Source organism: Arcobacter sp. (genome assembly GCF_050300555.1).
Taxonomy (GTDB): Bacteria; Campylobacterota; Campylobacteria; order Campylobacterales; family Arcobacteraceae; genus Arcobacter.
This window is the reverse complement of record NZ_JBNKXY010000008.1, coordinates 1-115,343: the sequence shown is the minus strand read 5'-3', so window position 1 is coordinate 115,343 and position 115,343 is coordinate 1. Positions and strand designations below refer to the sequence as shown.

Here is a 115,343-nt window from a genome sequence, read left to right as displayed (position 1 = left end):
TCATCATCAAGCATTTGAACTTCATCAATAACTGCGACATCAACATCCATATTATAATCAATCATCTCAATAGTAGAACAAACGTGAGCAGCATCTTCATTTAAATTTTGTTCTTCCCCTGTGATTAAGGAAGCTGGTATTCCTTCTTTTGTTAAGTCTTCGTAACCTTCAAGGGCAAGTAATCGTAAAGGTGCTAAATAAAGTCCACAATCTGCTTTTTTAAGCTCACTCATTGCGCGATATGTTTTACCTGAATTTGTAGGTCCCACAAAAAAATGTAATTCTCTTTTCATACTTCTTGCTAATGGATATAAGGATTTTATATCACAATTTAAAAGCTCTTTTAGTTGTTCTTGCCAATTAGTTTTCATATTATTCTTTTTGATTTTATAAGTATTAAATTCATTTTATCATAAAATATTAATATTATAATAAAAGATTTTAAGGGATTTTTATGACTTGCGATTATTTTGGAAAATGTGGTAGCTGTACTTTATATGATATGAACTATGAAGAACAATTAGCTTATAAAGTAAATAGAGAAAAGGAACGATTTAATGATATTACTACAATGGAGTTTGAAATAATCAAAAGTGAAGAGGAACACTTTAGAAATAGAGCAGAATTTAGATTTTGGAAAAACTATGATGAAGAAGATAAGCCAACACTTTCATATGGAATGACAAGTTTTGAAAAAAATATCATAGAAATAAAAAGTTGTTCTATTGTTTCAAAACAAATAAGTAATCTTATGCCTAAACTTCTTAAAATAATTTCAGAAGATGAAATACTAAACCATAAAATTTATTCAATTGAGTTTTTAGGCTCAACTATTGATGACATGTTAGTAACACTAATTTACCACAAAAAGTTAGATACAAAGTGGGAAGAAAAAGCAAAAGATATACAAAACAAACTAAATATAAAAATCATAGGAAGAAGCCGCAAACAAAAAATCGTTTTAAAAGAAGAATTTATAAAAGAAGAATTAAATATCAATAATACAATTTTTAAGTTTCAATATAAAGAAGGAGGATTTACTCAGCCTAATACAAAAGTAAATAGTAAAATGATTGAGTGGGTTTTGAATAATATTGAAGCAAAAGATGATTTATGTGAACTTTATTGTGGGGGAGGAAATTTCACTATTCCATTATCAACAAAATTTAATAAAGTATTAGCAACAGAGATTTCAAAAACATCAATCAACTCTGCACTTACAAATTGTAAGTTAAACAATATAACAAATATTGACTTTATAAGAATGAGTGCTGAAGAGTTTGTAGAGGCTTTAAATAGTGTTAGAGAATTTAGAAGATTAAAAGACGTTAATTTAAGTGATTATAACTTTTCAACCATATTTGTAGATCCTCCACGTTCTGGACTTGATGATACTACAAGAGAATTAGTTAAAAATTATGAACAAATAATATATATCTCTTGTAATCCAGAAACTTTACATAGAGATTTAAAAGAGTTAGTAAAAACTCACCAAATCTTAAATTTTTCTTTATTTGACCAATTTTCCTATTCTAAACACATTGAAACAGGAGTAATCCTTACAAAATCTTGTTAAAATTTAGCATAAAAGCTGTAACAAGGTAGAAAACATGAGAATAAATACAAACATAGCTTCGCTTAATGCACAAGAAGCGGCGTCAAAAACCAATAGTAATATAGCTACTTCATTAGAAAGGCTTTCTACAGGATTAAAAGTAAATAAAGCTAGTGATGATGCTTCTGGTTTAGCAATTGCTGATAAACTTAGAACTCAAGCTACTTCTATTGGTCAAGGTATTGATAATGGTAACTCTGCTGTTGCCTTAATACAAATTGCTGATAAATCAATGGCTGAACAATCAAATATCTTAGATATTGTTAAAGCTAAACTTATCCAAGCTAATACTGATACTACTTCTGATGATGGTAGAGAAGCTATTAGAAAAGATATCGTTAAACTACTTGAACAATTAGATAATATCGCTAAACAAACTAGTTATAATGGTATCACATTACTACAAGATAGTTATGATAGTATGACATCATCAAGAGAACTTAGTTTCCAAATTGGAGGAAGCAAAGATGATATTATGCAAAGTTCATATATTCAATCTAACACAATTGGATTAGGTGGTGGAACAGAAGCTATAGATCAAACTTCAGGAGCAACTACAAGAAATAATATTATTTCTCAAGGATTATCAACTATATTTACTGCAGATGGAACAAATGCTGTAACTCTTGATGGTTATGCAACAGGAACAGCAATAAATGTAAATGTTTCAGGTATTACTGGGGAAATTACATTTAACTCATCTGCTGGAACAATAAGTAATGCAGATACTAATACACAATTGATTTTAGAAACTTTAGCAAATATTGATACTGCAAATGCAGTTTCTGGTGGTAGTGTTTCATTTACGCAAGTTGCAGCTGATGGAACAGAGACAAGTTTAACAGTAGCACAAGCACAAGCATTTACATCTGCTAATGGTACTTTAAAAGCTACAGTTACAGTTAGAGATATAAATAATAACGTATTAGGTGATTTTTCTATTACTTCTGCAAGTGGAGCAGCTGGTATTACAGCAGCTATCACAATCAATGAAGGGGCAATAGTAAATGGAATACAAGCAAATCCATCATTTAATGTTTCATCTGGTACAACAATAGATTTAGGTGGAAATGCGATAAATAGTTTAGCAATTAATAGTACAATTGATACTTATAGTATAGGGTCAATGACTATTAAACAAAATTCCGCATCAGGGAGTATAACATTTGGAGCAACAGCACAAAGTGTTATGATTCAAAATAATAATAGTGCAGTGGGAGAAGAACTAAAGTTAACAACAGGTATTAACAACGATGGTGCAACTGGTACAATATATGGTGGAGGAACACTTTCAGGTTTAAAAGCCTTGGCAACTGGACAGTTAACTAGAATACAAGCAGATAGATATCAAGGTGTAGTTGATGCAGCACTTAGTCAAATGAATATTTATAGATCTGATTTAGGTTCTACTCAAAACCAAATTGAATCGGCAGTTAGAAACCTAATGACTCAAGAGACAAATGTAAAAGCAGCAGAATCTGTTATTAGAGATGTTGATTATGCTGAAGAATCTGCAAACTTTAATAAACAAAATATTATAGCACAAGCAGGAAATTACGCATTAAGCCAATCTAACACTGTGCAACAGAATGTATTAAGATTATTACAATAATAAATAACAATTTATACATTAGATAAAAAGAGAGTTTAAAAGCTCTCTTTTTTTATTGTTATTTATTCTTTAAACTATTTTTAAGAATTGGTATGTAATAATTCTATTTACAAAGTAGGGATCAATTGATTCCAAAGAGTTTCGCTCTATGCTCACTAACCTGAGAATGTTTTCGGTGTGATTTTTCACAATGTGTCATAATTAAAAAGGATTTATTATGAGAATTAATACTAACGTTGCTTCATTAAATGCAAGAGAAGCTGCAACAAACACACAAAATAAAATTACAAGTTCATTAGAAAAACTTTCTACTGGATTAAAAATTAATAAAGCATCTGATGATGCATCTGGTTTAGCAATTGCTGATAAACTTAGAACTCAAGCTAGTTCTATTGGTCAAGGTATTGATAATGGTAACTCTGCTGTTTCATTAATCCAAATTGCTGATAAATCAATGGCTGAACAATCAAACATCTTAGATATTGTTAAAGCTAAACTTATCCAAGCTAATACTGATACTACTTCTGATGATGGTAGAGAAGCTATTAGAAAAGATATCGTTAAATTACTTGAACAATTAGATAATATCGCTAAACAAACTAACTATAATGGTACAACACTATTACAAAGTAGTTATACAAGTGATCAAGGTTCAAACCAACTATCATTCCAAATTGGTGAAAATAAAGATGATATAGTACAATCTGTTTCTATCCAATCAAATTCAATTGGTCTTGGTGGTGGAACAGAAGATTTAGTACAAACTTCAGGATTAAGTACTAGAAATAATGTTATATCTCAAGGTACATCAATGGTTATTTCAGGTGATGGAACAAATGCAATCACTTTAGATGGTGTTGCAACTGGTACTGCACTTAATGTAAATATTTCAGGTGTTACAGGTGATTTAACATTTAATAGTGCAACTACAATTAGTAATGTTGATTCAAATACACAATTAATTCTAGAAAAATTAGCTGCTGCAACTGGTACAGGAAGTGTAGAAGTTAAAGATATTAATGGTAACGTTATTGGAACATTTAGTACAGCAGGTGCTGCTAGTGGTTCTGGTGTAACAAAAGTTGATGGTGCAATTGTTAATGGTATTCAACAAGCTCCAACATTTACTATTGCTTCTGGAGTAACAATAGGATTTGGTGGAAGTACAACAGATACAACAAATATTGCTGGTGCTGCTTTAAATACTTATAGTATTGGTTCTATGACAGCAGTTCAAAGTTCAGCATCTGGAAGTATCACAATTAGTGCAAATGCTCAAAATGTTAATATTCAAAATAACAATACAGCTACTGCTTCTGAATTAAAAGTAACTACAGCAACTGGTTCAATCACTGGAGGAGCAACACTTTCTGGATTAAAATCTTTAGCTTCGGGACAATTAACAAGAACCCAAGCCGATAAATTCCAAGGTGTTGTTGATGCTGCAATTAGTCAACTTAATACATTTAGAGCAGATTTAGGTTCTACTCAAAATCAAATCGAATCTGGGGTTAGAAACTTAATGACTCAAGAGACAAATGTAAAAGCTGCTGAGTCTATTATTAGAGATGTTGATTATGCAAAAGAATCTGCAAACTTCAACAAACAAAATATTATCTCACAAGCTGGATCATATGCAATGAGCCAAGCTAACTCTATCCAACAAAACGTATTGAGACTTTTACAATAGTATTTAGTCTTTTAACTTTTAAAAGTAGTATCCTACTGGGTACTACTTTTTTTATTTAAATATTAAAAAAATCATCTTAAATTCAGCTATCTTTAGAGCTAATATGCTAAAATAAATATAAAAAATAATATCCTATTTAGTTTGCATAAAGATTTAACAAAGGTACATAATGTCACAAAATCAGGTTCAACAATTAGCTATACAAACTTACAATGAAAATCTAGAATATTTTAAACAAAATCATCCTGATATTTACAAAAATCTAGAACTTTATGCTGCTGCTATTGAACTTGGACAAATAGTTCCTGAATTTGAACTTCAATTTTTAAATACTCATTTTGATATTGTTAATCCTAAAACCAAGCAATTTTTATATGTACAAAATTCAAATGATGTATCTAAACAAATTGTTGATGGAATAAACTTTGATGCGACAGTAAATAGCTTTAAAACATATTATGAATTTAAATATAATGACACCGTTGCCAAAACTGCACTTGAACAAGATATTTTAGCCCCTTGTACAATCGGGAATGCACCTGTAATTAATTTTGTAAATAAAAATTTGTCAAATCCACAAAATCTAAAAGAAGTACATAAATTTATAATATTTGGTGTTTTACTTGGAATTCATATTCCTTTAATACACCAAAAACTTAATTCAAAAGTATATTTAATAGTTGAACCAAATTTAGAGTTCTTTAGATTATCTTTATTTGTAACTAATTATGCAAACTTAGCTAAACAAACAAAACTGTTCTTTTCAGTTGCACAAAATGAATATGAATTTAAAAAAACTTTTGAATCCTTTTATGGGGAACTTTTTATATTTAATCATTATTTAAAATTTGTAAATATTTCTGCTGGTTCAGATGTATATATGAAAGTTATTCAAAACTTTTTAGTATCACAACCTCACTTATTATACTCATATGATAGAACATTTTTAAGCCTAAGTAGAACGAATTCATATATTAGCCAAGATTTTAACTTATTAAATATAAAATATAAACAAAACCTAAAACCTTTTGAAAAACCTGTTCTACTTTTAGGTGCAGGTCCATCATTACAACGTAATATAGACTTTGTTAAGCAAAATCAAGATTACTTTACTATAGTTGCTATATACGCTACTATGCCTATTTTGGAGAGAAATGGTATAAAACCAGATATCATAACCCAATATGATGAACAAGATGAAGAAGTTTTAAATACACTTAATAAACTAAAAAATATACATTTTTTTAATAATACAATCTTTATTTTTGCATCCCATGTAAATGCAAAGTTAATGAACTCTTTTCCAAAAGAAAATATTTTTATCTTTCAAGCTATGTTTGAACTAAAAGAGAACTTTGGAATACTAACAAGTCCTAGTATTGGTGAATTATCATATGCCTTATTACTGTTATTTCAAGCAAAAGAACTATATTTATTAGGATTAGATTTTGCAATGGATGTTGAATCAGGAGATACACATATTGAAGGACACTCTGGTTCTAGTGCATTTAATAAATTAAAAGATTTAGAAGATTCTAACGATAAAAATTATTCATTTAGAAAAAATACTATCCTTGTAAAAGGTAACTTTTTACCAGAAGTTAAATCTGTACCTGTATTTAAAACATGTATAGATACTTTTTCTCAATTTACAGAAATGTATAAAGATTCATTTAACAAAGTTTTTAACCTTTCAAATGGAGCTTATTTAAATGGAGCAACTCCGTTGAAAATTGAAGATATTGATTTATCAAACTTTACAAAAAAAGAACCAAAAACTATAAAAGAAGAACTTTTTAATAGTCTTGCAAGTATTAGTGAAGCTGGTTATAATAACAAAGATTTAGAAAAGTTGAACTTAAAATTAAGTGGTGTAAAAAAAATAAAAAAATCCCTTGAACAGTTTCAAAAAATAAAAAAATACAAAGATTTTGAAGAGTATAAGGGACAATTAATAAATCTAATTCAAAATATTTTATTTGAAAAACATCATTGTGAAGATTTACAATCAATTTTGATAAATTACTCATCACATAACCTTCATCATATTTTTTATCTATTTGATTTGGATAGTGAAACTGATAAGAAAAAATATATTTATGAAATAAATAAAAATCTATGTACTCAACTAAATAAAATAGTTGATACTTATGTAATTTCTATATCATATTCAAGTGATGAAAATAGTATTGCACTTAAAAAACTGAATAAATATCTAAAAGAGTATTCAATAAAAAACAGTATCTACTCTGAACCATTTTTCAAAGAATTAGTTGAAACTTCAAAAAAGGGTTATCAACATGAGTTTGAATCAAACTCGATGGGATTTTTAGCGATAGAAGATAATCTTTCAAATAAAGAGTTTATAACTTATATAAAAGAGATACTTAAAAAGTTTCCAGAAGTTAAACTCAAGCTTTTTTACTTCTTTGAATTTCAAAAAATACAAGCACAATTTATTTTTAAACAAGAGCTAGAAAAAGTAGAAATCATAATTCCCCACAATCTTACACAAATAGCAAATAGTGTAGAGTTTTGGCTAGAAACTTATGACCATACTACAAATATAAAAAAACTTGATGATATAATTTTAAATAATTATGAAAATATCTATTCTGCTATGTTTAGTAAAACAAGCTATGATAAACTGTTAACAATCCAAGATAGTAAAGAAACAATTGTACCTAAAAAATTTATTTTAGCAAAAGATATAGAAAAAGAGTTTATGCTACCAAATTCAAATTATTATGTGTTTGGAAATAGTTTAAAAGACAATATTGATACTGATTTATTAAAAGAAAAATACCTAAAAGAACACATTGGATTTTTTGCTTTTAAAGAAAATCTACAAAAAGATTTTATCAATCACATAATAAATATTTGTAATAAATTTCCAAATATTAAATTTTCTGTTTTTTATTTTGATGAAGAAGTGGTAAAGGAATTTATATCAATTTTTGTAGCTGTTGCAAATAGATTTCAATTTATCACGCCAAAATCTATCTATGATATAGCTGATAATTGTGAAGTTTGGGTGCAAGCTGAAACCAAAAATCAAAGCTTCTTATTTTATAAAATATATGATTTTATATCTAAAACTATCAATATACACCCAATAGTTTTAGATGAAAAATACGAGCTTAAAAACAGCTCAGAAAACTATTTAGAAGCTATGCTTGAAAACTATGAAGAGACTATTTTTGCAAAATCATTAAATAGTACACTTGATGAACAAAGGCTACAAAATACAAATCCTGAAGATAATATAGGTTTCTTAGCTACTAAAGATAATCTAGAAGACAATGAATTTATCAAACTTATGACTATACTTTTTGAAAAAAATTATGATACTAGGTACAAAGCATTTTATTTTACTAAAGAACAAAAAGAAATAACATCAAAAATATTTGAAAACTATATAGATAAAATTGATTTTATAATTCCTACCAATCTTTATGATATAGTTGAAAATATATCTACGTATATCTACTCTTTTATAAGCTATAAAAAACCGAAAACTACAAATTATCATAATGTATGGCAAATACTAAATAAAACAAAAGCAAATTTATTTAAACTTCATTTGCAAGATGAAATAAAAAATGAAAACATGTTCTATGATAGTATTGATTTAGTTGATGATAATAAAATGTTGTTTGAAAAGTCTATAGTTTCTAAGATATTTATAAACACTGAAAAGTTCAATGAATATTGCTTTATAAATAGTTTAAATCAACCTGTAAATGAAGAAATAAAATATTCTTATTGTCTACCAAATACTATAGGATTCTTTGTAACAAAAGAGAATATTGAAAATAAAGAATTTATGCGTTATATAGATGAATTAAATTCCAGGTTTAAAGATTGTATAGTAGGATTTTCCTTCTCTGATAATGTCATAATAAATAATTTACATACAAAAAAAGTTACAAATATTAAAGACCTCCCTTCTTGTTCAATTTTTATTCCAAATTTAGAAAATTCATTTGACAAAATAGTTTTAAAGTACATAAAGAATAATTTTAACAATATACATACTATACATACGAGTTACATTAATAAAAAGTACAAAAATATTTCTTATGAAGAATATAATAAAAAAGAAGGGTTCTTTATGAAATATTTAAATAATGAAAAAAATTTACTAAAATTAAACTATAAAAAAACTGAAATTGTTGACAATAATTATTTAAAAACTTTAATTCAATACACTAAAGATAATTTTGTATTTACTCCTGTAAGTAAAGAGACAGAAATATATGAATTTTTATGTTTTCATGAAATTGAAAATTTAATACAAGATATTAATTATATTAAATATAGACAAAATTTGAAAGATAAATTAGCAAATATTTATCTGATTTTTGTAAAGGAAATAAATGTCCTATAATAAACTGCTAATTGAAGAATTAGAATTTTTTTTAAAATCATCTTGTAATACCGAGCAATTTTTTAATAAGTTAAGTCCTTTGATTAAACATAAAAATTTTTTGATGCACATTGCTGCTCCTAAAACTGGTAGTACTTGGCTAACATCAATGATAAAAAACGACTTAAATTTTTATACTTCTCAACTTGTAATTGATTATGATAGAAGAGAACAAGAAATTCAACTTGAAGCATTTTATAAAGCATTATTAAAACCTGAAATTAATTATTTTTTTGGACATAAACATACTAGATTTTCAGAATATACAAAAAACTTCATTGAGTACTTCAATGTTAACGTAATTTTACAATGTAGAAATATCTTTGATACAGTTATATCAGTAAAAGACCATTTAAATCAAACAAAAGAAAATGGTTCAATGTCAAATGTACCAAAAGATTTTTACAATTGGGCAGATGAACAACAAATTGATTTTATAATTGATACTTTAATTCCTTGGTATTTTAACTTTTATTCATCATGGTTTGAATATATAAAAGAAAATAAAAATATTTATTTAATTACGTATGAAGATTTGTTATTAGATCCAAAACAAGAATTAAAAAAAATATATATAAAGTTCAACTATAACCAAGAATCAATTGAAGAAATTTTATCAAAAAAAAGTTTTACAAGATTTAATAAAGGAATATTAGGAAGAGGTGAAATATTGAATAAATCACAAAAAAATAAAATTGTTAATATATCTAAATATTATAAAAATGTCGACTTTTCTTCTATTGGTTTGTAATATGAAAGTAATAATTTTAGCAGGAGGATTAGGAACTAGATTAGCAGAAGAAACTGATATACGACCAAAACCTATGGTTGAGATTGGTGGTAAACCAATATTATGGCATATAATGAAACTATACAGTCATTATGGTTTTGATGATTTTGTCATTTTACTTGGTTATAAAGGATATTATATCAAGGAATATTTTGCCAATTATTATTTACACCAAAGTGACATCACATTTAATATGTCTAATGGTGAAATAGAAGTTCATAATAATTCAAGTGAACCTTGGAAAGTGACTCTTCTAGATACAGGGCTAGATAGTATGACAGGTGGTCGAATAAAAAGGGCTAAAGACTTTATAGGAAATGAAACTTTTATGCTTACTTATGGTGATGGTGTAAGTGATGTTAATATTAAAGAATTATTATCATTCCATAAATTAAATAAAACTAAAGCAACAATGACTGCAATACAACCAGCTGGTAGATTTGGAGCATTGGATATAAACTCAAATTTGGTACATAACTTCGTAGAAAAACCAGCAGGAGATGGAAATTGGATAAATGGTGGGTTTATGGTGTGTGAACCAGCAGTTTTAGATTTAATAGAGTCTGATTTAACTACCTTCGAACAATATCCTTTGCAAACACTAGCAAAAAATGGAGAATTAAGTGCATTTAAACACAGTGGGTTTTGGCAATGTATGGATACTCTACGTGATAAAATATATTTAAATGAATTGTGGGATAAAAACGAGGCACCATGGAAAATTTGGTAATTCATAATTTATTTAATCGAATATATAAAAATAAAACTGTATTAGTCACAGGACATACTGGATTTAAAGGCTCATGGCTTGTGTATTGGCTTAATAAAATGGGTGCGAATGTAATAGGCTATTCTTTGAAAGCTCCAACCATTCAAAATCATATAGAATTATTAAGTCTAGAAATACCTTCCATAATTGGAGATATAAGAGATTTAAATAAATTAAATGAAACTTTTGAAAAATATAAGCCTGATATTGTGTTTCATTTAGCAGCTCAATCATTAGTTAAATTTTCTTATGAAAATCCAATAGAAACCTATGATACAAATGTTATGGGAACATTGAAAGTATTTGAAACATGTAAAAAATATAATGTAAAAGCTATTGTAAATATCACAAGTGATAAAGCATATGACAATAAAGAATGGATTTGGGGATATAGGGAAAATGATCCATTAGGAGGATATGACCCTTATAGCTCAAGTAAAGGATGTGCAGATATTTTAACTAATTCCTATCGAAACTCTTATTTTAATATAACAAAGTATAAAGATTCACATAATACTCTCCTTGCCTCTTGTAGGGCAGGCAATGTAATAGGTGGTGGAGACTGGGCACAAGATAGACTTTTAAGTGATATTATGGTTTCAGTAAGTCAAAATAAAAAAGTCCATGTAAGAAATCCCAAAGCAACAAGGCCATGGCAACATGTCCTTGAGCCACTTAGTGGATATCTTCTCATAGGTCAAAAACTTCTCGAAGAAAAAGTGGAATTTTCAGATGCATGGAATTTTGGCCCCTCAGATAAAGAAAGTATTACTGTAGAAGAAATAGTTAAAAAAGTTAAAAAATATTGGAATAAAATTGATTATGAAATAAATTGCAATCCAAATCAACTTCATGAAGCGAATATGTTAAAACTTGATTCCTCAAAAGCACACATAATACTTAAATGGAATACAGTATGGAATAGTGAGACTACTATTGAAAAAACTGTTAAATGGTATAAATCGTTTTATGATAAGAAAACTATTTTAACAAATGAACATTTAAAAACTTATATTAAAGATGCTAGCAAAAAAGGAATAGCATGGACAAAAAGTTAAACATAATTAATACTGATTTTAATGGATTATATATAATAGAACCAAACAAATTTATAGATGAAAGAGGTGCTTTTTCAAGAGTTTATTGTGAAATAGAGATGAAAGACATTTTTTGCAAGAATATCAAACAAATTAATCACTCTGTAACAAAAAATAAAGGTACAGTTAGGGGATTGCACTTTCAATATGAACCAAATAGTGAAATTAAGATGGTAAAATGTATTAGAGGAAGTATTTATGATGTTGTTGTAGATATAAGAAAAAACTCACCAACTTTTTTAAAACACTTTACTGTAGAGTTGACTGAAAAAAATCAAAAAATGATACATATACCAAAAGGTTTTGCTCACGGTTTTCAAACACTTGAGGATGATGTGGAATTACTTTATCTACATAGCAATATTTACACACCTGATAAAGAAGGAGCTTTAAATATTAAAGACCCACAATTAGACATAAAATGGCCATTTCCTGTAACTTATCTCTCAAATAGAGATAAAAATCATCCATTTTTAAACCATAAATTTGAAGGAATAGAACTACATGAAATGTAGATTTTGTAAAACAAAACTTAACGATATCTTTGTTGATTTAGTTAATGCACCTGCATCTAATTCATATTTAACTAAAGAACAATTGGATGAACCTGAAGTTTTTTATCCTCTTAAAATATATGTATGTCATAATTGTAAACTAGTGCAAATAGATGAATATAAAAAATCAAATGATATATTTGATAAAAATTATGCTTATTTTAGCTCATATTCTACAAGTTGGCTGGCACATGCTAAAAATTATGTAGAGATGATAACTACTAAATTATCATTAAATAAAGATTCATTGGTTACAGAAATAGCTTCAAATGATGGATATTTGCTTCAATATTTTAAAGAAAAAAATATACCTTGTCTAGGTGTGGAGCCTACAAATAGTACAGCAAAAGTTGCTCGTGAAAAAGGAATTGAAGTCATTGAAGATTTTTTTGGAAGTCTATTAGCTCAAAAACTAAAAAAATCAGATTTAATTCTTGGAAATAATGTATTGGCACATGTACCAGATATTAATGATTTTGTGAAAGGTCTAAAAATAGTATTGAAAAAAAATGCAACGATAACTATGGAGTTTCCTCACTTACTCAAGCTAATAGAAGAAAATCAATTTGACACTATTTATCATGAACATTTCTCTTATTTCTCTTTTTATACAGTTAAACAAATTTTTGAACAACAAGGACTAAAACTATATGATGTAGAAAAACTACCTACCCATGGAGGAAGTCTAAGAATATACGCAACACATAAAGAAAATGATATAAAGACATCACAAAATGTAGAACAACTTTTAAAAGAAGAGCAATCTTTTGGCTTATTAGATATGGGGGTTTATAAAAGCTTTCAAGAAAAAGCCAATAAAGTTAAATATGATTTATTGTCTTTCTTACTTCAAGCGAAAAAAGAAAATAAGACAGTGATAGCGTATGGAGCAGCAGCAAAAGGGAATACACTCTTAAATTATATTGGAATAAAGTCCAATTTAATATCTTTTGTTGTGGATAAATCTCCTTATAAACAAAATATGTATTTACCAGGGAGTCATATTCCTATTTTAAATGAAACTAATATTATTACCTATAAGCCAGATTTTGTTATCATCTTACCTTGGAATATTCAAGATGAAATTGTAGAACAACTTTCATACATTAAAAAATGGAATGGTAAATTTGCAGTAGCAATACCAAAATTAAAAATAATATGAAAAAAATACACTATACAAAACCATCAATCACAGACTTAGAAATTAAATATGCAACAGATGCCGCAACAAATGGTTGGGGGGAGAAATGCTATGATTATATTTATAAATTTGAAGATTTATTTAAGAAGCATTTAAATATAAAATATGCTATGGCAACTTCTAGTTGTACTGGTGCTATGCATATTGGGTTATCTGCATTAGGTATTAGCTATGAAGATGAAGTTATTTTAGCTGATATTAACTGGATTGCTTCGGCTGCACCTATTACATACCTTGGAGCCAAACCAGTTTTTATAGACATCTTGCCTGATACTTGGTGTATAGACCCATCAAAAATTGAGGAAGCTATTACTCCAAAAACTAAAGCTATTATTGCAGTACACATATATGGCAATCTTTGTGAAATGGATACTATTATGAAAATAGCAAAAAAACACAATCTATATGTTATAGAAGATGCAGCTGAAGCTATTGGTTCTATTTACAAAGGAAAAAAAGCTGGAAGTATAGCAGATTTTGGAGTTTTTTCATTTCATGGTACAAAAACAATTACTACAGGTGAAGGTGGTATGTTTGTAACAAATAATAAAAATCTTTATGAAAAAGTAAATATCTTAAACTCTCATGGAAGGAATCCTAAAAATCCAAAACAATTCTGGGCAGAAACTATGGGATTTAAATATAAGATGTCAAACATTCAAGCAGCTATTGGTTGTGCACAAATGGAAAGAATTGATGAACTTATATTAAGAAAAAGAGAAATATTTTTTGAATATCATAATAAATTATCTAAAATAGATGGTTTAACAATGAATCCTATTCCAAAAGATGAGAATACTCAATATGGATATTGGATGCCCACAGTAATCTTTGATAAAAAGTTACGATTTGATAGAGATATGCTTTTACATATTTTTAAAAATAACAATATTGATGGTCGTGTATTTTTTTATCCATTATCAAGTTTACCTATATTTGATGAAAAAAAAGAAAATCAATTAAGTTATTTTATTTTTGAACGTGGCATAAATTTACCAAGTTATCATGAAATTGGGAAAAACCAATTATATAAAACCACTAAAATAATTAAGGATTTTACCAATGCTAACTAAAGAACAAATAGATGAATTTAATGAAAATGGTGTTTTAGTTTTAAGAAACTTTTATAATTATGAAGAAGAAATAAAACCTATTCAATATGATATTTATAATATTATCAAATTAATAATTGAGAAATATAAATTAGACATACCTATGGAAGAATTTAATGGCAATAATTTTGATTTTTCATTAATGGAAATTCTAAAAATCAATAGAACATATATTAGTGAAATATATGATGCAGTTAAAGACTCTGTATCATTTAATAGATTAATATCTACAAGTAAAAATGAAAAAGTTTCTAAAGATGTACTAATGTCAACTTTTGTTGGTGTTGCAAATGGAGGTTCTGGTATTAGAATTGATTTACCTCATGAAGAAAAATTTAGAACTTTTTGGCATCAAGAATATCCTGCACAACTAAAAAGTTTAAAAGGAGTAGTTCTTTGGTCACCTTTAGTTGAAGTTATTCCTTCCCTTGGTCCTGTTGAAGTATGCTTACATTCACATAAAAATGGTGTTTTACCTGTTTTTGAAGATAAAAGTGATTCAAGAATAGGTGCATATACATTAAAACTTAAAAATGAAAAAGAGATAATAAATAATTTTTTTCATGTTGCACCTCTATCTAAACCTGGTGACTTAATATTAGTTAATTGGCTTGTTATTCATCAAAGTGGATTAAATATAAGTAATAAAGCAAGATGGTCAATGCAAATGAGGTATTTTGATTTTTTAGAACCTATTGGACAAAAAATTTCTTGGAAAGGTTCCTTTGCAAAAGGAATAAAATTTGAAGAAATTCATCCAGAACTATTAGTAAAATAGGGATTTTTAATGGTATGTAATATTTGTCAATCATCTAATTCCATTAGCATCTACAAATCTCTTAATGGTTCATTATCTTCACTTTGTGATTTAAATAAAAATAATATTAATGTTTTTCTTTGTACAAATTGTTTACATATTTATACTGATTTCAATATTGAAGAATCAACGTATTATGATTTAAACTATAATATTTTAATAGATACTGAGGATGAAGACCAACTATATAAAACACTAGATAATGGAGAAAAACTTTATAGAACGGAACATCAATTAAATCTATTATTATCTAAATTAAATATTAATAATACTACTAAAATATTAGATTTTGGTTGTGCAAAAAGTAGTACAATGAAAGCACTATCAGAAAGAACTGGTATTAAACCTTATTTATTCGATATTAGTAAAAACTATGAGCAATATTGGAATTTCACATCAAAAGAAAATTATGCAACATACGAAATTCCAAAAGATTGGTTCAATAAATTTTCTGTGGTAACATCATTTTTTTCATTAGAGCATATTAAAAATCCAATTGAAACAATTAAAATGATTGAAAATCTACTAATTTCAGAAGGTAAGCTTTTTTTAATTTTACCTAATCCATTGATTAATATTGCTGATATCCTTGTTAATGAACATTTCAATCATTTTACTCCTAATTCAATTATATATATGTTACAAAACCATGGCTTTTGTATAGAGGAAATTGACACTGAATCATATTTTGGTGCTTTTGTTATTATTGCAAAAAAAAGCAATATTAATTCTCTAGAGTTAAATAATAATGCTCAGATTATAGAAGAAGTTAAAAATTTGGGTAAATATTGGCAAAATATTACAAATAAAGTTTCTTACATAGAATCAAAAATAAATAAACGAGAATTTGCAATTTATGGCTCGGGTTTTTATGGTAGTTTTATATATAGCCAAATGACAAACACTGAAAATTTAAAATATTTTATTGATATGAATCCATATAGATATAAATATATGCTTTTTGAGAAGAATATTATTGCACCCCAGAATTTGCCAAAAAATATAAAAAATATTATTGTTGGTTTAAATCCTAAATGTGCACAAAATACCATAGAAAAATTAAATATTTTTTCAAACGATATAAATTTTTTCTATTTATGATAAGAAGGATATAATGATTACAATTAGAAATTATAAAAACATAGATTTAAATATCTTATATCAAATTAGAAATGATGAAACTTTACAAAAAAATTTGATGTCTTTACCTAAGAAAGAATCATATGATGATGTAGTAAAATGGATACAAATTAAACAGTCTAAAGATATTTTTAAAATTATTTCTATAGAAGAAAGTGATCAATGTATTGGATACATTCAAATTGTTGATATTAATAATTCTCTATTTGGAAAACTAGGAATTGCAATACATAAAAAATACCAGAATTTTGGATATGGTCAAAAAGCATTAAAGATTTTTTTTAATAATTTAAAAGAAAAAACAAATTTAAAAAAGATTTTATTAGAAGTATTATCTACAAATAAAAATGCAATAAAAGTTTATGAAAAATTAGGATTTAAGCAAATTAATATACTTAAAAATCACTTTTTACTAAATGAAAAACTTATAGATGTAATCGTTATGGAAAAAAAGTTAAATGAAAAAAAATAATATTGTAATTTCTCAACCAATGTATTTTCCCTGGATAGGCTTATTTGAACAAATCAGATTTTCCGATATATTTGTAATTTATGATGATGCCCAATTTTCAAAAGGGAGTTTTACAAATAGAGTACAAATAAAAACTAACACAGGTATGAAATGGCTAAGTGTGCCTATCAGTAAATTGAAGTTAGGGCAAAAAATAAATGAAATACAAATTGATAATAAAAAAAATTGGAAACGTTCGCATATTGACTTTTTAAAAAACACTTATAAAAATCATCCCTATCTACAAGATGTCCTATCAATTATTAATCATATTTACTCTAATCCATATAATACAATGTCTGATTTAAGTACAGACTCTATCAAGGTTATTTTAGAATATTTTGAAATTGAAAGAAAAATATTATTTTCCTCAAGCATGAAATTAGAATATACAAATAGTGATAAAGTTTTAGAGATTGTTAAATTATTAAATGGAAATGTATATATTACGGGACATGGCGCTAAAAATTATTTAAACCATGAAGATTTTGAAAAAAATAATATAGATGTAAAATATATAAACTATAATTTACGTATTTATCCACAAAAATTTGAGACATTTACACCTTATGTATCAATATTAGATTTAATTGCAAATGTTGGGAAAGATGGATTAGAATATTTTAATTCAGTTACTTTAAATTGGAAGGAGTTTATAAATGACAGAAATAGAGAAATTTAATAATGAGAAACAATGTAATATACAAAAACAAGAAGACTTAAAATATTTAGGAATAAATTTTCTAAATAATATTGCACAAACAAAATATTCATATAATTTTACTTGGTTAGGAAGACCAATAATTCAATTCCCACAAGATACAATAGCTCTTCAAGAGATAATCTGGGAAATAAAACCTGATTTAATTATAGAAACAGGTATAGCACATGGCGGTTCACTTATCTTCAGTGCTTCTATGCTTGCACTTTTAGAAGTTTGTGGAGAGATAAATAATGGAAAAGTAATAGGAATAGATATTGATATAAGAACACATAATAGAAAAGAAATTGAATCACATCCGTTAAGTAAAAAAATTGAAATGATTGAAGGATCCAGTATAGATAAAAAAATTATAAAACAAGTGATTGAATTATCTAAAAATGCAAAAAAAATACTAGTATGCTTAGATAGTAATCATACCCATGAACATGTTCTTTCTGAATTAAAAGCATATGCACCATTAGTTACAATTGGAAGTTATTGTTGTGTTTTTGATACAGCTATAGAGAATATGCCAGAAGGAAGTTTCCCTGACAGACCTTGGGATATAGGGAATAATCCTAAAACTGCTGTTTTGGAGTTTCTGAAAAACAATGACTCCTTTGAAATTGATAAAACTATTGAAAATAAATTGCTAATTACTGTTGCTCCAGATGGTTACTTAAAAAGAGTTAGATAATTATGAATAATCCTAAACTTACTATTGGAATGCCAGTATATAATGGGGAACTTTTTATAGAAGATGCATTAAAAAGTTTGTTAAGCCAATCATATAAGAATTTCGAATTAATAATCTCTGATAATAATTCAACTGATAATACAGAAAATATTTGTAAAAAATATTCATTAAATGATCAAAGAATAAAATATATAAAACAACATAAAAATATTGGAGCACATGAAAACTTTATGTTTGTATTAAAAGATTCTGAAACTAACTACTTTATGTGGGCGGCAGCAGATGATTTGTGGGATTCAAGATTTTTAGAAAAATGTATGCAAGCTATAGATAAAGATCATAATCTTGGATATGTATTCTCGAATATTTATAATATCAATATTTTAAATAAAAAATATAGAGAAATACCATCCTTTGTAAAATATTCAGGAGAACCATCTTTAAAAAAAATATACACATACCTTTTGGATGCAGAATTTAATGGTAAAGCAAACTTATTTTATGGTATTTATAACTCTTCTTTATTAAAAGAAATGATAAAAAAACTTGAACATCAAGCTAGCTGGGGTTTAGATATGAACTTTAATCTATTAACATTGTGTTCTACTAAAACATATATTATAGATGATATCCTTTTTTATAAAAAAAGACATGAAAATATAGAATATTTTACATACAAAGATAATATTACATTACGAAATAAGTTTAAAATACATGATTTTTTAGAATATTATAAAACATCTTTATTATTCACTTATAAAAATAAATATTTCCCAATAGTTTTTTTAATAATGACTTATAGACTTTGTGAATTTAGTTTTTTTAAAATTAAAGGTTTTTTCAAATGAATCAACATTTAAACATTATGATCTGTTATGCCCGTTCTGGAGGTACTATTCTAAATAAATGTTTAGCGTCTCTAAAAAATACAATTGTCATTTCTGAAGTAAATCCAATGGGTGGAGGATGGGGCGAACTCAAAGAAAAATCCTATACCACAATAAAAAGCCAAGCTTTAAATTGGTTTAATATAAATATTAAATCTAATGGGTTTAAAAATGAATTAATAGAATTAATAAAATCTTGTGATAATAAACATATTATTATTAGAGATTGGTCATTTGTTAATTTTTCATCTTGTAAAGAAAATCAATATAATCCTCCTTCTAAACTTTTAATATTAGAGGAATCAGTAGATATACCAAACAAAAAAATATTTGCATTTGTAAGAGATTCTATTGATGTATGGATTTCAAGAGGAATGCCTGATACAAATACTTTTTTTAGTGAATATAAAAACTATATTGATTCTTTGATAAAACATAATATAAAAATATTTAAATATGAGGATTTTTGTATAAACCCTGACTTATTTATACAAAATTTATGTGGTTTTCTAGAAATAAACTATTCTAATAAATGGAAAAATTTTCATAATTATGAAAAAGTAAATGGTGATGTTCAATTAAAAGATTCTAGAGCTAAAAGTAGTACAGAAATATCATTAAAGAAAAGAAAAATAATTCCAATTGAAAAAATAAAAGAAGTTGAAAATTGTAAAAACATGTGCCACTGTAATAATCTACTATCTTACTCCATAAAATATTTTAATTAAATTTATTGTATATTATTTTATTTTTTAAAGGATTTTTACTAAATGATTGTGATTAATTTAAAAGGAGGATTAGGAAATCAAATGTTTCAATATGCTTTTGCATATGCATTTGCTAAAAAGTTTAATTCAAATTTATTATTATCAACAAATTACTTTAAACATGATTTGATAAGATCTTATCAACTATATAATTTCAATTTAACCTACAATAAATTAATAAATCAAGATGACTTAAATTTTTTATCAAATAACTTTTTTTTATATGAAGAAAAAAACTTCTGCTATTCAGAAATTAAACTTCAAAAAAGTAACATTATTTTTGATGGCTATTTCCAAAGTGAAAATTATTTTAAAGATTATCGAAAAGAAATTTTAAATGAATTTAAATTATCAACAACCTTATGCTTAAAATCAAAAAAATATCTAAATATTATAAATAATTCACCAATTGCTGTTTCTATTCACATTAGAAGAGGAGATTATATTAGTAATGAAAAAACAAACGCATTTCATGGAACATGCGATTTAAATTATTATAATAAGTCTATAAATTATATTCTTTCTGAAAAAAAAGAAAGAAATGTAATTTTTTTTATTTTTAGTGATGATATTACATGGTGTAAAGAAAATTTCACTTTTTTATCTAAAAAAATATTTGTTCAACTTCCAAATAATTTTGAACATGAAGAACTATACTTAATGAGCCAATGTAAACACAATATAATTGCAAACAGTACTTTTAGCTGGTGGGCGGCATGGCTAAATGAAAATAAAAATAAAATAATTATAGCTCCAAATAAATGGTTTAATGATAAAAGTATGAATGACAAAGACTTAATTCCAAAAGAATGGAAAAAGATGTGAATAAAGCACCTATCATCTCTGTTATTATGCCTGTTTATAATGCAGAAAAATATTTAAAAGAATCAATTGAAAGTATTTTAAATCAAACATTTAAAGATTTTGAATTTATTATTATAAATGACTCTTCAACGGATAATAGCGAAAATATCATTTTATCATATACTGATCTAAGAATAAATTATATAAAAAATAAAAAAAACATAGGTGTTGCCAAATCATTAAATAAAGCTATTCAAAATTCAAAAGGTAAATATATTGCGAGAATGGATGCTGATGATATAAGCCTCACCAATAGATTAGAAATACAGTTTAATTATATGATTGAAAACCAAAATATTGATATTTGTGCTAGTTGGATTAATCATTTTTCTAATGGAAATGAAAGAATTATAAAAACAGTAAAATCAAATAAAGAAATCAAAACTCTATTACTTTTTTATAACCCTATCCCTCATCCAACTATATTTATGAAAAAAGAGATATTTACTAAATATAATCTAAGTTATTCTAATACTTTCTCAAAAGCAGAAGATTATGAATTATGGACTAGAGCTATTATTTTTTGTAGATTCTCAATCATTCAAGAAACATTACTACTTTATAGGATACATACTTCACAAATTAGTAAAAACTTTGCTGAATTACAAAAAAAACAAATAATTCAAATAAAGAATAATTATATGCTTAGATTATTCAAGAAGGAAGATATAAAAGAAATCTTACATTTTTTTAAAAACTCCAAAAAGATTAAACTAAATAAGCTAAATTGGCTGATATATTTAACCAAAAAATACAATTTGGATATTAAAGTTTTAATACATAGATTTAAGTTTTTAAACAAAGACATACAGTCCCATTATAAAAATAATTTAGATTTATATATCATGGATTTAAAAAAGATCCTAAAAGTTCATCACAAAATAGTCATAGTAGGGTATGGAAGCCTTGGTCAAAAAGTACATAATGAATTAAAAGAACAATATAATATTTCTCATATTGTTGAACAATGCAGCAGTAACAATAATACTAACTTATTTTTAAAATCAATATACTCTTTAAGCCAAGACAATTATTTATTTATTAATACCATATTATCTGAAAATACACATGTGCAAATTAATACTAAAATACAAAAAAAATTTATTAATTCAGAAATCATTACTCTATATTTTTAATAATACAAGTATCTAATAGTATTTATAATAAAATTATAAATTTAATAATTTTATATATTCATCGTAATATTTTTGGGCCATATTTTTTGAACTAAATTTTTGAACTAAATTTCTTTTATTATTTTTTCCTTCTTTTAAATATCTCTTTTTTATACAATTAATATATACTTTTTTAAAATTTTTCTGATTCTTTACATTGTCAATAACTAAACCATTTTTATAGTTTTTAACAATTTCTTTCATTCCCCCATTGTTAGATACAATTGATGACATACTAAAATAAAATGTTTCTATTAATGCTAAAGGCAATCCTTCAGTAGTAGATGGCATTAACAAAATATCTATATTTTTTAAAAACTTAAAAAGACTATCCCATTGAACTTCACCATGAAAAAATACACTTTCTTCCAAATTATATTTTTTAATATATCTTAGCAATTCTCGTTTATAACCATTTTCAAACATATAACCACCAAATAAATGTAGTTTTGCAGTCAAATTTTTCATACGTAAATATCTTATCAATTTTAAAGAATACAACTGATTTTTTAATGGCATGATATGCCCTACTTGAGCAAAACTTATCTCATTACTTTTTCTTTTATAAAAAGGATTCTTAGGAAAAGCTTCATAATTAACACCATTGTAAATTACGCTTGTATTTATACATTCTATTCTAAATAAATATTTTTCTACTTCATTAGATACAGCCACTACTTTAGAATGATTTTTATAAAAAAAACCTTGTTCTCTCAATCTTCTTTTAGCTGAAATTTTTGCATAACCACTATATTTATGTTCTTTTACTTCTACATCTTCTACAGAATGGCAGGTTGATATGACTTTTAAATGATTATTATGTTCACATAAATGTTTTCCTATTTCAAAAGACTTATGTTGGTTAAGATGTAAAATATCATATTTATTTATAATATTTGACAAATTTTTTAGTTCTTCAAATGCCTTGTCATAACTTTTGTACTCAATAAATTTAACATTAATGGAAGTTAAAAGATTCTTATAATTATCCTCTCTAGACTGAAATAAACTAATAACTAATATTTCTTGAACTTGACTTACAATATTTTTAATAATATTGACAATAACTGTATTGGGTGAAATTATATTTAAACTATGTAATATATAAACAATTCTCATAATTTTATATCCATATATTATAGTCCTCTCATGTTTAAATAGTTAATTATAAAGTTACTAATAGCTTTTTCCAATTGTTCATCATCTTCAATATTAATACACTTATTGTTAATATAATAGTATAAAAAATTTTTAATTTTGATTTTTTCCTCCTCATATAAATAGAAAAATGGTTCCTTTTCAATTTCTTGTAAATTTTTAACATTTCTTGTCACACCCATATAATCAGATTTTCCAAATGTTATGACAGGTTTTAAATGTAATAGTGCTTCAAAGCCAACTCCAGAGTTGATTACATATACAGTTTCACATTTAGCTATTGCATTATGTATTGAACCATCATATATTATAACTTCTTCTTTATTTTCATACTTTAAAAGTAACTCTTTTAAAGTATTACTTGTACATCTAGGATGTCGTTTTATTACCAAAGGTATATTATGCTTTTTTACTATTTTTATAACGCTTTCTATAAGTTTTATTGGTTCAAAGTAACTATGTAACATTACAGTATCATTTATTGTTTGAAGAGGGAAAAATATAAATTTCTTTGGAAATTTATATTTTTTTATATCTTTTTGTTTGTATTTACTAATATTAGAATAAATATACTTTGTTACAAGTCTTGCAAAAAAAACTTCTGACTCTTCCATTGATATATTCTTAAGTATTTGATTTATATTAATATTACAAAACGAACTCCACCCACTATATCCATTAGTATCAAAACTAATCATTCCTTGAAGATAAGATTCCTTCCAACGAAAAATTTGTGGGTTAGTATCTCCTACTGAATGATATGATACTAACAACCTATCTTTTTCTATGTTTTGAGGATCTAAAAATTGTATTTTAAGCATCTCTTCTGCAGAATGACTTTTATTTGTTTTATAAATATATGGTTTTATAAATATTTGTATATTATCATTTTTGTACAAGTAGTCAAATACTTTTTTAGAAAATAAATAGTTAATATCATTTTCATCATTATTTTTTGGGAGTTTATCTATTTCAATTGTTAGTCCAAAAGGTATATAATTTTTTGATAATGAATAATCTATTATATAACTATTCATATTCTTTTCTTGAAGATATTTTACAATATCTAATACATGATTACCCCAAATAATAATTAAAGGGTTATCCAATATTTCAAATTGTACAGGAGATGTAATTAAAATATCTTCATAATGAGAATTGTGAAGTTTAACATTAATATCAATAATATAACTAATCTTATTTTTAATCTCACTACATTCTTTTATAACTCTTTTTGTTATTTCTGACATACCCCATATAAAAACTTCACCATTATAGTCTAAAATTCTTTTTATAGTTTGTTTGTGATTTAAATACAATCTTTCTAACCTTCAACAAGTATAATATAAACAATATTCTAATATAATTTTCATTAATAAATAATTTTCGTTTTATTATATACATACTTTGAAAGGACGATATAAATGTCAAGAATATTAGTTACGGGAGGGGCTGGATTTGTAGGAAATCATTTATGCAGAAAACTTCTAAAGGAAGGACATGAAGTTTTATGTCTAGATAATTTTTTTACAGGTTCTAAAAACAATATACTTGACCTTTTAGGAAATTCTTATTTCGAATTAATTAGGCATGATATACAAACACCCATACTTCTTGAAGTTGATGAAATTTACAATCTTGCTTGTCCGGCAAGCCCAGAAAGTTATCAATACGATCCTGTAGCAACAACTCGAACATCAGTATTAGGTGCTATAAATGTCCTAGATATTGCTAAAAAATGTAATGCTAAAGTATTACAAGCAAGTACATCAGAGATCTATGGAGATCCCAAAGTTCATCCTCAGACCGAAGATTATAGAGGAAATGTCAACACAATTGGAATTAGAGCATGTTACGATGAAGGGAAAAGATGTGCAGAAACATTATTCTTTGATTACAAGAGACAATATGATATTAATATTAAAATCATACGAATTTTTAATACATATGGTCCTTATATGAGTATAAATGATGGAAGAGTAATAAGTAATTTTATTGTACAAGCATTACAAAATAAAGATATTACAATTTATGGAGAAGGTAATCAAACTAGAAGTTTTCAATATATAGATGATTTAATTGATGCGATGATTATAACTATGAGTAAAGATAAAGAATTCAGTGGTCCAGTAAACATTGGAAATCCAATAGAATTTAGCATATTAGATATTGCAAAGAAAATTATTAAATTGACAAATAGTTCTAGTAAACTAATATTTTTACCATTACCTGCCGATGATCCTACTCAAAGACAACCCAATATTGATTTGGCAAAAAAAGAATTAAATTGGGAACCGAAAATAATGTTAGATGACGGTCTAAAAAAAACAATTGACTATTTTAAAAGAATTATATAATGTTAAATTCAAAAATACTAATTTCAGTTATTATTCCAATGTACAATGCAGAGAAGTTTATTGAAAAAACTATTCTTAGTATTATTAATCAAACGTTAAAAGAAATAGAAATAATTGTTGTTGACGATGCTTCAACAGACCAAAGTTATAATATTGTAAAGAATCTGTCAAATATCTATCCTAAAATTATACTTATCAAACTAAACGAAAATTATGGTAGTCCCTCATACCCTAGAAATGTTGGTGTGGAACATTCAAATGGTAAATATATTACTTTTGTAGATGCTGATGATACAATTGAAAATGTTATGTATGATAAAATGTATAAAAAGGCTATAAAAGACCATAGTGATATAGTAATTTGTGGCTATAAAGAAGTTGATGAAAATGGTGATATATTAAATAAAAAAGAATTTGATGACAATTTCTTAAATTTTTCAGATATTTTAGAAATGAATATTAATCCTGCAACCTGGAATAAGATTTATAAAAAAGAATTATTTACCAAATATAATGTTAAATTTCAACATAAAATTTTTTGTGAAGACTTAGGAAACACCCATGAGTTATTCTATTACTCCAAAAAAAATAGTTTAGTAAATGAACCACTGTATAATTATTTAGTAGCATTGCAAGGTGCATCTCAACAAAAAATTAATAAAAAGTATATAGATGATATTTTTAAAGCATTAGAAACAAATAAGTTATTTTTAATTCAGAACAACATCTTTAAAAAATATTTAGTTCATTTTTTTAGAAGATATGTAAAACAACTATTAACAATTGATAGAAAACTAACTGAATGTAAAAATGATAATTTAAAACTATATTTTAAAAATTTACTTAATACTGAGAAATTCTTTATACCTACTGATTTAGAATATTTATTAAATAGTGATAAATTATATTTTAGTAAGTATTTTTCTATTTTAAAAATTAATCACATAAACTACAAACAAAAATTTATTACAAAAGAAATATTAAATTTTTTAGGCAATATTGAATCTTTAAGTTTTATCAACTTACAAATGGCATTATTTGAAATTTATCTAAAAAAAGAAAAAGAACTCTTTATTTATGGATATGGAGCTCCTTTTAAAGTAATTGAACAATTAGTAAATAAATTAAATTTTAAAATTCTTGGTGTAATAGAAACTGAAAATAAAAATAGAACTATTAATTATCCTTATGGAAATTTGAAAAAATTCATCTCAAAAATAAACAATAAAAGCATACTCATCATTAGTGAAACATTTTATGATGAAATATTACATCAAATTATTGAATTTAAAAAAGAACATTCATTTAACTTAAATATAATTAATGAGAAATAAGCCTTTTTTTAAACACTCTTTTTATGAAAAATCTAAACATAAAAAAATATAGTTTAGTGGATATACTTCAATAACTTTTAATAAAGGAAAGAAAAATATGAAAACTTTTATTATAAATCTTAAGTGTGATATTTATAGAAAAAGACATATGCAAAAAATTTTAGAAAATACTAAATTAGACTATGAGTTTATAGATGCTATTTACGGTAAAGAATTATCAAATATTGATAATTATATTAATCACGGTAAAGAAAAATCAATTAAACTTATAGGTAGACCATTAATTCCAGGAGAAATTGGATGTATTTTAAGTCACCAAAGTATTTACAAAAAAATAATAAAAAATAATATTACTCATGCCTTAATTCTAGAAGATGACATAAATATAGATAGGGACTTGGAGCTTATCTTAAAAAGTTTTAATTATACAGAGCTAATTTTTGATATTGTTTTAATAGGATACCACGGGATAAAATCTAGAAATGATCTAAAATTAAATGGAGACTTAATAGAAAATATAAACAAAACTAATTATTTATTATTCAAGTGTAAAGAAGATGCACATGGAACATATGGTTATATCATTAGTTTAAATGGTGCTAAAAAAATCTTAAAACAATCTAGTGAATTTGATTTACCTATTGACCATTATACTGGTAATTCTAATTTAAATAATGTATTGTGTATATATCCTCAACTCATAAATATTAATTCAACTTTGTCGGATGATAGCTTATTATCAATTGAAAGAAAAAATATATGGGAAAAGATTAAAAAAGAAGAATTTACTATTAATTTGGAAATTATTTCCTATAAATTAAAAAATAATACTAAAAAGATTATTATTTATGGGTTTAATGATTTTGCAGAGGAAGTCTATAAAAAATTTTATGATAAGATAGCAATTATTATAGATAATAATAAAAATGGACTTTTAATAGATAATTTAAAAATAAAAAATTTAGATACATTTTATAAAGAAGTGACAAATGTTGAAGATTTTATATTTGTCATAACAGCTCTCAATAAAAAGACTGTAAAAGATATAAAAGAATCAATCGAACAATTGTATAATAAAAGTAAAATTATTTCAATTCATACTACAATTTAGGAGAAAAATATATGAACAAAAAAAACCTTTCGGAATTAAAATATTGGCAAAATAGATATGATATTGAAAACAATTACTTTCAAAATAGTTGGTTTAAAAAAAATATGTTAAGAATGTCAGAGGAAGATGAAAACTTTTTTACAGATAAAGTTGTTGCTGATTTCGGATGTGGTCCAAGAGGTAGCTTGGAATGGATTAAAAATTCAAAAGTAAATATAGGAATCGATGTAAATACAGATTTATATGCCGATAATTTTAAGAATTCCATTATTAATCATAATATGTTATACGTAAAATCAACAGAAAATGTAATTCCTATTCCAGATAATTATGTAGATATTTTATTTACTATTAATGCAATAGATCATGTTAATAATTTAGAAATTATGGTTAATGAATTGATAAGAATTTTAAAACCAAATGGAATATTTGCCGGCTATTTCAATTTAGAAGAACCAGCCAGTGATTGTGAACCACAAAGATTGACAGAGGAATTAATTAGTAATTTATTAGAAAATAAATTAAATATTGAAGTTTATAAAACTTCAATCATTCCTAAAGCACCAAATGATAAATATGATGCATTACATGATGAAAAAGAATTTGAAAAATATACTAAAGGAGATATTGGTTTACTATGGATAAAAGGAACAAAAAAATAGACCCATTAGTATCTATAATTATTACAACATATAATCGTTCTAATTTTTTAAAAAGGGCTTTAGATTCAGCTATAACTCAGACTTATCAAAATATAGAAATTATTATAGTGGATGATGCTTCATCAGATGATACAAGTCAAATTATAAAAGAATATATGTCTAAAGATAAAAGAATTGTATATTTAAAAAACCCTATACAATCAGGAGCAAATGTTTCAAGAAATAAAGGTATAAAATATGCAAAAGGTAGATTTATAGCAGGTTTAGATGATGATGATGAGTTTACTTCTAATAGAATTAGTCTTTTAGTAAATAATTATGATAAAAACTTTTCTTTTATTACTTCAAATAATATCATTGTTCAAGATGGACATTTTATTAACACAGAATATAAAGAAATTGTTAGTCTTAAAGATATGTTATATAATAATGTAATTGGCAATCAAGGTCTTATTGAAAAAGAAAGACTACTTAGTGTTGGACTATATGATAATAAATTATTGGCATGTCAAGATTATGATATGTGGATGAAACTTATACTTAAATATGGTCATATAAAAGTTATCAATGAAATCACTCAAATTATATATCTAGATTCAAGTTATACAAGAATTTCAACAAACTCTAGAAAAAAATTTTTAGGCTATTTTGCTTTTTATAAAAAATATAAATATCTGATGTCTGAAAAATATAGAAAATTTCACCTAATAAGAATCTATGATATAAAAAGTAAAAATACAATTGCATGTGAATTGGCAATAAAATTGTTAATAAGTAAAATAAAAAGTTCTAAAATAAAAAGTTTTTCAATATTTGGCATAAATTCTATTTCAATTGAGATTATTAAATTTATGAACAATAATAATATAAAAATTAACTATTTAATTGATTCAAATAAATTTGGCAAAAAATTTGATACATTTACAATAACAAAATTTGAAGATATCTTAAATCTTGAAACTAATTTTATCATTTGCTCTGTGTCGAGTTATGATGAAATAAAAAATATGATTTTAAATAATATCGAAGAAAAACTTCTTAATTTAATTCACATATAAATTAAAATAATTTTCAAAAAACTTTTCTAATGTAAAATTTTTTAAAACTTTTTCTCTAGCTTTTCTTTGCATTTTAACTAATACATCATAATCAGAATAAAATTCCATTATTTTATTTTTTAGTTCTTCTATATCTCTATTTTTTACTAAATAACCATCAATACCTTGTTCTATTATTTCTGGTATACCTCCAGTTGCAAAACCTATATTTGGTGTACCACTAGCCATACTTTCCAAAACAGAAATAGGAAAATTATCAGCAATTGTAGTATTTAAAAATATATCTGCACTTGAATAATACTTATTTAATGTTTTTTTATCTTCAATATATCCTATTTGAATTTTATGGAATTCTTCTAATTTTTTGCTAACTTCTTCATCAATTTTTCCTATCATCAAAATTAAAGGATTAATTTTTTTAAGTAATTTAATTGTTTCAATAGAATAAATTATACCTTTGTATGGATTATCAAAACTACTTGATGATAATAATATTATAAATTTATCTTGAGGTAATCCTAACTCTTTTCTAATAATATCTTTTTCATAAGCCTTAAATAGGTTAGTATCAACTCCATTGGAAATGACAATAGGATAACTCTTTGTATATCCTGTAGAATAAACTAAATCAGCTAACCATTTAGAAGGAGTAACAAATTGAATATTACTATTTTTCAATACATGTTTTTTTATGCTATGAAACAAAAAAGATAAATCAATGTTTTGCCCTAAAGGAAATTGCCCTAATTGTGGACAATTATAACAGATGCTTTTATATTTAGTACAATCCAATGGATTTACACACCCACCTGTGATAGCTGTACAGTCATGTAAAGTCCAAATTATTTTTTTATTTTTATCACTCAACCATTTTAAAGTTAATGGCGATATAGCAGAAGAAATATCATGGAAATGAAAGATATCGTAATCTTTTTTTATATCATATTTTTTTATTACTTTTTTCTCAAAAGGGTATAATTCCTGAAATCCTACACTTCTTAATCTATGATATATCCACTTTTCTTTTGATGTGTACAAAGGAATTATCTCAGTATATTTACTACTTCTTGCAAAATGATCAACATTTACATTATTTTTTTTTAGTAAATTTACTAAATCTTCTGCACATCTTCCTCCACCACCGCCTAATCTATCAGATTTACTTAGTATCGCTATATTCATAAACTTTCTTAATTCCAATTAATTTTTCTTTTAAATACTTACTATAAACATTTTCAAATATTTTTTTGTTTTCTTTATAACTTATAATAAAATTTTCTACATCATAAACTATATTCAAAAACTTATCTATATAAACTTTTGTTTGTGAATTTTCTAATGTTAATTCCTTTACATGATTAATATACTCAAAATTAATATACTCATCATTACACTTTTCAACTACTTCATTTTCAAAATAATTTTCTAAAAAGGCACTAATATTTCTATAGTTTTTATCTTTTATTTTATCAAAAGATATTTTTCTTTCTTTATCAATTTGTATTGCTACATTTTGTTCACAATTATAAATATTCTTATCCTGTTTCCCAAAAATATTATTACTAAAATCATCAATACAAGCCAATACAGTTACTGCTATTTGTGGGACATCTTTAAAATTAGCAAAATAAATAATATCATTTAAATCATCAAGAAACTTATTTACAAATTTTTCATATTCTTCTTTAGAAGCATATTTAGAAAAGAATACCAATCTATTCCTATAATAATAATACTGTTTAAAAGTATTTAATAAAAGTCTTCCCCCACCCTTATGCCAAACAATAGAATTTGTTATTGCATGAATTTCATAATTATTTAGTCTAACTCTAGTTGACCAATCTATATCATCCCAATAAATAAAATACTTTTCATCAAATACTCCAACTTTTTTTAATACATCTAGCCTAGTCATAAAACAACATGCTGGAACATAATCACACTTTACAGAATCTGGTAGTTCTTCTTTTACAAACTTTTTATCTTTGTAATTAAGCATGAATTCAAAGTTTTCAAAATCTAAATTTGCTCCAACCTCCTGTATTATTTCAGGTTCATCCATTTTTAAAATAGTTGCACCAACAACTCCAACTTTTGGATTTATATCTAAATAATTTTTTAAATTTATAAATGTTTTTTTATCAACTGTTGTATCGTTATCTTGAATACAAATATAAGAATACTCATTCTTTATAGCATAATTCATTCCTGTAGCAAATCCACCTGCTCCACCAGTATTTTCTTTATTTTCAATCAATATAACATTTTGAAACTCTTCCTTAATCATCTGAACACTTCCATCAATAGAAGCATTGTCAACTACTATAATGTCATAACTAATACTTGCAAAATCAGCATCTAAAATAGAATTTAAACAGTCTCTAATATACTCTTTTTTATTAAAATTGCATATCACTATTCCAAGTTCTTTAGACATCTAGTTCTCCTTCTTTTTCAACTGCATATAAAATTGTCTCATACCATCTATCTGAATGATGTCCTAAATAAAAAGTATAAGAGGAACAAATCTCATGTAGATAACTTGGTATATTCCATAAATCATCATATTTATGATATACAGCAATAGCTAATTTTGGTTTATATTTTTTAATAATTTCTTTTGCTCCAAATATAGCTTCTTTTTCAGCCCCTTCAACATCAAGCTTTATAAAATTTGGTTTTACATTGTTTTCATTACAATATTTATCTATAGAAGTTGTATTTATAATAACATCTCCATCTAATTCAATTCTTGCACCTAAAGAACAAGCCTTTTCTGAAGATGAAAATCTCAAAATACTATCTTCTTTCCATAAACCAAATTTATTAATTTTTATTTTATTTTTTGATTCTTTACAATTTTTTATTAATTCTTCATAATTCTTATCTTCTGGTTCAAAACAATGAATTTCCAAATTACTAAAGTTTTTTCCCACTTCAAAAACAGTATCTCCATTATATGCCCCACCATCAATAAAAACATCAGCTTCCTCAATTTGTACATTATGATTAAAATATTGTGAATATGGACTCTCTATTATTGAATTAAAAGTCACTCTACTTTCAATCACATTTATTAAAGTATTCTTTGATTTTTCATCATTTAATTTTAAATAAAAATTATTTAGCTTAATTAAATCATCAATAGAAGGATTCATATTAAAAATATCAAACCAGGGGTCTATAATAATTATATTTCCTTTAAATATATTTTCTTCTTTTAACTTTTTAACAATTTCGGGATACCAAGTCGAAGCAATAATTAAATTTGAAATATTATTTGAGAGTTTTTTTGAACTAAAAACTTTCAAATTATTAATTATAGTATTATCTAAATCATGATTATTATCAAAAAAACATTCTACTTCATAATCTAAACTTTGTAGTTTTGTACATACTTTTCGCCCAAAATCACCTGCCCCAAATATTGCATTTGATCCTTCTTTATTAATAAATTTTTGCAAAATATTCATAAATTTAGTTGATTTTTGGATATATAAATTATCTAATGTATTAATTTTGTTCATAAATTTCCTTGTCAAAAACTTCTAAAGCTCTTTTTATTATATCATCCATATCATAATATTTATACTCTGCAAGTCTTCCCACTAAAACTAAGTTTTTAAACTCTTTTGAATATTCTAAATATCTATTATAATTCTCTTGATTAGTAGCTGTAAAAATTGGATAATAAGGTGTATTTTTGCCTATTTTATACTCTTGTGGATACTCTTTTAAAATAGTTGTTTTATCACTTTTTGTAGGATGAATATGTTTAAACTCTGTTATTCTTGTAAACTCATAATCATTTGGATAGTTTACTGTTGCTTTTTCTTGATAATATTCATCTTCAACTGTTTCAAACTTCATTTCCACACTTCTATAAGGTAATTCTCCAAACTTATAATCAAATAGTTCATCTATTTGCCCTGTGTATATAACTTTACCTTCAAATTTTGAATCAAAAAGATAAAAATCTTTTTCTTTTAAACTACATACTTCATTAAAATCTGTATTTGTCATGATTTTTATATTTTTATAGTTCAACATCTTTTCTATCATTTTTGTATAACCATTAGCTGGAAGCATTTGATAGTTATCATTAAAATATCTATTGTCGCGTCCTATAAACACTGGAACCCTTGCTGTTACTGCTGTATCCATATCTTCAGGTTTCATTCCCCATTGTTTGGCGGTATAGTTTACAAATATTTTGTCATAAATAAAATCAGCTAAAAAAGTTAAATCTTTATCTTCTGATTTTTTAAGTTCTAAAATTGGTATTTTTGAGTTATATTCAAAGTTCGACAAAAGTTTATCTTCTAAAGCTTTTGCTTTAGATTCTGGGAATACTTCATATAAAGTATTAAAATTAAAAGGTATTGGAACTTTTTTACCATCTATGTAAGCTAGTACTTCATGATTATATATATCCCAAGAAGTAAATTGCGACAGATAATCAACAACCTCTTTATTATCTGTATGAAATAGATGAGGACCATATTTATGGATTAGAATATTATTTTCATCTTTATAATCAAAACAATTTCCACCTATATGATTTCGTTTTTCTATTATCAATACTTTTTTATCAAGTTTATTTGCGATTCTCTCTGCTAATACACACCCAGCTAATCCAGCACCCACAATTATATAATCAATCATTTATTTACCTTTTAAAATCTTTGTTGGTTTTTCATTATCAAAATGACCTCTGATTCCATCAAAAAAAGAGTTTGAAGCAAAAACCAACCTTACCCATTTTTTATCATCATAAAGAATAATATCTTTTATTAAATCAAAATATAATTTTATAGCCAAAAAATATCTTTTATAGCCTTTTCCATACTTAAGTGCAATAAAAACAGAATTTCTAAGCCCAAAATATTTAAGCCAAAGTCTTTCAAATCTTATTCTATTTTTCTTAAACCATAAAAATTGTCGTTGTATTTTTTCTTCTTGACGTTTTTCTTTATGATAAATAACACTATCATTTATCATAAGTATTTTACCAAGAGTAACTAATCTCAAACTATATTCTGTATCATCATGATGTATAAAAAATCTCTCTTGGGGAAGCCCTATTCTTTTTACAGAAGAAATAGGTATAAAAATACCCACAAAAGAAGCCATCTCTATTTCACTTTTTTCTTTTTCATACTCTTTTAAATCAATTGCTTTTTGAAAAGCTGGTAAACAATTTTCATAATCAAAAACTCCCCTATGACCAAAAGCCGAAATAACATTGTTTTCTTTTGTTCCAATTAGAGTTTTAGGTGCATAGGCACTATATTTTGTATCATCTAAATTACTTACTAAAATTTCTAAAGCATCAAGTTCTGGTTCAGCATCATCATCCATAAGCCAAACATAATCATAGCCATTATCCAAAACATACTTTACTCCAAAATAGAACCCACCTGCTCCACCAAAATTTTTTTCTAATCTTTTATAAATAAGCAGTTTATTTTCTAAATATCCATCTTCAACTATTCTTTCACCTGTACCATCTGTTGAGGCATTATCCACCAGTAAAATATCATTTTTAAAAGTTTGATTTAAAAGTGAGTCTAAGCACTCTTTTAAAAGTTCATATCTATTATAAGTAACTACGACTGTACAAATTTTCAATATTGCTCTTTTCTTCTTATCTTTTTAAATCTGTCACTAAAATTTGTTCTCTCCACAAGATTTACTTTTGTAGGTATTTTATAGTTATTTAACTTACCTTTGCAAAAAGCCCGAACTAACTTTTTTAACTCTTTCTTATCAAGCTCTTTTGAACAAACCACATCACAAACAACTGTTTGTCCTGTGATTGCATTTTGCTCACCATATACCATACAATCTTCTATCTCATCCATAGATAAAACAACCGATTCAACCTCAGCTGGTAGAACTTTTTCTCCACCTACATTGATTACTTCTTTGCCTCGACCTATAATTTTTAAATACCCATCTTCAAGTTCTTCAACCAAATCTCCAGTTTTAAACCAACCATCACTTGTAAAAGAGTCCATGTTGGCATTTAAGTAACCTAAAACTTGTGTTTTACTTCTAAGCCAAAGTTCACTTTCTACTATTTTATACTCTTGGTTTTCATCTTCTATTTTCATATATAAAGAATCAGATGACTTGGAACTTGTAGTGCTAATTCCTGTTTCACTTGTACCAAAGGTTTGTAGAAATTTTACCCTTGGAAATATCTCTTTTAGTTTTATAAGAAGTGATTCTGGCATAGCTTCAGTTCCATAAGTTATCATTCGTAAGCTTCGTAAATCATAGTTTAAATACTCGCCAGAGATTAGAATAAGATTTAAAAAGGTAGGACTTGAAGGCAACACCATGATTTTATAATCTTGTATAAGCTCACAAATTGTTTTAGCATCTCTATTTTTAGGAATGATTAGACAAGCTCCCATTGAAAGTGCATTAAAAAGTGTATTTAATCCACCTATATGGTCAAACATAAGAAAAACTAACATATTCATAGCCTTTGCTCTTTTGTCTTTGTATGTGCCTATTAGATTATCAAGATTATGTATCATAGCTTTTGGTTTACCAGTACTTCCACTTGAAAAAAGTACTAAGCCAGAGTTATTGTTATCTTTTAGAGTTTTTATCATCTCATGGGAACTATTTACAGCTAACTTATCTATTTTTATTTCGCCATCGGTTTTTATACTATATTCACAAAATGATTCTTGCATATACTCATTTTGTAGTTTTTCTAAAGTTGTAGTGATAGGTACTATTATGTTTTTATTTTCCCACAAAGCAAAAAACAAAGCAATATTTTCAAAGGAATAATCACCCAAAATAGCGACTACACTTGAAGCTTCTACTTTATCTTCTAATATCTTTTTATACTCTAAGATTTTTTCTAATAAGTTTTCATAAGAGTAACTTTTACCTTCAATTATAATGGCATCGAGTTCTTTATATGTAGAAAATTTATCAAATAAATAATTCATCAGTTACTAACTCCACCAAGATAAATTATTTGCCCTGTTATAAAATCACTCTTTTTACTAATAAAAAAATCAATCACATTTTTTATATCATCAAATTGCCCAAATCTTTTTATAGCTTGTTTTGCCAAAAGCTCATCTATTTTATCTTTTGGAACTGCTTTTATTAAGTCTGTTTGAACTGGTGTCGGTCCTATGGCATTTACTGTTATATTAAAAGGTGCTAACTCTTTTGCAGAGGTTTGGGTAAAGTTTTCTATAGCTGCTTTACTTGCAGCATATATTGCCTCTCCTTCAAGTCTTAGAGCACTTGCAACTGTTGTATAGTTTACAACTTTTCCATACTTTTGTTTCATCATTACTTTTGATACTTCTCTTGTGAAGATAAATGTTCCCAAAAAGTTTGTAGCAAATATTTTTTCTACACTTGATACAGATGTTGTAAGGATATGATTCATAGATGCCATTCCAGCATTGTTTAATAAAATATCTATTTTACCAAACTCTTTTTTTACACTTCTTATCATCTTTATAATTGCTTTTTCATTATTTACTTCTAAAGAAAAATGTCTATAGTTTTCATGTTTTATAGAACTCTCCCCCCTTGAGCAACCTATTACTATCTCACCATTTTCTAAATAGTAGTTTGATAAAGCTTGCCCTATTCCTTTTGATGTTCCAGTTATAACTATAATTTGACTCATTACTCTTCCAAAAGCGATTTAATATAAGTTGTTAAACTCTCAACACTTCTAAAAGGAGAAGTTTTAGCACTCATAGCCTTCTCATCTGCTAAAACAATATCTTTTTCAAATTCATCACTAATTCGCTCTTCTAAATCAGTTATAAAAGATACTAAAGCTAGGGAATCCATAGCATTTGTTCCATACAGTTTTGTTTTACTATTAGGATTTTCAAAATTTTCATTTTCTAGTTCTTCGTTTAGTTCAACTAAAGTTTCACATATTATATTTTCTATTTTTTCTAGCATCTCTTCTCCTACTCTACTCTATCACCCAAAGTATAATCTTTTGTAGCCTTTGTACCTATTATATCTTTTTTATATTTAGGATGTTTGCCATACCCTGGCCTTACACTTTTTATGTTTTCTTGTGAAAAAAACTCACCCTTTTTTATATCTTTACATACATATAAGCTTCTACAAAATCTTCTTTGAGCTTCTCTTTTTTCATCAAGTCTATAATCAACTCTTCCTAAAAGTTTTTCTGTATCTCTTATATCTTTTACCATCTTAGTAAATTCGACCTTATCCATTGAAAACTCACTATCCGGTCCTCCAATAGATTTATCTATTATAAAATGTTTTTCTATAACTCTAGCACCAAGTGTAACAGCAGCTATTGGAGCAGTACTTCCAATAGTATGATCAGAAAATCCACTTATTACATCAAAGGTTTCAGCCATATCTGGTATCATTTTTAAATTTGCCAACTCCATTGGAGCTGGATAAGCACTTGTGCATTTTAAAAGTATGATATTTTTGTTTCCCACTCTTTTACAGATGTTTACCACATCTTCTATCTCTTCATAGGTAGCTATTCCTGTACTTATAATTATAGGTTTCATTTTAGAAGCCACATACTCTACAAGCTCATAATCAGTAATTTCAAAAGAGGCTATTTTGTAAGCACTTGGATTAAACTGCTCTAAAAAATCAACAGAACTTTTGTCAAAAGGAGTTGAAAAAATATCTATATCAAGGCTTCTAGCATAAGAAAAAAGCTCTTCATGCCACTCCCAAGGAGTAAAAGCTTCTTCATAAAGTTCATAAAGACTCTTGCCATCCCATAAAGTTCCACCATCAATCATAAAATCATCTTTTTTACAATCTAAAGTTATGGTATCAGCTCTATATGTTTGGATTTTGATTGCATCAGCACCACTCTCTTTTGCTGCTTTTATTGTATCAAGAGCAGTTTGTAAAGAGCCATTATGATTTGCACTAAGTTCTGCTACTATATATGTTTTATCCGTAGTAAAATCAAACTTCCCTATTTTCAAACTTCAACTCCATCATAAGAAATTATCTCAAAATCAAACTTTTTAAACTGTTTCATCACTCTTTTTAAAAATGGTTTTTCTTTTGCTCTTTCAAACTCATCCTTGCTCATCTTCATAGATATTATTTTATCATCTTCTTTGAAAATATTAAAGCCCAAGTTTTTGTCATAAGATATTGTATTTATATTCTCTTTTTTAACATCTAAAAATATCTCTTCTTTTTGAAAAGTTTTAAAAATATACTCTAAAAAGTAAAGAGGAACTAGAGACTTGATAATAATATTTGCCTCTTCTAAAAAAAAAATTCCCCACTTAATATCTTTATTTATATTAAAAATATTTACTCCACCTATAATTTTATCTTCAAAAATTATGGCAAAAAACTTTTTATCACTATTTTTTAAACCCTTTACAAAGCTAATATGATTTACAAACTCAATAACACCTGTATCTAAAGATACATCTCTTATATACTCTTTGTTTCTTATGTCCAAAAGTTCTCTATGCTCTTCATTTGATAAAAAAAGATAATCTTTTAATACTATTTTATTCATATCTTTGCCTCAAACTTTTCTAAAAAATCTTTTTTTGAAAACCTTTTCATACAAGCATATTTATTCTTTTTTAAATACTTCATCATAAACTTTTGATTTGTAGCTGTTTGTATAGCTATGAACTCTTTATTTAAAAATATTATTTCATGTAAAATTGTACTTGGACTTACTATTGCTAAGTCTATTTTATGGATTAGTTTGGCTACATTTTTACTATTTATTATTAGTTTTATATTTTCAAAATCTTTTATATAAGTTTTTAGGCTATTTATATTTTTATTTGCATGGGTTGTTAGAAGATAGATTTTTATATCTTTTTTCTCTTTTAGACTTTTCAAAACTTTTAATGAAATATTATCAAAATCACTTCCACCAAAGGCTATTAATATTTTTTTCTTTTTTGATTTATTTCGTCTCAAATGTTCATAATACTTAAACTCTTCTCGTATTAAAGTAAATTTTTTACCACATCTTAACTCACAACTCTCTGGCACCAAATCTTTATACTTTTTTTCTTGGGCATAAATATTATGGTTTAATAAAATATCGCAATAATGTTTTTCATAAGTATCATCAAAAACTAAAATTTTCAAACTAGGATTTTGATTTTTTATTTCTTCTTCATAATTATAATCTATCTCATAATGGTCAATAATTAGAAAATCTATATTTAAACTCTTTATCAAAGCATCTAACTCTTCCACATCATTTAAGTTTAATATTTTTAAGTCATAGCCTGCATCTATGATTTTGCTATTTATATTTCCATCCAATTCTTGACAAGCAAAAGTTATATTTGAGTTAAAATATCTCTGCACTAAAACCAAATCCCTCATAATATGCCCAATACCAATTTTGGATGAAGAATCAACTCTAACTAAAATATTTTTCATAAAATTTTCTTTTGTCTCTTTAAAACTTCATATAAAACTTCAGCTCTCTCCCAATCTTCCAAGGTATCAATATCTTGAACTAAATATCTTGGAAGTACAATAGGAATAGAATCTTTCCCAAACATCACATCACTAGATTGTTTATGTAAATTTTTCCAATAAAATTGTCCAGCATCTTGATAAGCTTCTTCCAAGTCTTGACTTCGTTTAGAAAAATTTTCAGGCCAAAACATCTCACATCTGTCATCTTTAATTTTAAAAGTTCTCTGAATAGGAAAAGGCATAGAAGTTGCACTGAAAGAGTTAACAGCATCACTATTTTGAAGTTTTTCAAAACCTTCTTTTAAATATTTTACTTGAAGTAAAGGAGCTGTAGCATAAATGCTACAAACAAAATCATAATTTTCCCCTTGAGATTTCAAATAAGACAAAGCATGGTTTATAATTGGTCCTGTTCCTATATAATCATCACAAAATTCAAGAGGTCGTACAAAAGGAACTTCCGCTCCATATTTTTTTGCAATTTCACTAATAGTTTCATCTTCTGTTGAAACTATTATCCTGTCAAAAAGCTTGGATTCTATAGCTGTTTCAATAGTATATGCAATTAAAGGTTTTCCAAAAAAATCTTTTATATTTTTTTTAGGGATTCTTTTGCTTCCTGCTCTTGCAGGAATAATTGCAACACAACTAATTTGTTTCATACTTACTTGCCAATATGCTATTTTCAATTCTTAAGCATGGAATACCATCGATAGAAGGATACATACTTAAGGCCTCTTCGCTAAAATAGCCATCTTTTGTTTTTATTAGTGGAGTTTTATACCTAGGACAAGCAAAAATGTGGTTATCCTTATTATTTAAATCAAAATTACTTTTTTTGATGACTATTGCACTTGTTGGATTTTGAATATTCAATGGATTTTTAAATATTTTATAATCAACAACTTCATATCCTAGATTATTTGATATCTCCTTTAAATTTTTACAATATCCATGTTCATCCATTCTTCTTTTTTCTTCTTCAGAAGCAATATCATAATCAGGTTCAACCAAAATCACATAATATTTTGCAACTCTATAAAGTTCTTCTATTATCTCTTTTTCTTTTCCCCCATTTGGCTCAATAGAGTGAGCTGTATAAACTACATCTATACTATTATCACAAAATGGCATATTAAACATATCTCCTGTACAAAGTTTTGTATTTTGAAAATTATGTGATTCAAGCCATTTTTTAGCATACTTTACCCTAGACCAACTTATATCAAAACCATAACTTTCAATATCTTTATCTAGGTTTTTTAAAACACCACCCATAGTAGTTGCTTCGCCTATTCCTGCTTCTAAAATAGTCTTAGGATTATAAATAGAAAGTATCACATCTGATATCTCTTTTGTATATTTTTCCAATAAAGGTTTTAAGTTAGGATCTCTCCATTTATTTGTATATGTCCCTGCTTGTAAATCATAAGATAAAGCTATCATATCTTTTGTATTTTGTGTAGTATTATTTTGTGATTTTAAAAATTTAATTATGTTTTGTCCACTATCATATATCTTTTTTATTTGATTAGGTGTTTTCAATTTAATTATCCTTTATTTCCTACTATTTTTAGTATCTTGTCTATAATATAATCTTGTTCTTCATTTGTCAAAGTTGGATAAAGAGGTAAAGAAATAGCCTGTTTATAATAGTTATCCATAATAGGCGTATTTTCTTTTCCATATCCCAAATTTTTATAATATGGCTGTTTATTAATAGGTATATAGTGAAACTGTAAACCTATATTTTTTTCTCTCATTTTAATTACAAACTCTTTTTTATTAGTATCAAATTTTTCAAAATCAATATACACCACAAAAAGATGATAAGCAGATTCATTAGTAAAATCATATATTGGTTTTATGAACTCATATTTTTCTAAAATCTCACAATATCTTTTTGCTTTTTCTCGTCTTTTATCTAAAAACTCATCTAATCTATTTAGTTGAGAAATACCTAAAGCACATGCTATATCTGTAAGTCTATAATTAAATCCCAACTCAGTCATATCATAATGCCAAGGTGCAACTTCACTATTTGCTTTCATACCATGATTTCTCAAAACTAAAAGCTTCTCATAAATCTCTTTTGAGTTTGTAGTTATAGCTCCACCCTCTCCTGTAGTAAAGCCTTTTACAGGATGAAAAGAAAAAGTTGAAACATCACTATTAATACAAGAACCAGCCTTTATACCATCATAACTTGCCCCAATTGAATGAGCACAATCCTCTAATATTTTAATATTATATTTATCTTTTAACTCTTTAAGTCTTTTTTGATCTATGCTAAGTCCTGAAAAATGAACCACATAAATTGCTTTGATAGAAGAATCATTTTTTAATGCTTCTTCACATAAATCAAGGTCTATATTTCCATCTTCTTTAATATCAACAAATATCGGTTTTGCATTTACATAAAGAATCGAGTTAGATGTTGCTAAAAAAGAGTTTACAGTTGTAAGAACTTTATCATTCTCATTTAAAAGTACAAGTGAAGCTAAATGTAAAGCAGCCGTTCCATTTGATACAACAACACAATATTTAGCACTTGTGTATTTACAAAGAGCCTCTTCAAACTCTTTTATTTTTGGTCCCGTAGTTAAATAATCACTTTTTAATGTTTCAACAACAGCTTGAATATCTTCATCTAAAATATTTTGTTTACTATAAGGAATAAAGTTCATTTCAATCATTTTTTATCACTTATTAAAATAAAGACTGTATATCATTTTAATACCTTCTTCTAGCTCAATTTTATGTTTCCATCCCAACTTATGTAACTTAGTAGTATCAGTAAGCTTTTGTATTGTTCCATCAGGTTTTTGAGTATTAAATACTAATTTTCCTTTAAACCCAACAATATCTTTTATAAGTAAAGCTAACTCTTTAATAGATATATCACTACCTGTACCAATATTAATATGAGTATTTTTTATCTCTTTATCATCATTATTAAATGTATCTATAAAATTTCTATTTTCAAGTAAAAAAACACAAGCATCTGCCATATCTTCAGAGTATAAAAATTCTCTTCTTGGTTTTCCAGAACCCCAAATTTCAACTGAATCTTTTGTAACCCTAAATTTTTTAAGATAAATAGTTGCCTCATCCATAGAATTCATATTTAAATCTTTTAAAACTTCATCATACTTTTCTTCATTTAAAAGTTTTGCCAAATATACTTTTCTAATAAGAGCTGGTAATACATGAGATTTTTCTAAATCATAATTATCATTTGGTCCATAAAGATTTGTAGGCATTACAGATATAAAGTTTGTATCATATTGAATATTATAACTTTCACACATTTTAATACCAGCAATTTTAGCTATTGCATATGGCTCATTTGTGTATTCTAAAGGAGATGTTAATAAACTATCTTCACTCATAGGTTGTGGAGCATTTTTTGGATAAATACAAGTTGAACCTAAGAAGAGTAGTTTTTTTACTTTATGAACATAACTTTGATGAATAATGTTATTTTGAATTTGCAAGTTTTCATAAATGAAGTCTGCACGATATGTATTATTTGCAACTATTCCACCTACTTTTGCAGCAGCTAATATTACATATTCTGGTTTCTCACTTTGAAAGAAATTTTCTACATCTTTTTGATTTAGTAAGTCTAATTCCTTATGAGTTCTATGTATTAAATTAGTATAGCCTTTAGAAATTAAATTTTTAACTATTGCTGAACCAACTAATCCCGTATGCCCTGCAATATAAATTTTACTATCTTTATTCAAAATTTTTATTCCTATTCATAATAACTCATAATTTTATATCCACCATCTTTTAAGTAAACATCTTTTGTCATTAGTTTTAAATCACTTTTCATCATATCATTAACTAAATCTTGCAGTTTAAACTCTCTCTTCCATCCAAGTTTTGTTTCTGCTTTACTAGGATCACCTAAAAGCAAATCAACCTCTGTTGGTCTAAAGTATCTTGGATCTACAGCAACAACTTCTTTTCCTATTTCAAGTTGATAATTAGAATTTGAACAAGATACAACATATCCTTTTTCATTTACACCTTCACCTTTAAACTCTAAAATAATTCCAGCATATTCAAATGCCATTTTTACAAAATCTCGAACTTTAGTTGTTTGTCCAGTTGCTATTACCCAATCTTCTGGCTCTTCTGCTTGTAAAATCATCCACATCATTCGTACATAATCTTTTGCATGTCCCCAATCTCTTTTTGCATCTAGATTTCCTAGATATAGTTTATCTTGTAATCCTAGTGCTATTTTAGAAGCTGCTCTTGTAATTTTTCTTGTTACAAATGTTTCACCTCGCACTGGTGATTCATGGTTAAATAAAATACCATTACAAGCAAACATACCATAAGCTTCTCTATAGTTTACTGTTATCCAATATGCATACATTTTTGCTACAGCATATGGACTTCTTGGATAAAATGGTGTTGTCTCACTTTGAGGTATTTCTTGAACTTTTCCATAAAGTTCTGATGTTGAGGCTTGATATATTCTTGTTTTATTTGTAAGTCCCAATAACTTAACAGCTTCAAGAATTCTTAGTGTCCCAGTCCCATCCGCATTTGCTACATATTCTGGTGTTTCAAATGATACATGGACATGACTCATAGCAGCTAAGTTGTATATCTCATCAGGTTGTGTTTCTTGAATAATACGCGTAAGGTTCATAGAATCTGTCATATCACCAAAGTGCAAAATTAAATTTCTATTTTCTACATGGGGGTCCTCATAAAGATGATCTATTCTATCTGTATTAAACAAAGAAGTTCTTCTTTTGATACCATGAACAATATAACCTTTTTTTAGCAAAAATTCAGTTAAATAACTCCCATCTTGTCCTGTTATACCTGTAATTAGTGCTACTTTTTTCTTTGTCATAATTACTTAATCCTTAAAATTATTATATATTTCTAGTCTCTTTTAAAATCATCATCAATTCTAACAATATCATCTTCACCTGTATACTCACCTACTTGTGCTTCAATAATAACTAATGGTAGTTTACCTTGATTTTCAAGTCTATGAAGTTGTCCAGCTTTTATATAAGTGCTTTCATTTGGATTTAAAATAAAAGTTTTATCATCAATTGTAACTGTCGCACTTCCAGATACTACTATCCAATGTTCATTTCTATGAAAATGTTTTTGTAAAGAAAGTCTCGAATTTGGTTTTACAATTATTTTTTTTATTTTATATCCATTTGAATCCTCTAAAACCGTATATGTTCCCCATGGTCTATGCCCAGTTAGGTGAATATTATGAAGTTCACTTTTTTGTTCTTTTAATTTTTGAACAACTTGTTTTACTTTTTGTGAACTTCCTTTTTTTGAAACTAAAATGGCATCACCAGTATCAATAACAATACAATCTTCCATATCTACTGTTGCTATTTTTCTATCATTACCATAAATTAAATTGTTAGTTGAATCTATACATATATGACTATCATTTATTGTATTATTATTGTCATCTTTAGGAAGTTCATCATACAAACTATCAAAGCTTCCCACATCACTCCAAGAAATATCAGAAGGTATTACTTTTACTTTACTTGATTTTTCCATTACAGCATAATCAATAGAATCTTCTTTAATATTTAACATATCATCATGTTTTATTCTTATTATATTTTCTTTATTTGCATTATTAAATGCTATTAAAGAGTTTTCATAAATTTCTGAAGAATAGTTCTTAAGTTCTTCTAAAAATACTCCTGCTTTAAAACAAAACATTCCTGAATTCCAATAATAATTTCCAGCTTCTAAATATTGTGTTGCTACATCAAAGTCAGGTTTTTCATGGAAGGCTTTTACATCATAGATATTTGTTGATTCAATATATCCATATCCTGTTTCTGCAAAAGTAGGAGTTATACCAAAGGTTACTAATTTATTGTCATTTGCAAATTCTTTAGCTTGATTTATAACTTTTTCGTATTCAATTTCATTTTTTATTAAATGATCTGAAGGGGTTACTAAAACTAATTCTTCATTATCTAACCCCATACAAGCTAGTGCAATAGCAGGTGCAGTGTTTCTTCCTATTGGCTCTAAAAGAAATTTATTATTTGTTTTATTTAATTCTTCTAATTGGTCTAAAGCCAAAAAATATTGTTCTGAATTTGAAACTATAAATTGACTTTCACATAATTTTGAGTTTCTCTCAATTGTTAATTGAAATAGAGATTTATTTGAAAATAGTTTAACAAATTGTTTTGGCATAAGTGTTCGGCTTATTGGCCATAGTCTAGTTCCACTTCCTCCACATAAAATTATGTTAGTCATTGTTAGCACCTAAATCTTTTCTATTAAATCTAAAAACTCTTTTTCTTCTAACCATTCACTATTTTTAGTTGAATTATATTCAAAGCCTTGTTCTACTTGAATACCCTTTTCCCCTAAATTATTTTCCATATAATCTCTAACTGCATGAAATTTAATTGTTGGACCTATTACAAAATGGTCATCAAATTCTATAGTAAGATGTGAATCATCAGATGGACACATTATTTCATGAAGCTTTTCACCAGGTCTTATTCCCACTATTTCATGTGGTAAATTTGGTGCCATTGCCTTCGCTAAATCTACTATTTTCATAGATGGGATTTTTGGTACAAAAATTTCTCCACCCTTCATTCTCTCAAAATTTTTAAGAACAAATTCAACACCTTGCTCTAATGTAATCATAAATCTTGTCATTTTTTCATCAGTAATTGGTAAAGACTTAGTCCCATTTGAAATTAATTTTTGAAAATAAGGAACAACAGATCCCCTACTTCCCAAAACATTCCCATATCTTACAACAGAAAAAGAAATATCTCGTTTACCAACTAAGTTATTTGCTGCAACAAAAAGTTTATCTGATACTAATTTTGTAGCTCCATAAAGATTTACTGGATTTGCAGCTTTATCTGTTGAAAGTGCAATTACTTTTTTAACCCTATTTTCAATTGCTGCATCAATAACATTTTGAGCACCATCAATATTCGTTTTTATACACTCCATTGGGTTATACTCTGCTATTGGCACATGCTTAAGTGCTGCTGCATGGATTACATAATCAACTTCACTCATAGCTTTTTTTAATCTATTTGCATCCCTTACATCACCAATAAAATATCTCATACATTTGTCGTTGTAGTCTTGGGACATCTCATACTGTTTCAGCTCATCTCTTGAATAAATTATAATTTTATTTGGTTTATACCTTTTGAGTATCATTTGAGTAAACTTTTTACCAAAACTTCCCGTTCCACCAGTAATTAAAATATTTTTATCATTAAACATGAAAAGCCTTTTATTATAATTGTTTGATTTTACCCAATTAATTATTTAACTTTTATTTTAAGAGCAAATATGTAATAATTTAATAAATTTAAACTTAGGTATTTTATGTCAGAGAATTCTATTCCAGAAGATATTATTAAAATTCAAAAAAAACTTGCTAGCTTTGAAAAAGGTTCAAGAAATTATAAAAAATATACAAAAATACTTGCTAAACACATAAAAAAATTTACTATGAAAAAAAGAGTAACCTCCCATATTAAGACTATTGAGACTGTTCAAAAGATTGATGAAGAGTTAAATAAAAAAAATGAAGAATAAATTTTATTGCAATTTGTAATAATTTTTCTTAATTAAAAAAATTTCTGATAGAATACACAAAAATTAACACAACACAGGAAAAAATTATGGATGAAAATCAAAGAAAATCATTAGATTTAGCTATTAAACAAATCGACAAAGCTTTTGGGAAAGGTACCTTAGTAAGACTAGGAGATAAAGAGACTGTTCCTGTTGAAGCAATAAGTACAGGGTCATTGGGACTTGATTTAGCTCTAGGAGTTGGTGGATTGCCAAAAGGAAGAGTAATTGAAATTTATGGACCTGAATCTTCAGGTAAAACTACTCTTACTTTACATGCAATTGCAGAATGCCAAAAAGCAGGAGGAGTTTGTGCATTTATTGATGCAGAACATGCCTTAGACGTTGTTTATGCAAAAAACCTAGGTGTTGATACAGATAACTTACTTGTTTCTCAACCAGATTTTGGAGAGCAAGCTTTAGAAATACTTGAAACAGTTATTAGAAGTGGAGCTGTTGATTTAATAGTTGTGGATTCAGTTGCAGCACTTACTCCAAAAGTTGAAATTGATGGAGATATGGATGACCAACAAGTTGGTGTTCAAGCTAGACTTATGAGTAAAGCTCTTAGAAAAATCACTGGAATTTTACATAAAATGAACTGTACAGTAATTTTTATTAACCAAATAAGAATGAAAATTGGAATGACAGGATATGGCTCTCCTGAAACAACAACTGGAGGAAATGCACTTAAATTTTACTCTTCAGTTAGACTTGATATTAGAAGAATAGCAACACTTAAACAAGCTGAAAATTCTATAGGAAATAGAGTAAAAGTAAAAGTAGTAAAAAATAAAGTTGCACCTCCATTTAAACAAGCAGAATTTGACATCATGTTTGGAGAAGGTATTTCTAAAATGGGTGAGCTTGTTGACTATGGTGTTAAACTTGACATTGTTGATAAAGCAGGTGCTTGGTTTAGCTATAACGATAGTAAAATTGGACAAGGAAAAGAAAATTCAAAAGTATTTTTAAGAGACAATCCTGAAATAGCGAAAGAAATAGAAGGTAAAATACTTGAAGCTATGGGAGTAAATGGCTCTATATTAATGGGTGGAGATACTTCTGAAGAAGAGGAAGATTAATCTAAGAGTTTTTCTCTTAGGTTAAAAATTTATTACATATTTTACTACTAAATAACACACAAATCAAACATTAAAAATCATATCACAAAACATAAAAGAACTTTAAAATGAAACTTTAGATAAAATCAAATAAATTTAAATATTTATAGGAGACCTACGTGGTATTTATTGATAACATTTATGCTGATGAAGTATTAGATTCAAGAGGAAATCCAACAGTTAGAGCAACAGTAATTTTAAGTGATGGTACAAAACAAAGTGCAATCGTTCCAAGTGGAGCAAGCACTGGGAAAAGAGAAGCTTTAGAACTTAGAGATGGTGATAATAGATTTTTAGGAAAAGGTGTTTTAAAAGCAGTTGAAAATGTAAATACTACAATTGCAAATGAATTAATAGGTTTAAGCCCTTATAATCAAGCAGAAGTTGATGCAACAATGAAAGACATTGATGGAACACACAACTACTCAAATTTAGGTGCAAATGCTGTATTAGGTGTTTCTATGGCTGTTGCACGTGCTGCAGCTGCTTCTTTACAAATTCCATTATATAGATATTTAGGTGGTGCAAATGCTATGACTATGCCAGTTCCTATGTTTAATATTATCAATGGTGGAGAGCATGCAAATAACTCAGTTGATTTTCAAGAATATATGATTATGCCTGTTGGTTTTGAAGATTTTAATGAAGGATTAAGAGCAACAGCTGAGATTTACCAACACTTAAAAAAAGTAATTGATGGTATGGGTGAAAGTACAGCAGTTGGTGATGAAGGTGGATTTGCTCCAAATTTAAAATCAAATGAAGAACCAATCCAAGTAATTATGACTGCAATAGAAAAGGCTGGATATAAAGCTGGTGAGCAAGTTGCTATTGCACTAGACGTTGCAGCAAGCGAGCTTATCAATGATAAAGGTCTTTATGTATTAAAATCAGAAAATAGAGAATTAACTTCAAAAGAGTTAGTTGCTTATTATGCTGACTTATGTTCTAAATATCCAATCGTATCTATTGAAGATGGATTAAGTGAAGATGACTGGGATGGATGGAAAATATTAACTGCTGAATTAGGTTCAAAAGTTCAACTTGTGGGAGATGATTTATTCGTAACAAATGCAAATATTCTTGCTGAAGGTATCCAAAAAGGTATAGCAAATGCAATTTTAATCAAACCAAATCAAATTGGAAGTGTAAGTGAAACAATGCAAACAATTAGATTAGCACAAAGAAACAACTATAATTGTGTTATGTCACATAGATCTGGTGAATCAGAAGATGCCTTTATTGCTGATTTTGCTGTAGCTTTAAATTGTGGGCAAATCAAAACTGGAAGTACAGCTAGAAGTGATAGAATCGCTAAATATAACAGACTTTTAGAAATTGGTTCTGAAATAGCATATGCTGAATATTTAGGAAAACAACCTTTTTCTAAAAAATAATAACATAAAATGGAAAAAGAAAATAAACATTATCTTAATAAAGAGATAAAACGATTTACCGTAATAGCAATAATTTCTATTGCTATTACGCTTTTTCTAAGCTATCATGTGGCAAACTTACTCTTTGGAGTAAATTCTTTTGAGGTTTATAAATCACTAAAAGGCAAAAAGTCTTACTTACTAAGTGAAATAAATAGACTTCAAGAGAGTAATGCTAGATTACAAAAAGAGTATTTTGAATTAAAAAATTTGGAGCCAGAAGAATGAAATCTTTACCTTTAATTGTTACATCACTACTATTGGTTGCTTCTTTAGAAGCAAGGGAAAATCCGTTTATGCCAACAAAAGCATATGATGATGAAGTTGCTAGACTTATGGAAATAGATGAAAATTATCCTCCTGAGTTTCTACAAAAAAATCAAAATATTGAAACAGAAGATATGACACCAATTTTGCATGAGGGTGATGTAAACAAACCACTACCAACAGCTGTTGCAAAAAGTGAAGAAGAGATGAAAAAAGAGCAAATGAAAAAAGAAGCTCAAATACAAAAAGAAAAAGAACTTCAAGAAGCACTAAAAAAAGTAGAAATGGCAAAAAAAGAAGCAGCAAAAGCTAAAATGGAAAAAGAAAAAGCATTGGCAAAGGCAAAAGAGCTTGAAGAAAGAGGTCCAGTAGTATATGTTAAACCTAGACCACAAGAAGAAACTACACCTCAAGAAGAACCAAAAATGCAAGATGAAATGCAAATGGAAGTTAAAAGTATAAAAGTTTTACCATTTTTAACAATTGAATACTCAAACAATAAAATGACTTTAAATAGTAAATATAAAATTATGAAAAAATTCTATTTAGAAGATGAAAAAAAATTAATCATTGATTTTAAAGGAAATGTTTCATTTTTTACTAAAAAAATCAGTTTAGATTCTACTAATTTCAAACAACTAATTGCTGGAAATCATAAAGAAGAACAGTTTTTTAGAGTTGTAATTTTAGTAGAAAATATGCCATCAACTTATGATATCTCATTTGATGATGAGTTAGTTTACGTTACTTCTAAATAAAAAATAAGTAAGTAGTTTTATTATTATCATTACAATTAAAACTTCTAAAATAGAAGCTAAAATAAAAGCATAATAGTAAAACTGCGTTATACTATGGTTATGATATGCCAAAGTTATAACTGCAATCAAAAGAGTAAGTGGCATAGAATGAGAAAGCCCAATAAGTAAAAACTTCCCTCCTTTTAACTCTTTCATAAACAAAAATGAAGCTACAAATCTAATAAAAATCATAGCTGCAACTATTGATAAAGCCTTAGTAAAAAGTCCATCATGGAAAAGTGCTTCAATTTCAAAAGATGAGCCAACATAGATAAAAAAGATTGGAACTAACCAACCAAATCCAAAGTGTTCTAACTTTGTAGGGAGTGCTTTGTTATGCTCAAAAAAGGTTTTAATAAAAGTACCTGCAATAAAAGCTCCAAATGCAACTTCAAGCTTTAAATAAATCATTATAGTAATTAATAAAAAGAAAATTGCCATAGACACTCTTATATCTTGTTCTTGATGGTCTTCATCTGGCATTAGATATCTTTTAATTTCAGGATACCACCACAATAAATTATGGAAAATTTTATATACAACTAAAAGAGTTAGTAAAAAACCTGTAAAAAGCATCATAGTTTTTACAAATTCCCAACCAAAACCAACTTCCCAGCCTGCAGAAACTGTTGTTAAAACTATAATAGAAACAATCTCACCTACAAGACCAACTAAAATTGATAAAGAGACCCAATCCTCTTCCCCATACTCTTTTTTAAGGGCTGCTAACATCCCAATTGAGATTAAAGGAAGGGTAACAATAAAAATATTACTTAAATCAAAATACCATGCAATCAAAAAAGACAAGGAAAATAATATACCATTATAAACTAAAGACTTTTTCAAAATCAAAGGGTCAGAATTTATAATTCTTCTTAAATCAACTTCAAGACCTGCCAAAAACATCAAGTATAAAAACCCTAGTTCTGCTACAAGTTCTAAAATTGAGTGCTCTACAATTAGTGAAAAATATACAGCAATTGCACCTAATATAATTTCAACAGGAACCGTTGGTATTTTGGTAAATTTAGATACTAACGGTGAGATAAAAATTATTATCGATATTGAAATTATTATTAAGATTTCTTCTGTCATTTATTTTCCTAAGATTAATCTCTTTCTCTTTTTATTTTAAATCCTAATTTCTCAAGCTCTTGCATATCTTCAGCAGGAGATTTTCCTGCAGTTGTTAAATAATCACCTATTACAAAGGCATTAGCACCTTTTTCAAAGATTTTATATTGTTCATCACCAAACATAAGTTCCCGTCCACCAGCAACCATAATCTTCATGGCATTTGGAACCATTTTTCTAGCTAATGCAATCAATTCAAAAGCCTCTTCCCTTGTAACACTATTTTCAACTATTGGTAAAGCTTTGTTTGGATGAAAAAAGTTTAAAGGAACATTCATAGGCTCCAATGAAGCAATTGATTCAAGCATAGAAACCCTTTGTTCTTGTGTTTCTCCAAGTCCAAATATTCCACCACACACAAGTCTTAGTCCTACTTCTTTTACATTTTTACAAGTTTGATATCTCTCTTGCCAAGTATGTGTTGTAACAATTTCAGGGTAAAAATCTTCTGCTGTCTCTAAATTGTGATTATAAGCATCAACACCAGCTTCTTTAAGTGTTTGTAGTTGTTCAACACTTGCAGTTCCATTACATGCAATTAAGATAAGTCCTAAATTCTCTTTTTTAACAGCTCGTGCGGCTTCACATACAAATTCAAGTCTTTTATCATCTAAACCTTTTCCAGCAGTTACTAGACAAAATCCATTTGCATTATTTGCTTTTGCTCTTTTTGCTTCTTCAACAATTTGTTCAATCTCTTTTCTTTTATATCTTAAAATATCTGCTTTGTACTTTACACTTTGAGTACAAAACTTACAGTCTTCATTACATGTACCACTTTCGATATTACAAATAGCACATAAAAAAATCTCTTTATTTTCGTTCATATCTTATCTCTTTTTTTAAAAATTCTTTTTCATTTATATTTTTTGAGTAATAATTAATTATATACTCATTTGGGTTAATTTCCAACAATACGCACTCCACAAGTGGTTTCTCCCTTGCACATACCTCTCCTGGATTTAAAAATAATGTTCCATTTTTATATTCACATTCAAATATATGCGTATGTCCAAAAATAACAATATCACTGTCTGCATTTAGATAAAAAGGAAGGTGCATAAGTTTAAACTTTATATCTTCTATTTTAAAATAATATGGTTCTTTTTCTATTTTGTATTCATTTGAAAATTGAAGTAAAGAGTTATCATTATTTCCAAATACACTTACATATACTAAACCTGAATTTTTAAGCAGTTCTAAATTCTCTTTTAGACACAAATCACCTGCGTGGATTAGATAATTTGCACCTTCTGATTTTAAAAACTCTATAGCCTCTTGTGTGAAATCAACTTTTTTGTGACTATCAGAAAGAACTGCTATTTTCAAAATTATTTCTCTTTTTTAGCAGTTGTTTTCTTTGTAGTTTTTTTAGCCGGTGCTTTTTTTGCAGTTGTCTTCTTCTCTGCCACTTTTTTAGCTGGTGCTTTTTTAGATGTTTTAGAATCATTTTCTATTATGCTAAGACAATCTTCTAGTTCTAAGGCACTAGCATCTTTTCCTTTTGGTATTTTGTAGTTCTTTCTACCTTGTTTAATATATGGACCATAACGCCCTTCTAAAACTTGAATTTTCTCTTTTTCAAAGTTTTTAATTGTAGCTTTTTCTTTCTCTTCATCAAGTTTTTTTATAAGTTCTAAAGCTCTTGAAATCTCAATTGTATATGGATCATCTTCTTTCAAAGAGTAATATTTACTTTTAACTTGTAAATAAGGTCCAAATCTTCCAATATTTGCTTTTACTTCTTCACCTTCATTTGTTTTCCCTACAACTCTTGGAAGGGTAAATAAAAACAACGCTTCTTCAAGGGTGATAGTATCCATATTAAGATGTTCAGGTATAGCTACAAAAAGTGGTTTATCTTCATCATCTTTTGTTCCTATTTGCACAAATGGTCCAAATCTTCCTACTCTTGCACTTACTGGTTTTCCAAATTTTGGGTCAATCCCTATTTCTCTAATTTGTAAATAATCTTCTTTATTTACACTCTCTTCTTTTTCATCAATTGTTTTTTTGAAATCCCCATAAAACTCTTGCATAACTTGTTGCCAAGCAATTTTTCCCTCTGCAATATCATCAAACTCTTCTTCAACACGTGCAGTAAAACCTAAGTCAACAATATGAGGAAAGTGGTCAGTTAAAAAAGAGTTTACAACTTCACCTGTTGGTGTGGGTGCTAGTTTTTTATCCTCTGTTTTAACAACATACTCTCTTGCTTGAATAGTTGATATTGTTGGTGCATATGTTGATGGTCTTCCAATACCTTCACTCTCTAATTTTTTTACTAAAGATGCTTCTGTGTAACGTGCTGGCGGTTTTGTAAAGTTTTGTTCTAACTCTAAATTTTCTAATTCTAAAACTGTTCCAACTTTTATTGTAGGTAATATTTTTTCACTACTATCAAGGGCAGCTTCTGGATTATCACTACCTTCTGTATATACTTTCATAAATCCAGGGAAAATAATTCTTTGTCCCTTAACTTGAAATTCATACTCTTTATTTTTTCCTGCACTTATTTTATATGTAGTATTTGCTATTTTTGCTGTGCTCATTTGAGTTGCAAGTGTTCTTTTCCAAATAAGACTATAAAGTTTATATTGAGCATTATCAACATAAGCTTTTATCATGCTTGGTTTCAAGCTTAAATCAACTGGACGTATAGCTTCGTGAGCCTCTTGTGCTCCTTTTGCTGTTGATTTATATACTCTTGGAGATTTTAAACTGTATTCTGCCCCATACTCTTTTTCAATAACCTCTTTTGCTGCACTTGTTGCAACTTTTGAAAGATTTAATGAGTCAGTTCTCATATATGTAATCAAACCACCTGTATGATTAGGAATATTTTGAATATTTCCTTCATATAATTGTTGAGCAATAATCATTGTTTGTTTTACTGAATATCCAAGTTTTCTACTAGCTTCTTGTTGAAGTGTTGATGTAGTAAAAGGAGCTGCAGGATTTCTTTTACTTTCACTCTCTTCTATATCAAAAAGTTCAAAGTTACCTTGATTTATAGAAGATTCTATCTCTTTTGCTTCTTGCTCATTTTTTACTTTTTTTACTTTTCCATCAATTTTTGCTAATTCAGTTTTTAATTCAGGATTTATAAAATCAGCTTTTATTTTCCAAAACTCTTCTGGAACAAAAGCTCTTATCTCATTTTCTCTATCAACTATAATTCTAACAGCTACAGATTGAACTCTTCCAGCACTAAGTCCATATCTAACTTTTTTCCATAATAGTGGAGAAAGTTCATATCCTACAGCTCTATCAAGTATTCTTCTTGCTTGTTGAGCATCTACTAGATTTTGGTTTACTTCTCTTGGGTTTTCCAAAGCTTCAAGTATTGCACCTTTTGTAATTTCGTGAAATACTATTCTTTTTAGTGGATTTTTTTCAACTTTAAGTGCAGGGATAAGATGCCATGCAATAGCTTCTCCCTCCCTATCCTCATCGGCTGCGAGGTAAATAGTTGTATCTTTTGTTATCTCTTTTTTCAAATCAGCAATTACTTTTCGTTTATCCGTGGAAATTAGATATTGGGGTTTGAAATTATCTGCTGGATCAAATCCTAGTTTTGACTTTGGTAAGTCCCTTACATGTCCCATTGATGCCATAACTTTATAATCATTGCCAAGGAATTTTGAAATTGTTTTTGCTTTTGCTGGTGATTCTACGATAACTAAATTTTTCACTATAAAAATAACCCCACTAATTTTTTTCGAACACGAATTCTAACATAATTAGATTAAAAGCACTTAAGCTTTAAAATTAACATTTTTATCTAAAAAATTATAACTTCCGTTTGTAAATCGATATTAAACTCTGATTTTACCTTTGTTTTTGCTAGATTTATTAAAAATATTGCATCTTCAAAAGTTCCACCACCATCATTTACTAAAAAATTTGCATGTACTTTTGAAAAGGACATGCCATTTTTACTAAACCCTTTTAAACCAACTTGTTCAATCAATCTACCTGCACTATCTCCCACAGGATTTTTAAAACAGCTTCCAGCACTTGGAGTTTGTGGCTGATTATCTCTCATTTTTGTAAAAAGTTCATTCATCTCTTTACTATATCCACTTGATATATTAAAAACAAGTTCATATACAATAGTATCTATATTTGTATATCTATACCCATATTGTATATCTTCTTTTTTTATGTATCCATCTTTTGTTTTGATGGAATCAATATAATTAAAAATTTCCCACTCTTTTAAGCCTGCGTTCATTTTTATTAAACCACCTAGGTTTCCTGGAAGTTTTCCTAAAAATTCAAAATTTGCAAGGTTGTGTTTTTTTGCATAAGATAAAAGCTTTCCTGATTTTGTTGCACAGCCAACATATAACTTATCTTCTTTTTGTTTTATATAATCAAACTCTTCACCTAAAACTGCAAATTTTGGAGGAGTGTTTGAAATAAGAAGATTATTTGCTCTACCAATAATTTGGTATCCATTATAATTTCCTATCTCATTTATAACTAAAACCTCAACAACAGGTCCAATGTGAATTGATGAATATTTAGAAAAATCGATTAGCTTAACATAATTATTCATTATTCACTTTTCAATATTCATTTAGAACGAAGTTCACTATATTCACTTGGAATTAAAAATTCACGTGATTTTATAAGATTTCCATAAAAACCATGTTTAAAACCTAATTCATAAAGCTTATCAAGTGCTTCATATTGAATCTCACTTAACTCAATAGAATCATCATTTGCATAAAGGTCTAAATATTTATCAAGGGTTGGAGCATCAACTCTTATTAAACCTCTTTCTAAAAGCATTTCAGAAAGTATTTTTTTATTTTTATTTGCAACATTAACTGCTTTTATTAAAGTATTTTCATAATCAATTGCATAATTTAATGGAATTGATCTTCGCAAACACATCCCACCAAGAGGAAGAGGTAACTCTTTTCCAGCTAGTTCTTGCCAAATATCCCAAATCTCTCTTTCTACTTCCAAACTTTCATCATAAGTAAGTATTGATTCATGGATTAATACACCTGCATCAACAACTCCATCAAGAACTGCTTGTTCAATATCCAAAAAGTTCATATAAGTAATTCTAGCATCTGGGTAAGCTATTCTAAATAGTAAAGCATTTGTCGTAAATTCTCCACTAAGTGCCACTTTAAAATTCTTTTTTAATTTAGTATCTTTTTTCTTAACAAGTTTTGGTCCATATCCATTTCCAAATGAAACTGCAGTTTTTAAAAGTGCATAATCATCTTTAACAAAAGGATATAAAGCAAAAGATATTGCACAAATATCATAAACCCCATTTATAGTAGCCTGATTTAACGTCTCTATATCATCTGCAATATTTTCAAAAATGGTATCTTTAGGAGTAACCCAACCAAACTTTATAGCATAATACATAAAAATATCATCAGCATCAGGTGAGTGAGCAACACTAATTTTTCTCAAAACTTATCCTTCTTTTTTAATGAGAAAGATTGTATCAAGTTATGGTTTTATCTTTGGTTATGCAAATATTTATATTTAAATATTTTGTTAATATAATGTTAAAATAAAAGAGTATAATTAGTTATATTAATTAAGGAGAGTATTATGAAAGCATATAAATTTGTCTTTATGACTTTGGTTTCAGTCTCACTTGTTTCAGCACTAAATGCTGTAGATTTAACAAAAAAAGGTCCTATGAGCTTTGAAGATTATGATAGTGATAAAAATGGCTTTATTTCAGAATCTGAATTTTATGATTTAAGAGCAAAAAGAATGAATCTAAAAATACAACAAGGTATGCCTATGAAAAATGCAGGCAATGCTCCGGCTTTTGAAGAATTTGACACAAATGGAGATAAACAACTGACTAAAATGGAACTTCTTGAAGGTCAAATGAAAAATATGAGCAATAAAAAAAGCCAAAAAGGTATGAATCAAGGTAAAGGTATGGGTCAAGGACAAGGCATGGGAAAAGGGATGAATAATTCCAATTAATTTTCACAAGGTCATCTGACCTTGTGATTTTCTAATAACCAGAAATCTGAATATAGTATGATATAGTTTCTAAAATATTTTGAATAAAGAATATTGAAATTATAGTAAATATTGCACAAATACCAACCACTACTTTACTTGTAATTGTAGCATTTTCCATATATTTTACTCCATCAATAGTAGGCTCTTTTAAGAACATATAAACAATTGGTCTTAGATAATAAAACGCAGCAATTGCAGAGTTTAATGCCATAATTAGTGCTAAAACAATATACCCACCATTTACAGCAGCGCCTAAAAGATACATTTTTCCCCAAAATAAAGCAAAAGGTGGAATTCCTGCAAGGGAAAGTAAAAATAATCCAAAAATAACTGCGGTCATAGGAGATAAATTTATAAGCCCTGCATATTTATCCAAATCATGGTCTGTTCTAAAGGTTTTATAATCTTTATTTCTATTTAACCATAACATTGCAAAAGCACCAAGGTTTGTAAATAAAAATAAAATCCAATATAAAAACATTGCCGTTGTAGCATGTGTTGTTCCTATCAAAATTGCAGACATTACAAAACCTGCATTTGAAATAGATGAGTATGCTAACATTCTATTTATATCTTTTTGTAATAGGGCTATAACATTTGGAATGGTCATTGTTAAAACAACAATTGCAATTAGAATTGCTTCCACAAACATATTTCCAGAAGATACAAATATCTCAAAAAATCTTAAGGCAACTATAAAACCTGCCATTTTTGGGACAATTGACATAAACCCAGCCAAGGAAGCAGTTGAACCCTCATAAACATCAGCAACCCACACATGAAAAGGTACTAAAGATAATTTAAATCCAAGTGCTGAAAGTATAAATACAACCCCAAGTAATACTAAAGGATAATTTTCAAAATCTGAAGTTACTAATACTTCAGAGATTTTACCAAACTCAACTGTTCCAGTTAGTGCATAAAAAATCAATGAACCAAATGCAAATAATCCCGCTGCTAATGCCCCCATTGTAAAGTATTTAATTGCAGCTTCAATTGCATTTGCCCTATTGTGCATTGCAATCATAGTATAAAGTGCCATAGATGATGTTTCAAGTCCCACAAAAATTAGAATAAGAGAATCAGAACTTACCATAAACTGAAAACCTGCAATCATAAACAAATATAAAGCAAAATATTCAGGATATCTTTGTTCATTGAATCTTTGTTTTGTAAAAGATAATAAAATAAATAAAATCGAAGCGATAATAATAATTGATTGTGCAAGTATTGCAATACCATCAATTAACATCAAATCAAACATACCTCTTACATCACCACTATATCCAAGAAGCGTCCCTAAATCTACAATCAAAAATAGAACTGCCAAAATAATATATAAAGATTTATCAAGTTTTTTATTTGCTAAATCTACACATAAAATAACTAAAGCTCCAACAATTGCAATTATCATAGGAGCTAAGGTACCAATATTTAAACTTGCAAAATCAATTGAAATAGCTGGTATCATTATTTTGCCTCCCCAATTGTATTAGATAAAGTTAATTGTGCTTGTGAAGTTGGATTTTGTGCTTTTAATTTCATAATTTCAACTAAGTGTTTTACAGAAGTATTAACTGGCTCTAAAACTGGTTTTGGATAAACACCTAAAATAATAACTAAAGCAACCAAAGGAATCAAGGCAACTAATTCTCTCCCTTTTGCATCTTCTAAAGTCTCATTTTTAGGATTAGTTATTGGGCCAAAAAAAGTTTTTTTGTATAAAACTAACATATAAACAGCTCCTAAAATTATAGTAAGTCCAGCAATCAATGTAAGTACAGGAGAAACTTTAAAGAATCCCAATAAAGATAAAAATTCACCCACAAATCCTATTGTTAAAGGAAGTCCAACCGATGCCATTAACATAATTCCAAAAATAGTTGCATACTTCGGCATCACTTTTGCCAATCCTCCAAATTCACTCATCATCTTTGTATGTCTTCTATCATAAATCACACCCACTAACATAAACAGAGCCCCTGAAACAATACCATGTGAAATCATAAGAAAAATTGACCCACCAATCCCTTCTACATTTAAAGCAAATGTTCCTAAAATAATTACCCCCATATGTGATACTGAAGAGTAAGCTACAACTTGTTTAATATCTTCTTGGGCATAAGCTACCATAGCTGTATAAACAATAGCGACAAGTGCTAATATAGCCATTGGTATCATAAAATAAACAGTAGCATCAGGAAATAGCGGAAGAGAAAATCTAATAAACCCATAAGTCCCCATTTTAAGCAAAACAGCAGCTAGTATCACAGAACCAATTGTTGGTGCTTGACCGTGAGCATAGGGAAGCCACGTATGAAATGGTACCATTGGTACTTTGATAGCAAATCCTAGGAAAAATGCAACAAATAACCAAATTTGCATATCAAATGGAAGTAAAAGCATATTCCAATCTAAAATATTAAAACTCCAATTTCCAGTTGTCACATAATAAACATATCCAAAATAAAGCATACCAATAAGCATAACAAGAGAACCAGTAAATGTATAAATAAAGAATTTAATAGAAGCATAAATTCTTAAATTTCCACCCCAAGCACCAATTATATAAAGCATTGGAATAAGTGATAATTCCCAAAATAGATAAAAAACTATTGCATCTAAAGCTAAAAATACACCTACCATGGTCATTTCTAAAAATAAGACCGTAATAATCATATTTTTTAAAGCTCTAGTTTCAGTTAAACCTATAATTGAAATCATTGTCATAAAAGTAGTCATAAGAATTAAAAATAGTGAAATACCATCTATCCCTACCACATAATTAATCCCATAAGCACTAATTAAAGGTAAAGTTTCCATAAACTGCATATCTGCAATTGTACTATCAAAACCATACCATAAAATAAGTGAAATCAAAAACTCTACAGCAGTTACAATAATTGCATAAGCTCGAATAGAGTCACTTTTTACTAAAAATCCAATAAATGCAGCAAATGCCGGAAAAAATATTAAAATTGATAAAATATGTTCCATACTTTCTAACCCTTTACTTTAAAAACCCAAGTGCTACACTTAGAACTAATAATAAAACAAACCCGTAAACCATCACTTTTAATAGTGTCGATAAATCACCTGATTGAAGAGGTCTAACCCCTTTACCTGATGTATAAACAACTTTTCCAATACCATCAACAATGAAATCAATGATTTTAAGATCAATAAATTTCCATGCAAATTTACTTAAAGCTAAATATGGTCTATTTATTACATACTCTAAAAAATGAGGCATAAAATATTGATTTGCCAACAATTTATAACAAAATCTATTTTTCAAACTTTCACTAAAATATGTACCACTTTTTTTATGTTTAAACACTGCAAATAAAATACCAGCTATTGCAATAGCACTTGTTACTGCTATTAAAATATTTAACGTCGAGTGATCAACATGAATCTCAAGATTAGGTAAAACTTTTGTAATCATTTGTACAAATGAATCTTGAAACCACCCTGCAATAATTGCTAAAATAGCTAGTGGTGTCATGGCAGCAATTACAAATGGATATGTTTCATGAGGGTGATAACCAAACTTTTTAAAGTTTTCTTCCCCATGAAACACATACATAATAAGTCTAAATGAATAAAAGGCAGTAAGTCCAGCAGTTATCCATAAAATTGCCCATAAAATATAAGCATGATGTCCAAAAGCAACTTCAAGAATTAAATCTTTTGAGAAGAAACCAGCAAGCGGGAAAATACCAGCTAGTGCAGTTGAAGCAATTGTCATAATAATAGATGTTGCTTTCATATGCTTATGAAGTCCACCCATATTTTTGATATTTATCTCATCATTAGTAGCGTGCATAACATTTCCAGCCCCTAAGAAAAGAACTGATTTAAAGAAAGCATGAGTTGCTAAGTGAAATAAGGCTACCCAATAAGCTCCAAGACCAGCAGCAACAAACATATATCCAAGCTGACTTAAAGTTGAAAATGCAATAATTTTTTTAATATTAGTTGCAACAAGTGCTTGAGATGCTGCAAAAATTGCAACAAAAGCACCTAGACTTGCTATAAAATATCCAACTTCAGGAACTACAGTAAATATCTCATTTGCTCGAACTACTAAATAAACTCCTGCTGTTACCATTGTAGCTGCATGGATTAAAGCTGAAACAGGAGTAGGACCTTCCATTGCATTTGCTAGCCATTGATTAAATGGAAATTGTGCTGATTTACCCATCGCACCCACAAATAAAAATGCTGCAATTGCTACTATTAATCCATGAGATAAAGTTCCAATTTCATTAAATACAACATCATATTGTAAAGAACCTAGGTTCCAGTAAATTAAAAATAAACCTACTAACATACCAAGGTCTGCAACTCTATTCATAATAAAAGCTTCATTTGCAGCATACCCTGGACTTATTGACGAATATGGTGATAGTGTTGAATATGGAGAGTTATAAATATCACTTGTAAGTGCTTTGTCTTCTTTATGATACCAAAACCCAATTAATCCCCAAGAACATAATCCAACTCCTTCCCAACCTATAAACAATCCTGCAAAGTTATCACTCATAACTAAAATCATCATAGAAAAAACGAAAGCTGAAAGCCATGCAAAAAATCTATTAAATGATTTGTCATGGTCCATATATCCAATAGAGTGAATATGTACCATTGTAGATACCATTGTAACAACACACATCATAGTAACACTTACAGCATCAGCCACAAATCCAAATGGAATATTTACATTACCAATTACTATCCAATCCATTAGTTTTACATTTACAGTTTCACCTGTATTTAAAATATGAAAAAGTAAAACTAAAGAAGCAATCAATGAAACAGCTAACATAAAACTTGTAAAAATACCTGTAAATAATGTTCTTGGTTTCATTGAAAACAATGCTGCAACAAGAGAACCAATAAGGGGAGCAAAAAGTGCTATATATACAAATTTTTCCATCTACCCCTCCATACTTTGAATAGTGTCTAAGTTGATTGAATTTTTTCTTTTAAATAATAAAATAAGTAATCCTAATCCAATAGCTACTTCACTTGCTGCAATTGCTATTATAAAAAATGCAAACATTTGACCTGTTAAATCTTGATGATAATGTGAAACTGCAGCAAGTCCTATATTTACTGCATTTAACATTATTTCTGTAGCAAAAAATAGCATTAAAAGATTTTTTCTTCTAATCACACCTATTAAACCTAAACAAAATAGAAGTGAAGAAAGTATTAAATATGCGTTTAAACTCATTTGCTATCCTTTTCATTTGATGCTTCGAGAGCATCAATTTCTTCTTCACTAAGTTCTGAATAAGATACATCCATTTTCTTTCCTGCAAGTATAATTCCACCAATCATAGCAACAAGTAACATCACGGCTGCAACTTCAAATGGAACTAGAAATTTAGTAAATAAAATAACTCCAACATCTTGTGTATTTCCATATTCTGGATGAACTGCATATTCTGATAAAATATTATCTGATACGATTGGAGATACAAAGGCAATTACAATAATAACTGCTGCCATTCCACTTAATAAAAATACTAATCTAGGATTTTGAATTCTCTCTTTTACTTCACTCATAGAATCAAAGAACATCATTCCAAAGGCATAAAGTGCCATAACAGCACCTGTATAAACTACTATTTGAACAACGCCTAAGAAGTCAGCATTTAGTAAAAAGAAAAAAGCAGAGATAAAAATCATACCAGCTGCAAGGGCACTAAGTGCATACAGAGCATTATTTGTAAATACCGTTATTCCAAACATAACAATAGTTAATATTGCAAACAGATAAAAAGCTACTATTTCAAACATCATATCTCCTAATACTCTAATGGAGTTTTTTTGATTTTTTCATCAGCATCTGGAGACACTGCCCCAAAACCAGGATACTCTTGTTGTTGTGTCAACTTATCAAGTGGAGTTAATAAATCATCTTTAACTACAAAATGAGCTCTTTGTTCACTTGCATTTTCATATCTTCCACCATGAACAATCGCAAGCTCTGGGCAAACTTCAGCACAATATCCACAAAAAATACATCTACCAAGGTTAATTGTATATTCTGTAACTTCTTTTCTAGAGTTTTCATCAATTTTTGTATCCATTCTAATACAATCAGAGATACAAATTTTTTCACAAAGTCCACATCCAATACATCTGTTCTCACCTGATTCTAAAAGTGCAAGTAATTTATGTACAGCTCTATATCTTGGTCCTATTGGAAGTTTTTCAGCTGGATATTGTACTGTGTGCATATTATTATTAAAAAGTGCTTCTTTCATCATGATAAACGTAACTTTAAGACCTGTAAAAAGTTCACCTTTTATCGATCTTTTAAATATTTGTTTAAACTCTTGCCATGGAGTTTCTGGAAAACTATTTTTTTGAATATTGATATAATCATGTTCGCTTATGTTTCTATTTTTTAGTTCATCTAATTTCATGCCAAACTCCTAAAACATCATCACAAAACCAGTAATCAAAATATTGATTACCGCTAATGGCATTAAAATTTTCCAACATAACCACATCAGCTGATCTGGTCTAACGTGAGGCCAAGATGCTCTTGTCCATAAGAAGAAAAATATTAAAAAAGATACTTTTAAAATAATTGCTAATCCACCAGGAATAAACCATAAATCATTGTATCCACCTAAGAAAATAAGTGAAATCAAAAATGAAATAGTAAATAGGTTAGCATACTCCCCTATAAAAAACATACCCCATCTCATACCTGAATACTCTGTTGCATATCCAGCAACAATTTCAGCTTCATGTTCAAGTAAATCAAATGGTGTTCTATTTGTCTCAGCAAAACCAGCAATTACAAAAAGAACAAAAGCTAATGGTTGAGTCCATACAATCCAAGAACCTACTCCTTCATTTTGATAATTATTTATATCAATTAAAGAAAGACTTCCAACTAACATAAGAGGTGCTAATAAAGCAAGTCCAGATACAACTTCATAAGATAAAAGTTGAATAGCAGTTCTTGCTCCTCCTAAAAGTGCCCATTTATTAGCACTACTCATACCAGCTAAAAGTGGTCCATAAAGTCCAACTGAAGCAACACCCATTACAAATAATACACCCACATTAATATCTGCAACAATTGGTCTAATCACATAACCAAATATTTCAAACTCTGGAAAAAAAGGAACTGCTGTCATAGCAATAAAAGCAGTAGCTGCTGTAATAATTGGGGCAATCATAAAAATAGGTTTTACGGCATTTTGAGGAATAAAATCCTCTTTTGTAAATAGTTTTATACCATCACAAATAATTTGTAAAATTCCATAAGGTCCCACATTTGTAGGTCCCAATCTTCTTTGCATAAAAGCCAATACTTTTCTTTCAATATAAGTTGTAAATCCAGCTATTGCAGAAAATACAGCTAATATAACTACAGCTTTAACAATTGTTTCGATAATAATACTTGTCTCCATATTACACCTTTTTTACATTTGCACTTGTAAATCTATATCCTGTAAAAAGTGCTTTTGTGTTTAACTCTTTTTCAAAAGTTGATACATATGCAATTTTTCCTGATACTTGATTATCAGTATATACATTCACTTCTATTTCAGTCCCATTTGTACTTAATACTACTTTATCCCCAGCACTTATTCCAAGTTCAGTTAATAATGTCTCATTGGCAAACATACCACTTTGTATATCATCTTTAAATTCATGGGCAATTGCAGTAAATTCATTAAATTGATTAATTGGATTTGCTTTATAAATAGTTATTTGTCCCTCATTTAATTGGAAAGTTTGATTTTCTTTTGAAAAGTTTTCTTCACTACTTTCCACATCAAAAGTATCTAAAATATAACCTCTATGCTCACTCCAATCATTTGCAAAATAGTTTGTTAAACTATCAAATTCAACTGATTGATACCCTTTAGAAGTTGGTAAAGCTTTTGTATATTCAATAGTATGTTCAACTTCACCTTCTAATAAAACATTTGCTATATCATTTAATACATAACCTTTATATGGTAATGCTGCATTTGTAGGAACAATTCGTTTATCAATATTTGTAAACGTTCCTTCTTGTTGGTTAAGAGCTGGCATATCTAAATCTCCATCTCCCAATGCTGATATTTGGAAATCTGCTTTTACGTTATATCCAACTGAATAACTTCCCTCAACTTCATCTAAATCACAAATTAAACTTACTCCTAAAGTGTTTGTAGAAGTTGGAATAATAATAACTTTAAATTCTGTATATTTTTCTATCATCGCTGCTAATTTTGCAAGATTTGAAGAATTTGGATGAGAAATTAAATCTTCCCCTAAAATCAATGTAAAAGTATCTTTTTTATCTTTCATATCATTGATTGTATCAAGTAAAGTAGCATCTGCATTTATTTCATCAAGAAGTCTCGTATATTCATACTCTACTTCTTTAGTAACTTTTTTAGGAACCATTTTAGTTACTTCTTTTTCTTCGCCTGTCTCTTCATCTTTTACTATTTCAACAACTTTTTCTTTTATCATTTCTGAAACTGATTTTACTCTTGTCTCTTTGTATGAATCTAAAATTGTTTGCATATTTTGTGGTAAATTTGAAGCAAATCTATCTAAAATAAAATATAAAACTGACTCTTCAGCCATTGGATTATGATAAATAAACTCTGTTGTTTTACCTCTTTTACCACACTGTTCCATCACTGGGTCACCCATAGGATGGAAATACAATCCAGCACCTTTATTCATAACTACAGAATTATTAAAAGCATATTTTGTATTTGGAGAATCAGATTTTAAATAAGCTCCCACTGAAATTACAAAATTTGAATTATGTATATCTTTTAAATCAGCACTATATAAACTCTTTCCACTAACACTTGAGTAAGCATCAAGGAATTTTTTATATAAAAGAGCATCATTATTAACTAATTTATAACCAAATTTCTCTTTTAATTTTTGTAAAATAAGTGCTTCTTCATTTGTAATAAATGAGTTAAATTTAATAGTATCTGCTTTTTTAAAGGCTTCAATTGCTTTATCAAAAGCAATTTTATCTTTTCCTTCAACTCTATTTTCAAAGTCATAGCCAAATCTAGCAGCTCCATTTAATGAAGCATAGTGATGTTCATTTGTTACTCTATATATTTTTTGCACATTATGATTTACAATAGACTCATGTTTTACTTCATAATAAATAAGTGCACAATCGCTCGAATGAGCATTTGCTGCTGGTATTTTTGTTAGCTCCCAAGAGTTTGATTTATATTGAAAATCATGAGATACTAATGCCCCAACTGGACAAACAGAAATACACTCTCCACAATCAACACATTTATCCTCTTCAAAGCCAATAAGAGATTTGTTTAGTTTATTCCACATAGAATAAGCATCTTTAGGCATAGTCTCTTTAAACTTACCTTGAATTGCTTCAGAATCTCTTTTTACTGTTGAAAGGGCATTTGAACCAATCATATCCTTACATACAGTTACACACTTCTCACAAACAATACATAAACCTGGGTCATAATTCATCACTCCCCAATGTTCTCTTGGTCTATTTACATCTCTTATAGCATAGCTTTGAGAGTCAACTTTTTGATAAAGAGTATAGTTTTGAAGTTCACAATCACCACTTTGGTCACAAACTCCGCATTGTAATGGATGGTTTACATCATAAACCTCCATAATTGCTCGTCTTTCTTTTTCAATGTTTTCAGTAGTTGTTGTAACTTCCATACCATCTTTTACTTTGGCATTACAAGCATAGATTTGTTTTCCACCTGATTCTACAAGACATAATCTACAAGCTAGTGTTGGTGAACATCTAGTTAAATAACAAATTGCAGGGATAAATATTCCATTTGCGCGGGCAACATTTAATACGGTTTCTCCCTCTTTAGCTTTTAGTTCTTTTCCATCAATTGTTAAAGTAATCATTTCACTCATTCTTCAACCTTTTCAATTTTTACTTGCTTATATCTATATCCTTGTGATAAAAAGCTCTCATCATCAGCTTTTACACCACATAAAGCGATAGTACCTTGTAGATTTTTGTCTAATTTAAATACTCTTTGAATACTTTGTTTTCCATAATTTAAAGAAATAACATCTTTGTTTGATACTTTTGCAACTTTTGAAAATGATTCACTTCCATATACAAATTCATCTTCATTGCTTGCGTATTTATATATTACTGTTCCATTATAAGATTTTAATTCAGCAACATCTTCTAACTCATCATTTGCATTTAAAATAAAATCAGATAAAGAAATAATATTAAAATCACTAAACTCTTTAAATGCTTTTATCATCGCTGAAATATTTGCAACTCTTTCGTGAGTAAATAAATCTTCTCCCAAAATGATTGTTTTAGTAGTTTTATTTAATGATTTTTCAACCATCTCTTCAAACTCTTCTTCTCCAGCACTACTTTCAGCAGAAATATAACCAATATCAAGTTCACTAAGATACTCTTCCAACTCATCGCTTCTATCTTTTGTAAAATATTCTAAAAGTAAAGCCAATATCCCCTCTTCACTTCCAACTTCATATTTTACAAATTGAGTACAGTAAAGCTTTACATCAATATCATCTACTGGGTGCATATAGATAAATTCTGCACTATTTTTTGCTATTGCTTCAATTATCAAATCATTCATTTTTGGTGAATCCTTTGAAATCATTGCCCCTAAACAAACAATATAATCACTTTTTGAAACTAATTCTAAATTCATATTTTACTCTTCATCATCGTCATTTATTTCTGACGTTTCTTCAATTTCTGCAACAGGTTTTGGTTCTGGTTTTACTTTTTTTACAACAATTGTCCAATCTACTTCATTGAACTTTAAAGAGTTCATCAATGTATATCCAGCTTCATAAACCACATCTGCTGATTTTTGAATATGTGAAAAATCTCCTATTTCAAAAAGGAATATTGCATTTTCACCATCAGCTATATCTTTATCCATAAGTTCTAACATTCTAGAGTAGAAATTATCTTTTAATGGTCTTAAATCATATCTTTTCATAAATCGCCTCCGTGGCTTCGCTTCGAAGTAAAGCAGTTTACTTTTTTCACGCTTCTCATCTATCAATCTCACCAAAAACCACGTTTAAATTACCAATAATAGTAACAACGTCAGCTAATTGATGACCTACTAAAACTTCTTCTAAAATTGCTGTATGCCAAAAAGATGGAGCTCGCAGTTTCATCTTATATGCGTATGGGCTACCATCACTTACAATCATAAATCCTAACTCACCTTTTGGTGATTCTGTTGCCACATAAACTTCACCTCTTGGAGGTCTCATACCTTGTGTAACTAAAACAAAATGTTGCATTAAGGCATAATTTTGAGTCATAATATCTTCTTTTGAAGCAGAAATATATTCTGGTGCATGTGCCATTAGTTCACATTTAGACTCTTTATACATAGGAATTAATTGTCTTAATATCTTTGCACTTTCTCTCATCTCTTGCATATGTATTTGGTATCTTGCAAAACTATCTCCAGCCGTTGCAACAGGAACATCAAAATCAAGCTCTGGATATAACCCATAAGGCATCTCTTTTCGTAAATCCCATTTTTGACCAGTTGCTCTTAGTATTGGTCCTGTACATCCCCATGATTTTGCTGTTTCATTATCTATTACTCCAACATTTTCAAGTCTCATTCTCCAGATTCTATTATCTGTTAAAAGTGCTTCGTATTTTGTAACTTCTGTTTCTAGGATGTTTAAATATTTTTCTAAATCTTCACACCAACCATCTGGTAAATCTAAAGGAACACCACCAATTCTAACAGCACTATGAGTAAGTCTTGCTCCACAATAATCTTCTATTAAATCTATTGCAAACTCTCTTTCTCTAAAAGCATAAAGGAAAACTGACATAGCTCCAACATCAAGAGCATGAGTTGCTAACCAAAAGAGATGTGACATGATTCTATTTATCTCTAAAAGCATAGTTCTTATAATCTCTGCTCGTCTTGGTGCTTCTATTCCTAAAAGCTTTTCAACAGCAAGTGCATAACCATAGTTATTAGAAGTAGCAGCAATATAATCCATTCTATCAGTTGTAGGTAAGAATTCATTATAAATCATATTCTCACCCATTTTTTCCATACCTCTATGTAAGTATCCAATATGGGGTCTTGATTTTACTATCTCTTCACCTTGAAGTTCTAGGATTAATCTCATTTGTCCGTGAGCAGATGGATGTTGTGGTCCAAAGTTAACCACCATAGTATTATCTGCTCTTTCAAAATTTATATTTTCAAAAAAAGGTTTTAGTCTATTGGTTTGTTGCATAATCTACCTTCTCTCATCTAATATTTTTGATTTATTTTCATCTAAATCTTTGATTAATCGTTTTCCAAATAGTTTAACTCCACCCTCTTCTGTGTAACCAAGTGGTGTTTGAGTTTCATTTCCTTCACTAATTGGTGTTCCAAATGGAACTTCATGTCCAAGTCTAGAGAATCTTGTAGTATCATATCTATCAACAGCCGCATCATCTCTCTCTTCTGGACCTATTTCAGCTCTTGCTTCTTTACCAAAGATATGGTCTACTTCGTACCATTGTGCAACTTCATCACCATGAAGAGGATAAGATTTTTTTAATGGATGGTCATACCAATCATCTGGCATAAGAATTCTTTTCATATTTGGATGATTTAGTATTTTAATTCCATACATATCGTACATCTCTCGCTCTGACCAATTTGCCATTTTAAATAGACCATAAACAGACTCTAATGTCTGTTTTTCTTCAATAAAACACTTAACTCTCATTCTTTTATGTTTAGTCATAGAAAGCATTTCATAAAAGATTTCAAATCCATTTCTAGTAGCTATATAATCTATTGCTGAAAGCTCCATAAGCATATCATATTCTAACTCTTCTTTTAAAAGTTTAAGGGTTTTTACATTATCTTCAGGTTTAACATATACAACTAACTCTTCCCTTTCAATATAACTTTCTAAAATCTGAATTTTTGAACTTATAGCTTCTATATCTTTTATATAAATCTCATCACTTCGTGGGTCAATTCTAGGAATTGTAGGAGTTACATAAAATCTGTCATTATAGTATGCTTTTTTTTGAACATTATCTTTAGGAGTATATTTTCTCATTATACTAACCTCTTTTTCTTTTTAGATAAAAATGCAGATTCTCTTCTTATCTTCTTTTGAAGCATCATAAGTGCATATTGCAGTGTTTCTGGTCTTGGAGCACAACCTGGAAGATAGATATCCACAGGAATTACCCTATCTACACCTTGAACAGTTGCATAGGTATTAAACATCCCACCTGTATTTGCGCAACTTCCCATAGAAATAACCCATTTAGGGTCAGGCATTTGGTCATACAATCTTCTCATATATTCAGCATGTTTTTTTGTTAGTGTTCCAGCTACAACGATAACATCAGCTTGTCTTGGACTCGCTCTAAATATTGTCCCAAATCTATCAAAGTCATATCTTGAAGCTCCCGTTGCCATCATCTCAATTGCACAACATGCCAACCCATAAGTTAAAGGCCATAAAGAGTTACTTCTTCCGAAGTTTACAATTTTGTCAACAGTTGTAAGAGCAATAGGTGCTCCACCGTCTTGAAAATATTTTATTTTATGCTGTGCCATTCAAGCGCTCCTTTTTTCCAAGCGTAAACAAAACCAATAGTTAATAAAAGAATAAACAAAATCATCTCTATAAAACCGAACCATCCTAAAACTTTAAAATCAACAGCCCAAGGAAACATAAAAATAATCTCTATATCAAAAAGTATAAATAATAATGCCATAAGGTAAAACTGTACAGAGATAGTATTTGGTTGTTTTGTAACTTCTGGTCCACATTCATAATATGTAGTTTTAAGTTTTTCAGTATCAAGTCTTGCCATCTTTCGGCTTACTAGCCTTGCTAACCATACTGTTGCTAAAAATGCAGCAAAAGTTAAAACAAACATCATAAAAACACCAAAATACGGATGAGCGAAATCCATATGAGTCATATTTATATCCTTAATTTAGTCGTACTAAATGAATTTAGTTTTATCATTTTAATTTATATTCAGCTAGATACTAGCAAAAATAATTTAAATCTAGACTTAATATTTTTACCATAAAATCGGCTAAAATTAAAAATAGCTTAGATAAAAATATACAATTTTTATCATTATTATTTCTATTTTTTATATTTACGGACAAAATGTATTAAATAATGGATTTATATTAATCCAATCTTAAAATAATATTAATAAAATCTATTAATATTATTTTATCATGTAGAGGCGTTTTTAAAACAGATTTAGAAGAATCCCACTTTATTTTCTTGGTCAAATTGAGACTTTTGTTCTTTAGATATTTGTTCTTGAAAATCTTCCATTTTAAAAATTGGTTCATCCATAACTGCAACTTTATATGCAGTATTTTTTATAATCAATTCTATTTGTCCACCAGTTAGTTCAACTTCAGATATTTTATTTATATCAAAATTCTTATCCAATGGAATATTTTCAGGTAATAACTTTTTCCAAATTTCTAGTCTTTGTTCTTTGTTTGGTTTAACAAACTCTATTTTATAGTTGAATCTTCTTGAAAATGCTTTATCTAGACTCTCCAAAAGATTTGTAGTTGCAATAAGTATTCCGTCAAATCTCTCTATTTGCTCCAAAAAGATATTTTGCATCTGATTGTGCATCTTATCACTACCACTTGTTGATTCTGTTACCCTTGAACTTAAAAACTGGTCAGCTTCATTTAATAAAAGTATTGGCTCTGATTTTGTTCTATCTTTTATATCGTTGTAAGTTTCAAAGATTTTTCTAACATTTTTTTCACTCTCCCCCACATACATAGAAAGAATTTTAGAACAATCAAATGCTAAAACTTGTCTTTTAAGTGATTTTGCTAAAGCTAAAGCAGTCAATGTTTTACCAGTACCAGCAACCCCATAAAAAATAATTCTAGCATCAATTCCTTTTTTCCTATCTTTTATTCCCCACTCTTTAAGTCTGTTGATAACTTTTTTATCAACTTGTTGTAAAAGTGCATCCAAGGTTTCTCTAGTCTTTGGATTTAAAACAACATCTTCCATAGTCTTATCTGTTGAGATAAGCTCAAACATATCCTGCTCTTTGATTACATTGTCAATTTTGATTTTTGCAGTTCTACTTTTTTTCTTAGTTGGATGTGAAATTTTATATAACACCTCATCAGGAATATAAAAGTTCCTATTTATCCCACCAAATGGAGTTAACATCTCATCATAATCCACAAGTCCAGTTGAAACAAGTTTTGAACTCTCTTCAAGAAGACTTCTATTTTTGATTTTTTCATAATCATCATGTGAAATCAAATCAATAAGTGAATTCATATCTCGTATTGACTCATCTCCTCCTGAATACTCCTCTTTTAAAAGAGCTATAAATATCATCTGCTCTTGTTCATTTAAGTCATTTTCTTTAAAAAATCCCACAAGCATAATCTCATTTGGAGTAGCTTGCACTCTCTCTTTAATCCTATTTTCCAAAAGTGTAAGTTTTGACTTTAGTCTTTTTATATTTGGTGATTTTTCATCAAAATTGTGTTTTACTACATTTAATTTTTGTGCCAAATCTATCTTGAAAAATTGGTCTTGTAAATACTCCAAATGATCACTATACTTTGTAACTTCTGGTAAAGACATATCCATAGAACCATCTTCCATAAGTTTTAAAAATGACGGTGTCAAAGATACACTTGAATTTAGTAATTCTAATTTTGATATTTCACTTAGTTTTATTGGAGTAAAAGAGTTTTGAACTAACCAACCAAGTTCAAGTAAAGATTTGATAACTTCTAGTTTATGAAGATGCTCATATTTTTTTACATCATAAAACTCTGATAAAATATCAATTACCATCAAAGCATCTCTACCATTTATATACTCTTTTGTAAGATGTTGAAGTATTTTCCCCTCTTCTAAATTACACTTCAACTGTATAAATAATTCATCTTTTTCTAAATCTATACTCTTTATAAATTTAATCAATTCATTCATTAATTGTTATTCCTATTTTTAATATATACCCTTAAAATTTCTTAGCTAAGTATCAATAATACATCAAAAAATCTTAAAATATAAGAAACCTCTATTTTAATCTCTTTTTTAAATCTTCATAAAATTTTTCACTATCTATTTTTTCTTTAAAATATAGTTTTTCATTTGATTTTATAGTATCAATTAATATATCTTTACCTTGTAAGTTTACATTTTTTATCTCATCATATTTGATATAAATATTCTCTTCAAACTCTATATTAAATTGATTATTTATTATTGTAATATTATCTACACATAAACCTTTATATCTTGAGTGATAGTTATAAATTGTAGTACAAGAGTTTTTTTTATAAAACTCCTCTATCATATCTATATTGAAAGAATCAATATATAAAACCCATGCAATGGCTATAAAAAAAGGGGAAAGTAAAATTAGTATAAGCATTTATGTAAGTCCTTTTAATAAGTAAGGTGTAATTCTAACACTATACTCATTAAAAGGTTTTCAATTATTTAAGTATTTAATATACTCTTTTTTAAAAAGCTTTTATTAGCATATTTCTTACTTTATCTTGTAATTCAGGGTTTAAATTTAAAACACTCAATCCATGAAATATGTCAATTAGTTCAGCTTCATCAAATATAGTATTTCGTTCATCTATACTATAAATAACATCTATTTTTCCATAGTCATAAGTATCTACATTTGTCACTTTTACAGTAAATTCACTATTTGCATAAGTATTATCTTTAATATTTTTTATCATATCATCAATAAAACTTGAAGGGATATTATTACTAACAATAAAATTAATAAAAACCTTATTACTATTTATTTTTATAGAATCGATATCAACACAGTCATATTGCTCATAGATGATTTTATTACTTTTGCCAAACATATCATATAAAGGACATTTGTCAAGTACATTTTTCTTTTTTAAGTGGGGTAAAGCATCCATCATAGGAAAATAGTTATTAAATAATTTAATCTCTGAAGGAGTTGCTTTTGTTTTAAATTGTTCATAGTTACTATAAAAAAGTTTAGCGGAACTGCTCATATTTTCTATATTGTCATTATTTTGCTGATTATTATCTATCATTATCCCATACCCTTTAATATATTGGATTAATTATATATATCTAAAGTATATTTTAAAATGAAATTTTTGATAAATATAGGCAAATATAAGGCTAAAAATAGCGTTTTAAACTATTTTTAAGTAAAGTTATTCGTTTTCTCTCCAAATTGAATTTTGCTCCCAGTTTTCTATGAAGCCCATACTTTCAAGTTTTACTTTAGGATATTTTGATAATAAAGCTTTTATATTTGATTTAAACTCTAATTCATCTTCTCCTATACTTGTAAGAATATACTCAATTACACTCAATGCAAAAAAGATTTTATTTTTACAATCCTTCAAATTTTCAAAAGCTTCAAAACCTTTTGGTATTTCAAAACTAACTCCTAAGGTTCTATTCCAAAGCCTACTATGATGAGCACAAATATTTCTTACACCTGACAGAGCATGAAACCATTTATAAAAAACAAGTTTATTTACTCCCTTTATATTTTGGATAACAAGGTTTTGTTCTTCCTCTTTAAGTATCATAAAAAACTTTGATAATGTTCCAAAAGATATAATTTCTACTACGCTCCAAACTGGTAAATCAACTGAATTATACTTTTCTCTAAAATGTTTTATAAAAAACTCTTTTGAACGACTTTTTTCTTTTAAAATATCATCATGCAACTCATCAAATTTGTCAGCTTTGTTTTCTCTAAAATTTTTAAGTAATAAATAACCAAACGCATCATATTTCAAAGAATGAAAATAAGCTATTTGGGTTCTAAAATATATTTCTATACTTTCAATTGCTTCAAAAACAATCTTTCTTAATTCAGCATCAAAATAATACAAAGAAATTATATCTTCAAAAGAGTGCTCTGGTAAAAACATATTTTTCTTTTCACTATTTTTTGAATATTGAAAAGGTAAAAAGTAAGCACTAAGTCTATAATAATTTATATGCTTTAATTTTGTCAAAACAAAAGAATCATTTGAAATTTGCAATTTTCTTTGCTTTAAAATTTCTAATTGTTCATTAAAAGTTTTATGTTTTTTTTGATATGAATTTTCTTGATTTTTTATATCTTGTAGCTGTTCTTTGAAGTTAATCATAAAGAAAACCCCTTCTTTGGCACTTCATTGAGAGGTGGAGGGGGTGTGTTAATGAAATAGTAGCTTAGATTTTCTTTAGGTGCACTTAAAAACACTTATTACTCTTTAGATTAATTTCTTTTAATTATACTAAAGTTATATAAAAATTATCTTTTGTATTTAAAGAACTTAATTATAATATTCCAAATTTCTTTGAACATCTCTATTCCCTTCTTTTTGAAGTGTCAAGTATTTCTTGACAGTTGTATCAAAATCCAATTCATTTTCTTCAAATATATTTTGAGTATGTAAACTAATGTTTTGTTTAGTTGTTTAAAAAAGTTCCGCCATATCTTTTTGAGTTAGCCAAATATTCTCACCCTCAAGTCGAGTTTGTATATTTGTCTTCCCATCTTCTGTTTGATATATAAGTATGTTTGAATTAGTCATTTTGATAGTTTCCTTGAAATTGAAAATGATAGTTTGTGAAATGAATTATACCAATAAAAGCTATTAGTCTTTTAAAATATTTCACTTTGTAATATTTATATAAATTTTGATTTAACTAATTTTGAATCTCTCTTGAGCATCCTTCGGCTGTCTCGCTTTTTCACTTTTTACCCTTCGGGATTCAGTCACTAGCGCTCCGGCATGGTGGCAAAAAGTGAAGAAGCGAAGAACGTCAGTTCTTTAAAAGCGTAATAAAAGAAAAAAGATTTTTCTTTTATTTTTCTACAAGATTATACAAATCTTGTATTTCTTGTTGCCAAATCTCCTCATTAATAGTCTCTAAAACTAAAGGAATATCATCCATCCTCTCATCATTCATAATAAACCCAAAGGCATCCCAACCTATCTTTCCTACACCCAAACTATCGTGTCTATCAACTCTGCTACCTAAGTCTGGTTTTGAGTCATTTATGTGCATACCCATTAGGTATTTACTTCCTACAACTTCGTCAAACTCTTTCCACGTTTTATCGTAAGCTTCACGTGTTCTTATATCATATCCAGCTGTGAACATGTGACAGGTGTCTATACAAACTCCAACTCTACTTTTATCTTCTATTTTATCTATGATATAAGCTAGATGTTCGAACTTGTACCCTAAGTTACTTCCTTGTCCTGCTGTGTTTTCTATGACAAGTTTTACGTCATTTGTAGCATCTATTGCTTTGTTCATAGAAAGGGCTATATTATCTAAACACTCTTCTTCACTTATTTTTCGTAAGTGACTTCCTGGGTGGAAGTTTAGTCTATCTAGTTTTAGGATTTCACATCTTTGTAACTCATGGATAAAACTATCAAGGGATTTTTGTCTTGCTTCATTATCTGGATGACCTAAATTTATCAAATAACTATCGTGAGGTAAGATATGTTTTGTTTGTATTCCGCTTTTTTCTAACTCTTCAAACCATTTATCTATAGTTTTAGTATCTAACTCTTTTGCTACCCATTGTCTTTGGTTTTTTGTAAAAAGGGCAAAGGCTCGTGCACCTATTGCTGTTGCATTTATGGGTGCATTGTACACTCCACCACTTGCGCTTACATGTGCTCCAACATATTTCATTTTAGTTCCTAATATCTTTTTGGAGCGATTTTACTCAATCTTGGGTTTTATATTCCTTATTGTTTCATTTTAGTATTTTTAGAGGGTTAGCCCTCCTTTTAAAATCTACTTACAAAGTTTTTGGTTACTTCTTCTACTATATATTCCTGAAAGTGCTTTTTGTAAAATACGAATTTCATAACAAAATTTACCATTTGTTTCTCTCATATCTAATTTTCTCACTATTTCATATATATCTACAGATTTTGAATTTAAAAACTTCCCATTTACTGGTTTATGTTTTGATAAAAAGATTTTATCAACATCCAAAATATAATAACTTTGATACTCTTCACCATGATATTTAACTATATTATTTTCTAAAAATTCTATTCTAAAAGGCTCATCAAAACTATTATATAAACCAAAAGATATACTTGCTTTTTTATTTTCTAGATTACTCATTTCCCAAATTCCCAATATGCTTTTTTGAGGAATTGCAAAAATTGATGTTATAAAAAATATTATTAAAAAAATTATTTTCATAAGTAATACTTCTATTTATGGTTTTTATATAATTATTTTATGCCTATTTTTATTAAGATATACTTATATAACTAATCTATTATTAAGTGAAATATTTTAGAAGAAAGATATAGAACCTTTAAAGATTCTATATCATTGAAAGTTTTATTTTAAAAGCTTTCCCACTCATCATTATTTGATTTTTGTGGAGTTATAACTTTTGGCTCCTCTTTTTTTGTTACAGTTGGAGTTGATTTTGCAGAAACTGGTTTTTTAGGAACAAAACTAGAATCTACAGAAGATGTGCTCTCTTTAGCTTTTTTTGTCATGTTACTATGTGAACTTTTACCATCAAATCCATTTTTATTTACATTTTCAACAATATCATTTGCAATATTGTTTGTTTTTTGTGCAATATCATTTGTTTTATCTGCAATTGCAGCATTTTCTTGTGTAAATTTATCTAACTGCCCAACTGCATCAGCAATTTGTGTCATACCTATTGCTTGCTCTTTTGCAGCACTTGTAACATCATCTATTAATTTACTTGTTTCTACAATTTTAGCTTCAAGATGTGTAAATCCTTCAATCATTTTATTACTAATTGTTTTACCACTATTTGCTTTTACGGTAGCACTTTCAACTAAATTTTTAATCTCTTTTGCAGCTTCTGCTGAACGAGATGCCAAGTTTCTTACTTCTTGGGCAACTACGGCAAATCCTTTTCCAGCTTCTCCTGCAGTTGCTGCTTCAACTGCTGCATTTAGACTTAAGATATTTGTTTGAAATGCAATTTGATCAATCACTGTGATTGCTTCATTTATATTTAAAACTGTAGTATTTATATCTTCCATCGCTACAACAGTATCATTTGCAAGATTTTTACCTTGAGTTGCAGATTCTTTTGTTTCATTTGAAATAGTGTACATTTGTTGAGCTTTCTGATTTGTTTGTTCAATAGTACCTGTAATTTCATCAATTGAAGCAGCTGTTTCTTCCAATGAAGCAGCTTGAGAAGTGGCATTTGAACTTAATGTTCTTACATTTGATGTAAGCTCACTTGAACTCTCTTGTAATGATAAACCATCTTTTTGATTATCCCTTAACATATATGTAATCATTCTGTTCATTTCAATAATTTCTTTTCCAATTTTTCCAGAATTTCCCATATCTAATTTAGCTGTAAAGTCTCTTTTTACATAAGAAGATAAAGCTTCACTAATTTTATTTAAATCTTTTCCCACTAATTGTTCTAAATTTCCCAACATAGTGTTTAGAAGATTTTTTAATTCATTAAGAGAATCTGTACTTGTATTTTTGTCTATTCGTTTATCTAAATATCCTTCACCCACATAATTTACTACACTTTTAACATTTTCAAGAAATTCATTATCTTGATTTATTTCCTTTTGGATTTTATAGATATTTTCATTTATACTTTTTGCCATAATTCCAAATTCATCATTTGATTTGATTTCAATTGGTTCTGTTATATTAGTCTCTTTATTTAAATATAAGAAAAAACCATCAAGCCCTTTGCCAATTGAATTTAAATTAAAATTAAGCTTTTTAATACTAAAAATAACTACTCCAGCCATCAATAAAATCCCAATTAAAGCAGCTACTATAGAGAAATTTCTTATAAAGTAGGCATTTTGTAAATACTCATCTTCAGGCACAGTTAAAAATAAATCCCAATAAATACCTTCATCTCCAATAGCAACAGCTTTTGAATAATAAAAATTAACTAAGCCATTTTCTTCTAGTTCAGAAAAAGTTGCATCTTTGTTTTCTCGTGCTTTTTCCATTGCATTTTTGTATTTCTCTGTAGAAGGAGCTAAAATCCCTAATTTTTCTCTTACTGGATGAGCTAATGTGTATTTATGTTCTCCCACAAGGAAAAAGTATCCAGTGTTATAATATTTTGTCTCTTTTGCTTTTTTAGCAAAAGTTTCTAAGTTAATATCAATTCCTGCTACACCTACATATTGGTTATTATTATATATAGGTGTTCCAATACTTACCATAAGTACTTTTACTCCATTTACAGGGTATAAATATGGCTTAGTAATATATATTTTACCACTATCCATAGGACCTTTTACCCATTCATCATTTTCTGAATAAACAGCTCCTGGAGAGATTGTTATACCAACATCTGTTCTTGTAACATATGGGTTAAATTGCCCAGTTTTATCATAACCTTCTTTTCCTGCTAATTCATTATTTTCTGGAAAAAGCAATGTCTTATCTTTAATCTTAAACCAAGCACCCACGATAATATCATTATGATTTAAGATATCTTTGAAATATTGAATAACATCTTTTGTTTCTAATGGAATACCTGTTTTAAAAGGCGTTTCAAATTTTCTGGCCATCAAGCTAGTAATAAGAATTGTTTGCTCAACTTTCCCTTGTATTATACTAGCTTCTTTATATGCAGCTTCCTTCAAATACTGTTCAGCCTCTTGTTGTGAAGTTTCATATGAATACTTAATAACAAAAAACATTGTTATACCAAAAACAATAACCAGCGTACTTAACACTTGTAATAATAATTTATTACCAAATCCCATTTGAGCCTTCATCTTTTCTCCTAATATTAATTTTTCTTATACTATAATACCATACTATGGTTACAAATTAGCTCCCAATTGTAATATCTTGAAATAAATAAATATTAAGGTTATTTTATGATACTTGATTTTGAAGAAATAGACGACTTAAATAGATATAAAATTATATCAGATACTATTGTTCCAAGACCTATAGCTTGGATAGTAACAGAAGATAATGGGATTTTAAATGCTGCACCTTTTTCATACTTTATTCCAATATCAAGTAGTCCAGTAACATTGATTGTATCAATTGGAATAAAAGATGATGGAACGCCCAAAGATAGCTTAGCAAATATCTTAAAAACAAAAAAAGCAACAATATGTTTTGCAAATAAAGATAATCTTGATAAAGTAAAACTTTGTTCAACTATGCTAAAAAAAGAACAAAGTGAAATAGAAGAGTATGACATTGAAGTACAAAAGATACTTGAAGATTTTCCACCTATGATTTCCTCTTCTCAAAGTGCTCTGTTTTGTGAGTATTATGACACTGTTAAAATACCTGGAAAAACCACACCTCTTATTTTAGAAGTTAAAAAACAGTTTATTGAAGATGATAGAATCAATGAAAAAATGCACGTTACTGTGGAAAATATAGGAAGATGTGGAGCTTCCTTTAAAGCTATGGTAGACCTTTAAACCTTAGGTCTTACCATCTCTTCAGGTTTTACGTACTCATCAAACTCTTTTTCAGTAAGTATTTTTAATCTTAGTGCTTCTTCTTTTAAAGTTGTACCGTTTTTATGTGCAGTTTTTGCTATAAGTGCAGCCTTTTCATAACCAATATATGGATTTAGTGCAGTTACAAGCATCAAAGAATCATTTAAATATTTTTCTATATTCCTTTTATTTGCACTTATTCCAACAGCACAATTATCATTAAAAGCATTTAGTGTATCACTTAAAAGTCTAATTGACTGTAAAATATTATAAGCAATCACTGGCTTAAAAACATTTAATTCAAAGTTACCTTGACTTGCAGCTACACTTACTGTTGTATGATTCCCCATAACTTGAACAGCTACCATTGTCATAGCTTCACTTTGTGTTGGATTTACTTTTCCAGGCATGATTGAACTTCCAGGCTCATTTTCAGGGATCGTTAACTCTCCTATTCCACATCGTGGACCTGAAGAGAGCCATCTTATATCATTTGCTATTTTCATAAGATTACTAGCTAAGGCATTTAAAGCTCCACTTAAAAAAACCTCTCCATCATGGGAAGTCAAAGAGTGAAATTTATTTGGGTGGGATACAAACTTATATTTTGTATTCGTATTTAAATTCAAATTCTCACAAACAAGGTGTGAAAAATCAGGATAAGCATTTAATCCTGTCCCAACAGCAGTTCCCCCAATAGCTAGTTCAGTTATATATTTCATACTATCATCAATTTGATTTAAGGCTTTTTCTAACATCTCAACATATGCTGAAAACTCTTGTCCTAAAGTAAGTGGAGTAGCATCTTGTAAGTGGGTTCTTCCTATTTTAATAATCTCGTCGAACTCTTTTGTTTTATTTTCTAAAGTAGTTTTTAATTGATTGATTGCAGGAATTAATTGTATTTGAAGTTCCAATACAAAGGCTATTCTCATAGCACTTGGGAAAGTATCATTTGAACTTTGAGCTTTATTTACATCATCATTTGGATGAATTAGTTTCTCAAGTCGATAATCTTTTCCTAGAAGTTCAGTTGCCCTTGAAGCTATCACCTCATTTAGGTTCATATTTGATTGGGTTCCACTTCCTGTTTGCCAAACAACTAAAGGAAAGTTATCATCAAGTTTTCCTTGAATTATTTCATCACATACTTTACTTATAGCATCTTTTTTTTCTAAGGGAAGTTTATTTAAATCATAATTTACTATTGCACAAGATTTTTTCAAATATGCAAAGGCTTTTATAATCTCTTTAGGCATCTTTTCAATACCTATGGGAAAATTCTCCAAACTTCTTTGGGTTTGTGCTGCCCAGTATTTGTCAGCTGGAACTTTAATTTCACCCATAGTATCTTTTTCAAGTCTATAATCCATATTAATCCCTCCTTTTTACTAATTATATAGCAAAAAACAAAGGGATTACATAAAAAATTTATTTAACTATTTGATGTAATTTAGAACATTGAGATAACAATACATCTGAACCTGCCATATCTTGAACAATATCTTCAAAAGAGTGGAAGTGAGCATTGTAAACATAAATAAATATCTCATCACCTTTTTCTAAAAAGTTATGTTTTCCAAAATCACTATATGCAGTAGCCCCTGCTGCAATTAGTAAACCTTTGTGTTTATTCATATTTTTTATTAAAGGTGGTAAGCCTTCCAATGGACCAATTTCTTCTTGTGTATTAAACTTATCTATCATCCAATCTTTTAATTGGTTGAAAAAATAAGAATAAGAATTAACAGCACTTACTGCTCCATATTCATAAACCATTCCATCTCTTCTTATAAAAGAAGCAATATGGAATTTATTTAAGATTCCTTTTTCTGTGAAATCATCTATTTCAATAAACTCATGGGCAATCCCCTTTGAACCCATTCCCCAGTTCTTTTTTGTACTTAATTTATTTCCATCTTGAACTCTATTTGAGCAATCATTAAATGCACCAAAATATCTTGGCTTCAAATCTACTAATTTGTCATTTTCATATACAAAATCACAAATTAATCCAACTTCTGCCTCAACTTGTAATTGTTCTATACCATTATGATTTATCTCTTTTGTACATATTGGGAATTGACCTAAATAGCTTTCATCGTTTGGAAGATAAAAAGGAAATAAACCTTTTGGAGCATCTTTTTCTTCTGTTTTAATCACTGAAAACTCATCTGCTTCCCCTGCTTCTCCTAAGTGATTTGCAAAGTTTCCTGCAACACCAAAACCTAAATAATCTTTTAAGTCTTCTATATTAATATTATACTTATTCATTTTTTTTGCCTTTAATTTTAAAAAATTTATGACAATTTATTTTTTATTTTTGGGGTGATTATTTATTAGAGTGAGAATATTTTCGTGAAGTTTATGTGGGTAGTTAAAGATATTGTCTAAAAAAATCTACCAGCGGTACAAACTCTTCTCACTATTATTGGCGAGCATGACGAGTCTATTATTTAATAACATCATTTGTCCTTTTATTTAATTTCGAGATAAAAGGTTACTCCTCTTATCTAGAAACTTAGCTTAAAAAATAGAACTAAGAAAAAAATCTTTTCTCTACTTCATCTAAAAGTTTTGCTCCTGAAAATTTAGCTCTTTGAACTAACTCCCAAAAGTATCTATATGTTGCTCTATCGTGTAACTCACCGTCGTATTGGATTGGTCCCCACTCTGCATCTTGAGCATTTAATAAAATATTTTGTGCAGCTTCAAGTTCTGTAAAATCTGGTTTCATAGCATCAACGATAGCTTGTACTTGTGTTGGATAAATTGACCACATTCTCATAAATCCAAACTCATTTCTAGCACGCTCTGCATCTTTGTATGTTTGGTATGGGTTTTTTAAATCCAAAGTAACATTGTGACAAGGTATTACATGGTTTTGAATAGCTGCTTGTGCAACTCTTACTTTTGCCGCACCAATTAGTCTATGTTCAAATTGTCCTGGGCTTCTCATATTACTTGCTGGAATTGCACCTTGATAACCTGATACAAAATCCATAAGACCGAAATCTAATACTTGTAACCAAGGTAAAGTTGCAATTTTCTCTACATCTTGTAGTGCCCCATGGGTTTCAATAAGTACATGAATTGGAATCTCTTTTGAAATCCCAGCTTCACGTGCAACCTTTTGGATATATTCAACTTGAGTTTTTGCATCTTCATAACAAGTTGACTTTGGTAAAGTAATATATGCTAATTTTTCTCCTGTCCCTGGTACTAAAATATCAATATCTTGTCTCCAATCAGGATGTGAATGATCATGGATTCTAGTCCCTGCCATACCATATGGATTTGCATCAGAATTTACTACTCTAACTATCATATTGGCATGTTCAACTTCTTTTCCTGTCTCTGCTCCATCTTCACAATCACAAGTAATATCAAAAACTGGTCCTAATTTTCTTTGCATTTCAAAACCTTTTAGAATAAGCTTTTCGCTTCCTGCAAAGTGTTCACAAGTTGGTATAATTGGTAAAGATTTTCCTGAATCAAATAGTGCTTCATTTGGATGTGTCATAATATTTTCCTTTTTAAATTTCGTCCCTCAATTTTAAAAGGGATCTTTTATGTTATTTGTCTACTTTTTAGCACAATTTATAAAAAATTGTTAAAAGTAGCAAAACCTAAAGAAGGCAACGAGTTGCCTTTTACGTTAACTCTATTTTTGTTTTTTTGGTATAACTACAGTGTAGTCTAAGTCTAATACAACTTCTTTTTTATACTTTCCATTTTTATCAAAGCAAGTATCAAAAGTCTCTGGTCTTTGATTTTTAAGTGCAACTGTTCTAAGTCGCAATAAACCTAAATCTTCTCTTTTATGCTCAATTGTTTCAATTACTTCAGTGTAAGCATATATCGTATCACCTGCAAATGTTGGATTTGCATGTGCTCCACTGTTGATTGAATAAATCCATTGGGCATTTTGTAAACCATTAAAAGAGATACTTCTAGCAATAGAAATAACGTGTCCACCATACATAAGTCTTTGTCCCATTGGTGAACTTTTCATCATAAAATCATCAAAATGCACTTTTGCATTATTTTGATAAAGTTTAGTAGCTAGGGTATGGTCACTATCATCAATAGTAATACCTTCTGCATGATTTAATCTCTCTCCTACTTCATAATCTTCAAAGAAGTATTTTCCACCAGTAGCATCTGTATCAATACTTCCTAAAACTGGAATAGTTAATTCAGATGCTATAGCTTGAGTTTTTGCAAAAGTTGGAACTTCATTTATTCCACTCATTTCATCTTTATTTCTTTTATGAACCATAACCCATCTTTTAAGATTTAAAACCTCTTTTTCATCTTGGTTATATCCAATAGAGTGTACATAAACTACTCCACTTTTTCCATTTGAATTCTCTTTTAAACCAATTACTTCAGTTTCAAGTCTTACTGTATCTCCTACAAACACAGGATTTGGGAAAGATACTTCTGCATAACCTAAATTTGCAATTGCATTTAAAGAGATATCTTGAACAGATTTTCCAAATGTTAAATGAAACATCAATAAATCATCAAGTGGTTTTTTCTTATACCCCATTTTTTGTGCTAACAAATCAGATGAATGTAAAGCAAATCTACTTCCAGTAAGGGCAATGTAAAAAGATACATCACCATCACTTATAGTTCTTGGAAGTGGATGAACTATTTTTTGACCAATTTTAAAATCTTCAAAAAAGTTTCCAAAATTGATTTTAGTACTTATTTTAGACATTTCTTCCTCCCCTTATTTACCAAATAAATTTTGACCCAAAGATTTATATGTTTCATATAATGTAATCATCTTTTTAGCCCATTTAATTCTACAAATATCAACAAGTTTATCTTTATACAAAATAACTTCTCTACCATCTTTTACAGCATCTTCATATTGAGAAATCATCTCTTCAAACTCTTTTACTTCTTCTCTTTTTGGTGTAAATATATCATTAATATACTCAATTTGTACAGGGTGAACCAAAGATTTGCCATCAAATCCTAAATCAAAAGCATCTTTTGTAGAGTCTTCACAAGCAAACTCATCGTGAACATCATAATGAGGTCCATCAATTACTACTTTATTGTATGCTTTTGCTGCTAGTGCAATTTGAGAAAGATAATTAAACATTGCTTTAGCACCTTTTTTTACATCTATTTGAAGTCTATTTGCTAATTTATTTGAACCAGCAACAATAACTTCAACTCTTGGTGAAGCTGCACAAATTTCTTGAATATTTAATACAGCTAATGGTGTTTCAATCATAATCATCATAGTTAAATTTTCATCAACCTCATCAATTAATTTCACTGCTTCTAAAACATCTTCTTTTGTCTCTATTTTAGAAAATAGTAATCCATCTATATCAAGCTCTTTGGCAAGTTCTAAATCTTTTTTTAGATCTTCAGTTCCAAGATTATTTACTCTTATGATTCTTTCTGATTCACCAAATTTAGCACCATCTTCTTTATAAACTTCACTTAATACAGTTCTTCCTGATTCTTTCTGCTCTGTTAAAATAGCTTCAAGGTCAAAAATTACACTATCAGCTAAAACTGTTTTTGCTTTTTTTACATACTTTTTATTATATGAAGGTACAAAAAGAAGTGATCTTCTAGCTTTGTATTCTAAAATCTCTTCACCAATACTAGCTGCTGTCTCTTGCTCTTGGATATTTTTAACAAGTTGTTTTCTAAGAACTTTTCCATTTTTTGTTCTTGGATAATCTCTCATTGTAAATATTCTTTTTGGAGCTTTGTATTTAGCTAAGTTATCTTGTGAAAATTTTAATATCTCTTCTTCTTGCTCTGTAGTTAACTCCTCATGTCCAATTACAGCAATAGCTACTAAAGTCTTGTCTTTTTCAATATCTAATCCAAAAGCAACACAATCAGCTACTAAAGGATGAGTTTTTACAACTCTCTCAATCTCATGTGGAGAAACTCTAAAGCCAAAAGTATTGATAATATCATCTTTTCTACCTATAAACCAGATATATCCATCTTTATCTCTTTTTGCATAATCTCCTGTAAAAAAGTATCCATCATGTTTAGCTTTTGAAGTCTCTTCTTCAAGTTGCCAATATTCCAAAAATAACCCTGGGTCATCAACTCCAATACAAATCATACCCTCTTCTTCTAATCCAACTTCTTCCAAAGTATTTGGGTCTATTAGTTTTACGATATGTCCTGGTTGTACAAATCCTGCACTTCCTGGTCTTATTGGATTATTAACAGAGTGTGAAATATAATAAGAACACTCACTCATACCAATTGCTTCATAAATATCTTGCTTAAACTTCTCTCTCCAAAGCCCCAACATCTCATCAGATAGATGCTCACCAGCACTCATGCAGTATCTTAAACTTGGACAATCTTCAATTGTAAAATCTGTTTTTTGGATAATTTGTCTATAGATTGTTGGAACTCCAATAAAAATAGTACATTGGTGTTTTTTAATTAAATTAATCCAAGTTGTTGCGTCATTTGCACCTTCATATGCAATAACAGTATGACCATTATATAAGGGATCCATAAGTGCTGAACCTAAAACATATGTCCAGTTAAATTTTCCAGAGTGCATGATTCTATCATTTTGTTTGAAATTAAACCAATACTCTGTTGCTGGTGTTCTTCCTACAAGTGATCTATGTGAGTGTAAAACTCCCTTTGGATAACCAGTTGTTCCTGATGTATAAACTAAATATGCTGGCTCACCTGATTTTGATTTATAGTGATTTGGCGTTGCATCACCATTTTTTAAAATATCATTTAAAGCATAAACATTTATACTTTTTGGTTTTACTAAATCCTCAACACTATCAATTGCTGCAACAATAATTGTTTTTAGATTATCTATATTTTCTAAATATGGCACCAAATTTTCATACATAGAAGCAGATAAAACAATAGCACTTGCTTGTGAATCTTCAGCAAGATATTTAACTTCTGAACCACTTAAAAGTGTTGAAGTAGGAACTGCAATAATTCCAGCTTTGATTGCTCCAAAAAATGAGATTGGATAAGCAAGTGAGTTTTTTAAACAAACTAAAACCCTATCTCTAGCACCTATTCCAATACTTGTAAGGAAATTTGCAACTTGGTCAGATTTTGTAGCTAAATCTTTATATGTGATTTCATCAGTACCTTTGTTTTCATCTTCAATTATCATTGCTGTATTGTTCTCATTTGCTGTTCCAACATGAGCAGATGTACAAGCAACCCCAATATTTAAAAATTCAGGTACTTCGATTTTAATAGTTGAACTCATAATTTTCTCCTTACTATATTTGACCATAAGGCCAGTTTTCTTTAAATGTATGTAATGGCATTTTATTTAATACTGTTAATGCAAAGTTTTGATCATCTTTACTTAAACTTCTAAGAGCATACCCTCTTAAAAGATTTTGCAATGATTTACCAAACATTGGTGGATCTAACATCTCACCTTTATATCTAATTGCCCCACTTAATAAAGCATCCGCTTCAAGTGCAGCTTTTAAAATATTAATATCATTTTCAATCTCTTTAGGACTAGGTGTAAATGCAACTTTACAAATATTGATATGATTTGGAGTAATAACTTGTTTACCTGTTAATCCCATAGCTGTTTCTCTTTTTGCATGTTCATAAACATATCTTGAAGCATCATCACCATGTAAATCTAACCATCTTCTAATATCTTTTTTCTCAACACAAGAATCTGGTAAAGAGTTTGGAGTAAGTAAAACTTCAACCCCACCAATTACACCTTTTCCTTTAATTCTTGCTTCCATTGTAAGCATATTAAAAAAAGTCTCTAACTCATCAATCCAACCCTCTGGTGTGATTTTATATGCCATTGCTTTTGAAAAGTCATGGATACCAAATACCACGTGTTGAACAGTTGAGTGACTCATAAGTTTATCAGCTATTTGAAGTGATTTTGGATGTTCTATAATTGGTTGAATTTGTAAATTACTACCAATAGAAACTAACCAAGATGATAAATCTCTAATTTCAGCATCCCCATAAACTTCACCAGCTTTTGCTAAAACTATTGCATCAATATATTGATGAACTTGTTTTAACATTTTTAAATCCTCTTCATACTCATCTGTTCTAAAAGGATTTATTCTAATTGCTATTTGAAAATCTCTTTGCGGGAATTTTGGTAACTCTTGTATTAAAAGCTCTCTACTCATAGCCTTTTTTCTACAACCATCTTCCAAATCAAAAAGCACTGTGTGTGCTTTTGTTTTATAAGCATGTTTTTGAAGTCTTAGTTTTGCTTGCTCCATAGTTTCATAGCTTCCATCCAATGGATTATATTTAATTGGAGGGTAATAAATCTGAATTCCAGGCCAATGCCCACCTAATACTGGTTTTAAATCATCATTTGCAGTTAATTTTGATAAATCTATTATAGACGAAGTCATGATATTTACCTTTTATATTTAAATTTTTTTATTACTTTTTATATAGTAATACCTCTTCTTGTTGGAGAATTAATCCATACATGAAATAAACTCAAATATAAATTCAATTATTAATTTCTAAATTAAGTTTTTCTTTATAAAGCTCCAAAATAGCCATTTTATTGTACTTTTTAAAATACAACTTTTTATGAGTTTCACATAGTGAGAAATTTTTTTTCAAAACTCTTAAAAGATGAAATTAAATCTTTTCAATTTGTACTTTAAATTATATATTTGTTCTTTCACGGAACAGTCCAAGAAAATTTTAAGTTTAGAAGAAAGAAAAAAAGGCAATTTAACCAAAAAATGTTAAAATTAGAAAAATCAAATTAAAAGAAACACTATTGCAAAATCAAAATAAATCACTAATAAAAGGCTTATCAATACTTAAGTCTATTATGAAATCAACTAAACCTTTAACGGCTAATTACCTATGCCAAACCCTTGATATAGACAAAAGTACAATGTCAAGACTTATCACAACTCTTGTAAGTGAAGGTTTTATAGAGTATGTTGAAAACTCAAAGGAGCTTGTATTAAGTGATATTATGAAAAATATATCCCAAAAAGAGATAAGGGATAAAATAGTAGGAAAAACAAGTGCTTTACTTGATGAGATTTTTTATTTAACGGATGAGTGTTCATATATTGGAATACTTGATAATAATGCTGTTTTATACTTAAATCAAGTGGATAAATCAAATAGAGTTTTAAAAACAAAAAATTCAATTGGACTACATGCTCCACTTCATACAAATGCTTTTGGTAAAATTTTATTAGCTTTTGAAAAGATAGATTTAAAAACTTTAGACTTAAAAAAATATACTGTAAATACTATTACAACTGTAACTAGACTACAAAAAGAGATTGACTTGGTGAAACAAAGAGGTTATGCCATTGGTTTTGAAGAGTATGAATTTGGACTTTTTTCAATAGCAGTACCATACTTCAATAACAAAAGAGAGTTTGTAGGTACTATTGGTATTTCAGGATTATCAGCAAGGGTAAATCAAGATAGTTGTCACGAAATAGCTAAACAAATCTTTAATCTTGTAAATCCTGTTATCTAATCTTTTTTTATTTTTATTAAAATATTATGTTCTTTATCCCTAAAAACTGTCTCTTTATTGTTGTTATCAAAAATTGATTTTAAAAAATCTTCTTTATATGAACTGTGTAAATATTTTTTATTGAATTGTTTTAAATCTTCACACTCAAACATTGATTGACAAACTTTATCTTCATATATTTTCAAATCCAAAACAGTTTTACCAGCACTGTATATTTGAACTTGAGTATAACTATCATACTTATAAATAAAGCCTTTATCATAAAATTTCATAGTAGGTGTTTTTATCAAAATAGTAGCACTTGAGGAATTAATAACTTGCTTTTGTGCACATGATGAGAAAAAGAAAATCACAATTAATAGTGATATAAATATTTTCATGAAAAGTACTTCTCCTTTGATTTTGAAAATAATTTTACTATAATACGATTAAATAAAGGATTTAAATGCTTGTTCATATATGTTGTTCAGTTGATAGTCACTACTTTTTAGAAAGACTTCAACAAGATTTTCCAGATGAAAAATTAGTTGGTTATTTTTATGACCCAAATATTCATCCATACAATGAATACCTACTTAGACTAAAAGATGTGGAGTACTCTTGCCAAAAATTAGGTATAGAATTACTTGAAGGTCCATATAATCTTGAAGAGTGGCTAAAAAAAGTAAAAGGTCTAGAAAATGAACCAGAAAAAGGGGATAGGTGTACGGTTTGTTATGATGATAGATTGGAAACAAGTGTAAAAAAAGCTGTTGAATTAGGACATGATAAATTTACAACTACCCTTCTAATTTCTCCTAAAAAATCCCAAGAAAAACTTGAAATTATTGGAAATGATTTAGAAAAAAAATACGGTCTTAAATGGATATTCAAAGATTATCGAAGTGGTAAAGGGATGGAAGAGCAAGCTAAAGTTGTAAAAGAAAACTCATTTTATAGACAAAACTATTGTGGTTGCTTATTTGGATTAAGTGCCCAAAGGGAAAACCAAGATAAAATCATTGATGAGATGTTTTTACCCCTTTCTAATCAAACTTTGCCCCAATCAATTGAATACAGATTAAATTTATACAACAAAAGAACAAATTTAGAAGAGACAAATATTCCATATAGAATCATAAAACAAAGATTTCTAAACTATAGACTTCTAAATGCAAAAGTTAAAATTGATGGGGAAATTATACCTTCATATTTTCTTTGTTATTCAACAATAAATAGGGGTAAAACAAATGCCAAAATAGCATTTGAAAAAGCAGAAATATACTATTTGAACAAAGATGAAGTTAAACTTTTAAGTATAGATACTTTTAATGACATTACCCAATCACACTACCGAAATGTAAAAGATTTGATGTATCATCCATTAACTTTTGAAGCTGAATTAAAAGTAAGAAATGATATCACCCAAAATCCTTATGGACTATCTGCAATTATAATTATAGATGAAATAATAGATGGTAAATATGATATTACTATCGATGCAAAAGTATATGATGATACAAAAGAGGTAATTATATAAATGAAACTTCTTGTAAGTGCAATGGAAACATCATCAAATATCCATTTAGCTGAATTAAAAAAACATCTAAGCGAAGATGTGGAACTTTTTGGCATCTTTGATAAAAAACTTGGAAATCCTAACTATGATATTGAACAACTTGCTATCATGGGTTTTGTTGATGCTATAAAAAGATTACCATTTTTCTTTAAACTAAAAGATGAGATGGTAGAACTTTCACAAAAAGCTGACAAAGTTTTACTTATGGATTCATCAGGATTTAATCTTCCTTTAGCAAAAGCTATCAAAAAAAAATATCCAAATAAAGAGATTATTTACTATATCCTTCCTCAAGCGTGGGCTTGGAAAAAGGGAAGAATTCCTAAGATTGAAAAATATTGTGATAAACTTTGTTCTATCTTACCCTTTGAAAAAGACTACTATACACAAAAAGAAAAAATCAATTATGTCGGGCACCCCTTACTTGATGAAATAAAAGACTTTAAAACTGAAGCTTCAAATACTAATAAAATAGCGTTTATGCCTGGAAGTAGAAAAAATGAGATTATAAATCTTATGCCAATTTTTAAAGAACTAATTAAGCATATCCCAAATAAAGAGTATATTTTAATTATTCCTTCAAAATTTGATACAGAATATATTAAAACTCTTTATGGAGACATATCAGCATTTACTATCTCAAATGATGCCCATAACAGCCTAAAAGAAGCTGATTATGCTTTTATTTGTAGTGGTACAGCAACCCTAGAAGCAGCACTAATTGGAACACCTTTTACACTTAGTTATATTGCTAAAAAACTAGATTATTTTATTGGTTCACGTCTTGTTAAACTTCCAGCTGTAGGATTAGCTAATATTTTCTTTTCAAAGATGGGAAAAGGTTTAATTCATAGTGAATTTTTACAAGAAAATGTAACTGTTGAAAACCTTTTAAATGATTATAAAAAAATGGATACAAAGAAATTCATAGAAAATTCAAAAATACTTAGAGAGTATCTAAAATTTGGAAGTTCCAAGAATGTGGCTCATATAATTCAAAACTAATTTATATTTTGATAAAATATATGCCTTAAATAAAAATATATAGGAAAATTGATGTTAGACGTTACACAGATTCAAGAGATACTTCCACATAGATACCCTTTTTTACTTGTAGATAGAATTACAGAGATGGAAAAAGGTAAAAGTGTTATTGGTTTCAAAAATATCTCTATTAGTGAACCTGCTTTTATGGGACACTTTCCAGGACATCCTATTTATCCAGGAGTTTTAATCCTAGAGGGTATGGCACAAGCTGGAGGAGTTTTAGCACTAAAAAGTAATGATTTATCAAAAGAAGAATTACAAAATAAAGTTATCTATTTTATGAGTATTGATGGGGCAAAATTTAGAGCACCAGTTAAACCTGGTGATAGACTAGAATATAGAATTGAAATAAAAAAATTAAGAGGGACATTAATTGTACTTGAGGGTAAAGCTTTTGTTGATGATAAGTTAGTCGCTGAAGCTGAATTAAAAGCTATGGTAATGGATAAATAGGTTACTTGATGAATAACATCCATAAAACGGTTATAATAGAAGATGGTGCAATTATTGGTGATAACGTAACTATTGGTGCCTATACAATCATAGGTGCTAATGTAAAAATTGGTAATGGAAATATTATTGGTTCACATTGTGTTATTACTGGAAAAACAACAATTGGTGACAATAATAAGATTTACTCCCACGCAGCACTTGGAACAGATCCCCAAGATTTAAAATTTGAGGGTGAAGAAGTTGAATTAATCATTGGTAATAACAATAAAATTAGAGAATTTACACTTTTTAACCCTGGTACTAAAGGTGGTGGTTCTATCACAAGAATTGGTGACAATAACCTTTTTATGGGATATGTTCACGTTGCACATGATGTAATTATTGGAAATCATTGTGTATTTGCAAATGTTGCAACACTTGCTGGTCATGTTGAAATTGATGATTATGTAGTTGTGGGTGGATTAACTCCAATTCATCAGTTTTGTAAACTAGGAAGCCATGTAATGGTTGGTGGAGGTTCTGTTGTAACTCAAGATATCCCTCCATTTTGTTTAGCGGAAGGAAATCGTGCAAATCTTAGAGGTCTAAATCTTAATGGATTAAGAAGAAGATTAGATAGAGATGATATAAATGCTGTAAAAAAAGCATATAAAGAGATTTTTGAATCAGGACAGCCTATACAAGAAGTTGCTAATGAATTAGTAAGAACTCAAGATAATAAATATATTTTAGAATTAGCAAATTTTGTTATTAATACAAAAAGAGGTATTCCTTTTATTAGAAAGCAGGAGAAATAAATCGAATGAGTAAATTAAAATGTGATTTTTGTGGGGCACAAGATAGTAATGTAAATCCAGTTATATCTGGGGACAATGCTTCTATTTGTAAATCTTGTGTAAGCGCTGCTTTTGATATAATGAGCGGAAAAGAACCTGCAGATGACGAACAGTTTTCAAACAATGAAACAGAACAAAAAGCAATTGAACTAAAACTTCATACTCCAAGTGAATTAAAAGCTTTACTTGATGATTATGTTGTAGGACAACATAGAGCTAAAAAAGTTTTATCAGTTGCTGTTTATAACCACTATAAAAGAATTTTTAGAAAAAATGAAATAGGTGAAGATACTGAAATAAATAAATCAAATGTCTTACTTATAGGACCTACAGGTTCTGGAAAAACATTACTTGCACAAACTATTGCTAGATATTTAGATGTGCCTTTAGCAATAGCAGATGCAACAAGTCTAACAGAAGCTGGTTATGTGGGTGATGATGTTGAAAATGTTATTACAAGACTTTTACAAGCAGCAAATGGTGATGTAAAAAAAGCAGAAACTGGAATTATTTTTATTGATGAAATTGATAAAATTGCTAGAATGAGTGAAAATCGTTCAATCACTAGAGATGTATCAGGAGAAGGTGTTCAACAAGCTATGCTTAAAATCATAGAAGGAAGTGTTGTAAATGTTCCACCAAAAGGTGGAAGAAAACATCCTGGTCAAGATATGATACAAGTTGATACTACAAATATTTTATTTATTTGTGGTGGGGCGTTTGATGGACTTGAAGATATTATCAAAAGAAAAAAAGGTAATAATGTTTTAGGTTTTAACCAAACTAAAAAAAGTAAAAAAGATGATGATGGACTTATCTCTTTAGTTGAAGCAGATGATTTGGTAAAATATGGTTTAATTCCAGAGTTAATTGGAAGATTACATATGATTGCTACATTAAATGAAATCACTGAAAATGATATGGTTCATATTTTAACTGAACCAAAAAATGCTTTAGTAAAACAGTATATTAAATTATTTGAAATGGATAAAGTAAATCTAGAATTTGATAAAGATGCACTTCTTGAAATAGCTAAAAAAGCTATTGAAAGAAAAACAGGTGCTAGAGGTCTTAGATCAATTTTAGAAGATATTATGTTAGATATTATGTTTGATTTACCAAACTACAAAGATAAAACTATTACTATTACAAAAGATGTAGTAAGTGATAAAAAAGAACCAAAAATTGCTTAATTTAAAAAGGAGAAAGAGTATATGTTTTTAGACAAATTAATTGGATTTTTTTCAAGTGATATGGCTATCGACTTAGGGACTGCTAATACTATCGTTTCTGTAAAAGGAAAAGGTATTATTATCAATGAACCTTCAGTTGTTGCTGTTCAACATGATAAATATGGAAAAGATAAAATATTAGCAGTGGGTGTTGAAGCTAAACAAATGATAGGTAAAACACCTTTAAATATTCAAGCTGTAAGACCAATGAGAGATGGAGTTATTGCAGACTTTGAAATGACAGAGAGAATGATTAGATATTTTATCGAAAGAGCTCACTCAAGAAAATCTTTTATAAGACCTAGAATCATTATTTGTATTCCATATGGAATTACACAAGTGGAAAGAAAAGCTGTAAAAGAATCAGCACTAAGTGCAGGAGCTAGAGAAGTATTTCTTGTAGAAGAACCAATGGCAGCTGCAATTGGTGCAGGTATTCCTGTTTCTGACCCTTCTGGTTATGTTGTTGTTGATATTGGTGGTGGTACAACTGAAATTGGTGTTACATCTCTTGGGGGACTTGTTCTATCTAAATCAATTAAAACAGCTGGAGATAGATGTGATAAAGCTATCATGGATTATGTAAGACAAAACTACAATTTATATATAGGGGAGCGAACAGCTGAAACTATCAAAATAGAAATAGGAACGGCTGTTAAACTTGACCAAGAGTTAAAAATCAGAGTAAAAGGTAGAGATAATTCTGGATTATTATCTACTATTGAATTAGGTTCTGAGGGTGTTAGAACAGCTATTAAAGAACCTCTTAGAGAAATCGTTGCAGCAGTTAGAAGCGTATTAGAAGATATGCCACCTGATTTAGCAGGAGATGTTGTTGATAATGGTGTTACATTAACTGGTGGTGGAGCTCTAATTAGAGGTTTAGATACTTATTTAGCTGACATTATTAAATTACCTGTAAAAGTTGCTGAAGAGCCACTTTTAGCTGTTGCTTATGGTACAAGTAAAGTGTTGGATGAGGAAGCTTTATTAAAATTAATTTCTAATGAATAAAATACTCTTTTTTCTTCTTTTTATTATAATGACTGGTCTATACATTTTTAATGTGGACCAGTCTGTAAGCTCAAATTTTAAATTTATAAATGATATTAAAAAATTTTATACTGAAAAATTAATTGTTGTGGAAGAGATTTTAACAAAATATTTTTTTCAAGCACAAACAATTGAAAACCTAGAATTAGAAAATCAAGATTTAAAAAAATTTAGACTTCTTTATGCAGAAAAAAACCTAGAACTAACAAAAATAAAAGATATTCATGTTGATTTACAAAACTACAAATCTGACTTAAAACTAGCAAAAGTTTTATCTTATGTTGATTTTGATGACTTTACAAAAGTTTGGCTAGATGTAAAAAAAACAGACTCTAAAATACAAGGCTTAATTTCAGAGAATTATGCAGCTGGAATTGTAGTAAATAAAGGTGATCAAGCATTGGCATTATTAAATGGAAATGAAAAAAGTAATTATGCTGTTTTTATTGGAGAGAATAATGCACCAGGGATTACCCATGGAAATCCTAATTCTAATGTTCTTTTAGCAAAATTTATTCCCATATGGATAAATATAAAAGTTGGAGATGAAGTAATTACTTCTGGGATGGATAATATTTTCTTTGAAGGTTTAAAAGTTGGGAAAGTTGTAGCTATTAGAAAAATGGCAGATATGCAAGAAGCAAAAATAGAACCATACATAAATGCACTGGAGCAAAACTTTTTTTACATATACTCAAAAAAAGTAATTGTAAAACCTCTTACAAAACAAACTGAAACAAAACCTAATAAGAAGCCATAATTTTATCAACTTGATTCCAAGTTAATCCATCTTTTTTATCTTCACCTTTGAACATATTGTAAATATATCTAGCAAACATATCTGTTTCTAAATTTACTTTTGTTCCTATTTTATATCTTTTAAATAATGTATTTTCAATAGTGTGTGGGATAATAGTAAGTCTAAAAGAGTCTTTTAAAACTTCATTAACTGTAAGTGAAACCCCATCAATAGTCACACTTCCCTTAGGAATTATATATTTTGCATATTCACTTGGTAATGAAATAATAAAATCTGATGAGTTGCCATTTTTGTTTATAGCTTTAATTGTTCCTAAACAATCCACATGACCTTGTACAATATGCCCTTCAAATCTATCACCCATCATCATGGCAGGTTCCATATGAACTTTACCCTTATAATTTTCCATTGCAAGAATTTCTTGTGATTCAGGTGAGAGTTCAACACTAAATGTGCCACTTGAAACTTTTACTACAGTTAGACAAGCACCGTTTATAGCTATTGAATCACCTATTTTTGGAGTATATTTTGCCTTTAGTGTAAGAAGATTTGACTTGAAGCTTAACACCTCTGCCATCTCTCTAATTAGTCCTGTAAACACATCTCTCCTTTAAAACTTTTGTAAAACCATAAATATTTGGTATAATACCGAAAATTTATTGAGAAGCTAATTTTAAACTATTCTAAAAAATTAATCAAACTTTCAAACACTTTTCAATATAAACAAAAAAATAAAGATACATTTTGCAATTATGTATTTATGGAGATAAAATGGAATATGATGTAATAGTTGTAGGTGGAGGACATGCTGGTATTGAAGCTTGCTTAGCTAGTGCTAGAATGGGCAAAAAAACTCTACTTATAACAATGCTTGTGGAACAAATAGGAGCAGCTAGCTGTAACCCTGCAATTGGGGGGCTAGCAAAAGGTCACTTAGTTCGAGAACTAGATGCTCTTGGTGGTGAGATGGGACTTTGTACAGATAGTTCAGGAATTCAATTTAGAATATTAAATGCTTCAAAAGGAGCAGCTGTTCAAGGAAGCCGTGCACAAATAGACATGGACAAATATAGAACTTATATGAGAGAAGTTTGTCACAATACTCCTAATTTAGAGATTTATCAAGATGAAGTTACATCTTTACTTACAAAAGATGGTGATGAACTTGAAGTTTGTGGAATCAAAACAAAACTTGGAGAAGAGTTTAAAGCTAAAAAAGTAATTCTTACAACTGGAACATTTATGAAAGGTCTTATTCACATAGGAACTTCAACTTATGACGCTGGACGTGCTTGGGAATTACCATCAACTACACTTTCTACTCAATTAAAAGAGTTTGGACTAAATGTTGGAAGACTAAAAACTGGAACACCTGCAAGAATTGATGCAAAATCAATAGACTTTTCAAAAATGGAAGAACATGGAGGAGATGAAAAACCTACTCCTTTTTCATTTAGAACAGATAAAAAAACATTTAACCCAAAACAACACCCATGTTATATCACATATACAAACTTGGGAACTCATGGGAAAATTTCTAGTAATTTCCACAGAGCTCCACTTTTTACTGGACAAATCAAAGGAAGTGGACCTAGATATTGTCCAAGTATTGAAGATAAGGTAAATAGGTTTAGTGAGAGAGATAGACATCAACTATTTTTAGAACCACAAACTGCAATGTGTACAGAATATTATATCAATGGTCTAAGTACTTCTCTACCAATTGATGTACAAAAAGAGATGATACACTCAATTGATGGATTAGAAAATGCTAAAATAGTAAGATATGGTTATGCCATAGAGTATGATTATGTTGACCCAACAGAGTTAAAACATACCCTTGAAACAAAAAAAGTAAAAAACCTATACAATGCTGGACAAATCAATGCAACTACAGGATATGAAGAAGCGGCTTCGCAAGGGCTTATGGCAGGGATTAATGCTGCACTTGCGATTGATGGAAAAGAGCCTTTAATACTAAGACGAGATGAAGCATATATAGGTGTTTTAATCGATGATTTAGTTACAAAAGGAACATCTGAACCATATAGAATGTTTACAAGCCGTGCAGAGTATAGACTACTTTTAAGAGAAGAAGGTGCAGATATAAGACTTAGCCATTATGGACATAAAATTGGTCTAATAGATGATGAAACTATTCAAAAAGTTGAATATAAAGAAAAGTGTATAAAAGAAGCAATTGATTTTATGAAAGATGAATGGTTTACTTCTAAAAAAGAAAACCTAGAACTTTTAGAAAAACTAGGTCAAGATAAAATCAAAGATAGAGTTTTATTGGTTGATATAGTTGGAAGAAATGGTGTTACAACTGAACATTTTGATGAATTATGTCCACAATTTAAAGAATTAGATGAGTATATCAAAGAGCAAATAATCATCGAAGCTAAATATTATCGATATGTTGAAAAACAACAAAAACAAATAGAAAAAATGAAAAAAATGCTCCAATTAAAAATCCCAGAAGATTTTGACTATAAAAAAATCCCTGGACTTTCAAATGAAGCAATAGAAAAGTTAGAAAAGTTCAGACCACCAACACTTTTCAACGCAGGAGAAATTTCTGGAATAACACCAGCTGCTGTGGATGTTATACATTTATACATAAATTTACAATGTAAGATACAAAAGTAAATGATAATATACATTAGTTAGTGATAATTTAATGCCTACTTCAACTAGAAATTTGACCCTTGATTTTATGCAAACTGAAAAGGGTCAATATTCTAGTTTTAAACTAAATGCTATTCTTGGATTAAAATATAACCACAATAATAAAAATAGCCACAACTTTTTAGTACAGTTCCAAAATATAAAAACCAACTATCTAGAAACAGTTGAAATTGCCCCAGAACTTTTAAGATATAAATTTAAACTAGGAAATATTTATAAAGAAGGGAAACTTGTCAAAAAAGATTTAAATGTGCTTGAAGATTATCTTGAAATTGATACTTTACAAATGAAAGAACAGCAACCTCTTTATAAAGTACTTTCAAAAGATAGTATCAAATATATTTTAGGTAACAATGATTTTAATGCCTTTAAATACGGAGGAAACTTTTGTTATGTACATGAAGATGAAGATAGCAAATATATTATTCCTTCATATGTTATAGCACTCTATTACTATTTTAAATCTTCTTCCATGAAAGAGTCTTTATATAAAGGAAATCCATTTATTTTATATGATAGTGTAAATTCAAATCTAGGAGATAAGACAGATGCCATCTTAGTATTAGAGTCACATGCATCTAAACTTGATGGACCATTTATATATAGATTTTTGACAGACGAAATTGCTCAAAAAGGTTTTGTAGATTTCTCAAGATATATTTCAGCATTTAAAACTAAAAATGATATGGCTAAAAAGCCTACGGGTTTAATCCCTATAAAAGCCTTATTCCCCAAAAGAGAAACTTTTAATATCAAAATACGATATATTGAAATAGAAGATAGTTCTACAAATAAAAAAACTTATCTTGTAAATGAAATACAAAATGATGATTCAACCTTAGATTTTGAAAAGCTTACAATTTTAAAGAAAAAGAAAAAAGATGGGAAGATCGATCCAGATGATGAAAAAGGATTACATGTAAAAGGTAGAAAACCTAAAAAAAGAAAAAAAAATGTTAATACTAAAACCCCTTCTTCAATTAATGGTACAAACAAACTTAGAGAAATGGAAAATACTCAAAATCTATCATTATTAAATAAAAATATTATCTATGGCTCTCTTGAAGAAGAAAATTCAAAGGTACCTATAGTAACTGATAAGGAAAAGAAAGGTGAAGTATCAGTAAGTTTTTCAAAAGGAGAAAACTCAGGTGATGAAACTGCTCAACAATCAAAATTAGAAACAGATAATGATAATAAAAATGAAGTTTCTAAGCCTCCTACTTTTGATATCTTTTTAGAAAGTATTGAATTTATTGAAAACTCTAATCTTGTTAGTGAATTTATATACGATGACACACCCAAAAATGTACCTGTTAGCTATACAAAAAGTGATGAGCTAACAAGTCAATGTTCTATACATAATAGAATAAAACAATATGTTACTTGTGCTTTTGAATACAATGATATAAAAATAGTTTTAATTGAAGTAGAGTCAGAACATAATGATTTTGCAACTTGGGTTATTGCTTCAAAAAATGAGATATTTGAAGATGAAATCACTGAAGTTCTTGAGATGAGATATGCTGAACTAAAGATTTTACAAGAAATAAAAGATACTTATAATGATTTAAATACGTTAAAATTTAACACTCATCGACATGCTCAAATCAATGATGAGAATGACCATGAAGATGTGCTTGAGAGATGGTTATTGAGACTATTGTATAAAAAAATATGAACAATTTGATTTTATATTTTGAATATAAACTGAAAAAACACATGTAAATTATCAAGACTTCATAAAATTCAATCTAAAAAAATTTTCTTGCACATATTTTGTATATATCTTTTATTAGTTTTTTAGATTAACTACATATTACCAAAAACAGAGTAAATTATAAAACAAAAATTCAAATTAGTGTAGAGTAAACATAGGAAGTAACTTTTTTATAAAAGTTATATGTAATAGTATTTTAGATAATATGAGTACATGAAAATTAAAAACAATGTTAATAATAAATTAAATTTTATTAGACTATTTTACTTTGAAAGTGTCCAAAGTGAAGAAACGTTTAAATTAATTAATGAACTTAAAAAAGAACGACTATTTCAAAAAATTATTGATAGTAAAACTTTTACAAGACTAAAAAATATTTCATTTTTAGGTGCAATTGATTATTTATATACGAACAAAAAAAAACATACTCGTTATGATCATACTTTATCTGTTGCTGCACTGGCACTAAAATATGCGAAACTAACAAACCTAAATGAACATGATAAAAATTATTTGGTTTGTGCAGCTTTGTTACATGATATTGGGCATGGTCCATTATCTCATAGTATGGAACCATCGTTTAAAAAAATATTTAATCTTTCTCATCACCAGGCAGGTATCAATATTATCAATGGAGAATCTCCTTTAGGTACAGAGTTATATAATATATTAAATCAGAATGAAATCAATATTAATAAATTGGTTGAGTTGTTAAATGGTAATAGTAAAGAAGATTATGCTTTTGCTTTAGATAATCCAATAAATATTGATACTATTGATGGTATTATAAGAACATATACGTATATATGTAATTCTAGAAATAAAAACAAAACATTAATGGCAGTTCCAACTACATTTGAAGTATTAGAAGCTGTACTAGATCCTTCTAAATCCGCAATTCTTGATAAGTTTTGGGAACTTAAAGATAAGGTATACCGCCAAATAATTAACTCTAGTTTACATATTTATGCAGATAATTTCAGTCAGTCATTTATTGAAAAAAATTCTCAAAATATTAGTAAAAATGATTTTTATTTACATGATATAGATTTTAAAAAACAACATAAAATTTTATTTGAAAACTTATATAATTTAAAAAAACAAAAAGATAAGTTTTATGGAAAAGATTTAGAGTTTGTAAAAAGAGAATATAAAATAAATAATAGTATTGAAGTGAATGAAGTAAATGATATTTTAAAAAAGTATGTACATACAAAGTCACGAGAAATATTCTCTATAAATAAATCTAAAAGTGAAAATTCTTATCAAAAAAAGTTTTCATACTAAAGTAAAGAATGGGGAGAGACTAGTGATTATAAATAATTTAGAAACTATTGATAATGCAAATAAATATTCTAAGGATATTGTTCAAAGTTTAAAAAAACAAATAAGAAATTCTATTGATTCAGAAGATTTTTGTATTGTAGCAACAGGTTCTTTTTCAAGGGCAGAAGCCTCAACAGAGTCTGATTTAGATTATTTTGTAATTATAGATGATAATTATTTTCCTAAAAATTATTTTATACAAAGTGATAAAGATATCAAACCTCTTGAAAGTTTTACTAAGCCTTTAAATGAGATTATCAAATCGTTGGTTCCCAAAGACCCTGGAGATACTGGAACTTTTGGACTAGAAGCAATTGTAAGTATCCAAGAATTGACAACAAATCTTGGTGGTACAAAAGATAGTAATACTAAATTTACTAGACGTATGTTATTTTTACTAGAAGGTACATGTCTATATAATGAAAAACTTTTTGAAACTTTTAGAAGAAATTTAATTGAACAATATATCAAAAAAAGTGTTTCTGATCATCAAATAAGTAGATTTTTTTTAAATGATATAATTCGTTTTTATAGAACTATGGCAACAGATTTTGAATACAAAGTTACTGAAAATCAGAAGGATTGGGGAGTACGAAATATAAAATTAGCTTATTCCCGAAAACTACTTTATTTTGGTGGACTTATTGTAATTGCTGAAACAGCTCATAAAACACGTGAACAAAAAATAAGTGAAACATTAGAATTTTTAAAAATGACGCCAATTGAAAGAATACAATATTGTATGGGAACAAAATCAGATAAAGCATTGTATTTGTATAACAATTTTTTAACAGAAATTTCAAAAGAAAGAGTTAGACAAGAGCTAGATAAAGCAACTCCTGATAATTCCAAAGAAATTGAAATATTTAGAAACTTAAAAAATGAAAGTAAACATTTTTCTTGGTCATTATCTTTATTATTAAAACAGACGTATGATGAAAGGCATCCCATTCATCATGCTTTAGTTTTTTAATGAATAATTTTTTTTTTATAAGACATGGGAAAACCTTCTTAAATAATCATAAAAGATATACTGGATTAATTGATGTTTCAATTTTAGAGTCTAGTTGGAAGGATGTTATTGATTCAGTAAATATTCTTAAAAATAGGAATATTACTGAAATATTTTCAAGTCCGCTTTTTAGGGCATTAGAAACTGCAATTATAGTTAATTCTCAATTAAATATAAAAATAAGTGTAATAAAAGAATTTCAAGAAAGAGATTTCGGAATTTTAACAGGAAGGAAAAAACTTCAGTATAAAAAACATTTTTTTAAACAAGGAAGTCATCCCTATATCTACAAAAAGAAAATAATGTATGGACTTTCAAAATTAAAATATAAATCAAATTTCATTATCATAGGACACTCTGGTACTTATGAATATATTTGTCAACTTTTATTAGGGAAAATAAATAAAATTAATAAGATACAAAATGCACAAATTATTTACTTTTATAAAAAAGAGAATAAGTGGTATATTGAAAAAATATAAATCATATCAGCTTTCTTAAGTTTTCAATTTATTTTTTCATAAAACTTTTTTAGCACTTTATATTTCTATTAATCTTATTTAATTAAATTAACCCATAGATGAGTCAAATTAATTTGTTTGTTTGATATACGTATATGCTCTGAGGAATATTTGGCTATTTGTAATGTTTCTTTTTTTTTGACTAATTTATCGCTATTTACCCAAGTTACATCACAAGAACTTGAAGAAGTGATTTTTTCATCTATCCAAGAGTTTATCTTACTTTCCCAAGTATTAAAACTATCAGTTTGAACATAACCTATTATAGCAGCTGTACTTAATTCACATGCATGAATATTTCTCTTAAATCTTTCAATTCCCCCACCGTCTCCAAGAACATATTCTTTTTTACGACGAGTATCTAATTTTGTACTCAATCTTTTTGCTTCTAAAGCAAAAAATCTTTTTCCTCTTCTTCCTTTAACTCTTGTGTATACTCCTATATCAATACGGGGAGAATTTCCTGATGATGTATTTTCAGGATCTTCATGTTGAAATAAAAAAAGCTCATTTTTAATCTGAGTATTCATGCATAAAACAAAATTACTATTTAGCCCCATTTCTTGCTCGCCATCAATATAATATTGTATAAATGTAGATATATTAGCTTCAATAAAATCTATTACTAATAAAGACAAAGGCTTGTAAGTATTTGCCAGATTACCATAACTTGATTGTAGTATATTTTTGTTATTTGCTTGCATAAATCAATATCTCATATTTACTAAATCAGCGAAGGTATCATCGGCATCTCTTACCGCAATAGATTTAAGCCAATAACGATATTGCTTAGGTTTAATAATATAAATTAAATTATTATCATAATATTTAAATATTCTAACTATATTAATATTGTTACATATTTTATAGTTAATTAAAGTTTCAATATCATAATCAGTTAAATCATTATTGAATAAATAACTTTCTGGAACTTCATTATAATAGAAAGACATTATTACTAATTGTTCTGTTTGTAATACTTCTAAAGCTTTAAACTTATCATATATTGTATTTAATAAATCACAATATATTTTTTGATATTCTAGCAATTGTTTTTTACTAACATTTTTAAATATGGGTAAATTTTGTTTTCCATTAATCCAATCAAGCATATAATTAATAGTATCTTCTGCAAAATATTCTTCAATTTGAGATAGTCTTATATTTTCTATATTTTCAGGATATGGTAAATTATCAATATCATTTTTATATAAAACTGTTGCTTTATCAATTCCTGCCTTAGCACTTGTAGAAGCTAAATAAAATAAATATTCTTTAGAAAATCTTGATAATATACTACTTAATGTATATAAATTACTCTCATCGTTTTTAGGTGCATGTATTCCAATTGTATCATTCTTAAAAGTCAAATAATCATTCCTAAATTCACTAATAATTTTAGTTTTACCTAGTTGTTTTTTTATCAATAAATGTGGTGGACTAAATAATTCTTTTGGTTTTATTCTATGGAAAACTTTATTTTCTTTATTATATATATTGGTGTTATCTATTCCTTTTTCTAAAAATGCCTTAGCTGGTAAAAATGGATGTCCTGTGATATAATCACATTTTTTAGGTTTAGTTGTGTTACTATTCTCATCCATAAATCCTTCAAGATATATCCACCCAGATTCATGTATTTTTTCTTCTAAATATTGCCCTAGTTTTCTATAGGTATCTAATCTATTTACTACATCTATGGTCCTACTACCACCCAATAAATTACATTTCCATATATACTTATTTTCTATTGCACTCGAATAATTTAACCAATGAAAATCATAATAGCTTAAATTAAAATATAGCTTTTCTTTAGATTCAAATGTTTGTCTTATGGTAAGATGTAAAATTTCACTTTCTTCTAAATTTGGGTTATTGTTTTCAAAACATACTACTAAAGAAGGTACACTTATTGGTACCTTTATTCCATTTTTATCTTTTTTACTTCCATCATATAGTTTATTTAATCCTGTAAAGTCTATAACTTGTCTTAAATTAAATTCTTTAAATAAATATTTTCTAAATTGTTCCACGTTATTGTTGTACAAAAATCCAGATGGTTGAACCAAAGCAATAAATGCATTTTCTTTTAATAGTTTAAAACTTTGTTCTAAAAATAAATATGCTAATTGATTATCTGGTAATTTAGGTCTATTTTTATTTGCATTTAAACTTTTATTTTCTGTTAATCTTGATGATTTTGTTGTTAACTTAGAAATAAATGGTGGATTCCCAATTACTAAATCAAAATCTTCCATTTTAGGATAACTTTCTTTATTGTCTATAACATCAAAAAAATCATTTGCAATTAAATTGCCATTTTGAGATAAATCATCAAAATGTAATTCATTCCATATAATTTCTGGGGCTAAAATCTCACATATTGCTAACGAAAGACTAAATTTTGCCACTTCAACAGCTTCCTTTTTTTCATCTACTCCGAATATATTATTTGTTATTAATGATTTTAAATTTTTAACACTAGGTTGCCTAAAATTATTTTGAATCATCCATCTTTGAACAAGTCTTTTAAATGTTCCTACTAAAAAAATACCAGAACCACATGCCGGATCTATTACTTTGAAGTCAACTCTTGTATCATCTAAAGGAATCATTTCATCAATCATAAAATCAACTAATACTGACGGAGTATAAACTACTCCTTCTTTCTCATTTTCTATTAAAAATAACTCATAAATATTACTTATTAGTTCAATTGGTAAATCTTTAAATGAATACAAATCCCAAAAATATAATTGTTTATTATTATCAATATTTGGTTGCAAAAAATATTGAAACTCTGCTAAATCGGTGTTAATTATTTCTTTCTTATTTTCATCTGATAATTTAAATATTCCACCATTAAAATGATTACTTAAAGCATCAAATAAATCTACTAAAGCCTCATTTGATTTACAAATATCAATAAATGATTTTGCTCCTTTAAGAAATTTATTCCAATAATTTAATTCAAAAACTTCTTTTTCTTCTAAATATTTTAATAAAATAGATTTAATCAATAAACTATTGGTTAATTCTGGGGATAATTTACTTTTTTCTATAAGTCGTTTTCTCTCAATTTCAAGTTTATCTAATAGTGAATTATAAGCACTATTTTTGTGAGAAAAACTTTTATTATACTCTTCGTTCCAAAACTCTCCCGTATCAAACATTTTTGCTGAAAATTTGTTAAGTTTTGATTGGGTCTTTGATGCTAGGTTAATGACTTCAATTGGCTTTATATTTTGTTCACTAACATCATTTTTAGACATACTATTAAATATTTTAATTTCATTATTTGTAAATACAAAGAATATAGGTATTTTGCAAGAACTCCAAAGCTTTTTATGCAAAACATTGATATCTATATTCTCTTCATAAATATAAATTTGAGGGATTGGTGGTCGATTTTCAAAAAATCTAAAATAAACTGCTTGAGCACCATATTTCTTAGCATCAAGTAAATGAAGTTTTATATAATTATTTAACTCAGAATTAATATTTGAGACAAATTTCAGTCCCATCTTAGGAGTATTATTTGAAAGCATTTGTAGTTTTGATAAACCATTCTGTAAAGCAGAACTAAGCTCTAATTTTATTCCCATTTATTAAGTAATCCCTATCTTAAAATACCGTATTTTATCATATTTTTATTATAAAGAAGTTAAAAATATCAATTAAATATTGATTTATTTATAAATGTAGTTTAATAAATCAATATTTAATTGACATATTGTAATTTTTTATATACCATTACATATCTTAAGAAGGATAAGTTTTGAATTATAATGAATTTTTAGATTATTTAAAAGAAAATAATCTTACTGTTAGACAAATAGAGAAAGAGTTAGGGTATAGCCCTAAAAGCATACAAAATAATTGGAAAAAAAAAGATAAAGTACCAGAAAAAGCACTTACTACAATTAAAAAATTTTTAAAACTTAAAAAACAAGATTTAAAAATCAATACTTTATTGAACACTGATATTAATAATGTACAATTACCTTCACATATCTATAAGATTGCTAAAGAAAAAAGCCTAAAGAATGGCATTACAATAGAAGAATATTTATCTTCATTAATAATTTCTAAAATTTAATTTCTTATAAATTCCAACAAACCTTTTATGTATTGTAAAGTGACATCCAACTACTTCTGCAACATTTAGCTGATTTACAATCTTCCCCTGACTTTTCAAGTAGTTAATAGCTCCAACTACTTCTGATTCACTTATTTCTCTTCCTATCTTATTCTGTTTAGGTATTAACTCCATCAATAAGTTTTCATACCAAAATGGAATATATTTAAATCCATGAGTAAATTCTCTATATGTTAAATGATTTGACTCAATAAAATCTAAAAAATTAAAAGGAAAGTTTTGAAAAAGATGAAAAATCATACTATTTACATAAAAAATTTTATAAACAGCACTTGCTTTTTTTGAATTATAAACTTCATGTTTTTTACAAATATCTTTATACTCATTCAGTTTCAAGAAATTAGGTAAAACTAAATCTTGTTTTCTATCCAACAGATAATATAATCTACAAAAGATATGAAAAAACATTGCAGACCAAACTTTTTGTCTATTTATCTTAAAATACCCTCTTTCTAATCCCTCTTCAAACCATCTTATAGCTTCTAAGCCATAATCATCGGGGATATTATCTTGATGCGTATCAGTCAAACCTAAATCTGCACCACAATTACTACAATAATTTATCTTATCTGTTAGTTCCATCTTTAAAAGTTTTATTGGTTTATAACAATGCCAACATCTATCAGTTAAAAAAATCTTATGTTTGGGACAAGCTGTATAAAAAAAGTATCTCCACTTCTTTCTCCAATAAGGTATTTCATCCGTTTCTAAACATTTAGGACAATACATCAAGCCAAAATGTGTTCTTTTATCTATTAGTCTTCTTATTTGCTGTGGAGGATATAAACTTTGATTTATAAAAAGATAGCCTTCTTGACTTCGTAGTGACATATTTAGTAATTCACTTTTAGATAAAATACTTTTTTTACTTAATAAATCAAAAAACTCTTTATTATCATAAAAATCAATGTCTCTTCTAGTATATGAATTTGTTCTAGTATTTTTAATATGTAAATTTAAAAAGGTAGTTGGGTACATATAGTGAGCATGAGCCATTCTAATAAGCCATGAACTTAAAAGTTCATCTTCTAAAGGATGTAGATGTATTTGAAAGGGATAGTTTAGTTCTTTTTTGAGATCATAACGACTCCTTTATCTCTTTTTTTGTGATTCTCTCACTTTTTGTTCTAATGGCATAAATTGAAGCATCTTTTAAAATATCTATAGCTTCACCAATACATCCTTTCGATAGACCATGAAGATAAGTTAGTAGTTCATAATTTTTAAATATATTTGATGCTTTTTTTAATGGCAACATAGCTTCCATAGTGGCAATAAATCTTAAAAAATTTTCATCATTATTCCATAGTGGTAATTCATAAGGTTTAAATCTTGATTTCGTTTGATTATCAATTGATATAGCAGACATAGCATCTTGAGTACCTGCAAGTATTATAGGTATTCCTGTTTTATTGTTTAATGTTTTAAGAGAGGTAATAAGTTGAGCCATTTTATTATGTGGACCATGTAGTACATTTTGAATCTCATCTATTATTATCAATTTTGTTTTCATCAAATTTAAATAAAAAACTGCTTCTTCCTTTTTCTTTGAAACTTTTTCTTTATGATTCACGGGAACATTCATACTTGATAAGATTTCAGTAAACATTATTGATTCATCAGAAGAGGCTTCAGCTATAACATATACAAGAGGCATCAAGTGAATTAAATCTCCATCTTCATCTATATACTCGTCTTTTGCAAATTTTCTGTAAAAACGTTTCAAAATAGCTGACTTCCCATTGTTACTATCTCCATACAAAAGCATCCCTCTACTTCTTATACTTTTAGGAGCATTATAAATATCTTCAATTTTTGCCAATATTTTATTTGCATCAGGATAGTCAATCCATTTATCTTTTTGAATAAAAAAGATTCTTTCTTCATCACTTAAATCAAGATATTTTCTTAATTGAGGAGATAAATTTTCATTCATACTTCATCCTCCTCTATTAAGTCAAAACTAAACAATTCTGGTGTTTCTATATCTAGATTTTTGATAGTGGTTTTGTTAAAATCATTTTGTTTTTCTTCTACATCTTCTTTCACTAATTTTTTCTCTTGCTCAAGTTTTTTTGTTAAATGGGTTTTTGAACTTTTTTTACGTCTTGCTTTTTTTGTTTTAACTTTAGAATTCTCTTCTATTTCTCTCATTCTTTTATATGTTTGAAAAAGAGTCATTTCATCAAGAGAATGAGTATCTCCTTTATCAGCTTTTATTTTTGCAATAGTTTCTCTTAGCTCTGAAAGATTTATTTTAGGATTTGTAATATTTCTATATGGTAATTCAAAATACTCTTTTATATCTGGATCATAAAAATATATTTTACTTATATCTCTAGGGTCTCTTTTACAAATGAATAATTTACTTCTTCCTTTTTTAGTTGCAGATTGAGGAACAATCCACTTTCTTAAAGTTTCAGAAAAATAGGTAACATGATCTAAGGTAATACCAGTTTTTTGGACTGTTCTTTCAAAGGAAGGTAGCAGTGAATATCTTAAAAATTTAGTATTTTCTATAATTGGAGGTAAGCCAGTTCCTGGATAATCACCTAAGCCAAAAATTCCTTCCATATATTTCTCTTCAGGAGTCATTTCAAGTTCACTGTGTATTTTTTTATGATACACATTTACAATTAATTCAGTAAACCATTGTTCAAATTCACCTATTGTCATTGCTGCATTTTTTTGAGAATTATAATTTCCTCTTTGAACAATATTAGAGAACATTGTTCCTGATAAATTATGAACTTCACTACTTAAAGTTTTGAAAACACGCTCAACATTTGCACCATAGAACGAGCGACCAACTGGACGCCAATCTATTTCTATAGAATATTGTTCACAAAACCTAGTTAAGTCAATTCCCCTAAATTCTCCTGCATTATCTGTAGAAATCTCTCTAGGCAAACCATAAATAGGCCATTCTCCTTTAACTCCTTGTTGTTTTAAGAAATCCTCTTTAGGCATAATCATATTTAAAATACACTGCCCTGTATTAAAAAAGCTAACAGGTTCATAGGAAATATAAAATCCCATTATCATTCTACTAAATACATCAATTCCTAAAGTAAGATATGCTCTTCCAATAGATTCTCTATTTTCTTCATCAACTAAATCTAAATCCAATGGCGTATGATCTATTTGTACAAGTTCCAAAGGAAAATTACCTCTTGGATTTTTACCTGGTGTTCCCCAAGTGTCAGTTACTTTACTTGAATCCCTTTGTTTTGTAACTTCTTTTGAACTTAAATTATCAATTCGTTTTCTGATTGTATTTAGATGTGGTGGTTTTAAATTTGCATTGTGAAATCTTTCTTGAATGATTCTATAAATATAAGGTATAGAGTATTTTTGTGAATTTAAATAATACTCATCAATAACTGCTTTTATAATTGTTTCATCTTCTTTAGGAAGTCTATTTTTTTTAGGACCTCCTCTTTTCTTTAAATTTGGAACTAAAGAACTTACAGTTCCCGTACTATTGTAATCTTGTATCCATCTATATATTGTAGGCACACTGGTATTATGTTCTTTTGCAACTTCTTCAACATCTTTTTTTGTATTTCTTTTACCTGTTAATAAAGGCTTTATAATCTTATATTTTTTATTTGCTTCTTCCCACTCTTTTTTATCATATAGGCTAATATCAACTTCTTGAATTTTTTCTGGCTTTGATTTTAAAGTGTGAATTTTTAAAACTTTAAACTCATAAGGGAATTCGATCTCTTTTGATAAAACTTCTTTTGTGGAAATTTGTTTAGATATTTCATATTCTCTATTTTCAAAATAAACTTTTGAACCTATATTTAAAGAAATTTTATTCATCATTTAACCTTAGTTGTGAGTTCATATTTATTTGTATGTTTTGATAATCAAGTTTAATGAGTTTATCAAACACTAATTTCCAAATATATGGTAAATATTTGGCTTGCTCAAATCTATTTTCTGTAATTAATGTTAATAGTTCTGAGACAGATACTTCAATGTTTTCTTTTAAAATCTCAAGAATTATTTGTTCCTTTTCATTATCACATGGATGAAAAGCAAAAGAGTAAAGAAACTCCATATTTCTCAAAGTTTGTATATCAATACATCTCTCATCAAAAGTATCAAAAATCAAATCATTTTGTTCTGCATAGAGTCTTGCTTGATTAAATTTGATTTCAAGTTTATCTTTTTTTTCTATCAACTCTGTACTATATTTAACTTCTATAAGTTTTGATTTTCCTTTTTTATAATTGACAAGACAATCTGGATGATAACTTGTGTTTCTATTTTTCAATTTATAGTCTATTTTTATAGGTTGTTCTAAATAAGTTAATACATTATCATCAAATTCTAAAGTAATAAAAAGAGTTTTTTCAAGTATTGATTCAAAGAATAAACTTCTATCATTTTTCTTACTAGGAAAATATCCAGTTACTGAACGAAAAGTTTTCTTTGGTTTTCTTTTTGTCAACAGCAAAAAAAATAAGGGGCAATTATATTAGAGGGCCTATTTTGGAGGCTAATGTTAAAATAGGACCTCGTTTTCAGGCTTTAAAAGTTTAGACCTATTTTTCAAAACGAACTAGCCCACAATCTCTATTCTGTTAGAAGGACTTAATAGTGTTAAATTCCAATAGAAAAGTCGATTATACCCCTGCTTTGTAATTGTAAGAATAGACCTGTTTTGAAAATTCTGAATACAATGATACTTTTGGGTTGTAAATATAATTTTTAAATTCTGGATATAATTCTAAATATATTTTCAAATTCTGAATATAGTTTTTATGAAATTTTGACAGCACTTAATCCATATTTTGACCAAAATTAGGCAAGCAACAATCATAATCATATGAGAATTAATAATGCACACATATCGATCAACATACTTGTCCAACATATTTGAAGTCTC

General features: G+C 27.9%; 107 protein-coding genes (1 of these 107 running past the window's edge). 45 read left to right on the top strand and 62 right to left on the bottom strand.

Translation table 11 applies throughout. The features are described from left to right. Positions 1–371, bottom strand: partial view of a helicase-related protein gene (locus tag ACQY5W_RS07820; RefSeq protein WP_428024406.1) — the beginning only. The gene continues 1,168 nt to the left of window position 1, outside the view; only the first 371 of its 1,539 coding nucleotides appear in the window; its start codon is at positions 369–371; its stop codon lies off the left edge, out of view. An 83-nt stretch (positions 372–454) separates the two neighbouring features. On the opposite strand from ACQY5W_RS07820, the gene trmA reads away from it, so the two are divergent. The 19 genes from trmA (at position 455) to ACQY5W_RS07725 (ending at position 22,391) form a co-directional block, all read left to right on the top strand. Continuing rightward, positions 455–1,576 (top strand): tRNA (uridine(54)-C5)-methyltransferase TrmA, encoded by a 1,122-nt coding sequence (gene trmA, locus ACQY5W_RS07815; protein ID WP_428024405.1) that lies wholly within the window; start codon positions 455–457, stop codon positions 1,574–1,576. A 34-nt stretch (positions 1,577–1,610) separates the two neighbouring features. After that, positions 1,611–3,227, top strand: coding sequence for a flagellin (locus ACQY5W_RS07810; protein WP_428024404.1), 1,617 nt, complete (start codon positions 1,611–1,613; stop codon positions 3,225–3,227). A 217-nt stretch (positions 3,228–3,444) separates the two neighbouring features. Then, on the top strand, positions 3,445–4,917 hold the full coding sequence (locus tag ACQY5W_RS07805) for a flagellin (RefSeq protein ID WP_428024403.1): 1,473 nt from the start codon (positions 3,445–3,447) through the stop codon (positions 4,915–4,917). Positions 4,918–5,086: 169 nt separating this feature from the next. Beyond that, on the top strand, positions 5,087–9,307 hold the full coding sequence (locus tag ACQY5W_RS07800) for a 6-hydroxymethylpterin diphosphokinase MptE-like protein (RefSeq protein ID WP_428024402.1): 4,221 nt from the start codon (positions 5,087–5,089) through the stop codon (positions 9,305–9,307). Then, positions 9,297–10,097: a sulfotransferase domain-containing protein gene (locus ACQY5W_RS07795; protein WP_428024401.1), complete on the top strand. Its 801-nt coding sequence runs from the start codon at positions 9,297–9,299 to the stop codon at positions 10,095–10,097. The genes ACQY5W_RS07800 and ACQY5W_RS07795 overlap by 11 nt, the downstream gene beginning before the upstream one ends. Position 10,098: 1 nt before the next feature. Further along, positions 10,099–10,866: a glucose-1-phosphate cytidylyltransferase gene (gene rfbF / locus ACQY5W_RS07790; protein ID WP_428024400.1), complete on the top strand. Its 768-nt coding sequence runs from the start codon at positions 10,099–10,101 to the stop codon at positions 10,864–10,866. Then, positions 10,851–11,963, top strand: a complete 1,113-nt coding sequence (gene rfbG / locus ACQY5W_RS07785) for a CDP-glucose 4,6-dehydratase (RefSeq protein ID WP_428024399.1) — start codon at positions 10,851–10,853, stop codon at positions 11,961–11,963. The genes rfbF and rfbG overlap by 16 nt, the downstream gene beginning before the upstream one ends. Continuing rightward, on the top strand, positions 11,948–12,517 hold the full coding sequence (rfbC, locus tag ACQY5W_RS07780; protein WP_428024398.1) for a dTDP-4-dehydrorhamnose 3,5-epimerase: 570 nt from the start codon (positions 11,948–11,950) through the stop codon (positions 12,515–12,517). The genes rfbG and rfbC overlap by 16 nt, the downstream gene beginning before the upstream one ends. Next, positions 12,507–13,718 (top strand): class I SAM-dependent methyltransferase, encoded by a 1,212-nt coding sequence (locus ACQY5W_RS07775; protein ID WP_428024397.1) that lies wholly within the window; start codon positions 12,507–12,509, stop codon positions 13,716–13,718. The genes rfbC and ACQY5W_RS07775 overlap by 11 nt, the downstream gene beginning before the upstream one ends. Next, positions 13,715–14,830 (top strand): DegT/DnrJ/EryC1/StrS family aminotransferase, encoded by a 1,116-nt coding sequence (locus tag ACQY5W_RS07770; protein ID WP_428024396.1) that lies wholly within the window; start codon positions 13,715–13,717, stop codon positions 14,828–14,830. Before ACQY5W_RS07775 ends, ACQY5W_RS07770 begins: the two co-directional genes overlap by 4 nt. After that, entirely contained in the window at positions 14,820–15,647 is an 828-nt protein-coding gene (locus ACQY5W_RS07765; RefSeq protein ID WP_428024395.1) for a phytanoyl-CoA dioxygenase family protein, read from the top strand. Before ACQY5W_RS07770 ends, ACQY5W_RS07765 begins: the two co-directional genes overlap by 11 nt. A gap of 9 nt (positions 15,648–15,656) precedes the next feature. After that, positions 15,657–16,787 carry a class I SAM-dependent methyltransferase gene (locus ACQY5W_RS07760; RefSeq protein ID WP_428024394.1) on the top strand — a complete coding sequence of 377 codons (1,131 nt, stop codon included), beginning with the start codon at positions 15,657–15,659 and terminating at the stop codon, positions 16,785–16,787. Positions 16,788–16,800: 13 nt separating this feature from the next. Further along, the gene (locus ACQY5W_RS07755) at positions 16,801–17,298 is read left to right on the top strand and encodes a GNAT family N-acetyltransferase (RefSeq protein WP_428024393.1); all 498 of its coding nucleotides are present in this window, start codon (positions 16,801–16,803) and stop codon (positions 17,296–17,298) included. Further along, entirely contained in the window at positions 17,285–18,019 is a 735-nt protein-coding gene (locus ACQY5W_RS07750) for a WbqC family protein (RefSeq protein WP_428024392.1), read from the top strand. Before ACQY5W_RS07755 ends, ACQY5W_RS07750 begins: the two co-directional genes overlap by 14 nt. Beyond that, positions 17,997–18,737 carry a cephalosporin hydroxylase family protein gene (locus ACQY5W_RS07745; protein WP_428024391.1) on the top strand — a complete coding sequence of 247 codons (741 nt, stop codon included), beginning with the start codon at positions 17,997–17,999 and terminating at the stop codon, positions 18,735–18,737. The genes ACQY5W_RS07750 and ACQY5W_RS07745 overlap by 23 nt, the downstream gene beginning before the upstream one ends. 2 nt (positions 18,738–18,739) lie before the next feature. Next, positions 18,740–19,585 carry a glycosyltransferase family 2 protein gene (locus ACQY5W_RS07740; protein WP_428024390.1) on the top strand — a complete coding sequence of 282 codons (846 nt, stop codon included), beginning with the start codon at positions 18,740–18,742 and terminating at the stop codon, positions 19,583–19,585. Next, positions 19,582–20,352 (top strand): hypothetical protein, encoded by a 771-nt coding sequence (locus ACQY5W_RS07735; RefSeq protein ID WP_428024389.1) that lies wholly within the window; start codon positions 19,582–19,584, stop codon positions 20,350–20,352. Before ACQY5W_RS07740 ends, ACQY5W_RS07735 begins: the two co-directional genes overlap by 4 nt. Positions 20,353–20,394: 42 nt before the next feature. After that, the gene (locus ACQY5W_RS07730; RefSeq protein ID WP_428024388.1) at positions 20,395–21,216 is read left to right on the top strand and encodes an alpha-1,2-fucosyltransferase; all 822 of its coding nucleotides are present in this window, start codon (positions 20,395–20,397) and stop codon (positions 21,214–21,216) included. Next, on the top strand, positions 21,213–22,391 hold the full coding sequence (locus ACQY5W_RS07725) for a glycosyltransferase family 2 protein (protein WP_428024387.1): 1,179 nt from the start codon (positions 21,213–21,215) through the stop codon (positions 22,389–22,391). Before ACQY5W_RS07730 ends, ACQY5W_RS07725 begins: the two co-directional genes overlap by 4 nt. 33 nt (positions 22,392–22,424) lie before the next feature. Here ACQY5W_RS07725 and ACQY5W_RS07720 read toward each other — a convergent pair whose 3' ends face one another. Together ACQY5W_RS07720 and ACQY5W_RS07715 are read right to left on the bottom strand one after the other, a co-directional pair. Next, the gene (locus ACQY5W_RS07720; RefSeq protein ID WP_428024386.1) at positions 22,425–23,549 is read right to left on the bottom strand and encodes a glycosyltransferase family 4 protein; all 1,125 of its coding nucleotides are present in this window, start codon (positions 23,547–23,549) and stop codon (positions 22,425–22,427) included. A gap of 17 nt (positions 23,550–23,566) precedes the next feature. Further along, positions 23,567–24,907 (bottom strand): hypothetical protein, encoded by a 1,341-nt coding sequence (locus tag ACQY5W_RS07715; RefSeq protein WP_428024385.1) that lies wholly within the window; start codon positions 24,905–24,907, stop codon positions 23,567–23,569. A gap of 105 nt (positions 24,908–25,012) precedes the next feature. On the opposite strand from ACQY5W_RS07715, the gene ACQY5W_RS07710 reads away from it, so the two are divergent. The 5 genes from ACQY5W_RS07710 to ACQY5W_RS07690 all read left to right on the top strand — a co-directional run bounded on the left by ACQY5W_RS07710 (position 25,013) and on the right by ACQY5W_RS07690 (position 30,110). Continuing rightward, positions 25,013–25,945: a UDP-glucuronic acid decarboxylase family protein gene (locus ACQY5W_RS07710; protein WP_428024384.1), complete on the top strand. Its 933-nt coding sequence runs from the start codon at positions 25,013–25,015 to the stop codon at positions 25,943–25,945. Then, positions 25,945–27,279, top strand: coding sequence for a glycosyltransferase family 2 protein (locus ACQY5W_RS07705; RefSeq protein ID WP_428024383.1), 1,335 nt, complete (start codon positions 25,945–25,947; stop codon positions 27,277–27,279). The genes ACQY5W_RS07710 and ACQY5W_RS07705 overlap by 1 nt, the downstream gene beginning before the upstream one ends. A gap of 97 nt (positions 27,280–27,376) precedes the next feature. After that, positions 27,377–28,390 carry a glycosyltransferase family 25 protein gene (locus tag ACQY5W_RS07700; protein ID WP_428024382.1) on the top strand — a complete coding sequence of 338 codons (1,014 nt, stop codon included), beginning with the start codon at positions 27,377–27,379 and terminating at the stop codon, positions 28,388–28,390. Positions 28,391–28,401: 11 nt separating this feature from the next. Next, positions 28,402–29,052 (top strand): methyltransferase domain-containing protein, encoded by a 651-nt coding sequence (locus tag ACQY5W_RS07695; RefSeq protein ID WP_428024381.1) that lies wholly within the window; start codon positions 28,402–28,404, stop codon positions 29,050–29,052. Next, positions 29,028–30,110, top strand: a complete 1,083-nt coding sequence (locus ACQY5W_RS07690) for a glycosyltransferase (protein ID WP_428024380.1) — start codon at positions 29,028–29,030, stop codon at positions 30,108–30,110. Before ACQY5W_RS07695 ends, ACQY5W_RS07690 begins: the two co-directional genes overlap by 25 nt. Here the strand turns inward: ACQY5W_RS07690 and ACQY5W_RS07685 are convergent. The 18 genes from ACQY5W_RS07685 to pseB are packed head-to-tail and all read right to left on the bottom strand — an operon-like array spanning position 30,096 to position 47,882. Next, entirely contained in the window at positions 30,096–31,292 is a 1,197-nt protein-coding gene (locus ACQY5W_RS07685; protein WP_428024379.1) for a glycosyltransferase, read from the bottom strand. The two genes, ACQY5W_RS07690 and ACQY5W_RS07685, sit on opposite strands and share 15 nt — an antisense overlap. Continuing rightward, positions 31,270–32,547 carry a glycosyltransferase family 2 protein gene (locus ACQY5W_RS07680; protein WP_428024378.1) on the bottom strand — a complete coding sequence of 426 codons (1,278 nt, stop codon included), beginning with the start codon at positions 32,545–32,547 and terminating at the stop codon, positions 31,270–31,272. Before ACQY5W_RS07680 ends, ACQY5W_RS07685 begins: the two co-directional genes overlap by 23 nt. Further along, a complete protein-coding gene (locus ACQY5W_RS07675) occupies positions 32,540–33,637 on the bottom strand; it encodes an FkbM family methyltransferase (RefSeq protein WP_428024377.1) in 1,098 nt (365 codons plus the stop codon). The genes ACQY5W_RS07680 and ACQY5W_RS07675 overlap by 8 nt, the downstream gene beginning before the upstream one ends. Then, positions 33,624–34,775 carry a UDP-galactopyranose mutase gene (gene glf, locus ACQY5W_RS07670; RefSeq protein ID WP_428024376.1) on the bottom strand — a complete coding sequence of 384 codons (1,152 nt, stop codon included), beginning with the start codon at positions 34,773–34,775 and terminating at the stop codon, positions 33,624–33,626. The genes ACQY5W_RS07675 and glf overlap by 14 nt, the downstream gene beginning before the upstream one ends. Beyond that, positions 34,776–35,741, bottom strand: a complete 966-nt coding sequence (locus tag ACQY5W_RS07665) for a glycosyltransferase (RefSeq protein ID WP_428024375.1) — start codon at positions 35,739–35,741, stop codon at positions 34,776–34,778. It abuts the gene before it with no gap. Continuing rightward, a complete protein-coding gene (locus tag ACQY5W_RS07660; RefSeq protein WP_428024374.1) occupies positions 35,738–37,084 on the bottom strand; it encodes an ANL family adenylate-forming protein in 1,347 nt (448 codons plus the stop codon). Before ACQY5W_RS07660 ends, ACQY5W_RS07665 begins: the two co-directional genes overlap by 4 nt. Then, positions 37,084–37,785 (bottom strand): SDR family NAD(P)-dependent oxidoreductase, encoded by a 702-nt coding sequence (locus ACQY5W_RS07655; protein ID WP_428024373.1) that lies wholly within the window; start codon positions 37,783–37,785, stop codon positions 37,084–37,086. Before ACQY5W_RS07655 ends, ACQY5W_RS07660 begins: the two co-directional genes overlap by 1 nt. Then, positions 37,785–38,072: a hypothetical protein gene (locus ACQY5W_RS07650; RefSeq protein WP_428024372.1), complete on the bottom strand. Its 288-nt coding sequence runs from the start codon at positions 38,070–38,072 to the stop codon at positions 37,785–37,787. The genes ACQY5W_RS07655 and ACQY5W_RS07650 overlap by 1 nt, the downstream gene beginning before the upstream one ends. 8 nt (positions 38,073–38,080) lie before the next feature. Further along, a complete protein-coding gene (pseI, locus tag ACQY5W_RS07645; RefSeq protein WP_428024371.1) occupies positions 38,081–39,103 on the bottom strand; it encodes a pseudaminic acid synthase in 1,023 nt (340 codons plus the stop codon). Beyond that, positions 39,100–39,657 (bottom strand): hypothetical protein, encoded by a 558-nt coding sequence (locus ACQY5W_RS07640; protein ID WP_428024370.1) that lies wholly within the window; start codon positions 39,655–39,657, stop codon positions 39,100–39,102. Before ACQY5W_RS07640 ends, pseI begins: the two co-directional genes overlap by 4 nt. Further along, a complete protein-coding gene (gene pseG / locus ACQY5W_RS07635; protein WP_428024369.1) occupies positions 39,654–40,550 on the bottom strand; it encodes a UDP-2,4-diacetamido-2,4,6-trideoxy-beta-L-altropyranose hydrolase in 897 nt (298 codons plus the stop codon). The genes ACQY5W_RS07640 and pseG overlap by 4 nt, the downstream gene beginning before the upstream one ends. Continuing rightward, a complete protein-coding gene (gene pseF, locus ACQY5W_RS07630) occupies positions 40,547–41,254 on the bottom strand; it encodes a pseudaminic acid cytidylyltransferase (RefSeq protein ID WP_428024368.1) in 708 nt (235 codons plus the stop codon). Before pseF ends, pseG begins: the two co-directional genes overlap by 4 nt. Beyond that, positions 41,241–42,137, bottom strand: a complete 897-nt coding sequence (locus ACQY5W_RS07625) for a class I SAM-dependent methyltransferase (RefSeq protein WP_428024367.1) — start codon at positions 42,135–42,137, stop codon at positions 41,241–41,243. Before ACQY5W_RS07625 ends, pseF begins: the two co-directional genes overlap by 14 nt. A 5-nt stretch (positions 42,138–42,142) precedes the next feature. Then, the gene (pseC, locus tag ACQY5W_RS07620) at positions 42,143–43,288 is read right to left on the bottom strand and encodes a UDP-4-amino-4,6-dideoxy-N-acetyl-beta-L-altrosamine transaminase (protein ID WP_428024366.1); all 1,146 of its coding nucleotides are present in this window, start codon (positions 43,286–43,288) and stop codon (positions 42,143–42,145) included. A 6-nt stretch (positions 43,289–43,294) separates the two neighbouring features. Then, positions 43,295–44,341 carry a GDP-L-fucose synthase family protein gene (locus ACQY5W_RS07615; protein ID WP_428024365.1) on the bottom strand — a complete coding sequence of 349 codons (1,047 nt, stop codon included), beginning with the start codon at positions 44,339–44,341 and terminating at the stop codon, positions 43,295–43,297. Positions 44,342–44,352: 11 nt separating this feature from the next. After that, complete coding sequence (gene gmd, locus ACQY5W_RS07610; RefSeq protein WP_428024364.1) at positions 44,353–45,474, bottom strand: GDP-mannose 4,6-dehydratase; 1,122 nt, start codon at positions 45,472–45,474, stop codon at positions 44,353–44,355. 32 nt (positions 45,475–45,506) lie between these two features. Continuing rightward, a complete protein-coding gene (locus ACQY5W_RS07605; RefSeq protein ID WP_428024363.1) occupies positions 45,507–46,880 on the bottom strand; it encodes a mannose-1-phosphate guanylyltransferase/mannose-6-phosphate isomerase in 1,374 nt (457 codons plus the stop codon). Between the two features lie 9 nt (positions 46,881–46,889). Next, entirely contained in the window at positions 46,890–47,882 is a 993-nt protein-coding gene (gene pseB / locus ACQY5W_RS07600; RefSeq protein WP_428024362.1) for a UDP-N-acetylglucosamine 4,6-dehydratase (inverting), read from the bottom strand. Positions 47,883–47,987: 105 nt separating this feature from the next. Here pseB and ACQY5W_RS07595 point away from each other — a divergent pair, with 105 nt between their 5' ends. The 5 genes from ACQY5W_RS07595 (at position 47,988) to ACQY5W_RS07575 (ending at position 51,824) form a co-directional block, all read left to right on the top strand. Continuing rightward, complete coding sequence (locus ACQY5W_RS07595) at positions 47,988–48,200, top strand: hypothetical protein (RefSeq protein ID WP_428024361.1); 213 nt, start codon at positions 47,988–47,990, stop codon at positions 48,198–48,200. An 86-nt stretch (positions 48,201–48,286) separates the two neighbouring features. Continuing rightward, positions 48,287–49,324 (top strand): recombinase RecA, encoded by a 1,038-nt coding sequence (gene recA / locus ACQY5W_RS07590; protein WP_428024360.1) that lies wholly within the window; start codon positions 48,287–48,289, stop codon positions 49,322–49,324. A gap of 158 nt (positions 49,325–49,482) precedes the next feature. Next, complete coding sequence (eno, locus tag ACQY5W_RS07585) at positions 49,483–50,760, top strand: phosphopyruvate hydratase (RefSeq protein ID WP_428024359.1); 1,278 nt, start codon at positions 49,483–49,485, stop codon at positions 50,758–50,760. Positions 50,761–50,769: 9 nt separating this feature from the next. After that, positions 50,770–51,027: a septum formation initiator gene (locus tag ACQY5W_RS07580; protein WP_428024358.1), complete on the top strand. Its 258-nt coding sequence runs from the start codon at positions 50,770–50,772 to the stop codon at positions 51,025–51,027. Continuing rightward, a complete protein-coding gene (locus ACQY5W_RS07575) occupies positions 51,024–51,824 on the top strand; it encodes an AMIN domain-containing protein (RefSeq protein WP_428024357.1) in 801 nt (266 codons plus the stop codon). Before ACQY5W_RS07580 ends, ACQY5W_RS07575 begins: the two co-directional genes overlap by 4 nt. On the opposite strand, the gene ACQY5W_RS07570 is transcribed toward ACQY5W_RS07575, so the two are convergent. The 6 genes from ACQY5W_RS07570 to ACQY5W_RS07545 form a co-directional block, all read right to left on the bottom strand. Continuing rightward, a complete protein-coding gene (locus tag ACQY5W_RS07570; RefSeq protein WP_428024356.1) occupies positions 51,801–52,958 on the bottom strand; it encodes a cation:proton antiporter in 1,158 nt (385 codons plus the stop codon). The two genes, ACQY5W_RS07575 and ACQY5W_RS07570, sit on opposite strands and share 24 nt — an antisense overlap. Before the next feature lie 14 nt (positions 52,959–52,972). Then, positions 52,973–53,824, bottom strand: a complete 852-nt coding sequence (locus ACQY5W_RS07565) for a biotin synthase (protein WP_428024355.1) — start codon at positions 53,822–53,824, stop codon at positions 52,973–52,975. Continuing rightward, entirely contained in the window at positions 53,811–54,326 is a 516-nt protein-coding gene (locus ACQY5W_RS07560; RefSeq protein ID WP_428024354.1) for a metallophosphoesterase family protein, read from the bottom strand. Before ACQY5W_RS07560 ends, ACQY5W_RS07565 begins: the two co-directional genes overlap by 14 nt. Before the next feature lie 2 nt (positions 54,327–54,328). Beyond that, positions 54,329–56,692 carry a type I DNA topoisomerase gene (gene topA, locus ACQY5W_RS07555; RefSeq protein WP_428024353.1) on the bottom strand — a complete coding sequence of 788 codons (2,364 nt, stop codon included), beginning with the start codon at positions 56,690–56,692 and terminating at the stop codon, positions 54,329–54,331. Between the two features lie 89 nt (positions 56,693–56,781). Next, positions 56,782–57,561: a UDP-N-acetylmuramate dehydrogenase gene (locus tag ACQY5W_RS07550; protein ID WP_428024352.1), complete on the bottom strand. Its 780-nt coding sequence runs from the start codon at positions 57,559–57,561 to the stop codon at positions 56,782–56,784. 17 nt (positions 57,562–57,578) lie between these two features. Beyond that, positions 57,579–58,442: a menaquinone biosynthesis family protein gene (locus tag ACQY5W_RS07545; RefSeq protein ID WP_428024351.1), complete on the bottom strand. Its 864-nt coding sequence runs from the start codon at positions 58,440–58,442 to the stop codon at positions 57,579–57,581. A 144-nt stretch (positions 58,443–58,586) separates the two neighbouring features. Between ACQY5W_RS07545 and ACQY5W_RS07540 the strand changes: the two genes are divergently transcribed. After that, the gene (locus ACQY5W_RS07540) at positions 58,587–58,976 is read left to right on the top strand and encodes an EF-hand domain-containing protein (protein WP_428024350.1); all 390 of its coding nucleotides are present in this window, start codon (positions 58,587–58,589) and stop codon (positions 58,974–58,976) included. A 31-nt stretch (positions 58,977–59,007) separates the two neighbouring features. Here ACQY5W_RS07540 and nuoN read toward each other — a convergent pair whose 3' ends face one another. The 21 genes from nuoN to ACQY5W_RS07435 form a co-directional block, all read right to left on the bottom strand. Further along, complete coding sequence (nuoN, locus tag ACQY5W_RS07535) at positions 59,008–60,489, bottom strand: NADH-quinone oxidoreductase subunit NuoN (RefSeq protein WP_428024349.1); 1,482 nt, start codon at positions 60,487–60,489, stop codon at positions 59,008–59,010. Beyond that, positions 60,489–62,015, bottom strand: a complete 1,527-nt coding sequence (locus ACQY5W_RS07530) for an NADH-quinone oxidoreductase subunit M (RefSeq protein WP_428024348.1) — start codon at positions 62,013–62,015, stop codon at positions 60,489–60,491. Before ACQY5W_RS07530 ends, nuoN begins: the two co-directional genes overlap by 1 nt. Positions 62,016–62,028: 13 nt before the next feature. Next, entirely contained in the window at positions 62,029–63,960 is a 1,932-nt protein-coding gene (nuoL, locus tag ACQY5W_RS07525; RefSeq protein ID WP_428024347.1) for an NADH-quinone oxidoreductase subunit L, read from the bottom strand. After that, positions 63,961–64,260 (bottom strand): NADH-quinone oxidoreductase subunit NuoK, encoded by a 300-nt coding sequence (gene nuoK / locus ACQY5W_RS07520; protein ID WP_428024346.1) that lies wholly within the window; start codon positions 64,258–64,260, stop codon positions 63,961–63,963. Then, the gene (locus ACQY5W_RS07515) at positions 64,257–64,829 is read right to left on the bottom strand and encodes an NADH-quinone oxidoreductase subunit J (protein ID WP_428024345.1); all 573 of its coding nucleotides are present in this window, start codon (positions 64,827–64,829) and stop codon (positions 64,257–64,259) included. Before ACQY5W_RS07515 ends, nuoK begins: the two co-directional genes overlap by 4 nt. Before the next feature lie 8 nt (positions 64,830–64,837). Further along, positions 64,838–65,461, bottom strand: a complete 624-nt coding sequence (nuoI, locus tag ACQY5W_RS07510) for an NADH-quinone oxidoreductase subunit NuoI (RefSeq protein WP_428024344.1) — start codon at positions 65,459–65,461, stop codon at positions 64,838–64,840. A 9-nt stretch (positions 65,462–65,470) separates the two neighbouring features. Next, positions 65,471–66,463 (bottom strand): NADH-quinone oxidoreductase subunit NuoH, encoded by a 993-nt coding sequence (gene nuoH / locus ACQY5W_RS07505; protein ID WP_428024343.1) that lies wholly within the window; start codon positions 66,461–66,463, stop codon positions 65,471–65,473. Position 66,464: 1 nt separating this feature from the next. After that, on the bottom strand, positions 66,465–68,939 hold the full coding sequence (locus tag ACQY5W_RS07500) for an NADH-quinone oxidoreductase subunit G (RefSeq protein ID WP_428024342.1): 2,475 nt from the start codon (positions 68,937–68,939) through the stop codon (positions 66,465–66,467). Continuing rightward, positions 68,936–69,727 (bottom strand): hypothetical protein, encoded by a 792-nt coding sequence (locus ACQY5W_RS07495; protein ID WP_428024341.1) that lies wholly within the window; start codon positions 69,725–69,727, stop codon positions 68,936–68,938. Before ACQY5W_RS07495 ends, ACQY5W_RS07500 begins: the two co-directional genes overlap by 4 nt. A gap of 3 nt (positions 69,728–69,730) precedes the next feature. Next, the gene (locus tag ACQY5W_RS07490) at positions 69,731–70,024 is read right to left on the bottom strand and encodes an NADH-ubiquinone oxidoreductase subunit E family protein (protein WP_428024340.1); all 294 of its coding nucleotides are present in this window, start codon (positions 70,022–70,024) and stop codon (positions 69,731–69,733) included. A 55-nt stretch (positions 70,025–70,079) separates the two neighbouring features. Continuing rightward, the gene (gene nuoD / locus ACQY5W_RS07485) at positions 70,080–71,306 is read right to left on the bottom strand and encodes an NADH dehydrogenase (quinone) subunit D (RefSeq protein WP_428024339.1); all 1,227 of its coding nucleotides are present in this window, start codon (positions 71,304–71,306) and stop codon (positions 70,080–70,082) included. A 3-nt stretch (positions 71,307–71,309) separates the two neighbouring features. Then, positions 71,310–72,131 (bottom strand): NADH-quinone oxidoreductase subunit C, encoded by an 822-nt coding sequence (locus tag ACQY5W_RS07480; RefSeq protein ID WP_428024338.1) that lies wholly within the window; start codon positions 72,129–72,131, stop codon positions 71,310–71,312. Next, entirely contained in the window at positions 72,131–72,640 is a 510-nt protein-coding gene (locus ACQY5W_RS07475; RefSeq protein ID WP_428024337.1) for a NuoB/complex I 20 kDa subunit family protein, read from the bottom strand. Before ACQY5W_RS07475 ends, ACQY5W_RS07480 begins: the two co-directional genes overlap by 1 nt. Continuing rightward, entirely contained in the window at positions 72,622–73,011 is a 390-nt protein-coding gene (locus tag ACQY5W_RS07470) for an NAD(P)H-quinone oxidoreductase subunit 3 (protein ID WP_428024336.1), read from the bottom strand. Before ACQY5W_RS07470 ends, ACQY5W_RS07475 begins: the two co-directional genes overlap by 19 nt. 296 nt (positions 73,012–73,307) lie before the next feature. Next, positions 73,308–75,041: an ATP-binding protein gene (locus ACQY5W_RS07465; protein ID WP_428024335.1), complete on the bottom strand. Its 1,734-nt coding sequence runs from the start codon at positions 75,039–75,041 to the stop codon at positions 73,308–73,310. 91 nt (positions 75,042–75,132) lie between these two features. After that, the gene (locus ACQY5W_RS07460; RefSeq protein ID WP_428024334.1) at positions 75,133–75,489 is read right to left on the bottom strand and encodes a hypothetical protein; all 357 of its coding nucleotides are present in this window, start codon (positions 75,487–75,489) and stop codon (positions 75,133–75,135) included. A gap of 91 nt (positions 75,490–75,580) precedes the next feature. Further along, positions 75,581–76,147, bottom strand: coding sequence for a hypothetical protein (locus ACQY5W_RS07455; protein ID WP_428024333.1), 567 nt, complete (start codon positions 76,145–76,147; stop codon positions 75,581–75,583). A 126-nt stretch (positions 76,148–76,273) separates the two neighbouring features. After that, complete coding sequence (locus tag ACQY5W_RS07450; RefSeq protein WP_428024332.1) at positions 76,274–77,227, bottom strand: Abi family protein; 954 nt, start codon at positions 77,225–77,227, stop codon at positions 76,274–76,276. 703 nt (positions 77,228–77,930) lie between these two features. Continuing rightward, a complete protein-coding gene (gene nfo, locus ACQY5W_RS07445; RefSeq protein WP_428024331.1) occupies positions 77,931–78,776 on the bottom strand; it encodes a deoxyribonuclease IV in 846 nt (281 codons plus the stop codon). Between the two features lie 105 nt (positions 78,777–78,881). Further along, on the bottom strand, positions 78,882–79,301 hold the full coding sequence (locus ACQY5W_RS07440; protein ID WP_428024330.1) for a hypothetical protein: 420 nt from the start codon (positions 79,299–79,301) through the stop codon (positions 78,882–78,884). Positions 79,302–79,450: 149 nt separating this feature from the next. Beyond that, the gene (locus tag ACQY5W_RS07435; protein ID WP_428024329.1) at positions 79,451–81,868 is read right to left on the bottom strand and encodes a methyl-accepting chemotaxis protein; all 2,418 of its coding nucleotides are present in this window, start codon (positions 81,866–81,868) and stop codon (positions 79,451–79,453) included. 105 nt (positions 81,869–81,973) lie between these two features. Between ACQY5W_RS07435 and ACQY5W_RS07430 the strand changes: the two genes are divergently transcribed. Beyond that, positions 81,974–82,537 carry a flavin reductase family protein gene (locus tag ACQY5W_RS07430; RefSeq protein WP_428024328.1) on the top strand — a complete coding sequence of 188 codons (564 nt, stop codon included), beginning with the start codon at positions 81,974–81,976 and terminating at the stop codon, positions 82,535–82,537. Here the strand turns inward: ACQY5W_RS07430 and fumC are convergent. The 6 genes from fumC to ACQY5W_RS07400 all read right to left on the bottom strand — a co-directional run bounded on the left by fumC (position 82,534) and on the right by ACQY5W_RS07400 (position 90,966). Next, entirely contained in the window at positions 82,534–83,931 is a 1,398-nt protein-coding gene (gene fumC / locus ACQY5W_RS07425) for a class II fumarate hydratase (protein ID WP_428024327.1), read from the bottom strand. The genes ACQY5W_RS07430 and fumC overlap by 4 nt on opposite strands. A 58-nt stretch (positions 83,932–83,989) precedes the next feature. Beyond that, positions 83,990–84,832: a DUF5718 family protein gene (locus ACQY5W_RS07420; RefSeq protein ID WP_428024326.1), complete on the bottom strand. Its 843-nt coding sequence runs from the start codon at positions 84,830–84,832 to the stop codon at positions 83,990–83,992. A 265-nt stretch (positions 84,833–85,097) separates the two neighbouring features. Beyond that, positions 85,098–86,081 carry an HpcH/HpaI aldolase/citrate lyase family protein gene (locus ACQY5W_RS07415; protein ID WP_428024325.1) on the bottom strand — a complete coding sequence of 328 codons (984 nt, stop codon included), beginning with the start codon at positions 86,079–86,081 and terminating at the stop codon, positions 85,098–85,100. 141 nt (positions 86,082–86,222) lie between these two features. Next, positions 86,223–87,287, bottom strand: a complete 1,065-nt coding sequence (locus ACQY5W_RS07410; RefSeq protein ID WP_428024324.1) for a MaoC family dehydratase — start codon at positions 87,285–87,287, stop codon at positions 86,223–86,225. Positions 87,288–87,299: 12 nt separating this feature from the next. Next, positions 87,300–89,819: an aldolase/citrate lyase family protein gene (locus ACQY5W_RS07405; RefSeq protein ID WP_428024323.1), complete on the bottom strand. Its 2,520-nt coding sequence runs from the start codon at positions 89,817–89,819 to the stop codon at positions 87,300–87,302. A gap of 13 nt (positions 89,820–89,832) precedes the next feature. After that, positions 89,833–90,966 (bottom strand): HpcH/HpaI aldolase/citrate lyase family protein, encoded by a 1,134-nt coding sequence (locus tag ACQY5W_RS07400; RefSeq protein WP_428024322.1) that lies wholly within the window; start codon positions 90,964–90,966, stop codon positions 89,833–89,835. Between the two features lie 383 nt (positions 90,967–91,349). Here ACQY5W_RS07400 and ACQY5W_RS07395 point away from each other — a divergent pair, with 383 nt between their 5' ends. Next, positions 91,350–92,075: an IclR family transcriptional regulator gene (locus tag ACQY5W_RS07395; RefSeq protein ID WP_428024321.1), complete on the top strand. Its 726-nt coding sequence runs from the start codon at positions 91,350–91,352 to the stop codon at positions 92,073–92,075. On the opposite strand, the gene ACQY5W_RS07390 is transcribed toward ACQY5W_RS07395, so the two are convergent. Next, positions 92,072–92,455 (bottom strand): hypothetical protein, encoded by a 384-nt coding sequence (locus tag ACQY5W_RS07390; RefSeq protein WP_428024320.1) that lies wholly within the window; start codon positions 92,453–92,455, stop codon positions 92,072–92,074. The genes ACQY5W_RS07395 and ACQY5W_RS07390 overlap by 4 nt on opposite strands. 65 nt (positions 92,456–92,520) lie before the next feature. Between ACQY5W_RS07390 and ACQY5W_RS07385 the strand changes: the two genes are divergently transcribed. From ACQY5W_RS07385 to mreC, 7 genes are read left to right on the top strand one after another with little or no spacing between them, the layout of a single operon-like run. Then, on the top strand, positions 92,521–93,594 hold the full coding sequence (locus ACQY5W_RS07385; RefSeq protein ID WP_428024319.1) for an epoxyqueuosine reductase QueH: 1,074 nt from the start codon (positions 92,521–92,523) through the stop codon (positions 93,592–93,594). Next, complete coding sequence (gene lpxB / locus ACQY5W_RS07380) at positions 93,595–94,638, top strand: lipid-A-disaccharide synthase (protein WP_428024318.1); 1,044 nt, start codon at positions 93,595–93,597, stop codon at positions 94,636–94,638. 51 nt (positions 94,639–94,689) lie between these two features. Continuing rightward, positions 94,690–95,133, top strand: a complete 444-nt coding sequence (gene fabZ, locus ACQY5W_RS07375) for a 3-hydroxyacyl-ACP dehydratase FabZ (protein ID WP_428024317.1) — start codon at positions 94,690–94,692, stop codon at positions 95,131–95,133. Between the two features lie 8 nt (positions 95,134–95,141). Then, on the top strand, positions 95,142–95,930 hold the full coding sequence (lpxA, locus tag ACQY5W_RS07370) for an acyl-ACP--UDP-N-acetylglucosamine O-acyltransferase (protein ID WP_428024316.1): 789 nt from the start codon (positions 95,142–95,144) through the stop codon (positions 95,928–95,930). 5 nt (positions 95,931–95,935) lie between these two features. After that, positions 95,936–97,162: an ATP-dependent Clp protease ATP-binding subunit ClpX gene (clpX, locus tag ACQY5W_RS07365; RefSeq protein WP_428024315.1), complete on the top strand. Its 1,227-nt coding sequence runs from the start codon at positions 95,936–95,938 to the stop codon at positions 97,160–97,162. 21 nt (positions 97,163–97,183) lie between these two features. Beyond that, positions 97,184–98,215, top strand: coding sequence for a rod shape-determining protein (locus tag ACQY5W_RS07360; RefSeq protein WP_428024314.1), 1,032 nt, complete (start codon positions 97,184–97,186; stop codon positions 98,213–98,215). Between the two features lie 52 nt (positions 98,216–98,267). Beyond that, the gene (gene mreC / locus ACQY5W_RS07355) at positions 98,268–99,014 is read left to right on the top strand and encodes a rod shape-determining protein MreC (RefSeq protein ID WP_428024313.1); all 747 of its coding nucleotides are present in this window, start codon (positions 98,268–98,270) and stop codon (positions 99,012–99,014) included. Here mreC and ACQY5W_RS07350 read toward each other — a convergent pair. Continuing rightward, the gene (locus tag ACQY5W_RS07350) at positions 98,998–99,615 is read right to left on the bottom strand and encodes a riboflavin synthase (protein WP_428024312.1); all 618 of its coding nucleotides are present in this window, start codon (positions 99,613–99,615) and stop codon (positions 98,998–99,000) included. The two genes, mreC and ACQY5W_RS07350, sit on opposite strands and share 17 nt — an antisense overlap. 170 nt (positions 99,616–99,785) lie before the next feature. Between ACQY5W_RS07350 and mnmG the strand changes: the two genes are divergently transcribed. The 5 genes from mnmG (at position 99,786) to ACQY5W_RS07325 (ending at position 106,245) form a co-directional block, all read left to right on the top strand. Beyond that, the gene (gene mnmG / locus ACQY5W_RS07345) at positions 99,786–101,666 is read left to right on the top strand and encodes a tRNA uridine-5-carboxymethylaminomethyl(34) synthesis enzyme MnmG (RefSeq protein ID WP_428024311.1); all 1,881 of its coding nucleotides are present in this window, start codon (positions 99,786–99,788) and stop codon (positions 101,664–101,666) included. A 31-nt stretch (positions 101,667–101,697) separates the two neighbouring features. Then, positions 101,698–103,386 carry a hypothetical protein gene (locus ACQY5W_RS07340; RefSeq protein ID WP_428024310.1) on the top strand — a complete coding sequence of 563 codons (1,689 nt, stop codon included), beginning with the start codon at positions 101,698–101,700 and terminating at the stop codon, positions 103,384–103,386. 252 nt (positions 103,387–103,638) lie between these two features. Beyond that, positions 103,639–104,712, top strand: a complete 1,074-nt coding sequence (locus tag ACQY5W_RS07335; RefSeq protein ID WP_428024309.1) for an HD domain-containing protein — start codon at positions 103,639–103,641, stop codon at positions 104,710–104,712. Between the two features lie 22 nt (positions 104,713–104,734). After that, the gene (locus tag ACQY5W_RS07330) at positions 104,735–105,724 is read left to right on the top strand and encodes a hypothetical protein (protein WP_428024308.1); all 990 of its coding nucleotides are present in this window, start codon (positions 104,735–104,737) and stop codon (positions 105,722–105,724) included. Then, positions 105,724–106,245, top strand: a complete 522-nt coding sequence (locus ACQY5W_RS07325) for a histidine phosphatase family protein (protein WP_428024307.1) — start codon at positions 105,724–105,726, stop codon at positions 106,243–106,245. Before ACQY5W_RS07330 ends, ACQY5W_RS07325 begins: the two co-directional genes overlap by 1 nt. A 74-nt stretch (positions 106,246–106,319) precedes the next feature. On the opposite strand, the gene ACQY5W_RS07320 is transcribed toward ACQY5W_RS07325, so the two are convergent. Next, positions 106,320–106,988 (bottom strand): hypothetical protein, encoded by a 669-nt coding sequence (locus ACQY5W_RS07320; RefSeq protein WP_428024306.1) that lies wholly within the window; start codon positions 106,986–106,988, stop codon positions 106,320–106,322. A 3-nt stretch (positions 106,989–106,991) separates the two neighbouring features. Beyond that, on the bottom strand, positions 106,992–109,889 hold the full coding sequence (locus ACQY5W_RS07315) for an HsdM family class I SAM-dependent methyltransferase (protein WP_428024305.1): 2,898 nt from the start codon (positions 109,887–109,889) through the stop codon (positions 106,992–106,994). A gap of 173 nt (positions 109,890–110,062) precedes the next feature. On the opposite strand from ACQY5W_RS07315, the gene ACQY5W_RS07310 reads away from it, so the two are divergent. After that, positions 110,063–110,383 (top strand): hypothetical protein, encoded by a 321-nt coding sequence (locus tag ACQY5W_RS07310; RefSeq protein WP_428024304.1) that lies wholly within the window; start codon positions 110,063–110,065, stop codon positions 110,381–110,383. Here ACQY5W_RS07310 and ACQY5W_RS07305 read toward each other — a convergent pair. From ACQY5W_RS07305 to ACQY5W_RS07290, 4 genes are read right to left on the bottom strand one after another with little or no spacing between them, the layout of a single operon-like run. After that, complete coding sequence (locus tag ACQY5W_RS07305; protein ID WP_428024422.1) at positions 110,363–111,490, bottom strand: TniQ family protein; 1,128 nt, start codon at positions 111,488–111,490, stop codon at positions 110,363–110,365. The genes ACQY5W_RS07310 and ACQY5W_RS07305 overlap by 21 nt on opposite strands. A 31-nt stretch (positions 111,491–111,521) precedes the next feature. Then, positions 111,522–112,379: a TniB family NTP-binding protein gene (locus ACQY5W_RS07300; protein ID WP_428024303.1), complete on the bottom strand. Its 858-nt coding sequence runs from the start codon at positions 112,377–112,379 to the stop codon at positions 111,522–111,524. Beyond that, positions 112,376–114,271: a Mu transposase C-terminal domain-containing protein gene (locus tag ACQY5W_RS07295; RefSeq protein ID WP_428024302.1), complete on the bottom strand. Its 1,896-nt coding sequence runs from the start codon at positions 114,269–114,271 to the stop codon at positions 112,376–112,378. The genes ACQY5W_RS07300 and ACQY5W_RS07295 overlap by 4 nt, the downstream gene beginning before the upstream one ends. Then, positions 114,264–114,905 (bottom strand): TnsA endonuclease N-terminal domain-containing protein, encoded by a 642-nt coding sequence (locus ACQY5W_RS07290; protein WP_428024301.1) that lies wholly within the window; start codon positions 114,903–114,905, stop codon positions 114,264–114,266. The genes ACQY5W_RS07295 and ACQY5W_RS07290 overlap by 8 nt, the downstream gene beginning before the upstream one ends. Between the last annotated feature and the right edge of the window lie 438 nt (positions 114,906–115,343).

What these genes read in the sequence shown, in the direction of transcription:
- trmA (WP_428024405.1), top strand. Translation starts at nt 455, where the DNA reads ATGACTTGCGATTATTTTGGAAAATGTGGTAGCTGTACTTTATATGAT.
- ACQY5W_RS07810 (WP_428024404.1), top strand. Translation starts at nt 1,611, where the DNA reads ATGAGAATAAATACAAACATAGCTTCGCTTAATGCACAAGAAGCGGCG.
- ACQY5W_RS07805 (WP_428024403.1), top strand. Translation starts at nt 3,445, where the DNA reads ATGAGAATTAATACTAACGTTGCTTCATTAAATGCAAGAGAAGCTGCA.
- ACQY5W_RS07800 (WP_428024402.1), top strand. Translation starts at nt 5,087, where the DNA reads ATGTCACAAAATCAGGTTCAACAATTAGCTATACAAACTTACAATGAA.
- ACQY5W_RS07795 (WP_428024401.1), top strand. Translation starts at nt 9,297, where the DNA reads ATGTCCTATAATAAACTGCTAATTGAAGAATTAGAATTTTTTTTAAAA.
- rfbF (WP_428024400.1), top strand. Translation starts at nt 10,099, where the DNA reads ATGAAAGTAATAATTTTAGCAGGAGGATTAGGAACTAGATTAGCAGAA.
- rfbG (WP_428024399.1), top strand. Translation starts at nt 10,851, where the DNA reads ATGGAAAATTTGGTAATTCATAATTTATTTAATCGAATATATAAAAAT.
- rfbC (WP_428024398.1), top strand. Translation starts at nt 11,948, where the DNA reads ATGGACAAAAAGTTAAACATAATTAATACTGATTTTAATGGATTATAT.
- ACQY5W_RS07775 (WP_428024397.1), top strand. Translation starts at nt 12,507, where the DNA reads ATGAAATGTAGATTTTGTAAAACAAAACTTAACGATATCTTTGTTGAT.
- ACQY5W_RS07770 (WP_428024396.1), top strand. Translation starts at nt 13,715, where the DNA reads ATGAAAAAAATACACTATACAAAACCATCAATCACAGACTTAGAAATT.
- ACQY5W_RS07765 (WP_428024395.1), top strand. Translation starts at nt 14,820, where the DNA reads ATGCTAACTAAAGAACAAATAGATGAATTTAATGAAAATGGTGTTTTA.
- ACQY5W_RS07760 (WP_428024394.1), top strand. Translation starts at nt 15,657, where the DNA reads ATGGTATGTAATATTTGTCAATCATCTAATTCCATTAGCATCTACAAA.
- ACQY5W_RS07755 (WP_428024393.1), top strand. Translation starts at nt 16,801, where the DNA reads ATGATTACAATTAGAAATTATAAAAACATAGATTTAAATATCTTATAT.
- ACQY5W_RS07750 (WP_428024392.1), top strand. Translation starts at nt 17,285, where the DNA reads ATGAAAAAAAATAATATTGTAATTTCTCAACCAATGTATTTTCCCTGG.
- ACQY5W_RS07745 (WP_428024391.1), top strand. Translation starts at nt 17,997, where the DNA reads ATGACAGAAATAGAGAAATTTAATAATGAGAAACAATGTAATATACAA.
- ACQY5W_RS07740 (WP_428024390.1), top strand. Translation starts at nt 18,740, where the DNA reads ATGAATAATCCTAAACTTACTATTGGAATGCCAGTATATAATGGGGAA.
- ACQY5W_RS07735 (WP_428024389.1), top strand. Translation starts at nt 19,582, where the DNA reads ATGAATCAACATTTAAACATTATGATCTGTTATGCCCGTTCTGGAGGT.
- ACQY5W_RS07730 (WP_428024388.1), top strand. Translation starts at nt 20,395, where the DNA reads ATGATTGTGATTAATTTAAAAGGAGGATTAGGAAATCAAATGTTTCAA.
- ACQY5W_RS07720 (WP_428024386.1), bottom strand. Translation starts at nt 23,549, where the DNA reads ATGAGAATTGTTTATATATTACATAGTTTAAATATAATTTCACCCAAT.
- ACQY5W_RS07710 (WP_428024384.1), top strand. Translation starts at nt 25,013, where the DNA reads ATGTCAAGAATATTAGTTACGGGAGGGGCTGGATTTGTAGGAAATCAT.
- ACQY5W_RS07705 (WP_428024383.1), top strand. Translation starts at nt 25,945, where the DNA reads ATGTTAAATTCAAAAATACTAATTTCAGTTATTATTCCAATGTACAAT.
- ACQY5W_RS07700 (WP_428024382.1), top strand. Translation starts at nt 27,377, where the DNA reads ATGAAAACTTTTATTATAAATCTTAAGTGTGATATTTATAGAAAAAGA.
- ACQY5W_RS07695 (WP_428024381.1), top strand. Translation starts at nt 28,402, where the DNA reads ATGAACAAAAAAAACCTTTCGGAATTAAAATATTGGCAAAATAGATAT.
- ACQY5W_RS07690 (WP_428024380.1), top strand. Translation starts at nt 29,028, where the DNA reads ATGGATAAAAGGAACAAAAAAATAGACCCATTAGTATCTATAATTATT.
- ACQY5W_RS07685 (WP_428024379.1), bottom strand. Translation starts at nt 31,292, where the DNA reads ATGAATATAGCGATACTAAGTAAATCTGATAGATTAGGCGGTGGTGGA.
- ACQY5W_RS07680 (WP_428024378.1), bottom strand. Translation starts at nt 32,547, where the DNA reads ATGTCTAAAGAACTTGGAATAGTGATATGCAATTTTAATAAAAAAGAG.
- ACQY5W_RS07675 (WP_428024377.1), bottom strand. Translation starts at nt 33,637, where the DNA reads ATGAACAAAATTAATACATTAGATAATTTATATATCCAAAAATCAACT.
- glf (WP_428024376.1), bottom strand. Translation starts at nt 34,775, where the DNA reads ATGATTGATTATATAATTGTGGGTGCTGGATTAGCTGGGTGTGTATTA.
- ACQY5W_RS07660 (WP_428024374.1), bottom strand. Translation starts at nt 37,084, where the DNA reads ATGAATTATTTATTTGATAAATTTTCTACATATAAAGAACTCGATGCC.
- ACQY5W_RS07655 (WP_428024373.1), bottom strand. Translation starts at nt 37,785, where the DNA reads ATGAGTCAAATTATAGTTATAACTGGAACATCAAAAGGAATAGGGCAA.
- ACQY5W_RS07650 (WP_428024372.1), bottom strand. Translation starts at nt 38,072, where the DNA reads ATGCTAGAAAAAATAGAAAATATAATATGTGAAACTTTAGTTGAACTA.
- ACQY5W_RS07640 (WP_428024370.1), bottom strand. Translation starts at nt 39,657, where the DNA reads ATGAATAAAATAGTATTAAAAGATTATCTTTTTTTATCAAATGAAGAG.
- pseG (WP_428024369.1), bottom strand. Translation starts at nt 40,550, where the DNA reads ATGAAAAATATTTTAGTTAGAGTTGATTCTTCATCCAAAATTGGTATT.
- pseF (WP_428024368.1), bottom strand. Translation starts at nt 41,254, where the DNA reads ATGAAACAAATTAGTTGTGTTGCAATTATTCCTGCAAGAGCAGGAAGC.
- pseC (WP_428024366.1), bottom strand. Translation starts at nt 43,288, where the DNA reads ATGATTGAAATGAACTTTATTCCTTATAGTAAACAAAATATTTTAGAT.
- gmd (WP_428024364.1), bottom strand. Translation starts at nt 45,474, where the DNA reads ATGACAAAGAAAAAAGTAGCACTAATTACAGGTATAACAGGACAAGAT.
- ACQY5W_RS07605 (WP_428024363.1), bottom strand. Translation starts at nt 46,880, where the DNA reads ATGACTAACATAATTTTATGTGGAGGAAGTGGAACTAGACTATGGCCA.
- pseB (WP_428024362.1), bottom strand. Translation starts at nt 47,882, where the DNA reads ATGTTTAATGATAAAAATATTTTAATTACTGGTGGAACGGGAAGTTTT.
- ACQY5W_RS07595 (WP_428024361.1), top strand. Translation starts at nt 47,988, where the DNA reads ATGTCAGAGAATTCTATTCCAGAAGATATTATTAAAATTCAAAAAAAA.
- recA (WP_428024360.1), top strand. Translation starts at nt 48,287, where the DNA reads ATGGATGAAAATCAAAGAAAATCATTAGATTTAGCTATTAAACAAATC.
- ACQY5W_RS07580 (WP_428024358.1), top strand. Translation starts at nt 50,770, where the DNA reads ATGGAAAAAGAAAATAAACATTATCTTAATAAAGAGATAAAACGATTT.
- ACQY5W_RS07575 (WP_428024357.1), top strand. Translation starts at nt 51,024, where the DNA reads ATGAAATCTTTACCTTTAATTGTTACATCACTACTATTGGTTGCTTCT.
- ACQY5W_RS07570 (WP_428024356.1), bottom strand. Translation starts at nt 52,958, where the DNA reads ATGACAGAAGAAATCTTAATAATAATTTCAATATCGATAATAATTTTT.
- ACQY5W_RS07565 (WP_428024355.1), bottom strand. Translation starts at nt 53,824, where the DNA reads ATGAACGAAAATAAAGAGATTTTTTTATGTGCTATTTGTAATATCGAA.
- ACQY5W_RS07550 (WP_428024352.1), bottom strand. Translation starts at nt 57,561, where the DNA reads ATGAATAATTATGTTAAGCTAATCGATTTTTCTAAATATTCATCAATT.
- ACQY5W_RS07540 (WP_428024350.1), top strand. Translation starts at nt 58,587, where the DNA reads ATGAAAGCATATAAATTTGTCTTTATGACTTTGGTTTCAGTCTCACTT.
- nuoN (WP_428024349.1), bottom strand. Translation starts at nt 60,489, where the DNA reads ATGATACCAGCTATTTCAATTGATTTTGCAAGTTTAAATATTGGTACC.
- ACQY5W_RS07530 (WP_428024348.1), bottom strand. Translation starts at nt 62,015, where the DNA reads ATGGAACATATTTTATCAATTTTAATATTTTTTCCGGCATTTGCTGCA.
- nuoL (WP_428024347.1), bottom strand. Translation starts at nt 63,960, where the DNA reads ATGGAAAAATTTGTATATATAGCACTTTTTGCTCCCCTTATTGGTTCT.
- nuoK (WP_428024346.1), bottom strand. Translation starts at nt 64,260, where the DNA reads ATGAGTTTAAACGCATATTTAATACTTTCTTCACTTCTATTTTGTTTA.
- ACQY5W_RS07515 (WP_428024345.1), bottom strand. Translation starts at nt 64,829, where the DNA reads ATGTTTGAAATAGTAGCTTTTTATCTGTTTGCAATATTAACTATTGTT.
- nuoI (WP_428024344.1), bottom strand. Translation starts at nt 65,461, where the DNA reads ATGAAATTAGATGAACTAAAAAATAGAAACATAAGCGAACATGATTAT.
- nuoH (WP_428024343.1), bottom strand. Translation starts at nt 66,463, where the DNA reads ATGGAGACAAGTATTATTATCGAAACAATTGTTAAAGCTGTAGTTATA.
- ACQY5W_RS07500 (WP_428024342.1), bottom strand. Translation starts at nt 68,939, where the DNA reads ATGAGTGAAATGATTACTTTAACAATTGATGGAAAAGAACTAAAAGCT.
- ACQY5W_RS07495 (WP_428024341.1), bottom strand. Translation starts at nt 69,727, where the DNA reads ATGAATTTAGAATTAGTTTCAAAAAGTGATTATATTGTTTGTTTAGGG.
- ACQY5W_RS07490 (WP_428024340.1), bottom strand. Translation starts at nt 70,024, where the DNA reads ATGAAAAGATATGATTTAAGACCATTAAAAGATAATTTCTACTCTAGA.
- nuoD (WP_428024339.1), bottom strand. Translation starts at nt 71,306, where the DNA reads ATGCAACAAACCAATAGACTAAAACCTTTTTTTGAAAATATAAATTTT.
- ACQY5W_RS07480 (WP_428024338.1), bottom strand. Translation starts at nt 72,131, where the DNA reads ATGAGAAAATATACTCCTAAAGATAATGTTCAAAAAAAAGCATACTAT.
- ACQY5W_RS07475 (WP_428024337.1), bottom strand. Translation starts at nt 72,640, where the DNA reads ATGGCACAGCATAAAATAAAATATTTTCAAGACGGTGGAGCACCTATT.
- ACQY5W_RS07470 (WP_428024336.1), bottom strand. Translation starts at nt 73,011, where the DNA reads ATGACTCATATGGATTTCGCTCATCCGTATTTTGGTGTTTTTATGATG.
- ACQY5W_RS07465 (WP_428024335.1), bottom strand. Translation starts at nt 75,041, where the DNA reads ATGAATGAATTGATTAAATTTATAAAGAGTATAGATTTAGAAAAAGAT.
- ACQY5W_RS07460 (WP_428024334.1), bottom strand. Translation starts at nt 75,489, where the DNA reads ATGCTTATACTAATTTTACTTTCCCCTTTTTTTATAGCCATTGCATGG.
- ACQY5W_RS07455 (WP_428024333.1), bottom strand. Translation starts at nt 76,147, where the DNA reads ATGATAGATAATAATCAGCAAAATAATGACAATATAGAAAATATGAGC.
- ACQY5W_RS07450 (WP_428024332.1), bottom strand. Translation starts at nt 77,227, where the DNA reads ATGATTAACTTCAAAGAACAGCTACAAGATATAAAAAATCAAGAAAAT.
- nfo (WP_428024331.1), bottom strand. Translation starts at nt 78,776, where the DNA reads ATGAAATATGTTGGAGCACATGTAAGCGCAAGTGGTGGAGTGTACAAT.
- ACQY5W_RS07440 (WP_428024330.1), bottom strand. Translation starts at nt 79,301, where the DNA reads ATGAAAATAATTTTTTTAATAATATTTTTTATAACATCAATTTTTGCA.
- ACQY5W_RS07435 (WP_428024329.1), bottom strand. Translation starts at nt 81,868, where the DNA reads ATGAAGGCTCAAATGGGATTTGGTAATAAATTATTATTACAAGTGTTA.
- ACQY5W_RS07430 (WP_428024328.1), top strand. Translation starts at nt 81,974, where the DNA reads ATGATACTTGATTTTGAAGAAATAGACGACTTAAATAGATATAAAATT.
- fumC (WP_428024327.1), bottom strand. Translation starts at nt 83,931, where the DNA reads ATGGATTATAGACTTGAAAAAGATACTATGGGTGAAATTAAAGTTCCA.
- ACQY5W_RS07420 (WP_428024326.1), bottom strand. Translation starts at nt 84,832, where the DNA reads ATGAATAAGTATAATATTAATATAGAAGACTTAAAAGATTATTTAGGT.
- ACQY5W_RS07415 (WP_428024325.1), bottom strand. Translation starts at nt 86,081, where the DNA reads ATGACACATCCAAATGAAGCACTATTTGATTCAGGAAAATCTTTACCA.
- ACQY5W_RS07410 (WP_428024324.1), bottom strand. Translation starts at nt 87,287, where the DNA reads ATGTCTAAAATAAGTACTAAAATCAATTTTGGAAACTTTTTTGAAGAT.
- ACQY5W_RS07405 (WP_428024323.1), bottom strand. Translation starts at nt 89,819, where the DNA reads ATGAGTTCAACTATTAAAATCGAAGTACCTGAATTTTTAAATATTGGG.
- ACQY5W_RS07400 (WP_428024322.1), bottom strand. Translation starts at nt 90,966, where the DNA reads ATGACTTCGTCTATAATAGATTTATCAAAATTAACTGCAAATGATGAT.
- ACQY5W_RS07390 (WP_428024320.1), bottom strand. Translation starts at nt 92,455, where the DNA reads ATGAAAATATTTATATCACTATTAATTGTGATTTTCTTTTTCTCATCA.
- ACQY5W_RS07385 (WP_428024319.1), top strand. Translation starts at nt 92,521, where the DNA reads ATGCTTGTTCATATATGTTGTTCAGTTGATAGTCACTACTTTTTAGAA.
- lpxB (WP_428024318.1), top strand. Translation starts at nt 93,595, where the DNA reads ATGAAACTTCTTGTAAGTGCAATGGAAACATCATCAAATATCCATTTA.
- fabZ (WP_428024317.1), top strand. Translation starts at nt 94,690, where the DNA reads ATGTTAGACGTTACACAGATTCAAGAGATACTTCCACATAGATACCCT.
- lpxA (WP_428024316.1), top strand. Translation starts at nt 95,142, where the DNA reads ATGAATAACATCCATAAAACGGTTATAATAGAAGATGGTGCAATTATT.
- clpX (WP_428024315.1), top strand. Translation starts at nt 95,936, where the DNA reads ATGAGTAAATTAAAATGTGATTTTTGTGGGGCACAAGATAGTAATGTA.
- ACQY5W_RS07360 (WP_428024314.1), top strand. Translation starts at nt 97,184, where the DNA reads ATGTTTTTAGACAAATTAATTGGATTTTTTTCAAGTGATATGGCTATC.
- mnmG (WP_428024311.1), top strand. Translation starts at nt 99,786, where the DNA reads ATGGAATATGATGTAATAGTTGTAGGTGGAGGACATGCTGGTATTGAA.
- ACQY5W_RS07340 (WP_428024310.1), top strand. Translation starts at nt 101,698, where the DNA reads ATGCCTACTTCAACTAGAAATTTGACCCTTGATTTTATGCAAACTGAA.
- ACQY5W_RS07335 (WP_428024309.1), top strand. Translation starts at nt 103,639, where the DNA reads ATGAAAATTAAAAACAATGTTAATAATAAATTAAATTTTATTAGACTA.
- ACQY5W_RS07325 (WP_428024307.1), top strand. Translation starts at nt 105,724, where the DNA reads ATGAATAATTTTTTTTTTATAAGACATGGGAAAACCTTCTTAAATAAT.
- ACQY5W_RS07320 (WP_428024306.1), bottom strand. Translation starts at nt 106,988, where the DNA reads ATGCAAGCAAATAACAAAAATATACTACAATCAAGTTATGGTAATCTG.
- ACQY5W_RS07315 (WP_428024305.1), bottom strand. Translation starts at nt 109,889, where the DNA reads ATGGGAATAAAATTAGAGCTTAGTTCTGCTTTACAGAATGGTTTATCA.
- ACQY5W_RS07300 (WP_428024303.1), bottom strand. Translation starts at nt 112,379, where the DNA reads ATGAATGAAAATTTATCTCCTCAATTAAGAAAATATCTTGATTTAAGT.
- ACQY5W_RS07295 (WP_428024302.1), bottom strand. Translation starts at nt 114,271, where the DNA reads ATGAATAAAATTTCTTTAAATATAGGTTCAAAAGTTTATTTTGAAAAT.